The sequence below is a fragment of the Pelagibacterium lacus genome (assembly GCF_003345525.1).
Classification (GTDB): Bacteria; Pseudomonadota; Alphaproteobacteria; order Rhizobiales; family Devosiaceae; genus Pelagibacterium; species Pelagibacterium lacus.
Genome location: NZ_QQNH01000002.1, coordinates 171,112 through 280,729, shown reverse-complemented (window position 1 = coordinate 280,729; position 109,618 = coordinate 171,112). Strand labels below are relative to the sequence as shown.

At 64.3% G+C, this 109,618-nt stretch carries 117 protein-coding genes, 2 tRNA genes and 1 pseudogene (2 of these 120 running past the window's edge); 67 read left to right on the top strand and 53 right to left on the bottom strand.

Annotation, left to right across the window (positions count from 1 at the left end; all coding sequences use genetic code 11):
- Positions 1-240: the final stretch of a 23S rRNA (guanosine(2251)-2'-O)-methyltransferase RlmB gene (gene rlmB, locus DVH29_RS02955; protein WP_114644654.1), read on the top strand. The gene continues 519 nt to the left of window position 1, outside the view; only the last 240 of its 759 coding nucleotides appear in the window; the start codon falls outside the window, past its left edge; its stop codon occupies positions 238-240.
- A gap of 19 nt (positions 241-259) precedes the next feature.
- Here rlmB and DVH29_RS02950 read toward each other — a convergent pair whose 3' ends face one another.
- From DVH29_RS02950 to DVH29_RS16730, 5 genes are all read right to left on the bottom strand, one after another.
- Positions 260-655 carry a DUF6157 family protein gene (locus DVH29_RS02950; RefSeq protein WP_114644653.1) on the bottom strand — a complete coding sequence of 132 codons (396 nt, stop codon included), beginning with the start codon at positions 653-655 and terminating at the stop codon, positions 260-262.
- Between the two features lie 17 nt (positions 656-672).
- Positions 673-1,470: a polysaccharide deacetylase family protein gene (locus tag DVH29_RS02945; RefSeq protein WP_114644678.1), complete on the bottom strand. Its 798-nt coding sequence runs from the start codon at positions 1,468-1,470 to the stop codon at positions 673-675.
- Between the two features lie 181 nt (positions 1,471-1,651).
- Entirely contained in the window at positions 1,652-2,101 is a 450-nt protein-coding gene (locus DVH29_RS02940) for a YaiI/YqxD family protein (protein ID WP_439331603.1), read from the bottom strand.
- Complete coding sequence (locus DVH29_RS02935) at positions 2,098-3,225, bottom strand: S-(hydroxymethyl)glutathione dehydrogenase/class III alcohol dehydrogenase (protein ID WP_114644651.1); 1,128 nt, start codon at positions 3,223-3,225, stop codon at positions 2,098-2,100. Before DVH29_RS02935 ends, DVH29_RS02940 begins: the two co-directional genes overlap by 4 nt.
- Before the next feature lie 114 nt (positions 3,226-3,339).
- Positions 3,340-3,453 carry a helix-turn-helix domain-containing protein gene (locus DVH29_RS16730; protein ID WP_199562508.1) on the bottom strand — a complete coding sequence of 38 codons (114 nt, stop codon included), beginning with the start codon at positions 3,451-3,453 and terminating at the stop codon, positions 3,340-3,342.
- 114 nt (positions 3,454-3,567) lie between these two features.
- On the opposite strand from DVH29_RS16730, the gene DVH29_RS16160 reads away from it, so the two are divergent.
- The gene (locus tag DVH29_RS16160) at positions 3,568-4,194 is read left to right on the top strand and encodes a hypothetical protein (protein ID WP_147275989.1); all 627 of its coding nucleotides are present in this window, start codon (positions 3,568-3,570) and stop codon (positions 4,192-4,194) included.
- Between the two features lie 388 nt (positions 4,195-4,582).
- On the opposite strand, the gene DVH29_RS02925 is transcribed toward DVH29_RS16160, so the two are convergent.
- Complete coding sequence (locus DVH29_RS02925; RefSeq protein ID WP_114644649.1) at positions 4,583-5,758, bottom strand: tyrosine-type recombinase/integrase; 1,176 nt, start codon at positions 5,756-5,758, stop codon at positions 4,583-4,585.
- Between the two features lie 192 nt (positions 5,759-5,950).
- Between DVH29_RS02925 and DVH29_RS02920 the strand changes: the two genes are divergently transcribed.
- The 12 genes from DVH29_RS02920 (at position 5,951) to DVH29_RS02860 (ending at position 16,349) form a co-directional block, all read left to right on the top strand.
- Complete coding sequence (locus DVH29_RS02920) at positions 5,951-6,160, top strand: helix-turn-helix domain-containing protein (RefSeq protein ID WP_114644648.1); 210 nt, start codon at positions 5,951-5,953, stop codon at positions 6,158-6,160.
- The gene (locus DVH29_RS02915) at positions 6,157-6,351 is read left to right on the top strand and encodes a hypothetical protein (protein WP_114644647.1); all 195 of its coding nucleotides are present in this window, start codon (positions 6,157-6,159) and stop codon (positions 6,349-6,351) included. Before DVH29_RS02920 ends, DVH29_RS02915 begins: the two co-directional genes overlap by 4 nt.
- Before the next feature lie 52 nt (positions 6,352-6,403).
- On the top strand, positions 6,404-6,643 hold the full coding sequence (locus DVH29_RS02910; protein WP_114644646.1) for a hypothetical protein: 240 nt from the start codon (positions 6,404-6,406) through the stop codon (positions 6,641-6,643).
- Positions 6,621-7,829 carry a hypothetical protein gene (locus DVH29_RS02905; RefSeq protein ID WP_147275988.1) on the top strand — a complete coding sequence of 403 codons (1,209 nt, stop codon included), beginning with the start codon at positions 6,621-6,623 and terminating at the stop codon, positions 7,827-7,829. The genes DVH29_RS02910 and DVH29_RS02905 overlap by 23 nt, the downstream gene beginning before the upstream one ends.
- A complete protein-coding gene (locus tag DVH29_RS02900; protein ID WP_114644644.1) occupies positions 7,826-8,053 on the top strand; it encodes a hypothetical protein in 228 nt (75 codons plus the stop codon). The genes DVH29_RS02905 and DVH29_RS02900 overlap by 4 nt, the downstream gene beginning before the upstream one ends.
- A 179-nt stretch (positions 8,054-8,232) precedes the next feature.
- The gene (locus DVH29_RS16155) at positions 8,233-9,423 is read left to right on the top strand and encodes a hypothetical protein (protein WP_147275987.1); all 1,191 of its coding nucleotides are present in this window, start codon (positions 8,233-8,235) and stop codon (positions 9,421-9,423) included.
- A gap of 298 nt (positions 9,424-9,721) precedes the next feature.
- Positions 9,722-10,201, top strand: a complete 480-nt coding sequence (locus tag DVH29_RS02885) for a hypothetical protein (protein ID WP_114644641.1) — start codon at positions 9,722-9,724, stop codon at positions 10,199-10,201.
- Positions 10,202-10,209: 8 nt separating this feature from the next.
- Positions 10,210-11,343 (top strand): phage major capsid protein, encoded by a 1,134-nt coding sequence (locus DVH29_RS02880; protein ID WP_114644640.1) that lies wholly within the window; start codon positions 10,210-10,212, stop codon positions 11,341-11,343.
- 1,119 nt (positions 11,344-12,462) lie between these two features.
- Positions 12,463-13,020, top strand: a complete 558-nt coding sequence (locus tag DVH29_RS02875; protein ID WP_114644639.1) for a hypothetical protein — start codon at positions 12,463-12,465, stop codon at positions 13,018-13,020.
- Positions 13,007-13,435: an HK97-gp10 family putative phage morphogenesis protein gene (locus DVH29_RS02870; RefSeq protein ID WP_114644638.1), complete on the top strand. Its 429-nt coding sequence runs from the start codon at positions 13,007-13,009 to the stop codon at positions 13,433-13,435. The genes DVH29_RS02875 and DVH29_RS02870 overlap by 14 nt, the downstream gene beginning before the upstream one ends.
- Positions 13,428-15,854: a tape measure protein gene (locus DVH29_RS02865; protein ID WP_114644637.1), complete on the top strand. Its 2,427-nt coding sequence runs from the start codon at positions 13,428-13,430 to the stop codon at positions 15,852-15,854. Before DVH29_RS02870 ends, DVH29_RS02865 begins: the two co-directional genes overlap by 8 nt.
- A gap of 6 nt (positions 15,855-15,860) precedes the next feature.
- Positions 15,861-16,349 (top strand): hypothetical protein, encoded by a 489-nt coding sequence (locus tag DVH29_RS02860; RefSeq protein ID WP_114644636.1) that lies wholly within the window; start codon positions 15,861-15,863, stop codon positions 16,347-16,349.
- 1,020 nt (positions 16,350-17,369) lie between these two features.
- On the opposite strand, the gene DVH29_RS02850 is transcribed toward DVH29_RS02860, so the two are convergent.
- On the bottom strand, positions 17,370-17,747 hold the full coding sequence (locus tag DVH29_RS02850) for a hypothetical protein (protein WP_114644634.1): 378 nt from the start codon (positions 17,745-17,747) through the stop codon (positions 17,370-17,372).
- 370 nt (positions 17,748-18,117) lie between these two features.
- On the opposite strand from DVH29_RS02850, the gene DVH29_RS02840 reads away from it, so the two are divergent.
- Positions 18,118-18,477: a hypothetical protein gene (locus DVH29_RS02840; RefSeq protein WP_114644632.1), complete on the top strand. Its 360-nt coding sequence runs from the start codon at positions 18,118-18,120 to the stop codon at positions 18,475-18,477.
- 320 nt (positions 18,478-18,797) lie between these two features.
- Here DVH29_RS02840 and DVH29_RS02835 read toward each other — a convergent pair.
- A tRNA-Thr gene (locus tag DVH29_RS02835) sits at positions 18,798-18,873 on the bottom strand.
- A 104-nt stretch (positions 18,874-18,977) separates the two neighbouring features.
- On the opposite strand from DVH29_RS02835, the gene DVH29_RS02830 reads away from it, so the two are divergent.
- Entirely contained in the window at positions 18,978-19,784 is an 807-nt protein-coding gene (locus tag DVH29_RS02830) for an NAD kinase (RefSeq protein WP_199562507.1), read from the top strand.
- Here DVH29_RS02830 and DVH29_RS02825 read toward each other — a convergent pair whose 3' ends face one another.
- From DVH29_RS02825 to DVH29_RS02815, 3 genes are all read right to left on the bottom strand, one after another.
- The gene (locus DVH29_RS02825) at positions 19,785-20,987 is read right to left on the bottom strand and encodes a DUF2336 domain-containing protein (protein ID WP_114644630.1); all 1,203 of its coding nucleotides are present in this window, start codon (positions 20,985-20,987) and stop codon (positions 19,785-19,787) included.
- A gap of 185 nt (positions 20,988-21,172) precedes the next feature.
- The gene (locus DVH29_RS02820) at positions 21,173-21,997 is read right to left on the bottom strand and encodes a transglycosylase SLT domain-containing protein (RefSeq protein ID WP_114644629.1); all 825 of its coding nucleotides are present in this window, start codon (positions 21,995-21,997) and stop codon (positions 21,173-21,175) included.
- Between the two features lie 63 nt (positions 21,998-22,060).
- On the bottom strand, positions 22,061-22,642 hold the full coding sequence (locus DVH29_RS02815) for a nitroreductase family protein (RefSeq protein WP_114644628.1): 582 nt from the start codon (positions 22,640-22,642) through the stop codon (positions 22,061-22,063).
- 161 nt (positions 22,643-22,803) lie between these two features.
- On the opposite strand from DVH29_RS02815, the gene DVH29_RS02810 reads away from it, so the two are divergent.
- Positions 22,804-23,772, top strand: coding sequence for an RgsD C-terminal domain-containing protein (locus DVH29_RS02810; protein WP_114644627.1), 969 nt, complete (start codon positions 22,804-22,806; stop codon positions 23,770-23,772).
- Between the two features lie 40 nt (positions 23,773-23,812).
- On the opposite strand, the gene thrS is transcribed toward DVH29_RS02810, so the two are convergent.
- The 3 genes from thrS to DVH29_RS02795 all read right to left on the bottom strand — a co-directional run bounded on the left by thrS (position 23,813) and on the right by DVH29_RS02795 (position 26,724).
- Positions 23,813-25,786, bottom strand: coding sequence for a threonine--tRNA ligase (gene thrS / locus DVH29_RS02805; RefSeq protein ID WP_114644626.1), 1,974 nt, complete (start codon positions 25,784-25,786; stop codon positions 23,813-23,815).
- Positions 25,787-25,996: 210 nt separating this feature from the next.
- Positions 25,997-26,296: a membrane protein insertion efficiency factor YidD gene (gene yidD, locus DVH29_RS02800; protein ID WP_114644625.1), complete on the bottom strand. Its 300-nt coding sequence runs from the start codon at positions 26,294-26,296 to the stop codon at positions 25,997-25,999.
- Complete coding sequence (locus DVH29_RS02795; protein WP_114644624.1) at positions 26,296-26,724, bottom strand: iron-sulfur cluster assembly scaffold protein; 429 nt, start codon at positions 26,722-26,724, stop codon at positions 26,296-26,298. Before DVH29_RS02795 ends, yidD begins: the two co-directional genes overlap by 1 nt.
- A gap of 186 nt (positions 26,725-26,910) precedes the next feature.
- Between DVH29_RS02795 and folE the strand changes: the two genes are divergently transcribed.
- Positions 26,911-27,540, top strand: coding sequence for a GTP cyclohydrolase I FolE (folE, locus tag DVH29_RS02790; RefSeq protein WP_114644623.1), 630 nt, complete (start codon positions 26,911-26,913; stop codon positions 27,538-27,540).
- 10 nt (positions 27,541-27,550) lie between these two features.
- Positions 27,551-28,000 carry a phosphoribosyl-AMP cyclohydrolase gene (gene hisI, locus DVH29_RS02785; protein WP_114644622.1) on the top strand — a complete coding sequence of 150 codons (450 nt, stop codon included), beginning with the start codon at positions 27,551-27,553 and terminating at the stop codon, positions 27,998-28,000.
- A gap of 4 nt (positions 28,001-28,004) precedes the next feature.
- Here the strand turns inward: hisI and DVH29_RS02780 are convergent, their stop codons facing one another.
- Positions 28,005-28,745, bottom strand: a complete 741-nt coding sequence (locus DVH29_RS02780) for a rhomboid family intramembrane serine protease (RefSeq protein WP_114644621.1) — start codon at positions 28,743-28,745, stop codon at positions 28,005-28,007.
- A 177-nt stretch (positions 28,746-28,922) separates the two neighbouring features.
- Between DVH29_RS02780 and DVH29_RS02775 the strand changes: the two genes are divergently transcribed.
- Entirely contained in the window at positions 28,923-29,573 is a 651-nt protein-coding gene (locus DVH29_RS02775; RefSeq protein ID WP_158541534.1) for a PAS domain-containing protein, read from the top strand.
- A 103-nt stretch (positions 29,574-29,676) separates the two neighbouring features.
- Positions 29,677-30,306 carry a PilZ domain-containing protein gene (locus DVH29_RS02770; RefSeq protein ID WP_114644619.1) on the top strand — a complete coding sequence of 210 codons (630 nt, stop codon included), beginning with the start codon at positions 29,677-29,679 and terminating at the stop codon, positions 30,304-30,306.
- Here the strand turns inward: DVH29_RS02770 and DVH29_RS02765 are convergent.
- Positions 30,299-31,102 carry a CPBP family intramembrane glutamic endopeptidase gene (locus DVH29_RS02765; protein ID WP_114644618.1) on the bottom strand — a complete coding sequence of 268 codons (804 nt, stop codon included), beginning with the start codon at positions 31,100-31,102 and terminating at the stop codon, positions 30,299-30,301. The two genes, DVH29_RS02770 and DVH29_RS02765, sit on opposite strands and share 8 nt — an antisense overlap.
- 276 nt (positions 31,103-31,378) lie before the next feature.
- Here DVH29_RS02765 and DVH29_RS02760 point away from each other — a divergent pair.
- Positions 31,379-31,726, top strand: a pseudogene (locus DVH29_RS02760) (cell wall hydrolase); the annotation flags it as partial.
- A gap of 131 nt (positions 31,727-31,857) precedes the next feature.
- Positions 31,858-32,487, top strand: coding sequence for a transglutaminase-like cysteine peptidase (locus tag DVH29_RS02755; RefSeq protein ID WP_114644676.1), 630 nt, complete (start codon positions 31,858-31,860; stop codon positions 32,485-32,487).
- Between the two features lie 86 nt (positions 32,488-32,573).
- Here DVH29_RS02755 and DVH29_RS02750 read toward each other — a convergent pair whose 3' ends face one another.
- Complete coding sequence (locus tag DVH29_RS02750; RefSeq protein WP_147275985.1) at positions 32,574-32,897, bottom strand: DUF6949 family protein; 324 nt, start codon at positions 32,895-32,897, stop codon at positions 32,574-32,576.
- Positions 32,898-32,975: 78 nt separating this feature from the next.
- On the opposite strand from DVH29_RS02750, the gene DVH29_RS02745 reads away from it, so the two are divergent.
- The gene (locus DVH29_RS02745) at positions 32,976-33,668 is read left to right on the top strand and encodes a hypothetical protein (protein ID WP_147275984.1); all 693 of its coding nucleotides are present in this window, start codon (positions 32,976-32,978) and stop codon (positions 33,666-33,668) included.
- A gap of 6 nt (positions 33,669-33,674) precedes the next feature.
- On the opposite strand, the gene DVH29_RS02740 is transcribed toward DVH29_RS02745, so the two are convergent.
- The 3 genes from DVH29_RS02740 to DVH29_RS02730 all read right to left on the bottom strand — a co-directional run bounded on the left by DVH29_RS02740 (position 33,675) and on the right by DVH29_RS02730 (position 35,737).
- Positions 33,675-33,890: a DUF3126 family protein gene (locus DVH29_RS02740; protein ID WP_114644615.1), complete on the bottom strand. Its 216-nt coding sequence runs from the start codon at positions 33,888-33,890 to the stop codon at positions 33,675-33,677.
- 161 nt (positions 33,891-34,051) lie between these two features.
- Entirely contained in the window at positions 34,052-34,873 is an 822-nt protein-coding gene (gene cysE, locus DVH29_RS02735) for a serine O-acetyltransferase (RefSeq protein WP_114644614.1), read from the bottom strand.
- 105 nt (positions 34,874-34,978) lie between these two features.
- Complete coding sequence (locus DVH29_RS02730) at positions 34,979-35,737, bottom strand: alpha/beta fold hydrolase (protein WP_114644613.1); 759 nt, start codon at positions 35,735-35,737, stop codon at positions 34,979-34,981.
- A 126-nt stretch (positions 35,738-35,863) separates the two neighbouring features.
- On the opposite strand from DVH29_RS02730, the gene DVH29_RS02725 reads away from it, so the two are divergent.
- The 3 genes from DVH29_RS02725 (at position 35,864) to DVH29_RS02715 (ending at position 38,774) form a co-directional block, all read left to right on the top strand.
- Positions 35,864-36,109 carry a zinc-finger domain-containing protein gene (locus DVH29_RS02725; protein WP_114644675.1) on the top strand — a complete coding sequence of 82 codons (246 nt, stop codon included), beginning with the start codon at positions 35,864-35,866 and terminating at the stop codon, positions 36,107-36,109.
- 14 nt (positions 36,110-36,123) lie between these two features.
- Entirely contained in the window at positions 36,124-37,308 is a 1,185-nt protein-coding gene (locus DVH29_RS02720) for an FAD-dependent monooxygenase (RefSeq protein ID WP_114644612.1), read from the top strand.
- A 107-nt stretch (positions 37,309-37,415) separates the two neighbouring features.
- Positions 37,416-38,774, top strand: coding sequence for a TCR/Tet family MFS transporter (locus DVH29_RS02715; RefSeq protein ID WP_158541533.1), 1,359 nt, complete (start codon positions 37,416-37,418; stop codon positions 38,772-38,774).
- Here the strand turns inward: DVH29_RS02715 and gnd are convergent.
- Positions 38,771-40,195: an NADP-dependent phosphogluconate dehydrogenase gene (gene gnd / locus DVH29_RS02710; RefSeq protein WP_114644610.1), complete on the bottom strand. Its 1,425-nt coding sequence runs from the start codon at positions 40,193-40,195 to the stop codon at positions 38,771-38,773. The two genes, DVH29_RS02715 and gnd, sit on opposite strands and share 4 nt — an antisense overlap.
- 162 nt (positions 40,196-40,357) lie before the next feature.
- Between gnd and DVH29_RS02705 the strand changes: the two genes are divergently transcribed.
- Positions 40,358-40,888 carry a gluconokinase gene (locus DVH29_RS02705; protein ID WP_114644609.1) on the top strand — a complete coding sequence of 177 codons (531 nt, stop codon included), beginning with the start codon at positions 40,358-40,360 and terminating at the stop codon, positions 40,886-40,888.
- A 59-nt stretch (positions 40,889-40,947) separates the two neighbouring features.
- On the opposite strand, the gene DVH29_RS02700 is transcribed toward DVH29_RS02705, so the two are convergent.
- Positions 40,948-41,826 (bottom strand): TraB/GumN family protein, encoded by an 879-nt coding sequence (locus tag DVH29_RS02700; protein WP_114644608.1) that lies wholly within the window; start codon positions 41,824-41,826, stop codon positions 40,948-40,950.
- A gap of 97 nt (positions 41,827-41,923) precedes the next feature.
- Here DVH29_RS02700 and DVH29_RS02695 point away from each other — a divergent pair, with 97 nt between their 5' ends.
- The 7 genes from DVH29_RS02695 (at position 41,924) to DVH29_RS02665 (ending at position 49,652) form a co-directional block, all read left to right on the top strand.
- Complete coding sequence (locus DVH29_RS02695; protein ID WP_114644607.1) at positions 41,924-43,795, top strand: sensor histidine kinase; 1,872 nt, start codon at positions 41,924-41,926, stop codon at positions 43,793-43,795.
- On the top strand, positions 43,792-45,165 hold the full coding sequence (locus DVH29_RS02690) for a sigma-54-dependent transcriptional regulator (RefSeq protein WP_114644606.1): 1,374 nt from the start codon (positions 43,792-43,794) through the stop codon (positions 45,163-45,165). The genes DVH29_RS02695 and DVH29_RS02690 overlap by 4 nt, the downstream gene beginning before the upstream one ends.
- Before the next feature lie 223 nt (positions 45,166-45,388).
- On the top strand, positions 45,389-46,369 hold the full coding sequence (locus DVH29_RS02685) for a tripartite tricarboxylate transporter substrate-binding protein (protein WP_114644605.1): 981 nt from the start codon (positions 45,389-45,391) through the stop codon (positions 46,367-46,369).
- A 149-nt stretch (positions 46,370-46,518) separates the two neighbouring features.
- Entirely contained in the window at positions 46,519-46,980 is a 462-nt protein-coding gene (locus DVH29_RS02680) for a tripartite tricarboxylate transporter TctB family protein (RefSeq protein WP_158541532.1), read from the top strand.
- 12 nt (positions 46,981-46,992) lie between these two features.
- Positions 46,993-48,498, top strand: coding sequence for a tripartite tricarboxylate transporter permease (locus DVH29_RS02675; RefSeq protein ID WP_114644603.1), 1,506 nt, complete (start codon positions 46,993-46,995; stop codon positions 48,496-48,498).
- A 358-nt stretch (positions 48,499-48,856) separates the two neighbouring features.
- Positions 48,857-49,150: an EF-hand domain-containing protein gene (locus tag DVH29_RS02670; protein WP_114644674.1), complete on the top strand. Its 294-nt coding sequence runs from the start codon at positions 48,857-48,859 to the stop codon at positions 49,148-49,150.
- Positions 49,151-49,274: 124 nt separating this feature from the next.
- Positions 49,275-49,652, top strand: a complete 378-nt coding sequence (locus DVH29_RS02665; RefSeq protein WP_114644602.1) for a hypothetical protein — start codon at positions 49,275-49,277, stop codon at positions 49,650-49,652.
- A gap of 13 nt (positions 49,653-49,665) precedes the next feature.
- On the opposite strand, the gene DVH29_RS02660 is transcribed toward DVH29_RS02665, so the two are convergent.
- The 5 genes from DVH29_RS02660 to DVH29_RS02640 all read right to left on the bottom strand — a co-directional run bounded on the left by DVH29_RS02660 (position 49,666) and on the right by DVH29_RS02640 (position 52,022).
- A tRNA-Leu gene (locus DVH29_RS02660) sits at positions 49,666-49,751 on the bottom strand.
- A 44-nt stretch (positions 49,752-49,795) separates the two neighbouring features.
- Entirely contained in the window at positions 49,796-50,104 is a 309-nt protein-coding gene (locus tag DVH29_RS02655; protein ID WP_114644601.1) for an ASCH domain-containing protein, read from the bottom strand.
- A complete protein-coding gene (gene gpt, locus DVH29_RS02650) occupies positions 50,104-50,598 on the bottom strand; it encodes a xanthine phosphoribosyltransferase (protein WP_114644600.1) in 495 nt (164 codons plus the stop codon). The genes DVH29_RS02655 and gpt overlap by 1 nt, the downstream gene beginning before the upstream one ends.
- Complete coding sequence (locus DVH29_RS02645; RefSeq protein ID WP_245944860.1) at positions 50,595-51,398, bottom strand: competence/damage-inducible protein A; 804 nt, start codon at positions 51,396-51,398, stop codon at positions 50,595-50,597. The genes gpt and DVH29_RS02645 overlap by 4 nt, the downstream gene beginning before the upstream one ends.
- Positions 51,399-51,479: 81 nt before the next feature.
- Positions 51,480-52,022, bottom strand: coding sequence for a hypothetical protein (locus DVH29_RS02640; RefSeq protein WP_114644599.1), 543 nt, complete (start codon positions 52,020-52,022; stop codon positions 51,480-51,482).
- Between the two features lie 150 nt (positions 52,023-52,172).
- Here DVH29_RS02640 and sfsA point away from each other — a divergent pair, with 150 nt between their 5' ends.
- The 3 genes from sfsA to radC are packed head-to-tail and all read left to right on the top strand — an operon-like array spanning position 52,173 to position 54,460.
- Positions 52,173-52,874: a DNA/RNA nuclease SfsA gene (gene sfsA, locus DVH29_RS02635; protein ID WP_114644598.1), complete on the top strand. Its 702-nt coding sequence runs from the start codon at positions 52,173-52,175 to the stop codon at positions 52,872-52,874.
- Between the two features lie 33 nt (positions 52,875-52,907).
- Complete coding sequence (gene map / locus DVH29_RS02630) at positions 52,908-53,744, top strand: type I methionyl aminopeptidase (protein WP_147275983.1); 837 nt, start codon at positions 52,908-52,910, stop codon at positions 53,742-53,744.
- Positions 53,744-54,460, top strand: coding sequence for a RadC family protein (radC, locus tag DVH29_RS02625; protein WP_114644597.1), 717 nt, complete (start codon positions 53,744-53,746; stop codon positions 54,458-54,460). The genes map and radC overlap by 1 nt, the downstream gene beginning before the upstream one ends.
- On the opposite strand, the gene DVH29_RS02620 is transcribed toward radC, so the two are convergent.
- The gene (locus DVH29_RS02620) at positions 54,457-55,194 is read right to left on the bottom strand and encodes a cytochrome c biogenesis CcdA family protein (protein WP_114644596.1); all 738 of its coding nucleotides are present in this window, start codon (positions 55,192-55,194) and stop codon (positions 54,457-54,459) included. The genes radC and DVH29_RS02620 overlap by 4 nt on opposite strands.
- A 176-nt stretch (positions 55,195-55,370) precedes the next feature.
- On the opposite strand from DVH29_RS02620, the gene rpe reads away from it, so the two are divergent.
- Together rpe and purB are read left to right on the top strand one after the other, a co-directional pair.
- Complete coding sequence (gene rpe, locus DVH29_RS02615) at positions 55,371-56,045, top strand: ribulose-phosphate 3-epimerase (RefSeq protein WP_114644595.1); 675 nt, start codon at positions 55,371-55,373, stop codon at positions 56,043-56,045.
- Between the two features lie 38 nt (positions 56,046-56,083).
- Positions 56,084-57,388 carry an adenylosuccinate lyase gene (gene purB, locus DVH29_RS02610; protein ID WP_114644594.1) on the top strand — a complete coding sequence of 435 codons (1,305 nt, stop codon included), beginning with the start codon at positions 56,084-56,086 and terminating at the stop codon, positions 57,386-57,388.
- A gap of 248 nt (positions 57,389-57,636) precedes the next feature.
- On the opposite strand, the gene DVH29_RS02605 is transcribed toward purB, so the two are convergent.
- From DVH29_RS02605 to DVH29_RS02595, 3 genes are all read right to left on the bottom strand, one after another.
- Positions 57,637-58,317 carry a DNA alkylation repair protein gene (locus DVH29_RS02605; RefSeq protein WP_114644593.1) on the bottom strand — a complete coding sequence of 227 codons (681 nt, stop codon included), beginning with the start codon at positions 58,315-58,317 and terminating at the stop codon, positions 57,637-57,639.
- A 577-nt stretch (positions 58,318-58,894) separates the two neighbouring features.
- On the bottom strand, positions 58,895-59,695 hold the full coding sequence (locus DVH29_RS02600; RefSeq protein WP_114644592.1) for an SRPBCC family protein: 801 nt from the start codon (positions 59,693-59,695) through the stop codon (positions 58,895-58,897).
- Positions 59,696-59,775: 80 nt separating this feature from the next.
- Positions 59,776-60,378, bottom strand: coding sequence for an ArsR/SmtB family transcription factor (locus DVH29_RS02595; RefSeq protein WP_114644591.1), 603 nt, complete (start codon positions 60,376-60,378; stop codon positions 59,776-59,778).
- A 125-nt stretch (positions 60,379-60,503) separates the two neighbouring features.
- Here DVH29_RS02595 and DVH29_RS02590 point away from each other — a divergent pair, with 125 nt between their 5' ends.
- The gene (locus DVH29_RS02590; RefSeq protein ID WP_114644590.1) at positions 60,504-61,055 is read left to right on the top strand and encodes an RBBP9/YdeN family alpha/beta hydrolase; all 552 of its coding nucleotides are present in this window, start codon (positions 60,504-60,506) and stop codon (positions 61,053-61,055) included.
- Here the strand turns inward: DVH29_RS02590 and DVH29_RS02585 are convergent.
- On the bottom strand, positions 61,052-61,378 hold the full coding sequence (locus DVH29_RS02585) for a DUF1476 domain-containing protein (protein WP_114644589.1): 327 nt from the start codon (positions 61,376-61,378) through the stop codon (positions 61,052-61,054). The two genes, DVH29_RS02590 and DVH29_RS02585, sit on opposite strands and share 4 nt — an antisense overlap.
- Positions 61,379-61,613: 235 nt before the next feature.
- Here DVH29_RS02585 and purC point away from each other — a divergent pair, with 235 nt between their 5' ends.
- The 9 genes from purC to DVH29_RS02540 all read left to right on the top strand — a co-directional run bounded on the left by purC (position 61,614) and on the right by DVH29_RS02540 (position 70,761).
- On the top strand, positions 61,614-62,378 hold the full coding sequence (gene purC / locus DVH29_RS02580) for a phosphoribosylaminoimidazolesuccinocarboxamide synthase (protein WP_114644588.1): 765 nt from the start codon (positions 61,614-61,616) through the stop codon (positions 62,376-62,378).
- A 32-nt stretch (positions 62,379-62,410) separates the two neighbouring features.
- Positions 62,411-62,653 (top strand): phosphoribosylformylglycinamidine synthase subunit PurS, encoded by a 243-nt coding sequence (gene purS / locus DVH29_RS02575; protein WP_114644587.1) that lies wholly within the window; start codon positions 62,411-62,413, stop codon positions 62,651-62,653.
- A 328-nt stretch (positions 62,654-62,981) separates the two neighbouring features.
- Entirely contained in the window at positions 62,982-64,061 is a 1,080-nt protein-coding gene (locus DVH29_RS02570; protein WP_114644586.1) for an acyltransferase family protein, read from the top strand.
- Positions 64,062-64,391: 330 nt separating this feature from the next.
- Positions 64,392-65,051, top strand: a complete 660-nt coding sequence (gene purQ / locus DVH29_RS02565; protein ID WP_114644585.1) for a phosphoribosylformylglycinamidine synthase subunit PurQ — start codon at positions 64,392-64,394, stop codon at positions 65,049-65,051.
- A 59-nt stretch (positions 65,052-65,110) separates the two neighbouring features.
- Positions 65,111-67,321: a phosphoribosylformylglycinamidine synthase subunit PurL gene (gene purL, locus DVH29_RS02560; RefSeq protein ID WP_114644584.1), complete on the top strand. Its 2,211-nt coding sequence runs from the start codon at positions 65,111-65,113 to the stop codon at positions 67,319-67,321.
- Between the two features lie 20 nt (positions 67,322-67,341).
- Positions 67,342-67,575: a BolA family protein gene (locus tag DVH29_RS02555; RefSeq protein WP_114644583.1), complete on the top strand. Its 234-nt coding sequence runs from the start codon at positions 67,342-67,344 to the stop codon at positions 67,573-67,575.
- Positions 67,576-67,670: 95 nt separating this feature from the next.
- On the top strand, positions 67,671-68,006 hold the full coding sequence (grxD, locus tag DVH29_RS02550) for a Grx4 family monothiol glutaredoxin (RefSeq protein ID WP_114644582.1): 336 nt from the start codon (positions 67,671-67,673) through the stop codon (positions 68,004-68,006).
- Positions 68,007-68,170: 164 nt separating this feature from the next.
- On the top strand, positions 68,171-69,421 hold the full coding sequence (locus DVH29_RS02545; RefSeq protein WP_114644581.1) for an MFS transporter: 1,251 nt from the start codon (positions 68,171-68,173) through the stop codon (positions 69,419-69,421).
- A gap of 86 nt (positions 69,422-69,507) precedes the next feature.
- Positions 69,508-70,761 carry a multidrug effflux MFS transporter gene (locus DVH29_RS02540; RefSeq protein WP_114644580.1) on the top strand — a complete coding sequence of 418 codons (1,254 nt, stop codon included), beginning with the start codon at positions 69,508-69,510 and terminating at the stop codon, positions 70,759-70,761.
- 8 nt (positions 70,762-70,769) lie between these two features.
- On the opposite strand, the gene DVH29_RS02535 is transcribed toward DVH29_RS02540, so the two are convergent.
- Entirely contained in the window at positions 70,770-71,582 is an 813-nt protein-coding gene (locus DVH29_RS02535; RefSeq protein ID WP_114644579.1) for an inositol monophosphatase family protein, read from the bottom strand.
- Positions 71,579-72,430, bottom strand: a complete 852-nt coding sequence (gene ttcA / locus DVH29_RS02530; RefSeq protein ID WP_114644578.1) for a tRNA 2-thiocytidine(32) synthetase TtcA — start codon at positions 72,428-72,430, stop codon at positions 71,579-71,581. Before ttcA ends, DVH29_RS02535 begins: the two co-directional genes overlap by 4 nt.
- A gap of 234 nt (positions 72,431-72,664) precedes the next feature.
- Between ttcA and sbmA the strand changes: the two genes are divergently transcribed.
- Entirely contained in the window at positions 72,665-73,930 is a 1,266-nt protein-coding gene (gene sbmA, locus DVH29_RS02525; protein WP_114644577.1) for a peptide antibiotic transporter SbmA, read from the top strand.
- A 51-nt stretch (positions 73,931-73,981) separates the two neighbouring features.
- On the opposite strand, the gene rpsD is transcribed toward sbmA, so the two are convergent.
- The 3 genes from rpsD to DVH29_RS02510 all read right to left on the bottom strand — a co-directional run bounded on the left by rpsD (position 73,982) and on the right by DVH29_RS02510 (position 76,175).
- Positions 73,982-74,599: a 30S ribosomal protein S4 gene (gene rpsD, locus DVH29_RS02520; protein WP_114644576.1), complete on the bottom strand. Its 618-nt coding sequence runs from the start codon at positions 74,597-74,599 to the stop codon at positions 73,982-73,984.
- Between the two features lie 203 nt (positions 74,600-74,802).
- A complete protein-coding gene (locus DVH29_RS02515) occupies positions 74,803-75,612 on the bottom strand; it encodes an RNA methyltransferase (RefSeq protein ID WP_114644575.1) in 810 nt (269 codons plus the stop codon).
- Entirely contained in the window at positions 75,612-76,175 is a 564-nt protein-coding gene (locus DVH29_RS02510; protein WP_114644574.1) for a GNAT family N-acetyltransferase, read from the bottom strand. The genes DVH29_RS02515 and DVH29_RS02510 overlap by 1 nt, the downstream gene beginning before the upstream one ends.
- 169 nt (positions 76,176-76,344) lie before the next feature.
- Between DVH29_RS02510 and DVH29_RS02505 the strand changes: the two genes are divergently transcribed.
- Complete coding sequence (locus tag DVH29_RS02505; protein WP_114644573.1) at positions 76,345-77,559, top strand: NADP-dependent isocitrate dehydrogenase; 1,215 nt, start codon at positions 76,345-76,347, stop codon at positions 77,557-77,559.
- A 200-nt stretch (positions 77,560-77,759) separates the two neighbouring features.
- Entirely contained in the window at positions 77,760-78,656 is an 897-nt protein-coding gene (locus DVH29_RS02500) for a DMT family transporter (RefSeq protein WP_114644671.1), read from the top strand.
- 124 nt (positions 78,657-78,780) lie between these two features.
- On the opposite strand, the gene alaS is transcribed toward DVH29_RS02500, so the two are convergent.
- From alaS to flgB, 9 genes are all read right to left on the bottom strand, one after another.
- Complete coding sequence (alaS, locus tag DVH29_RS02495) at positions 78,781-81,444, bottom strand: alanine--tRNA ligase (RefSeq protein ID WP_114644572.1); 2,664 nt, start codon at positions 81,442-81,444, stop codon at positions 78,781-78,783.
- Between the two features lie 228 nt (positions 81,445-81,672).
- Positions 81,673-82,746 carry a recombinase RecA gene (gene recA, locus DVH29_RS02490; protein WP_114644571.1) on the bottom strand — a complete coding sequence of 358 codons (1,074 nt, stop codon included), beginning with the start codon at positions 82,744-82,746 and terminating at the stop codon, positions 81,673-81,675.
- Between the two features lie 139 nt (positions 82,747-82,885).
- A complete protein-coding gene (gene cckA, locus DVH29_RS02485; RefSeq protein ID WP_439331602.1) occupies positions 82,886-85,423 on the bottom strand; it encodes a cell cycle histidine kinase CckA in 2,538 nt (845 codons plus the stop codon).
- Between the two features lie 114 nt (positions 85,424-85,537).
- Positions 85,538-86,620 carry a flagellar biosynthesis protein FlhB gene (flhB, locus tag DVH29_RS02480; RefSeq protein WP_114644569.1) on the bottom strand — a complete coding sequence of 361 codons (1,083 nt, stop codon included), beginning with the start codon at positions 86,618-86,620 and terminating at the stop codon, positions 85,538-85,540.
- A 3-nt stretch (positions 86,621-86,623) separates the two neighbouring features.
- On the bottom strand, positions 86,624-87,385 hold the full coding sequence (gene fliR / locus DVH29_RS02475; RefSeq protein ID WP_114644568.1) for a flagellar biosynthetic protein FliR: 762 nt from the start codon (positions 87,383-87,385) through the stop codon (positions 86,624-86,626).
- Positions 87,386-87,388: 3 nt separating this feature from the next.
- Positions 87,389-87,655 (bottom strand): flagellar biosynthesis protein FliQ, encoded by a 267-nt coding sequence (gene fliQ, locus DVH29_RS02470; RefSeq protein WP_114644567.1) that lies wholly within the window; start codon positions 87,653-87,655, stop codon positions 87,389-87,391.
- Positions 87,656-87,760: 105 nt separating this feature from the next.
- A complete protein-coding gene (gene fliE, locus DVH29_RS02465) occupies positions 87,761-88,084 on the bottom strand; it encodes a flagellar hook-basal body complex protein FliE (RefSeq protein ID WP_114644566.1) in 324 nt (107 codons plus the stop codon).
- Between the two features lie 12 nt (positions 88,085-88,096).
- A complete protein-coding gene (gene flgC, locus DVH29_RS02460) occupies positions 88,097-88,510 on the bottom strand; it encodes a flagellar basal body rod protein FlgC (RefSeq protein WP_114644565.1) in 414 nt (137 codons plus the stop codon).
- A 28-nt stretch (positions 88,511-88,538) separates the two neighbouring features.
- A complete protein-coding gene (flgB, locus tag DVH29_RS02455; RefSeq protein ID WP_114644564.1) occupies positions 88,539-88,943 on the bottom strand; it encodes a flagellar basal body rod protein FlgB in 405 nt (134 codons plus the stop codon).
- Positions 88,944-89,150: 207 nt separating this feature from the next.
- Here flgB and DVH29_RS02450 point away from each other — a divergent pair, with 207 nt between their 5' ends.
- Both DVH29_RS02450 and fliP read left to right on the top strand, forming a co-directional pair.
- Positions 89,151-89,732 (top strand): flagellar biosynthetic protein FliO, encoded by a 582-nt coding sequence (locus tag DVH29_RS02450; RefSeq protein ID WP_158541531.1) that lies wholly within the window; start codon positions 89,151-89,153, stop codon positions 89,730-89,732.
- A gap of 37 nt (positions 89,733-89,769) precedes the next feature.
- Positions 89,770-90,498: a flagellar type III secretion system pore protein FliP gene (gene fliP / locus DVH29_RS02445; protein WP_211198137.1), complete on the top strand. Its 729-nt coding sequence runs from the start codon at positions 89,770-89,772 to the stop codon at positions 90,496-90,498.
- A 9-nt stretch (positions 90,499-90,507) separates the two neighbouring features.
- Here fliP and DVH29_RS02440 read toward each other — a convergent pair whose 3' ends face one another.
- From DVH29_RS02440 to DVH29_RS02420, 5 genes are all read right to left on the bottom strand, one after another.
- Positions 90,508-93,861 (bottom strand): hypothetical protein, encoded by a 3,354-nt coding sequence (locus DVH29_RS02440; protein WP_114644562.1) that lies wholly within the window; start codon positions 93,859-93,861, stop codon positions 90,508-90,510.
- Positions 93,862-93,999: 138 nt separating this feature from the next.
- Entirely contained in the window at positions 94,000-94,707 is a 708-nt protein-coding gene (locus DVH29_RS02435; RefSeq protein WP_114644561.1) for a MotE family protein, read from the bottom strand.
- Positions 94,704-95,126: a DUF6468 domain-containing protein gene (locus tag DVH29_RS02430; protein WP_114644560.1), complete on the bottom strand. Its 423-nt coding sequence runs from the start codon at positions 95,124-95,126 to the stop codon at positions 94,704-94,706. Before DVH29_RS02430 ends, DVH29_RS02435 begins: the two co-directional genes overlap by 4 nt.
- Positions 95,123-96,211: a flagellar motor switch protein FliM gene (gene fliM, locus DVH29_RS02425; protein ID WP_114644559.1), complete on the bottom strand. Its 1,089-nt coding sequence runs from the start codon at positions 96,209-96,211 to the stop codon at positions 95,123-95,125. The genes DVH29_RS02430 and fliM overlap by 4 nt, the downstream gene beginning before the upstream one ends.
- Before the next feature lie 7 nt (positions 96,212-96,218).
- Complete coding sequence (locus DVH29_RS02420) at positions 96,219-96,707, bottom strand: flagellar basal body-associated FliL family protein (protein ID WP_114644558.1); 489 nt, start codon at positions 96,705-96,707, stop codon at positions 96,219-96,221.
- Between the two features lie 282 nt (positions 96,708-96,989).
- On the opposite strand from DVH29_RS02420, the gene flgF reads away from it, so the two are divergent.
- From flgF to DVH29_RS02385, 7 genes are all read left to right on the top strand, one after another.
- Entirely contained in the window at positions 96,990-97,733 is a 744-nt protein-coding gene (flgF, locus tag DVH29_RS02415) for a flagellar basal-body rod protein FlgF (protein WP_342769864.1), read from the top strand.
- A gap of 18 nt (positions 97,734-97,751) precedes the next feature.
- Entirely contained in the window at positions 97,752-98,537 is a 786-nt protein-coding gene (flgG, locus tag DVH29_RS02410) for a flagellar basal-body rod protein FlgG (RefSeq protein WP_114644557.1), read from the top strand.
- A gap of 34 nt (positions 98,538-98,571) precedes the next feature.
- A complete protein-coding gene (flgA, locus tag DVH29_RS02405) occupies positions 98,572-99,525 on the top strand; it encodes a flagellar basal body P-ring formation chaperone FlgA (protein ID WP_114644556.1) in 954 nt (317 codons plus the stop codon).
- Between the two features lie 56 nt (positions 99,526-99,581).
- Positions 99,582-100,322, top strand: coding sequence for a flagellar basal body L-ring protein FlgH (gene flgH, locus DVH29_RS02400; RefSeq protein WP_114644555.1), 741 nt, complete (start codon positions 99,582-99,584; stop codon positions 100,320-100,322).
- Between the two features lie 208 nt (positions 100,323-100,530).
- The gene (locus DVH29_RS02395) at positions 100,531-102,024 is read left to right on the top strand and encodes a carboxypeptidase M32 (protein WP_114644554.1); all 1,494 of its coding nucleotides are present in this window, start codon (positions 100,531-100,533) and stop codon (positions 102,022-102,024) included.
- Positions 102,025-102,183: 159 nt separating this feature from the next.
- Positions 102,184-103,764: an ABC-F family ATP-binding cassette domain-containing protein gene (locus DVH29_RS02390; RefSeq protein ID WP_114644553.1), complete on the top strand. Its 1,581-nt coding sequence runs from the start codon at positions 102,184-102,186 to the stop codon at positions 103,762-103,764.
- A 103-nt stretch (positions 103,765-103,867) separates the two neighbouring features.
- The gene (locus DVH29_RS02385; RefSeq protein ID WP_114644552.1) at positions 103,868-104,530 is read left to right on the top strand and encodes a YjbE family putative metal transport protein; all 663 of its coding nucleotides are present in this window, start codon (positions 103,868-103,870) and stop codon (positions 104,528-104,530) included.
- Positions 104,531-104,647: 117 nt separating this feature from the next.
- Here the strand turns inward: DVH29_RS02385 and dksA are convergent, their stop codons facing one another.
- On the bottom strand, positions 104,648-105,067 hold the full coding sequence (gene dksA / locus DVH29_RS02380) for an RNA polymerase-binding protein DksA (RefSeq protein WP_114644551.1): 420 nt from the start codon (positions 105,065-105,067) through the stop codon (positions 104,648-104,650).
- Positions 105,068-105,183: 116 nt separating this feature from the next.
- A complete protein-coding gene (locus DVH29_RS02375) occupies positions 105,184-105,606 on the bottom strand; it encodes a flagellar assembly protein FliX (protein ID WP_158541530.1) in 423 nt (140 codons plus the stop codon).
- Positions 105,607-105,869: 263 nt separating this feature from the next.
- Between DVH29_RS02375 and DVH29_RS02370 the strand changes: the two genes are divergently transcribed.
- The 5 genes from DVH29_RS02370 to DVH29_RS02350 all read left to right on the top strand — a co-directional run.
- The gene (locus tag DVH29_RS02370) at positions 105,870-106,991 is read left to right on the top strand and encodes a flagellar basal body P-ring protein FlgI (RefSeq protein ID WP_114644668.1); all 1,122 of its coding nucleotides are present in this window, start codon (positions 105,870-105,872) and stop codon (positions 106,989-106,991) included.
- Entirely contained in the window at positions 106,991-107,326 is a 336-nt protein-coding gene (locus DVH29_RS02365) for a rod-binding protein (RefSeq protein ID WP_114644549.1), read from the top strand. Before DVH29_RS02370 ends, DVH29_RS02365 begins: the two co-directional genes overlap by 1 nt.
- Positions 107,323-107,790 (top strand): hypothetical protein, encoded by a 468-nt coding sequence (locus DVH29_RS02360; RefSeq protein WP_114644548.1) that lies wholly within the window; start codon positions 107,323-107,325, stop codon positions 107,788-107,790. The genes DVH29_RS02365 and DVH29_RS02360 overlap by 4 nt, the downstream gene beginning before the upstream one ends.
- A gap of 112 nt (positions 107,791-107,902) precedes the next feature.
- Entirely contained in the window at positions 107,903-108,253 is a 351-nt protein-coding gene (locus DVH29_RS02355) for a hypothetical protein (RefSeq protein ID WP_114644547.1), read from the top strand.
- A 136-nt stretch (positions 108,254-108,389) separates the two neighbouring features.
- Positions 108,390-109,618, top strand: partial view of a flagellin N-terminal helical domain-containing protein gene (locus DVH29_RS02350; RefSeq protein ID WP_245944859.1) — the 5' portion only. Its footprint extends 274 nt past the window's final position; 1,229 of the gene's 1,503 nt are visible here — the first part of the coding sequence; it begins with the start codon at positions 108,390-108,392; its stop codon lies off the right edge, out of view.

Here is a 109,618-nt window from a genome sequence, read left to right as displayed (position 1 = left end):
AAGGCCCAGGGCCTCACCTGCCTCGGCTTCGATTCCGAGGCGGACGGCCTTTTGAAGCCCCGCCCCTCCGGCCAGAAGCTGGCCATCGTGCTCGGCGCCGAGGGCAAGGGATTGCGCCAGAAGACGCGCTCGCTCTGCGACGAAATGGTCCGCCTCGACATGCCCGGCCCGATCAAGTCGCTCAACGTCTCCAACGCCGCCGCCATCGCATTGTTCGCCGCGACGGCGGGCCAGGGCTGACTGCTGCCGCGGCGCGCCCTCACCGTTTGGAGCGCATGCCCCGCAGGCAGGTGATGTCGGAGTCGGCGCTCAACGCGCGGTAGCGTTCCGTCTCGACCCCATGGAGCGCCACGCGGCCCTCTGCGTCGTGGTGCAGTCCCCAGCCGAACTGCTTGACCAGCGGCGAGGCGCGCAGGCACGCCTGCGGCCTGGAAAAGAACGCGGCCCGCGCCTCCGGCCACTCGGATTCCGGGATAGCCCGGCGCCTGGCATGGACGGCGAACAGCAGGTCGTCGCTGGTCAGTTGATAGGGCTGCGCGGCCAGCAGCGCATATTGCAGCTGCGCGATGCTGCCCTCCCGGGGCGGCACCCGGCCTGCCTCGGCGGTGCTGTCGGGCGAAACGGTGATGAAGGTCCGATGGTAATTGGTGGTCATGGGAAAAGACCCTGGGATCAGAGCACGTCCGCGGTGATCACCGGCTCGTCGAACACCGATCCGCCTGAGGAGCGCAGCGTCACCACGCTATAGCCCCGCGCGCGCAATTCGCCCAGAAATTCCGGCAGCAGCGTCGCGGTACGCGCATGGATGTCGTGAAAGAGGATGATCCCCGAGCCCCTGGCGTCGAGCCGCGCCAGGGTGCGCTGCATCACGGTTTGCGGGCTCTCGGAATAATAATCCTTGGAATCGACATCCACGTCGAGCACGATGAAATTGTTGTCGATCGCCGTGGTGCGGATCAGCCCCGTCTGGGCCAGATAGGGAAAGCGGAAGAAGCGCGACGGCGACAGGTTCATCGGCGCCAGCGCCGCCGCCACCGCCTGCTGCCCGGCATAGATCTCGGCGATGGCCCCGGTAAGGCTAAGGGTCGACAGATCCACATGGTCATAGGTATGGGTGCCGATCGTATGGCCCTGCTCGGCCACGATCCGCGCCAGCGCCGGATGCCGTTCGGCCTGCGAGCCCAGCATCAGGAAGGTCGCCTTGACGTTGAAGGCCTCCAGCGTCTCGAGAATGCGCTCGGTCTTGCCCGGCCGGGGCCCGTCGTCGAAGGTGAGGATCACTTCGCCCGGACGCAGGATCAATTGGCTGTTGCTCGAGACCGTCAGCGTGCGGCCCGCCAGCCCGGCCGTCACCCGCTGCGGCAGCAGCGAGGGCGTCGGCGGCAGGGGCTGGTTCGCAACGGCGGACGCCACGATGGCCCGCGGTGCCGTGGCGCTGGTGATGACCGCATCGGTCGGGGCCAGCGCCATGAGGCTCTCGCGCGTTTCGGGCGGCTTGGCGCACCCGACGAGCCCCAGGCAAACCACCGCTAAAGCAACCACTCTCAACACGACGAACACCAGACCCTGCCCTGAAATATGCACGGGCCATGGTCAGGTGGTTATGGTTAACAAGCGGTTCCGCTTGGCCGAAATTATCCTTAACGAACCGTTACTTGGCGCGCTGGACCACCTGGTCGAGCGCCTGCAGGAAGCTCGAGCGGTCGCGGGCCGAAAAGCTGGCATTATAGCCCTTGCTCTCCCCGGTCTCGCGCAGATGCTGGCTGAGCTCGCGCATGGCCAACGCCATGCCGATCGAGGCTTCGGTGAACGGCTTGCCGGTCGGGCCGAGCACATGGGCGCCCTTGGCCAGCGCCCGGCTGGCCAGGGGAATATCGGCGGTGATGACGATATCCCCCGCCGTGCAGGCCTCGACGATCCAGTCGTCCGCCGCATCGGCGCCCTGCGGCACCATCACGTTGCGAATCATCGGATCGCGCGACGGGCGCAATCCGAAATTGGCGACGAAGGTCACCGCCAGCCCATGCCGCCCGGCCACGCGGACGACCTCGTCCTTGACCGGGCAGGCATCGGCATCGACATAGATCTGCGCCACCGTCAGTAGAGCACCACCGACCGGATCGATTCGCCCGCATGCATCAGGTCGAACCCCTTGTTGATGTCCTCGAGGCGCAGCGTGTGGGTGATCATCGGATCGATCTCGATCTTGCCCGCCATGTACCAGTCGACGATCTTGGGCACGTCGGTGCGGCCGCGCGCGCCGCCAAAGGCGGTGCCCAGCCATTGCCGCCCGGTCACCAGTTGGAACGGACGCGTGGAGATTTCCTGCCCGGCCCCGGCCACCCCGATGATCACCGACTTGCCCCAGCCCCTGTGGCTGGCTTCCAGCGCCTGGCGCATCACCGTGACATTGCCGGTGCAGTCGAAAGTGTAGTCGGCGCCCCCGATCTGGTCGGCGCCGCGCTTGGTCATGTTGACCAGATGCGCGACGATATCCCCCTCGATCTCGCGCGGATTGACGAAATGGGTCATGCCGAAGCGCTCGCCCCATTCCTTCTTGTCGTTGTTGAGATCGACGCCGATGATCATGTCGGCGCCGGCCATGCGCAGGCCCTGGATGACGTTGAGCCCGATACCGCCGAGCCCGAACACCACGGCGGTGGCGCCCTGCTCCACATTGGCGGTGTTGAGCACCGCGCCGACCCCTGTGGTCACCCCGCAGCCGACATAGCAGACCTTGTCGAACGGCGCCGCCGGATCGATCTTGGCCACCGCGATCTCGGGCATGACCGTGTAGTTGGAGAAGGTCGAGCAGCCCATATAGTGGAAGATCGGCTTGCCCTTGTAGGAAAACCGCGTCGTGCCGTCCGGCATCAGCCCCTGGCCCTGCGTCGAGCGGATCGCGGTGCAGAGGTTGGTCTTGCGCGACAGGCAGGACGGGCATTCGCGGCATTCGGGTGTATAGAGCGGAATCACATGATCGCCCGGCTTGACGCTGGTCACCCCGGCCCCCACCTCGACCACCACCCCGGCCCCTTCATGGCCCAGAACGGCGGGAAAGATGCCCTCCGGATCGGCGCCCGAAAGGGTGAATTCGTCCGTATGGCAGATGCCCGTCGCCTTGATCTCGACCAGCACTTCCCCGGCCTTTGGGCCTTCCAGATCCAGTTCGACGATCTCCAGCGGCTTGCCCGCTTCGAAGGCCACGGCGGCACGCGTTTTCATCTTCGCACTCTCCTTGCACCACGCTTGTTTAGGAAATATCCATTCTGAGCTGACTGTACAGGAGATCGGACAAACAAAACAATAAGTTAGTCAGCTAGTCAAACCGATGGCTGCTTATCGAAGGATGGCAGGATTTTGTACGCCCGGTTCGATCTCGCTAATGTAGGCCCGATCTATCTCAATCATATCAGCAAAAGCCTCTTGGCCAAGGCCGCGAGCCCTCCTCAAGCGCTGAAATTCACCGATAATGCATGGAGTGATTCCATGAATATGGCGTCGGCGGTTGCAGAATAACTAGCCACGGACTAACAGTCTCATTCGGCACTGAATGTCGGAGACGTCTTGCAAACCATTCACGACTTCCAATTGAGCGGACGCGAAGCACTAGTTGCCGTTATTAGGCAAACGAACTATCGGGGTTTAGAGCAAGCCGTCGCATCGCTGACGATGTTCAGCCATCCAGACACAGTCGCTCAAACGGGCCTCAGGGCGATATTTCCCGTCGTCCGCAATTTTGCCAAGCGAGGTGCCATCGAGCAAAGAGGCGGCAGTTTAGTGGGGCTCGACGACAACAAGGCTCCCACCGATGCCTTTTTGTGGGCCAACGCGATAACAAGACGCCCGCCGGATTTACAGTTCAATCATATCTATGCGCGAAGCGATGATCCGGATTGCTATACGTGCTTGGCTAATCTGTGCGCTTCACCTGGGTTTCTCGCAAAGTTGACAGACACTAACTCCGAGATCATTGCATTGCTTCGCTATCGTGCCTTTGAGCTCTATGGCTGGTTTCCAAAAGATGCTGATAAACCAATAGAGCCACCGGGTTATCAAGCATTGGAATGGTGCTCCCCGTTACTGCCCGTAACAAATGTTAGGGAGACTCTGATCGCTCAAGTCAGGCGCAGAGCAGATCGCACTACGAGAATGATTTCACAAACGGGCTGGCTATTCGCTGATGCTATGTAACTAATCCACATACCGCGAGTCTATGCTGGCCAAGCCGGCAATGAATCTACGTACGGTACAGTTTCATAAAAAAACAATGCAAATAGACGGCTAGCAAGCCCACTCAAACGTGTTAAACACGATCAAGCTGGTGCCTACTCCTTCCAGACCCTGTCACACCGCCCGCCGCGCGGCAATGTCTCAATTGGCACGGGCACGCGCCGCCTGGAAGCGGTGAGGGATACGACAATGTCGGGAAATGGTGCCGGCACCAGGACTTGAACCCGGGACCCTCTGATTACAAATCAGCGGCCTGCACCATATATATCAATGACTTACGGCTCTTGTGCGCCATACATGCGCCATTGGCGGTCGCGTAACCCCTAGTAAGCATAGGGGAGTAGGGGTATCAAGCGAAATTCTCGGAAGCGATTTTGTCCATCGCGGATTGGTGGTCGCTCGACGGAAAAAGGTGCCCGTATCGATCCATGGTCACGGCCAGTGTCGAGTGGCCGGCGAAGGTCTGGACGGTCTTCGGCGTGAGACCCGCCTCGATCCAAGTCGAGATCGCGAAGTGCCGCAGCGCGTGCCAGCCGAACGGCTCAAACTTCTTGCGATCCTCTTTGGCCTTTTCTGCGGCCAGAATGATCAGCGGATTGAATTGCCGCTTTATCATATTTCCATGATCGACGAATCCGCCCCGCGAGTTTGGAAAAACGAGGTCATCATCTGCGGCATGTGTTGACCGGCCGCGCCAATCTTTCAATAGAACGGCAACGCCCTGGCCTAGCGGCACGGTGCGGGTGCCAGCTTCGGATTTGGTCACGTCTAGATTTTTGTATGCATCAACACGAGAGTCCACTATGACCTCGCGGCCATCAAGGTCAACGCGGTTCCATCTAAGCGCGTGCATCTCGGAAGCCCGTAGGCCGGTTGCAGCGGCAAACACCAGTTTCACTTTGAAGTCCAGTTCGGCGTTGTCGATCAGAAGTGCAAGCGCCGCTTTTGACGGTGGGACAACCCTCTTGGATCCTTCATCGCGCCTGCCGATCACCCTCACCCCTTGAGCGGCATTGACGGCCACCAGGTCGTTCGCCACGGCGAAGGATAGCGCGCGCGACAAGCTGCCAAGGATGCGGCGCGTCGTGATGACCGATACGCCACTATCGCGCAGCCGGTCCCGAAACTCACCGATGGTGCGTGCCGTCAACTGCGCAAGCCTGACCTCCCCGATCCCGCCGTCGAACTCGATCGCGCGTCCGGGCTCGGGGGCGACGTAATTTCGGAGCTGCCCTTCCGTAACCTTCAGGTAGTGCGCGGTTACTTTCTCGCCGCGTGCGTGCCGACCCTCTAAATGCTCGACGTATAGGTCGACCACTTGGGCCACAGTCGTGTCCTTTGCGGCCGCGCGAAACGCGCCTGTGGATACCTGACCTTCGACCTCGATGCGGCGGGCATCCGCATCGCGCTTGCGCGGGAATTGTTCTTTGTGCCGCTTCCCGCCGGCGTCGGTATAGGCGAGCGTCCACGCCTCCCGCACCTCGCCCTTCGACGTGAGCCAGCGCCGCTTGGTAATCGTTGCCATAATGACCCTCTGATTTTATCCATACATGGCGCACAGAGGAAATTTCGTCAATGCAAGAAAAAAACTCGCTGTTTTGCGACGATCGCCCTATATTTAGGGTGCATCTGGAACGAATGAGCTTTCCGGCAAAGACAGATAAACCAGCCGCGGCTGAACCGACGGCGATTCAATCCTCATTTGTAGGAGGAAAAATTGCACCACGATAACGACAACACGCCGGGCGATTTATTGCTCGGTGCCGATGCCATCGCCAAGTTTTTGGGCATCACTCGCCGCCAGACTTACCGTTTGGTCCATGAAGCGATAATTCCATCGTTCAAGGCTGGAGGAACGGTAGCAGCGCGCCGGTCAAGTTTGCGCCGATGGATGGACGAGGCCGAAGGCAAGAGGGCAGCAGCATGAGCGAGCACATCGAGGAACTAAAGCAGATAGCCGCCCGCATCATGGAGATCGGAGGGAAGATTCCGATCACCGAAGACTCGCCAGATGAACTTTACGAGTTCACCGGCCACTTACTTCAAGCTCGAAGTAGCCTTGAGCACTTCATTGCCGAGGCTGAGCGTAAGCCTAAATATCAGATGTTTTTCGTCTGAGTAAACGGTGCGCCTTCGGGCGCTCCTAGTTCCCATTGGAGGAACCCCACAAATGCAAATTACAAACCTGCGCCCTGTCGAGGGCGCGGGCAGCGTCTTGGCGCGCTTCGACATTGAAGTGACGCCTGAGATTAAGCTGCTCGACTGGAGCTTAAAGAAGGGCGGGCGGGTATTCCCACCCAGCCCGAGGCACGGCTCACCGGCCGCGCATCTCGCACCCACGCTGATCGCAGAGATCACCCGGCTTGCCATGGAGGGCGTTCGCCAGCATGACCGAACCGCAGCAGCCTGAACCACGCATCGGCGAAACTCGCGCATACTGGACCCATAAGGTCGATAGCTTCCCTGGCCCCGTAGCTCAATTTCGCATGGCCCAGCTAATTGATCTGGATGACAGGCTTTATGAAACTGCTCGGGTCGTCTACCGGTTTATGCTCGGGTGGTATCACGATGGGCACGGTGACGCGCTTATATCACAGCGGCATGTTGCCAAGGTAATGAAGCAACGGGCTCCCGAGGGCGCAACCGTGCCCTCACGCAACGCTGTCCAACGCGCGATACTTGCCTTGATGGAGGCCGGCTGGGTTGTCCGCTCGTTCCAGGGCCGTGGTCGTGGCAGGGGTGCCAGTCGATACGTGCCGGTTGCCAATGTTCTTGACCTCGCCGCCCAAGGAAAATTCCCCGAACTGGCCCACGCCAATGGGCCGGTTGAACTGGCCCGCTCCATTGGGCCACATGTGGCCCACGCCAATGGGCCGGTTGAGGCCGAACTGGCCCACGCCAATGGGCCAAAGACTCACATACATGACCCGCGCACAGACGCGGGGACATGTATTGTAAAGCCAGTATCCGCCGCCACCGGCGACGGCGCCGAGGGCGCCGCACCGGGCGTCGGGTTTGACGATGCCTTCTTGGCCTATGGCAATCTTGGAACCTACACGACCGCGCTGGCGGCATGGGGAGAGATCGATTTCGGCCGTCACCCGGTCGAGCACATAATCGCGCGGGCCAAGTCGTGGAAGGACAGCGCTAGGCAAGGCGCCAAGCGTATGCCGTTCGAGAAGTGGCTTAGGCAGAAACGGTACGTCGAGGCCGACCGTCGAACACGTCCCGCCCCCGCCCCTACCGAGCCACCCATCCCGGCCAATGACAACCACCCTGCGGAGGAATTCGCATTGCCCCCTAAGCCCATAGTTACCCATCGTGGCCGGATCGATTCCGCCGAAATCATCAACGAAGAACGCGGAAGCGCGATCCGCATGACAATCGCTGGCCGGGCGGTTGAGGTTCACTACGAACACGCCGACTCCGAAGTCCAGAGGAAAGGCCAGGCCGAGTTGTCAACATTATCAGACATTGCCGGCGCCCAGATTGAGCGGCCGGAACAGCTGGTTGGGCTATCGGTGCGCTGGGAGGAAATGTCGAACGGCACACGCCGTTGGGCACCTGGGGATAGTGAGATGAGGACGCGCGCATGACCACCACCACCGCAACCAGCACTGCAATCGTTCAGCCGCTCGAATTCGTCGCCGACAGCGACCGTCCGTTCCTCGGCCGCCGCATGTCCTGGGAGGAGTTCTATAAAATGCGACCCGACCTTCGACCGGCCAATGACAACGACGACCAGTCCCATCCGAAAAAAGTCCAGAAGTTGGTGCCGCGCACACCGCGCCGGGGCCACAACGCACGCATCCACAATTGAAATGTTGGGGGCGCTGCAGGCGGATTCCTCGCTATTCCCACCTGATCCCACTATATTTAGGGCAGGCACAATCCAGATCACATCGTCAGAACGTCAACCGCGCCCAGCGAACCGGCGCTCAAAAGAGGTGTGCATTGAATCCAAGTGTTGATGATTGGGCCGACGAAAGGCCCAGCGCCATGAACATGGTGCAAGATATTTCCACGCGTGCCGTGAATGACAATGACGACCGCGACGACACCCCAACCGGCGCGGGCTGCCCGCGTTTGCCAGCCGATGCTCTCGAAGCCAAACGCGCCGCAGAAGCCGTCGTGATAGCTACAGCGAAGGCTGCGATTTCGGCCCGCCCTCGCGGTGGCAGGTATCGCGCGCCGGCTCCCAAGCCCAGCCGCCACCCCGATTTTGCAGAAATGCTCCCCGCTTTGGCTTGGTTCTACGGCGCACTGGATGCCAACCCGCTCCCGCTCGGCGAAGCCGCAAACGACAACGATCGGCCGATGTCGGTGCCCGACGTCAATCCGCGCCCGATGAAGGCCGAAACCCTCCTCCGCGCTCTGCCGACCCCGACGCGCGTTTCGGTGGTTTCGGTTCGGCGAGGCGGAAAGCAGGTATCGCCCGCGCGCCGTGTGCCGCACTGGGCGCGCCCTGCTGGTTCTGAATACTGGGGAGCTTTCCGCATCTCCACACGGTCGCGTCGCCTCCAGCAGGTTGTGCGCGTTAACGGCGTGGACGAGTTCCGGGAATACAGCGTACCGGCCGGTACCGTGACTCATGTCTGGGGCGAACGGGTCGGGCAAGACGCCGGCCGGGCGCGCGAGCCGGAAAACGAGAAATACATCACCGAAGCGGAGTCCAGTCGGCAATGGTTCTGTGATTGGCTGGATTGCCAGCCGGGCCGGAATATTCCCAAATCGCTTAAGCGCCGGAAATTCACTGGACCTATCGATTGGGATCGCTTTCGCTTCGCCCGAGGCAACGTCCCCTTCCATTTAGCGCGAGAGCTATGCGGGCTGCCTCCAGCCACAATGTGCCCGCCGGCGCTACCGTGGCGCCCTGAGCATCCGCGGGAATTGTTCGCCGGAATGCTCACTGGCCGGGGAAGTCGCGCCGATGGGGCGGGAACGGCCAGCCGGGTAAAGCGGCCGCGCGATGATACCCAAGAGGCGGGTGATCATGTGCTCGATCGCCTTGCCATCGACGTGTTCGCGGAGCGCGAGCCCGAGGAATACGGGGTTTTATTGGCGATGAAGGCTGCTGGATCTATGGGCGCGCTTGTGGCCAGCAACGATAACGCCACCGGGAAACGGGCTGCATTGAAGGCGGCCGCAGCGCTCAGCGCTTTCTGGCTTGAAAATATTTCCGCCGCATAGCCCGAAAACGCGCCCGAGCCGTCCGTTATCAAACGAGGGCGGCGCACACCTACCCTCACGCCGATGCCGGTTCGCACTGGGCGTCGGCATCTGTTTGCTGGCGCGTCCTCAAGCGGCGCCAGTCGCGGCGCGCGGGTCAGCCTGTGCGCCGCACCTATTCCCGGTGTTCGTCGCGGTCCACCGGGTTGGGCGGGGGCCAAGGCCCTCGCCTCACTTCTAGAGCACCCGCGCGATGCGGGCTCTCTTTTTCCTTTCAATCGCATTCACGCGCGCGAGCGCGTCCATAGGAGGTGCCGTGATGGCATTTCATCAAACTTTCGGCACGCTCGACGCTGCCGACGCTTCCGGCCTGCGCGAATCTGTGGTTCGCAGTTGGGTCGAACGCAGGCACATTGTTTTGTCCGATCAAGACCGGGACGCCGCGGGACGCGGGCAGACCCGGCTCTTCACGTTCGAAACAATTCTGCAGATCGCTATCGCCGCCGAACTCACCCGGCTGGGCTTCGCATCGGGCCATGCCTGTCGCATGGCACGAAAGTTTGCCCACAGCGGCAATCCCGACCGTCTGCCAGGTCGGCTTTTCCGTGATGGAAAGACGCTGCTGGTTGTGCGTCCCGGGACGGACAATGCGCATGTCGTGCGCGAAACCGACCTGGCAGACGCATTCGCAGTAAGCGGCCCAGATGAAGCCGCGGTGGCGATCGTCGACCTCAACAAAATCTATCGAAACACTGCCGCCCGGCTTCGACTTCCTGTCGAAGATGTCGCGCGGCTTTAGGAGACCATATGACCACTACAGCACAAGTTGTTGCCCTGATCGAAAAGCAGGGTGAAGCCTTTGAGGCCTTCAAGGGAAAGTACGACACGGCCCTCGACGAAACCAATACCAAAGTCGCCGCGCTCCTCGTCGGCGGTGGTGCTGCGGAAGCTGCCAATGACAATGGCAGTGTGATCGCTGCAAAGACCGCCCTTGGCGATTTCGTCAAGACAGGCAGCACTGCAAAGCTCGAGGCCCTCGCGCCGAAATCCGCAATGACCGTCGGAGTGGACGAGGACGGCGGTTTTGTTGCTCCCGCACAGCTCGATGCGCAGATCCTCCACGCGCAGCGGGATCTCTCGCCATTCAGGCGCCTTGCGCGCACGGTGACCACGCGCGCAAACACATATCAGATCCCCTTCAACCTTGGCGGCACCACGTCCGGTTGGGTCGGGGAGACGGCAGGTCGGCCGCAGACGGATACTAGCAAGCTCACTTTGCTGGAATTCCCCGCCGGCGAGATTTATGCCAATCCGGCAGTTTCGCAGCGCATCCTCGACGACGCGCTGGTTAATATTGCTGATTTCGTTATCAATGAGATCGCGGTGGAATTTGATGCCCAGGAATCGGCCGCGTTCTGGTCCGGAGACGGTGTCAACAAACCCAAGGGGCTGCTGACGTACGACACCAGCGATGCTGCCGATGCCACGCGCCCATTCGGTACCATCCAGACCGTCGTCTCGGGCAACGCTGCCGGTCTGGCAGTCGAAGGCATCATTGATCTCGTCTATTCGCTGAAGGCTGGCTATCGCCGCAACGGCAGGTTCCTCGCGAACTCCCGCACGCTTGCTGCCTTGGCGAAGCTCAAGGACGGCGAGGGGCGCCCCCTGCTTCAGCCTGCAATCGCCGAAGGAATCCCAGCTACGCTTCTGGGGCACGCAATCGAGGCCGACGAGGGTCTTCCAGACATTGGCGCAAACTCGACGCCACTTGCCTTTGCGGACTGGAATAGCGCGTATCTTATCAACGACCGCATGGGCGTTCGCCTGCTGCGCGACCCCTATTCGGCCAAGCCCTACGTGCTGTTCTACACCACCAAGCGCGTGGGCGGCGGGCTGCTCGATAGCAACGCTATCAAGCTGCTGAAGATCGCAAGCTCCTAAAAGGAATCCGGCGGGGTGCTGATGGGGCGCCGCTCGCGCCTGAAGCGGTCGATGGCCCGCCAATTACCTCAACCATCGAACCGCAGAGCCAGAGGCCGGGGGATCAACACCCCGGCCTCTTCTATTTTCACGGGGGTATGCGGGTTCGAATGTCTTCCGAGCGGGGGTTGGCTGCCGGCGGGGGGCCCACGCTTTCATAAACCGCAACAAAAAAAGCATTCAGACCGGGGACAAATTTTGAAAACCTGCGGCGTCGCGCGCGTGAGTCCGGCGCCGGTCGTCGGATCGAGGGGTCTGCGAGTTGCGGAAGTCCCTCCCCCTGAGATGGAACGATAAGTGGCCACTTGAGTTGGTTCACTACGGGCCAACCAAAAGTTGACAAAGACAGGTTGTCACCACATATTGTCATCCATTGATGGCTCCGCATGCGTTTGGATCCTTGCCCATCTGGTCTCTGGGGCATGCAAAGGTCGCAAAGCGGCATCAGCTAGCCAGAGCTGTAGGGAGTGTTCGCAACTTCCAGCCATCTAACGCTCCCAGACTTTGACGAGGTTTCGCGCATGCCGCTTTGGTATAGCCGTGGTGACACTCCATATAGTTAGGTCACCATCCCATTGGCATGCTAGATGATGAAAATTCGCACCATCTTCCCAGACGAGAACAAGCTTACCATCGGGCTCGCAAGCGACAAAAGTATAGTTATCGAGTATAGCCTGCACATAAGCATGGGCAGACCTATAGCCAAGTCCTTCAAGCTGCTTTAAGCGCTCCGGCTTAGCCTCGAGATGGGCCAGCCCCCACCCCGACTTTCGACCTTCAACGCCATTCAGCAATCTGACCTCGCCAGGGTGACATTTTCCTGCGAGAGCGATCTCGGTCGTAATCTGTCCCGTTACCGGCCTCCCAGACTTTGAGAACGCAGTGCGCTTTTCTATCGGGAGCGGCTTTTCAATTTGGACGGCTATTACTGCTTTTGCTTCGTTCATTGAACAATGATGAACGATCGCCTGATTGACGCCAAGCGATTTTGCTGAATTGCACACCCATTTTGTTCGCAGAACGTTCTATGAATACAGCCGCCGACGTTAGGGTCGGCTTTTTCCCCACTCGGAGACACCAATGACCACCACACCGATCGACCAGATGGTCGACGAGGCGGCAGCCCATGCCGTCGAGCAGCAGGCCGATAGGGTTGCTGCAAATGACATAGCGGCTCAACGGGCTGGCCGCGAGCACATTGCCTCAGCGGACAGGCTTCCCGGTAAGCCGCACGTCGACCGCAACGCCGCTCAATTCATCAATGCGCGCATCGACGGTGCGGATCTGAAACTTCAGATCGTGCCCGACGATCTTCGGGTCTACGCAGCAGCTATTGAACCGCCTTTTTCGGCCATGTCGAAACTCGTTGGGGACACTTGGACGCCGGACCTTATTGAAAAGACGCTGCACTTCGCCGCACTGCCGGTCGATGATCGCGAGCGGATGGCGAAGTTTTCGCGGTACGGGATCAACACCCAGTTCGGAAACATGCAGAAGAATCCTACGATCACCCGCGCCCTCGCGACCCGCCCTATGGCTCAATACGCGCGGCTGGCTGCCCTTTGTTTGATGGCGGCTTTGCTCGGCATTCCTGACGAAGAAGCGACTTTTTCGGACGAGTCTGATGGCACGCCGTAATCATACGGAGGGGTTCCAGCGGCTCGAAAAGCGTTTGGCGAACATTCCCAAAAAAATTCGCCAAGAAATGGAGAAGGCGCTCATCAAAAGCGGCGAGGAAACCGCCGCAGCGATGAAAGCGCTTGTGCCTGTGGATGATGGCGATCTGCGTGACAGCATTGTTGTCACCCCGCCTGGCGGCACCACTCCACTGCACGGAACAGGCGGATCGAGACACGTACCAGAGGGCGCCGTGGCGGTCACCGCCGGCAACAACGGGGTGCGATATGGGCACTTGGTCGAATTCGGCACGCGCAACGAAAACTACCCGGCACAGCCTTTTTTCTATCCCGGCTTGCGAATGACCCGCACCCGCAACCAGCGCCGGATACGCCGCGCTCTCGGAAAAGCAATAAAGGACTCAAAGAATGGCTGACGATCAGGAACGGCTCGTCGTTCTCTTCGAGGCGCGGCTGACCGACTTCGAGCGGAGAATGCGCGACTCGGTAAGGACCACCCAACGCACTCGTACACAGATTGAACGGGAAGCCGACCGCCTCAAGAAGAACGTCGAAACCAAGTTCTCCAAAATGGGCTCCGGCTTCTCGGGGGCCAGTGTTTTGGGCGCAGCACGCGGCGCGCTCGGCATGGCCGGGATCGGTCTGGGCGCCGGCGCTATCGCCAACCTCGCGTCCGAATGGTCCGATCTCAATTCTCGTGTTGCAAACGCGGTAGGATCGATGAGCCGAGGTGAAGAGGTAATGGGGCGCGTTGCCGAGATGGCCCGCCGCTCCTATTCCTCGCTGGGGGAAACGGCCGACGCGTTCATTCGCAATGCTGATGCGCTGACCGAACTTGGTTACAACACCGGTCAACAGCTCGATATGACCGAGGCACTGAATAATGCGATGATCATCAGTGCGACCCGCGGTCAGCAGGCCGAGTCCGTCATGCGCGCCTGGACCAATGCGCTGGCTCTGGGTGAACTCCGGGGCGAGAACCTCAATTCGGTTATCCAGAACTCGACCCGCCTCACGAAAGCCCTTGCGGACTCGATGGGCGTCTCGACGAACGAACTGCGCCGCCTTGGTGCTGCCGGTGAAATTACCGCGCGCGACATGGTTGGCGTGACGCGCGAACTGGAAAAACTCCGTGCCGAGGCAGACGCGATGCCCGCGACGATTACGGATAGCTTTGTGCTGCTCGGCAACTCGGTAATGCAACTCGTCGGTAATTTCGACCAGGCAACCGGCGCAACCAGCTGGCTCGCCGGCGAAATTATCCTGCTGGCAGATAGCATCGAGGAGGCGGCGAAGCGCTGGAAGGAAGGCGATGTTCCGGTCCTGAAATTCATGGAGGCAGCCGCCGGCCTGTCTCGCGAACTCGGAATCCTGGCTGAACAGGTGGACGACAATCGCGAGGAGTTTGAAATCCTCGACGAGGCGGTGGGCAATGCGCGGCAGCGGCTCATCGAGATGGCCGCCGAACTCACCGTGCTCGAAAACATGCGGGCATTCGCGCCCGAGCTCCCGGGCGAGATTCAGGCTGTTGTCGACAAACTCCTCCTCGGCGAATCCAGCGCCGAAGAAGCGCGCATCGCCTTGCTTGATCTTGCCAGTACGAATCCCGATTTCGGATTGGTCATAGGCCAGTTGGCCGGCGTTGCCGCTGAACTCCGCACCGTCACTGCTGCCGCAAACGAGATGCACGCGGCGTTGAACATGCCCGGCGGTCCGACTGGTGATGGTGCTGGCCGTGGTGGCGCCGGGGCATCGCGGCGGGCACGCATTGAGGCCGAGGAGGCCGCTGCGGCGTACCTTGCCGAGCAGGATCGCCTGTTGGGACTAACGCGAGAGCAATTGACGCTGGAGCAGGCCATTACGGCCGAGAAGGAGCGGGCTGCGGCTGCTGGCGTGACCTTGGGCGATGCTGAGGCGAAGCGCTTGGCGCAGTTGCGGATCTCGCAGTCGGCGCGGTCGAGCGGCGGTGGTGGTGGCAATCCCGTCGAGCGGTTTGATGGCGACATGGCGCGTTATCGCGAGCGCATTGCCCTGCTGAAGATGGAAACCGAGCTTCAGCGTGGCCTCAATCCTCTGGTCAACGACTATGGCTATGCGCTCGAAAGGGCCCGAGCCCAGCACGAGTTGGAGAACGCGGCAGCCAAGGCGGGGCTGGCCCTTACTCCTGAGAGGCGAGCCGAGATTGAGAAGCTGGCAGAATCCTACGGCACCGCTACCGCCAACGCGGCCCGGCTGGCCGAAGAGCAGAATGCAATCGTCAAACAGATGGAGGACATACGCGCCGCTGCTGAAGACGCGCTGAGCACGATCGTCCAAGGGTTTATCGACGGAAAAAGTGCCGGCGAGATCTTTGGTCAAGTGCTGTCGAACCTTGGATCGCAGCTCCTGAATCTCGGCATCAGTAACCTTGGCAATCTGCTGTTTCCCACCCCCGGCCTGGGCGCGGCCACCGGCGGCTATATCTCCGGCCCTGGGTCAGGAACCTCCGATAGCATTCCGGCCCGCCTGTCGAACGGCGAGTATGTGGTGAATGCCCGGCAGACGGCCAAGCACCGCGAGTTGCTTGACGCGATCAACTCCGGTGCATTGCCGGGGTTCAAGAATGGTGGATTGGTCGGACTGAAAGCTCCGCCTATGCCCCGTATCCCCCAAATAGCGCCACAGGCCGTTAAAGGAGGTGAGAGCGTGAGTGTCCCCATCAACATCACCATCGACGCAACCGGGGCGGATGCCGCCGGGTTGGCACGGCTGCACGGTAAGTTGGCGCAGTTCCAAGCGGAACTGCCACACCGTATTCGACGGGAAATTTTGGATCGCGGCAAGAAGTGGATTTGAGTGGATATGGCTATTCGTGCAGTGCTGGACGCCAGCGGGCTAAAGATCAGCAAGCCTGGCTTCGATGCCGACTCGACGGCTGAGGCGAACCTGAACTTCAATTCAGATTGGTCTGCGTTCGGCGTTTTTCTCCAGGATACTCACCAGGTCAACTGGCCTGTGCTCCCCCTTAGCCAAGACATTGGTTCCTACTCCCACGACGTCAACTACGGCACCACATTCACCACCCCGCCCGTGTTCCATGTCGAGGTGGAAATCGGCGGCGTCTGGCGCGTGATAGGCGGGTCTTCGAGCGACGCGCGGCTTCGCAGGGAGATCCGCATCTATGACGGCGGCAGATGGTCACGAACGGCTTTCTTCAACTTATCGGTCGGGTCGACAGAGACCGAGCTGCAGATCAGGGGCGATTTCGATGTCGGCGGGATCTATGCCCAAGATCGGTTCCAGCCACCCAATCTGTTGCTGAGATATACGGTTTTTTCCTACAATTTTTGAGCAGAGGGACGCCGTTCCTACCCCGGCCGGATGACGATCCGGCCGGGGTATATCGCGCGCCTAAGTACGAGGCGACGATGGCAAGGGCGAGATTGCTCCGCCCAGTCTTTTCTAGGAGGTGTGACACGGTTTGCTGCAATAATAGCAGCCATTGGATTGTGAGTAATACACCCTTGCTGCCCGCACAGCCGACTTGCAGTCAGCGTGCCATCCTAGATCTTGCCTGTTCCAGAAATCGGGTCCATGAGCGCAGGTTGTCTCATGAACCTCATGATCGCCGTTGGCCTGAGCATTTTTGTTGACGATGTAGTTTGGCATCTTCGCCCCCTCACTTATGCCGGGTGGGATCGACCAATTTGTAGGTCGAGCCGGGCTTGGGGGTGGGAGGGAGGGGTTCGCCGCGCACCACCGTACGCTCAGGGCCACTGCCCCCGCGAGGGCCGCGAATCTCGTATTGACCCGAACGGGGAGCCTTTTGACCCGGTTTCAAGTAGCGAGTAGTCATAATTGATAGTCTTTCATGCTCTGCCGGTGGTTGACGGAAGGCCGCCCAGCATGAAAGCTTTGACTGGCCCTCCGCCCACCAAAGGCGGTTGAGGTTGCTATCGGGGGCCAGGCGCTCCGTCCAAAGATTGTCTGGCCTTCGATCCTCAAAGCATTTTCGATTCTCATGCGAACCGTCAATCGGGCGAAATCGACTATCCCTAGTGCTCAAGAATTCATCACGGGCTAAATATAGTGGTTTTAGCTGTGGATAGCGAGAATATCGTGCAAACGGCAATATTTGTTCGTAAGCTGGCTGGCACCTTCCAACATCATCAGAATTAACGAAGTACTGCGTGCAAAACACTCGGCAAGTATTTGAATTTGCTATGAATTTCTATCAAGCAAGAGAATGAAAAAAGCGCCCGTCCGAAGTCAAGCGACATTTTACTCGCCCAAACCTCATTTCTTGTTTGGAACAAGCGATTCCTAGTGGAAAAGCAGTGCACAACCTGTTGCGTGCAGGAAATTTGCGAATCAGGAACTAGCCTTTTTGAACCGGCTGGACTTTTCAGACTGCCCCAGCTCTATAAGGCGCTTCCATTTTAGCTCGCGCTCGGCTTTTTCAGCAGCACGGTGCTCGGCCATCATCTCAGCATGTATAGCTTGGAGTTCAAGGTGGAACCGGTGGACGCTCATGCCTTCCGCATCTTGGCTCTGCCGCTCTACCATCAAATACCAGATGTCTTTTCCACCCGAGACAGGGGCAAAAAATCTCTTGGTTACAACTACTGGTCCGAGGTGCTCGATACCGATTGGATCGATGATGACATCTCCGACGTGGGGAACTGTTGCGAAGTGCTGGAAATCCCAATCCCCAAACGGGGCCAACTCGCCGTCTTCGTAGCCGATCAAGCGAATGGATGGCTTAAATCCATCCATCTCTATGAATTGAGTTACCGCAGCCGGACGCCGGGTCCGTCGCCGTTCGGCTCTATAAACACGATGCCGCCATCCTCCAGCGCCTGTACCACCGCACGGACGTTATTGGGCAGCCCGGAAGCAGGGCCCTCGCTTGCCTCCATCCTGCGGAGCGTCGGCAACGAGATGTGGGCGGCGGCAGCTAGTGTGGCCTGATCCAGCCCAAGCAATACCCTGGCTGCCGCGATCTGCCGTCCCCAAACATGATTGTTTTCGCTCAAATTGATTAAAACCTATTGACAAGCGCTCAATTTGATATATTCCTATCACGAAGAATGGAATATCTCAAGAGGAGCCCATCACCATGCCCCAATATATCGACGGCGCCGCCGCAAAGCTGCTGAGAATCGGTCGTGTGCTCGATCAACTCGCTGACGAGAGTAATGGCATCCCCGATGCCGCGATGGACATACTCACCAACGCCCAGTTCGACATCCACGAAATTTTGATGAACTACCCGGTTCGCGACCGGAGCGACCTGTCGGCAAAGTTCGACCTACTCGGCGATCTAACGCGGGATGGGGAAACATACTATATGGAGACCGATCTGATCGAACGCGCCAAGGCTGATTTGAGAGAAATACAGCTCCGCGACCGGGAAGAGATGGCCCTATTGGTCTGCCGGGCGACCGACCACCAGACCGCAGAAACCCAAGCCGCCTAACCCACCCCAACGCCGCCTCGCGCTACCACGTCCGTACCCACGCGGTCGGATGGAGCCTTCAGTGATGCGGGCTTACCGGGGCGGCGCAATGGAATAGGTCGGCCAGTGCTCTATCGCCCACGGGCCATCAGCTGGTTGCCGACCAGCCCCATCGCTTCGGCGGTGGGGTTTTTCATGCGCCATTCATGCGCCACGGAATCCCCGCCAACGCTAGAAAACCCTGAAAAACCGGGGAATTCTCGTTAATGAAATGGCGCATGAAAACTAGATAAACTAGCTTGCCTGTATCGCGTAGTGCGTTGATTTTATTGGAATTTTTGTGGTGCCGGCAGCAGGACTTGAACCCGCGACCCTCTGATTACAAATCAGATGCTCTACCAACTGAGCTATACCGGCCATGGCCAGCTAGCTAGCACCAGTCCCGCACCGATGCAAGCGATCCCCGCGCGCCCTGCCCGGCGCTGGCCTCCAGCCCGCTTCCTATGCTACACGCGCCCCATATGCACGGCGTGGGACATGGAGAGCGGGCCTTGGCACTTTATACCGATGGCAAGGTGGCGTTTGTGGCGTCCGATGCGGACGAGGCGCAATCGGCCCGGGCCGATCTGGTGGCGCGCCATGGCGATTGCGGCATCAAGAACGCCTCCATCGTCGTGGCGCTGGGCGGCGACGGGCTGATGCTGGAAACCCTCCACCGCGTCATGGATAGCGGCGTGCCGGTCTATGGCATGAATTTCGGCTCGGTCGGGTTCCTGATGAACGAATTCAGCCCCGACGCCCTCGACGTCCGGCTGCGGGCCGCCATGCCGACCACCATCCACCCCCTCAAGATGCGCGTGACCACCGCCGATGGCAACGTCGCCGAGGCGCTGGCCCTCAACGAGGTGTCGCTCTACCGCTCGTCCTATCAGGCGTCCAAGATCGAGATTCGCATCGACGGCGACGTGCGGCTCGACGAACTGATCTGCGACGGGGTCATCGTCGCCACCCCGGCCGGTTCCACCGCCTACAATCTGTCCGCCCACGGCCCGATCCTGCCGATCACCGCCCCCCTTCTCGCCCTGACGCCGATTTCCCCGTTCCGGCCGCGCCGCTGGCGGGGGGCGATCCTCTCGAACCGCGCCAGCATCACCTTCCGCACCCTCGAGGCCAAAAAGCGCCCCACCAGCGCCGTCGCCGACAATGTCGAGTTCGAGGACGTCCTCGAGGTCCAGGTACACGAAGACCGCCGCCATTCGGTGACGCTGCTGTTCGATCCCGGCCACAGCCTCGACGAACGCGTGCTGATCGAGCAGTTCAGGTACTGATCAGGCGGCCGGCAGCGCCAGCTTTTCCTTGCTCATATCGGGCACCATGGCCATCTCTGGCGCCTCCTCGGCGAAGGCGGGCATGACTCCGCGCGCCGCCAGCCGGGCCAGCGCGATATTCTGCTCGTTGAGATAGGCGAAGGCCTCGTCCAGCGAAGCGGGCATATCCCCGCCATGCTCGACGATCAGTTCCTCGATGAGGATCGACACCACATAGTGCCGCGCCGATATGTCGTCGGCGAGATCGGCGCGTCGCGCATGCTGCACCAGCCGCGCCAGGAGGCTGCGCACCGCCGGCGAAAACCCGCAGCGGGCGAACAGCGCCTGCAGCGCCGCCCGGCTGCCGCCATCAAGCAGGGTGAACACCTTGCGCCGCGGCGTCTCTGCCAGTTGCGCCAGGGCGTCGGCGAAAAACAGCACCCGCCCATGCACGAGCGCGTGCAGCATCAGCCGCGCGCTGATCTTGTCGCTCTCGGCCAGCGTCGCGATGAAGCGGTGCTGCTTGAGGCCGGCCTCGCGTTCGCCGATCGCCGTGGTCGCCCCGTCACAGGCATCGCGCAGGATGCGGTCGAGCCGGCGCGGCTGGATGGCCCCCTTGACGATGCGCAACCCGGCCAGCGCCTCGCGCACGCAGTCGAGCAGGTGCAGCCGGGCCAGCCCGGGGAGGTCGCGCCGCTTGAGCATGGCGCCCCGCACCGGGGCATCCTCGCCCCATCTTTCGGCGAGTATGAGAAAATCGTCCTCGGGGATCGCGATATCCTCGCGCTGGATGACGCGGATCGCAAGGTCCGGATTGCCGAGCCGCAGCAGCGCCAGCGCCACCCGCTGGCTCAGTCCCGGCCGGGCCGTGATCACCGGCAGCATGTCGGGATCGCCGGAGCGGATGATGCCCATGAGGTCTGCATCGAGCAGCACGGGAGAAAACTGCACCACCGCCCGCGAGATCACCGGCGCGTCCTGGGCCAGCGACAGCATGATCGGGCGCGGCGCATGCTCGGAATGCAGCAGCCCATAGGCCAGCGCCGCCCGCACCTTGACCGAAGCATCGTCGAGGAAATTCATCAGCGCCGCATAGAGCGCGGCGTGCTCGTCGTCCGGCCCCGTATGAGCCAGATAGGCCCGCGCCGCCAGATGCGCCGCCTGCCCGCGCTCCTCGCTGTCGCCCGACCGGGAGAGTTCGACATAACGCTGGTAGGCGACCATACATTCCCCCGGGTCAAGGCGAGCCGTTCATCGGCGCCGCCCTAGAGTGAGATCAGGAAAAGTTGCAGACTTTTCCGGTTCGATCTCACGATAAAACAAAGACTTAGAGTCTGATTCCGATTCAACGAAGCGGAATCAGACTCTAGCGGGCAAGATTTAAGGATTGGTTCACCATGCCGCCAGCGCTATTGGCCGCTGTAGAAGCCGCTGAACAGCACCCGCCCCGGCACCGGCTCGGCGGTGGAGACCGGCGAGGTGGTCTCTGGGGCGGCCTGGGTCGAGAACAGCGAGGTGAACGAGACCCCCGGGGGGATCACCGGCCCCAGGTCGCGCTCGACGCGGGACGGCAGGTCCGGCCCCTGGCTGGCCATCTGCTGCGCTGCGAAGGCGGCGTTGGACGGTCCCGTGCCCCCATGGCGCGCCACCAGCACCTGATAGACCTCGCGCACGCTGCGCGGCTGGCCATTGTGGTAGAAAATCGTCGGATTGGCCGCCGCCGGGCGCGGAAAGGCCGAGGCGGCATTGGCTTCGGGGCTCTGCAACCCGAGCTCGAAGAACCGCTCCGCCCCCCGCCGCCCGAGGAAATGGGCGATATAGAGTTCGCCCGGGCTGGGCATCCGGCCGAATTTCTGCGTCAGGTATTCGCCGTTGGAGCGGGTGAACGCCGCCGCCAGGTCCGCCGAGACCTGCGGATCGAAGCGCAGATCGAGGATCTGCTGCCGCGTCGCGGCATCGGCGACGAAGAACTCGCCATCGGCCTCCTGAATGCGGTCGGCGAAATCGCCATAGCCCAGTCGCGGCCCATGATCCTTCATCACCTCGAGCCACGTGCTCTCGATGAACTGGAACAGCCCGCTGGCGCTCGACGTCCGCGCCTTGGCGGCCGGGTTGAGGCTGCTTTCGCGCATCGCCGTCTGCAACAGATAGTCGAAATCTACGCCATTGCGCGCCCCGGCCCGGTCAAGGGCATAGGCGATGGCCTGCGGAATGTCGGCGATTGGAGAGACCATGGCGGGCTGCGACTCGAAGGGCGATCTTATGGTAAACAAAGCCCTAACGAGGTTAACCTCCGGTTAACCGGCGACCCAGCGCGTCGTCAACGCCTTGGCGTCGGGGCGCTCGCGGTCCTCCAGCGTGGTCTGGGGCGTGCCGATATGGACGAAGCCGACGAACTGCTCGCCCTCCTTCGCCCCCAGCATCGCTGCCGCCGTCTTGTCGAAGGCGAACCAGCGCGTCACCCAATGGGCGCCGAACCCCAGCGCATTGGCCGCGTGGCAGAGGTTGAAGCAGGCATTGCCCGCCGCCATCAATTGCTCGAACTCCGGAATCTTGACGTGTGGTGCGGCCGTCGAGATCACCCCCACCGTCAGCGGGGCGGGCAGGAACTGCCGGCGCTCGGCCTCGAGTTGCTCTTCGCTGCGCTCGGGCCATTTGGCCCTGGCGATCTCATGCAGCCTTTCGCCCACCGCCTCGCGCGCCGCGCCCTCATAGAGGACGAAGCGCCAGCGGGCCAGCTTGCCGTGATCGGGCACCCGGCTGGCGATGGTCAGCATCTCCTCGATCTGGGCGGCGTCCGGTCCCGGCTCGGCCAGGAACGGCGCCGTCACCGTGCGGCGGGTCAGAAGATAGTCTCGAACTGCGGTATTGATGCTCATGATATCGGCTTGGCTCCCAGCTTGCTCATCGGGCCGGCTTATGACACAGCTTTTCCCCAATCCAGGGTTATCTCTCGCGCAACCCTCGTGGGATGGATCAAGACCTAGGCACCTGTCTCGATTCCATCAAGACCGATGCTCCGGCGCAAATTGGTAGAATTATGCGGCTGCCCTTCCTTTTCGTTCTCGGCCTTCTCGTCCTTTCGGCGCTGCCCGCCTCCGCACAGGAGATCGACGAGAGCGTCACCTCCCCGGTTCCGCCCCTGCGTCCGGCCGAATTCGGCGGCCCTGAGAACGCGGCCGGCGATACTCCCGAAGCGGGAGACGACGATATCGGCCCGGACGTGCGGCCCGATTTCTCCGCCATCACCACGCCGCAGCCGGTCACCCTCTCGGCGCGGCTGAGCGACAATGGCCCGTTCATCTCCGATGGCCTGGTGTGGCGCGTATTCGACACCCGCGTCGACGACGCGGGCGAACTGGCCCTCGTCGCCAAATCCGAGGAGGCCACCGCCACGCTCAGCCTGCCCCCCGGCGAATACGTCACCCATGTGGCCTATGGCCGCGCCCAGGCCAGCGATACCCTGTTCGTCGAGCCGGGCCCCAACACCTATACCATCATCTTCGAGGTCGGCGGGCTCGAGCTCAACGCCATGGTCTCCGGCGACGTGCCCATTCCCCCCGCCCTGCTCGATTTCGATGTCTATGCCGAAGGACCGGACGGGCGCATGACCATCGCCGAGGATCTGGCGCCCGGCGAACTCATCCATCTCAATGCCGGCATCTATTCCGTGGTCTCCCATTTCGGCGCCATCAACGCCGAAGTGCGGTCGGAAATCCGGGTCGAGCCCGGCCAGGTGACCCAGGCCATCCTCTATCACCGCGCCGCCCAGGTTTCCCTGCGGCTGGTGTCCGAGGAAGGCGGCGAGGCCATCGCCGATGTGGAATGGACCATCAAGTCCGGCAGCGGCGACACGCTCTTCACCGATATCGGCGCCTTCCCCTCCACCGTCCTCGCCACGGGCGACTATCTCGTCCTCGCCAAGCTCGGCGACAAGGTCTACAACCGCCAATTCCAGGTCGCGCCCGGCGCGCCGCGCAACGTCGAAATTCTGACCAGCCTCAACTAAAACCGATAAAAAAAGCCCCGGCGGGAACCGGGGCTTTGTCTCAACGGGCGGTGTTGCGCCTGATGTCGGGCGGGGTCACCGCCGCTTCCATGTCCGCCACCGCCTCGGCGACGGGCTTCACCGTCTGGCCCTGGCTGCCAAGCTGGCGGATGGAAACGGTCTTTTCCTCCGCCTCGCGCCTTCCGGCGACATAGATGAACGGCACCCGGCCGACCGAGTGCTCGCGCACCTTGTAGTTGATCGACTCGTTGCGCGTATCGACCTCGGCCCGGATGCCGCGGGCCCGCAGGTCGGCGGCCACCTCATGCGCATAGGCGTCGGCATCAGAAACGATGGTGGCGACCACCACCTGCACGGGTGCCAGCCACAGCGGCATGCGCCCTGCATAGCTCTCGATCATCATGCCGAGAAACCGTTCGAGCGAGCCCAGGATCGCCCGGTGCAGCATGACCGGACGCTGGCGCGACCCGTCCTCGGCCACATAGGAGGCCTCCAGCCGCTCCGGCATCACGAAGTCGAGTTGCAGCGTGCCGCATTGCCACGACCGCCCGATGGCGTCCTTCAGATGGAATTCGAGCTTGGGGCCATAAAACGCCCCCTCGCCCTCGGCGATTTCGAAATTGCGGCCTGTCGCCTTGAGTGCGTCCCCGAGGCTCTTTTCGGCCAGGTCCCACACCGCATCCTCGCCGGCCCGCGTCTCCGGGCGCGTCGCGAGGAGAATTTTGACGTCCGTGAACCCCATATCCTCATAGACCGAATCCAGCAGCGCGCAGAATTTCTCCGTCTCGCTCTGGATCTGGTCGACGCGGCAGAAGATATGCGCATCGTCCTGGGTCATCTGCCGCACCCGCATCAGCCCATGCAGGGCCCCATGCGCTTCATTGCGATGGCAGCAGCCGAATTCCGCAAGCCGCAGAGGCAGATCGCGGTAGGACTTGATGCCCTGATTGAAGACCTGCACATGCGCCGGGCAGTTCATGGGCTTCAGCGCCAACAGGTTGGCGTCGGCGGAAATCACCGGCTGGTCGCCCTCGGTGGTGGGCGTCTCGTCGGGCACGACGAACATGTTCTCGCGGAACTTGCCCCAATGGCCCGACTTCTCCCACAGCTTGTTGTCGAGCAGCTGCGGGGTCTTGATTTCCTTGTAGCCCGAGGCGTCCAGCCGCCGGCGGATATAATCCTCCAGCGCGTGATACATCACGAACCCCTTGGGGTGCCAGAACACCGATCCCTGCGCCTCGGGCTGGAAGTGGTAGAGGTCCATCTCCTGCCCGATCTTGCGGTGATCGCGCTTTTCGGCCTCCTCGACCATATGCAGATAGGCGTCGAGCTGCTCCTTAGTCGCCCAGGCCGTGCCATAGATGCGGCTCAGCACCTCGCGATTGGAATCGCCGCGCCAATAGGCGCCGGCCACCTTGGTCAGCTTGAACGCCTTGCCCACATCCTTGGTCGAGCGCATATGCGGCCCGCGGCAGAGGTCGAACCACTGGCCCTGCTTGTAGATTTTGAGCTGCTGGTCCTCGGGAATGGCGTCGATCAGTTCGACCTTGAACTGTTCCCCCTTCGCCCCGAACACCTTCTTGGCCTCGTCGCGATCCCAGACTTCCTTGGTGAATTCGGCCCCGCGATCGACGATCTCTTCCATCTTCTTTTCGATCTGCCGCAGCTCGTCCTCGGAAAAGGGCTCGCTGCGGTAGAAATCGTAATAGAACCCGTTCTCGATCACCGGGCCGATGGTCACCTGCGTATCGGGCCACAGCTCCTGCACCGCCTCGGCGAGGACGTGGGCCGCATCGTGCCGGATCAGTTCCAGCGCCGCTTCGTCGTCGCGCAGCACGAATTCGATCCGCCCATCGGCGCCCAGACTGTCGGAAAGGTCGGCCATCTCGCCGTCCCAGCGCATGGCGACGGTCTTTTTCGCCAGCGACTTGGAGATGCCCTCGACGATGGTGGTCCCGGTGGTGCCTTTGGCGTATTCACGCACTGCACCATCGGGGAACGTCACCTTGATCATCTTGGATCTCCATCACTTGTGTGTCGCGCGCCCACTGCGCGCAAGGCGGCTTGATTAGCACGATTGCGCCCCAATTCCAGCCCTTACTTGCCCTCGCCCCAGCCCCAGCCTCCCTTCTCCCCTCGTGGGAGAAGGTGGATCGGACCGGCAGGTCCGAGACGGATGAGGGGGCCGCTGCCTCTCTCCACCCACCGCCGCCCGCAAAACCTCTCACCGCCACCGCCCATAGCGCCATGGCAGATACCAGCGCGCCTGCTGCGGCACGGCGTCGGGCACCGGATCATAGCCATGAGTGCCCCCCGGCCGGCAGCGCCACAGCCGCCCCGCCCCCATCCAGCCGCCGGGCCAGAACCCATGCGCCATGATGGCGTCGCGGGTGAATTCCGAGCAGGAGGGCGCGTGCCGGCAGGTCCGGCCGGCGAGCGACGAGAGCGTGTAGCGATAGGTCTGGATCAGCACCCAGGCCGTCCATTTGAACGGCCAGTCGATGACCGCCCAGAACCGGCCCATCACACCCCGGCCCGCTCGAGCGCTTCGGCCACCGCGTCGAAGACCAGCAGCGTCGAGGCATGGCGCGCCGGAAAGCCGCGCACCGGCTGGAGATATTTGAGATCGTCCCAGCGCCCTTGGGGGGGCGGGCCATCAGCCTTGAGCATGGCGGTCACCGCCTCGCGCAGGGCCCGCAATTCGGCGGGCGTCGACCCCACGATATGTTCGGCCACGATCGCCGCGCTGGTCTGGCCCAGCGCACAGGCCTGCACATCGGCGCCATAGGCGGCGACATGGCCGTCCTCCAGCGCCAGGTCCACCGTGATGGACGAGCCGCACACCCGCGAAACCTTGCGCGCCGTCCCATGCGGCGCATCCAGCCGCGGCATCTGCCGCGCCGCGCCCGCGATCTCGAGGATGCGATTGCTATAAAGGTCGGAAAATTCCATGCTACGCCGCTATCCAGGGCAAACGAACCCATTGTTCGGGATTTGTTGCCAACTGCTTTCTTGTCCAAAGACCCTTATCGCCTATATAAGGGGCCAAGCGTCGGGCTGCAAAATCATATTGGCCGATCGCAACCCTGTGGCGTATGGGACCCTGTGTCTCCGCCGCAGCCAGGGGAATCGCTATCTATGGACATCAACGTCAAGCCAAAAACCGCCACCCCGACCGCGCTCGATCGCGTCATCGATCGTCCGTCGCGCGCCGAGGCCGAGGCCGCCGTGCGCACGCTCATCGCATGGGCCGGCGACGATCCCGACCGCGAGGGCCTGCTCGACACGCCCCGCCGCGTGGCCGACGCCTATCGCGAATTCTACGCCGGCTATGATGAAGACGCGGGCAAGATCCTCGAGACCACCTTCTCGGAAGTCGGCGGCTATGACGATATCGTGCTGGTCCGCGACATCCCGTTCAATTCCCATTGCGAGCACCACATGGTGCCGTTCATAGGCAAGGCCCATATCGCCTATCTGCCCCATGACGGCGTGGTCGGCCTGTCCAAGCTCGCCCGGGTGACAGACGTGTTCGCCCGCCGCCTGCAGACCCAGGAAAACCTCACCGCCCAGATCATCGAATCGGTCAACGAGGCGATCAATCCGCGCGGCGCGGCGGTGATGCTCGAGGCCGAGCACATGTGCATGTCCATGCGCGGGGTGCGCAAGCACGGCTCGTCCACCATCACCCACCGCTTCACCGGGGTCTTCGCCGAGGACCGCCAGGAGCAGGACCGCTTTTTCGCCCTCGTCCGCGCCGGACGCTGAGTCCCGCCCCATGACCCGCTTCGCCGATCCGCAATCGCTGGACAAGGCCGAGCTCGAATCGGGCGCGGTCTTCGCGCCCCGTTTCGACGCCAATGGGCTGGTCACCGCCATCACCCTCGAGGCGGGCAGCAATGACGTGCTCATGGTCGCGCATATGAATGCCGAGGCCATCGCCGAGACGCTGCGCTCGGGCTATGCCACCTATTGGTCGCGCTCCCGCGGCACCCTGTGGAAGAAGGGCGAAAGCTCCGGGGAATTGCAGCAGGTGGTCGAGCTGCGCACCGATTGCGACCAGGACGCCATCGTCCTCGTCGTCAACCAGCAAGGCCATGGCGCCGCCTGCCACACCGGCCGCAAGAGCTGCTTTTACCGCCGCATCGTCCTCGTCGATGGCGAGGCCCGGCTGGAAGATTCCGGCACGCCCCGCCTCTTCGATCCCGCGACCGTCTACTCCAAATAAAATTCTAGCGGCGTCGCCGGGCGTCGAGCAGCGAGGGCAGCAACAGCCCCAGCACGAATCCCCCGATATGGGCTTCCCAGGCAATGGCGATATTGCTGCCCGTCACCATGGGCGCCAGCCCGATCACGACGTTGATTCCCATCCAGAACAGGATGAAGGTCCGCGTGCGCCCATTGGCGAACACCCCGCCGAGAGACGCCGTCCGGCGGCCCAGCGGCACGATCTCGCCGGTCTCGGGATGGCGCCCCACCACGACCGGCTCGAAGATGAATCGCATCGCCGCCCCGGTCAGCGCCGAGACCCCGCCCGAGGCCCCGATCAGCACCGCGAATTGCGGCACGATCAGCACCGTCACCGCCGCCTGCACCAAGGCCCCGGCCAGCGCGCCGAGGAGAAAGACGATCAGCAATCCCCCCGCTCCATAGCGCCGCGCCACCGGCGTGCCGAAAATCGCCAACCAGGCGGAATTGAAGATCAGATGCGTGTAGTCGACATGGAGAAACGCATGCGTGAACCCCGACCACAGCAGCGGCCAGGCCCCGCCCGGCCATTGGCTGGCGGCGACGAAACGATCGGGAATGAAGCCGAACCAGATCCGCAGATTGCCCAGCCCGTACTGGTCGAGGGCGAGGCTCGCGGCCACATGCACGGCCCACAGCACGCCGATCAACACCGTGATTGATCCAGGCAGGTTGAATATGGGTTGCCGCTGGTCTTCGCCTGGCTGCCCGGAAGGCTCTGTCATCGGTTTATCCTTTAGTTCTCAGCGACATAGCGCAGGCTGGCTCGCTTATCCACACCGGGGCCGTGGAAATTAACCTTAATGATTGTTTAAGCGCGATTTCGCGCAGCGATTTTGGCACTGTTGCGTTGTACCGCGAAGACCCATCGGCGCGGCCCAGTTGAGGATATGGCAGGCAAAATGCAACAGCGCAGCACCAGGACGCTCTATTCGTATTGGAACGAGATCCGCGGCGCCCGTTCAACCCCGGAGCGCAGGGATATCGACCCGACGCGGATAAGGGAAGCCCTGGCCCATACCTTCATCCTCGAATCGCGCGATGGGCTCGAATTCGATTTCCGCCTCGCCGGCTCCCATATCTGCGCCGCCTATTGCCGCGAGCTCAAGGCACGGCGCTTTTCCTCCCTGTGGTCGCCGCGCGACCATGACGCGCTCGAAACCCTGATGCGCGCCGTCACCGAGGACCACGCCGTCGCCCTCGTCACCTTCGAGGGCCGCACCGAGCGCGGCGAAAGGCTCAGCTTCGAGCTGGCCCTCTTTCCGCTGCGCCACAACGGCGTCACTACCTCGCGCATGATGGGCGGGCTATCCGCGCTCGATACCCCCTATTGGCTGGGCATCCACCCCATCATGGAGCAGCGCATCACCGGATTGCGGCTCATCTGGCCCGACGATCGCGACACGGTCTCCCCGCAGGGCTATGCCACCGCCATGATGGACGAGATCGCCGCCGCCATGAATGATTCGGGCATGGGGGTTCCCGCCACGGTCAGCGGCAATTCGGCCCGCCGCTACGCCCATCTTTCGGTCATCGACGGCGGCAAGGCCTGAAACACCGCCTTTTCGCCAAAGGTTTGCCCCTGCCCTTACCCTCCGTTAACGCTAGCGGACATAAGCTGGCTTGACGTCATGGGATGGAAAGCAGGCGGGGTTCATGCTCATCAATGATTCGGTCATCGGGAAAATCGCGTCGCCTGCCCTGGGCGATGACGAGGGCCGATTCCAGGGTGTGAGGGTTTCGATCCTCGGCCGCTACATGCTGGCCGACCGCCGCGAATTCCCCTGCCAGATCATCGAGATGTCCCCCGGCGATGCCTATGTCATCGCCCCGGTCAGCGGCCGGGTGGGCGAGAAGATCATCATCTATCTCGATCACCTGGGGCGCGTCGAGGGCACCATCCTCGAACAGAAGGATGGCGGGTTCCGCATGGACCTCGTCGCCTCCCCTCGCAAGCGCGACAAGCTGGCCGCCCAGCTCACCTGGCTGGCCAACAAGGACCTGCTCAACCTGCCCGAGGACCGGCGGCATGAGCGCGTCGTGCCCGATATCCGCCATTCCTCGATCCGGCTCGAGGATGGCCGGCGCTACAATTGCAAGATCACCGACATCTCGCTGTCCGGCGCTGCCGTCGAGATCGAGGTGCGCCCGGCTCTGGGCACGCCGATCACCCTGGGCCGCATGCGCGCCCGCGTCGTGCGCCATTTCTCCGACGGCATCGCCGTGGAATTCGCTTCGGTGCAGGAAATGCTGACCGTCGTGCAGCAGAACCTGCGGGTCAACTGACCGCCGCTCGTTTCGCCCCGCCCAGCCACTGCACCACCAGCGCCGCGAGCGAAAACGGCACCACGCCCAGCGCCACCAGTTGCATCGTCTCGACCCCCTCCACCGCGAAATGCCCGCGCTGGGTGTTGAGCAGCAATTGCGCGACGGTCTGGAAGCCCACATGCAGCCCGATCGTCGTCCACACCGATCCCGTCATGCCCCGGACGATCCCCAGCACCAGCGCCACGAAAAAGAACATCACCAGCCGGTCGGTGGCGAAGGCGGCCGAGAAGACCGACCACAGCACGGCGCCCCACAGCGCAAACAGCGCCGCCTGCGCGAAGATCGCCGGCCAATGCCCCATGCCCGCTTCGAGATTGGTCTGGATATAGCCGCGAAAGGCCAGTTCCTCCGGCAGGGCCTCGTAGAGAAAGACCAGCACGATCAACAGCGGAACGAACCCCAGGATGTCCATGATCGACGCCGTGGGGGTGATGGTGGCCCAGCCCATGCCGATGACCACCGCGAACCCCAGCGCCGCCGGGATGAGAAAGCCCGCTGCCCCGATCAGCACCTGCCTCACGGCGTCCGCGTCGAAGGCGAGGCCGAGGCTGGCAACGCTCTCCCGGTCGATCAGCCGCCGCGCCGCCACCACCATCGGCACCGCGATGGCCGTGGCCAGCACGGCGCGCCAGATATGGCTGCCCAGACTATAACCCTCCGGGGTGCTCAAGGCCGCTCCCAGCGCCAGCCAGATCGCGATCATGGCCAGCCACACAAGGCCGGCGCGCAGATAAGGCGAAGCGGTTGGGGTCATGTCGATCCTCCCTGTTGGCCGACCCTATCAGATTCGCCTTTCTCCGCGTGGTGAACCGATCCTTAACTCCAGGGGCGGTATGCTGCGCCCAGTCGCGCGAAGCACGGCCGCTAGGGGGCGGGGTCGGACAGCGCAGCCAGCCGCGTATCCTGGATGGTGAAAGTCATGCGTATCAGAAAAAAGGCTGCGGCCGTCGCCCTCAGCCTTGCCGCCCTCTCCACCCTTTCCGGGTGTACATCGCTGTTCGGCGGGTTGTTCGGAGCCCGCAATCCCCATGAATGCATGACCCGGGTCATGTATTTCGAATCCAACCGCTCCAGCCCGGACGGCATGCTGGCGGTCGGCACCGTAGTAATGAACCGCGTCGGCTCGCATCATTTCCCCAGCGATGTTTGCTCGGTGGTCGGGCAGAAGAACCAGTTCGCCTCGGGCGTGCTCACCCGCAAGATGACCGAGCCGCGCAGCCTGCAGCTCGCCTCGCAAATGGCCCAGCGGGTCCTGCGCGGCGAACGCCATCCCGGCGTGCAGGACGCCATGTATTTCCACACCGCCGGGCTGAGCTTTCCCTATCGCAACATGCACTACGTGCTGGTCGCCGGCGGCAATGCCTTCTATGCTAGACGTTAATCCACCAAGGCGCATGCCTAACAGGCTGTAAAACAAGCCGATAAAACACGTCTAAAAACTGCGTTGCAGTTTTCGGATCGGCGAAATCGGCCATCTCTATCGTGATCTCCGTCGGGGAGATCACGAAAATGAAAACCACATCGATCCTTGTTTCGGGCCTTGTCGCCCTCATCGCATCCACCGCCGCCATGGCGCCCGCCGCGGCCCAGCAGGTGGCCAGCCTGCATCCGGCCTTCGCGTCGACGGCGGACCTGACCTCTATTCCGGTCGGCCACGCCGAATTCTGCGCCCAGCGCCCTTATGAGTGCCTGCCCATGGCGCCCGCCGCCCCGGTCGCCCTGACCGACGCGCTGTGGACCGAGTTGCAGCAGGTCAACAACCACTACAACACCACCGTCACCGCCATGAGCGACGCCGATCTCTATGGCACGGAGGAATTCTGGACCTATCCCACCTCCGGCTATGGCGATTGCGAGGATTTCGCCCTCGGCAAGCGCGCCACCCTCATCGAGCGCGGCTGGAATCCCGCCAACCTGCTGATCGCCGTGGTCAGGCAGCCCAATGGCGAAGGGCACGCCGTGCTCATGGTCCGCACCGATCGCGGCGACCTGGTTCTCGACAATCAGGAAGGCCTGATCAAGCTGTGGACCGATACGCCCTACACCTTCCTCAAGCGCCAGTCCCAGGCCCATGCTGGCCAATGGGTCGATATCCTTGACGCCCGCGACGGCATCGTCACCGCCACGGCCGGATATTAAGCAGAACTCACTGGATCGCCCCGACAGGCGAAAACTCGAAGGGCCGGCGCTCCCCGACAGGAAGCCGGCCCTTTTTTTGCCGTCCCTCAGGCGAGTTGCGTCACCGAGATATAGGTGCCCACGAACATCAGCCCGGTGACGAAGCTCCAGCCGAAGGCGATGGTGGCCGCCAGCAGGATATTGAGCGTCGAAACGCGCCCGCTGCTGTCCGACTGCATGCCCAGCCGCAGCATCAGATAGGGTCCGCAAATAAAGACCACGAACAGGCTGACGATATTTTCCAGCCCGTTGCTGCCCTCGACCCGCAGCCCGGCCACCTTGCGGGCCAGTTGCTGGTAGAGATGCGTGCCGGTTCCGGCCACGCTCAGACCGATTCCGATCAGGAACAGCGCCAGCAGAAACTGGGTCACACGCAAATCTCCCATTCGCGTTTACGTTTTGTTAAACATAATCGAGGCCAAACTCGCTGTCATGGCCCGGATTTTTCTATGGTTAATTTGAACAGCCTTCCCCTGCGCCGCCCCGCCGATGCCCCCCTCTCCCCGGGCGCGGTTCTCTATGGGCTCGCGGCAAGCCTGCTCATCGCCGCCCTTCTCGGGCTTGGCGCCATCCATATGCTCAAGGGATATTTTTCCGGCCTTGCCACCAGCGCCGTCGCCCCGGGGCTGGCCGCGATTCATCAGGTGGTGATCGGCGCCCAGCGCTACGCCATGCCGGCCGGGATCATGGTCGATCCGGCCCAGCGCCGCGACGGCTTTGCCGAGCGCGTCGATCTTTCCCTCGCCCTGCCGCTCGGGCCCGATGGCCGGTTGAGCGATGTCGACATCACCCTGATGCCGCGCGGACGCGTGCGCACCAGCGCCGCCCTGCTCGACAGCGTCTATCTGCACCAGTTCTCGGAAGAGCAATTGTCGGGCGTGCCGGGGCTCGTGGGCAAGCCGCTCGATTTCGACGCCGGAACGCGCGGGGAAACCGTCTGGTACGACCCCCTGAGCGCCAATCCCTTCGTCGCCAAATGCATGACCCCGGTGGAGATGCGCCCCGACGAGCGCACCTGCCTGCGTGTCATGAGCCTCGCGGACCGCAATTCGGCGATCGTCAGCTTCGCGCCCTCGGCCCTGGCCGAATGGCGCGCGTTCGACAGGGTCATCGAGGACGCCCTCGCCACCCTGCGGCTTTAAAAAGGCTCAGACCTCGTCGAGGTCGATATCGAGGACCGAGATCTGCACCATATAGGAGCGCTCGCCCTCGTCGTCATCGACATAGATGAGGCCGATGAACTCGTCTCCGAGATAAAGCTCCACGGAATCGTCCTGCTTGGGGCGGGGACGCACGTCGATCGACGCGTTGCCGAACTTTTTCTGCAAGTACTTCTGAAGCTTGATGATCTCGTCGTGGGTCACAAAAGTCTCCGGGCGAAGGGTTGAGGGGCTGCACCACGCGGCCGCCGCCTGCCAACGCACTCACTGGTTTCGAACTGGGAACGGCGCGACTGTAATCATCATGAGCCATAACGCAATGGTGGCCGAAAACTTTCCCCGGCAACTCGCATGCGATCGGCAAATCAATCGCGCGGCACCATGACGATCTGGTCCATCACCGTGGCCGGCTGGCTGCATCCGGCCTCTCCCACCACCTTGGCGGGCACGCCGGCCACCGTGGTGCGCTCGGGCACTTCCTTGAGCACCACCGAGCCCGCCGCCACGCGCGAGCAGTCCCCGACCCTGATATTGCCCAGGATCTTGGCGCCGGCGCCCAGCAGCACGCCATTGCCGATCTTGGGGTGGCGATCCTCGTCGGCCTTGCCCGTGCCGCCCAGCGTCACATCGTGCAGGATCGACACATGGTCGCCGATCACCGCCGTCTCGCCCACCACGAACCCCGTGGCGTGATCGAGCATGATGCCCTTGCCGATCCGCGCCGCCGGATGGATATCCACCTGGAACACCTGGCTCGACCGGCTCTGGAGGTAATAGGCGAGGTCCCGCCGCCCGCTCCGCCACAAGGCATGCGCGAAGCGGTGCGTCTGGATGGCCTGATAGCCCTTGAAGAACAGGAACGGGTCGATGGCCCGATGGCAGGCCGGATCGCGCTCCAGCGTCGCGGCGAGGTCGGCCCGCGCCGCGGCCCCGATCTCGGGCGCATCGATGAGCACGTCCTCGAAGGCCTGGCGGATGAGGTCGGCCGGCACGTCGGAATGATCGAGCCGCGCCGCCAGCCGATGGGCCAGCGCCGATTCGAACCCGCCATGGTTGAGAACGCTCGACACCACCATCGCGGTCAGCGAGGGTTCCGCGTCGCAGATGCCGCGCGCCTCGACCAGCATCGCATCCCAGACGGGATCGACGGTCTTGAGGTTGGCGGACGTCTTGACGCTGCTCGACATGGTCGTCTCCTTGGCACCGATTGGCGCGAACCCACCATATAGGCGAATTCTCTATCTCAGACAAAGGCCCGCGAAGGAAATTGGTTCACTTTTGCCTCAGAGCCTCTAGGCGGGATAAACCCGGGCCAGAAAGGCGAGCGCGCCGCGCTTGAACTGCGGATCGCCGGTCGCCCGCATATGGTCGCGCCGCGCGATCACCAGCGCCTCTCCCCGCGGCAGCATGTCGGCCAGGGGCTGGGCCGGCCCGCCCACCACGTCCTCGCTCCCCACCGCCACCAGCACCGGCACCTCGATCCTCTTGAGGTCCTCGACCGCCACCCGCGTCCGCGAGCCGCCCATGCACGCCGCCAGCGCCTTGAGGTCGCTCTTGGTGTGCTCGGCAAAAATCCTGAACTGCCGCCCGGTCGGATGGGTCACCTGCGACAGCGAGTCGGCCTCGAGCGCCGCGATGATCTCCTCGCTGTCCAGCGTCGGGGTCGGCATATTGGCTCCCAGCCCCCCGAAAATGGCGCAGGCGACCTTTTCCGGGTTCTGGATACAGACGAAGGCGCTGATCCGCGCGCCCATGGAATAGCCCAGCAGCGCCACCTTTTCGAAACCCAGATGGTCGATGAGGTTGGCGACGTCGCGCGCCATGTCCTCGGCCCCGTAAAGCGCCGGGTCATAGACCTTTTCCGACTGCCCATGGCCGCGATTGTCCAGCGTGATCACCTGATAGCCGGCCTCGATCAGGGCCTCGACCCAGCCGGTCGCCACCCAGTTCACCACCCCGTTCGATCCGAACCCGTGCACGGCGACGACCGGCGGCCCTTCCCCATGGACTTCATAGGCGAGCGTCAAACCTTCGGATTGAAAAACCGGCATAAGGGATTCTTTCGATTCTGGTTTTCCCCTCATAGCAAGCCGGCCGCGGGGCGCCAACATGCCTCTGGTCATGGCGGGGTCAAATCGCTATGGTCCGCCGCAATTCGAACCGTCCGGATGGGTTCCATGGCGCAGCACAAGACACCCCACTTCCACAACACCGAAGGCCTCGCCCGCATCGCGATCGGGGCCAGGGAATTCCAGTGCGTCGGTGCCATGCCGCCCTTCGACCATCCGCACGTCTTCCTCGACATGGGCGCCGACAGCGAGATCGTCTGCCCCTATTGCTCGACGCTGTATGTCTTTGATCCGACCCTACCCGCCGGGTCGGCCAATCCCGAAAGCGCGGTCTTCCACCTCGAGCACGCCTGAGCCGTTCCCCGGCCATGGCCGCGCCCCGCACCATCTATATCGCCGGCGCCGGCATTGCCGGGCTGACCCTGGCCCTCGCCCTGGCCAAGTTCGGCCTCAAGGTCGTTGTGCTCGAACGCAACGACGCGGTCAGCCCGTTCGGGGCCGGCCTGCAGATCAGCCCCAATGCCCGCCGCGTCCTCGATCGCCTCGGCCTCGCCGACGCCATCGCGGAAAGGAGCTTCGCCCCCTCCGGCATCGACATCTTCCCCTCCGGCCGCATCCGCCCCATCCAGACCCTCGTCCTGGGCGCCGAGATCGAAGCCCGGTTCGGCGCGCCCTATGCCGTCATGCACCGGGCCGACCTCGCCGACCTGCTCCATGGCGCGGCGCGGCGCTTCGCCAATATCGATATCGTTCCGGGCGTTTCAGAATTCGGACTCGTAGCCGAGGGGCCGCGCCTCACCGTCACCGCCACCGAGCCCGACGGCAAGCTGCGCCGCGCCCATCCCTTCGCCTTTGTCGGCGCCGATGGGGTCAATTCCATCACCCGCACCAAATTCCTCGGCGGACCGGTGGCCGCATATACCGGCAAGCTCGCCTGGCGCACCCTCGTCGATCCGGACGCCCTGAAGGGCCTATTCGACCTCGACCGCACCAGCCTGCTGCTCGGCACCGACCATCACCTGGTCGTCTATCCCCTGCCCCATCGCGGCAAGGTCAACCTCGCCCTCTTCACCACCGCCCCCCAGCCCCTGCCGCTGGCCGATACCCCGCAACGCCCCGCCCTCAAGGCAAGGCCGGGCACCCCGATCGCCCATGTGCTCGCCGCCGCCGGCGAGAGCTGGACCGCCTGGGCCCTGTCTTCGGTGGAAACCGAAACCTGGTCCCAGGGCGCCATCGGCCTTGTGGGCGACGCCGCCCACGCCATGCTGCCCTTCCAGGCCCAGGGCGCCGCCATGGGCATCGAGGATGCCGCCGTGCTTGCCCCGCTCCTCGCCGCCTCCCCCAGCGCCGAGCACGCCTTTGCCCGCTACGCCGCCCTGCGGCAGGCGCGCGTGCGCCGCGTGCAGGCCGTGTCCCGCTCCAATGGCCGCATCTTCCACATGGGCGCGCCCCTGTCGCTTGCCCGCGACGCCGTCATCCGAGCCGGCGGGCCGCGCGACCACTTCCGCCGCCTCGCCTGGCTCTATGGCTACGATCCCCATCTCGGCGCGTGAACCATGGCCTGCCCCGAAGCGTTAGGAAACCGCCGCCCCGCGCTTGCCTTTCCCCCGGCCGGTGTGCCAACTGAACCCTCCCCGCCCCGATGATCGGCCGAATCTTTATGCGAGTCAGCCCCCAGTCCAGATTGACGCTCGTCTTCATTCTCATGACGGTGTTTCTCGACATCGTCGGGCTGGGGATCATCCTGCCGGTCCTGCCCAATCTCATCCTCGAACTGACCCATGAGACCATCACCAATGCGGCGGTAATCGGCGGCTATCTGGTCTTCGTCTACGCGACGATGCAGTTCATCTTCTCGCCCATTCTGGGCAATCTGTCCGACCGCTGGGGCCGCCGGCCCATCCTCCTGCTCTCGCTGGTCGGCCTCTCGATCGATTACCTCATCATGGCCTGGGCCCCGACCCTCGTGTGGCTGTTCGTGGGCCGCGTGCTGTCGGGGATCTGCGGCGCCGCCATGGGCACCGCCACCGCCTATGTCGCCGACATCACCCCCAAGGAAAAGCGCTCCCAGCGCTTCGGGCTGATCGGGGCCGCCTTTGGCCTCGGCTTCATCGTCGGCCCGGTCATCGGTGGCGAGTTGGGCGAGTTCGGCCCCCGCGCGCCCTTCTATCTTGCCGCCGCCGTCGCCGCGGCCAATGTGGTGTTCGGCTTTTTCGTCCTCCCTGAGAGCCTATCGAAATTCCGCCGCCGCCGCTTCAACTGGAAGCGCGCCAATCCCTTCGGCGCGCTCTGGGCCTTCCGCCACACCCCGGTGATCTTCGTCCTGCTCGGCGCGCTGTTCCTCTTCTCGCTGGCCGGGCAGACCTATCCCAACGTCTGGAACTTCTACACCATCGAGGAATTTGGCTGGTCCACCTCACAGGTCGGGCGCTCGCTCGGCGTGTTCGGCATCCTGTTCGCCCTGAGCCAGGCCCTGCTGGTCGGCTATTCCACCCGCTATCTCGGCGTCACCGCCACCGTCATCATCGGGCTGTCGCTGGCGGTGGTCGCCTTTGTCGGGGTGTCCTTCATCCACACCGAGCTGGGCCTGTGGACCTTCCTCGTCATCGGCGCCTTTTCGGGCATCGCCGCTCCCGCCCTCAGCGGGCTTCTGGCCAACAATGCCCGCAACAACCAGCAGGGCGAATTACAGGGCGCGGTGAATGCCTCGAACTCGCTGACCGCCATCATCGCCCCCGTGGCGGCCACCCAGATGTTTTCCTTCTTCACCACCAACCCGCTGCGGCCCACCACCTTTCCCGGCGCGCCCTTCTTTGCCGCCGGCCTTCTGGTCGTGGGGGCCATCGCGCTCTTTATCTTCGCCGCCTTCAAATTCGACCTGATCCACCGTCCCTATGACACCAGCCGCAAGAAGCCGCGCGTGCCCCAGCCGACCGGTCAGGCGGTCAACCCGCCCGATGAGGAGGAAGTGGATCGCGAACGCGCCGAAAACGGCGACGAGGCCAATGGCAAGGATTAAGGCTGCTGCGCCCCTTCGACGAGGCTCGGCCAGCTATGGTGGAAATCCCCCTCCTCGCCGATCCGCCTGAACCCGTGCGCGCCGAAGAAATCGCGCTGGCCCTGGGTGAGGTTGGTGGTGCCCCGCCCCTGCCGATAGGCGTCGAAATAGGCCAGCGCCGAGGAGAGGCACGGGGCCGGCAATTCGTTGACCGCGCAGGTCGCCACCACAGCCCGCAGCGCCCCGTTGCTTTCCGTCATCATCGAGACGAACGAGGGCTGGGTCAGAAGATTGTCCGAGCTTCCCGCCTCGAAGGCCTTCGAGATCTGGTCGAGGAAGCGCGAGCGGATGATGCACCCGGCCCGCCAGATCTTGGCGATGGTGTCGAGGGGCAGGTTCCAGCCATGCTCCTCCGAGGCCTTGGCCATCACCGCGAACCCCTGCGCATAGGCGGCGATCTTGCCCGCCAGCAGCGCCTTTTCCAGCGCTTCGAGCGAGATCGTGGCCTTGCCCTTCATGCCCGCGCCATAGAGGGCTTCGCCGCGCTCGCGCTCGGCCTTGATCGCCGAGATCGACCGCGCCGCCACCGCGCCCTCGATGGTCGTCGCCGAAACGCCCAGATTGAGCGCTTCGATCGCCGACCAGCGGCCGGTGCCCTTCTGCCCCGCCGCATCGACGATCACATCCACCAGCGGCTGGCCGGTTTTTTCGTCCATGGCCGCCAGCACGTGCCCGGTGATCTCGATGAGATAGCTGTCGAGCGGACCCTTGTTCCAGTCCGCGAACACCTTGGCGCAGGCGTCCGGGGTCATGCCGAGCCCGTCACGCATCACGCCGTAGATTTCGGCGATCATCTGCATGTCGGCATATTCGATGCCGTTATGGATGGTCTTGACGAAATGCCCCGCACCGCCGGTCCCCAGATAGGCGCAGCAGGATTCGCCGTTGAACTTGGCGGCGATCGCCGTCAGCACCGCCTCGGCGTTCTTCCACTGGGCTTCCGAGCCGCCCACCATGATTGACGGCCCGTGCCGCGCCCCTTCCTCGCCGCCGGAAACCCCGATGCCGAGAAAGCCGATTCCCGTGCCGTCCAGTTCGGAAAAGCGCCGCACCGTGTCGTGATAATTGGCGTTGCCGGCGTCGATGATGACGTCGCCCTCGGCGAGCAGCGGCCTCAGTTGCGCGATCACCGCGTCCACCGGGTCCCCGGCCTGCACCATGATGATCACCGAGCGCGGCCGCTTGAGCATGCCGACAAAGGCCGCAAGCTCCCCCGATCCCATGACATTGCCGCGCAACGGGCCGGCATTGTCGAGAAACGCGTCGACCTTGCCCGCCGTCCGGTTGTACACGGCCACCGTGTAGCCATTATCGGCAATGTTGAGCGCCAGATTCTCGCCCATGACCCCGAGCCCGATCAGGCCGATATCCGCCTCTTGCATCCGTCGCCTCACACTGTCTTGTATCGTTTGGTCTTGTATCGCTTGCCTTCTCCTCTAGCGCGCATGGCGTTTCCCCGCAACCGATCCGGCATCCGCGCCGTTGCCCCTCCGGGCCAGACGTGCCAGTGAATTTGCAGCGCAGCCAGCAACATTGAGAGGCCGATGCCGGAACAAGCTCCCACCCCCGACTTCAAGGACATCCGACTCATTGTCGTCATGGGGGTTTCGGGCGCCGGCAAGACCACCATCGCCGAAGCGCTGGCCGAGCGGCTCGGCCTACCCTTCATCGATGCCGACAACCTCCATCCACGCGCCAATGTCGAAAAGATGCGCGGCGGCACGCCGCTGGACGACGCCGACCGCTGGCCATGGCTGGAGATCGTCGCCGACGCCATGCGCAACACCGCCGACACGCGCGGCCGCGTGGTCTGCGCCTGCTCGGCCCTGCGCCGCCTCTATCGCGATTGCCTCCGCGACGGCGCCGGCGAACCGGTCCTGTTCGTACTGCTGCATGGCGACAGGTCGGTGATCGCCGCGCGCCAGGCCGATCGCCCCGGCCATTTCATGCCGGCCAGCCTGCTCGACAGCCAGTTCGCGACGCTGGAAACCTTCGCTCCCGACGAATTGGGCCTGGTCGTCGACGTGGCCCAGTCCATCGAGAGCATCGTCGACACGATAGCGGGACAGATTTAGAGCGTTTCCAGGAAAAGTGGACCCGGTTTTCCGGTTCGGAAACGCGAAAAAACAAGGACTTAGCGCCGCTCCACCGTATATCCGCGCGCTTCCAGCATCGCCGGAATCGAATCCGGGCCGACATAGTGCCCCAGCCCCACGGCGACCAGCGCCGTGCCGCTGCCGGCCAGGATCTCTTCGATCCCGTCCACGAACCCCACATTGCGCTCCACGAACAGCGCCTCGTAGAATTCCGGCAGCTCCGCGGCGATTTCCGCGGTCCCTTCCTCCAGCACGCCCAGATCGCCGCCGATCCAGCCTTCCAGTTGCTCGACGAGTTCGGCCTGGCTCTCCTCGTAATCGGCGATGGTCTGCCGCAGCACCTCCAATTGCACCTTGTCGGGCATGCCCGAGAGCAGGTCGAACTGCTCGTCGAACGTTTCGAACCCGTAGACGGGCATGCCCTGCGCTTCCGCCTGCGCCTTGATCTGCACGTCGATGCCGCTCTGCGGATCGAAGCCCGCATCGAGCATCACCAGCGAGGTGATCTGCAGATAGGCGAACCAGGGGCGCAGGCTGTCGAAACTCTCCAGCGGAATCTGGTGCTCGTCGAGAATGGCCTCCAGGCCGGCCAGTTCTTCCGCGCTCAGCCGCGAGGAGAGCGGCTGGTCGGGGGAAAAGCCCAGCCGCATGATCATCCCGCCCAGATTGTCCGGCGGCGTCAGGTCGGGGATTTCCAGCCACAATTCGTCGGCCTCGGCCAGAACGTCGGCCACCGCCGTGCTCTGCCAGGCGACTCCCTCGCGCATCATGTGCACCGTTCCCACCATATAGACCGTCGAATCATCGTCGCGGACCACCCAGATCGGCGGTTCGGGCGCTTGCGCGACGGCGGAGGGAACGACCCCGATGCTCGCGAGAAATGCCAGGAACATCAAGGGCCTGAAGCGCTGGGCCATAGGAATCTCCGTGTGGGTTTGGGTGCGGACCGCTCATTGGCAATGCGTTGGGCAGGAAATGGTTTCGCAATAGGCGGACTACAAATATGATGACACCATGACACTCGCCCTCTCCATCCCCTCCGCCCTGAGCGCGCGATTGCGCCGCCGCTGGCTCGTCGCCGCGGCCCTGGTGCTGGTCGGCATGGGTGTGGTGGGGTTCTGGGGCAGCGTCTATACCCATCGCTCCTTTTTCAACGAGGCCGAGGCGCGCGGCCACAACACCCTGCGCCTCGCCATCGCGGTGCTGCGCGGCCACATGGCGCGCTACGAGAACCTGCCCGAGGTCATCGCCGGCTTCGACGAGATCCAGGACCTGCTCGCCGCGCCCGACAACCCGGCGCTGATCGACGAGGTCAACCACTACCTCAAGGAGATCAACGAGCAGTTCCGCTCCTCCGACATCTACGTCATGGGCATGGACGGCACCACCATCGTCGCCTCCAATTTCGACGGCGAGCGGCCCTTCGTGGGCGACAATTTCCAGTACCGGCCCTATTTCTTCGACGCCATCGATGGCGGCGAGGGCCGGTTCTTCGCCCTGGGCACCACCTCGTTCAAGCGCGGCTATTATTTCGGCGCTCCTGTGGTGGTGGGCGGCGAGACGCTGGGCGTGGTGGCCGTCAAGATCGACGTCGAGACCATCGAGGACACCTGGCGCGGGGGCGGTGATTACCAGATCATCGTCAACGACCCCGAAGGCATCATCTTCATGACCAGCGAGCCGAACTGGCTCTACAATTCCGTCCTGCCGCTCACCCGCGAGCGCCTCGCCCGCACCGCCGAAACCCGCCGCTACGCCAATGCCGAGCTGCGCGAGCTGCCCCTGGCCGATGTCAGCGACGAAAACCACCGCCTCTATACCATCGCCGGCAATGCCGCGAGCACCGAATATCTCGTCGTCTCGGAATCCATGCCCGAGGCCGACTGGACGGTGAGCGTGCTGCTCGACACCTCCTCGGCCCGCGCCCAGGCCCTCACCGCCATCGTCATCGCCCTCCTCGCCATGGCCATGCTCATCCTGGCCGGCGCCGTGGTCATCCAGGGCCGCGCGCGCCTGCGCGAGCGCATGCAGATGCAGCGCGACGCCAAGGAGCTGCTCGAACGCCGCGTCATCGAGCGCACCGCCGAACTGGCCAGCGTCAATAACAAGCTCGAGGAGGAGGTCGCCGAGCGCCGCGCCACCGAGGCGCGCCTGCGCAAGACACAATCCGACCTCATTCAGGCCGGCAAGCTCGCGGCGCTGGGCCGCATGTCCGCCGACCTCTCGCACGAATTCAACCAGCCCCTCGCCGCGGCGCGCAATTATGCCGACAACGCCCTCGTGCTCTTCGACCGCGGCCGCATCGAGGATGCGCGCCGGACGGTGGCCAACATCTCCGGCATCATCGACCGCATGACCGCCCTGTCGCGGCATCTGCGCAATTTCGCCCGCAAGCCCAATGAAAAGCTCTCCACCGTGCCCCTGGGCCAGGTGGTCGCCGACACCGTCCAGCTCATCGACTGGCGCATCAAGGCCAGCGGCATCGACCTTACCATCGACATCCCGCCCGGCCTCGCCGTGATGGGCGGACCCAACCGGCTGGAACAGGTGCTGCTCAACGTCCTCGCCAACGCCATGGACGCCGTCGAGGCCGGCGAGGACCGGCGCATCCTGCTCTCGGCCTCCCGCAAGGCCGACCGGGTGACCATCCTCGTGCGCGACCACGGCCCCGGCATCACGGCGGGGGCCAATGAGCGCATTTTCGATCCCTTCTTCTCCACCAAGGGCACCGGCAAGGGGCTGGGCCTGGGGCTGTCCATTTCCTACAACATCATCAAGGATTTCGGCGGCGAGCTTCACGCGGGCAACCATCCCGAGGGCGGCGCGCTGTTCACCATCGAGCTCAATGCCGCCGATATCGAACCGATCGCGGATGCTGCGCAATGACGGGCGAAAAGATCATTCTGGTCGATGACGAGGACGCCTTGCGCCATTCCATCGCGCAGGCCCTCGACCTCGCCGGCTTCGAGGCTATCGAGCTCTCCTCCCCCGACCGCGCCTTCCATTTCGCCGGCTTCGGCTTCAAGGGCATCGTCATCACCGATATCCGCATGCCGGGCATGGACGGCATCACCTTCATGAACCGCCTGCACGAGACCGACCGCGACATCCCGGTGATCCTCATCACCGGCCATGGCGACGTGCAGCTCGCCGTGCGCGCCATGCGCGAGGGGGCCTATGACTTCATCGAAAAGCCCTTCGCCACCAGCCAGTTGACCGAGATCGCCGCACGCGCCCTCGATTATCGCCGCCTGGTGCTGGAAAACCGCGTGCTGCGCGCCGCCGCCGGCCAGAGCGACGACCTCGAACAGCGTCTGCTCGGCCGCTCCAACGGCATGGTCGAACTGCGCCGCAAGCTGCGCACCATCGGCCCCACCGACACCGACGTGCTCATCGTGGGCGAAACCGGCTCGGGCAAGGAGGTGACGGCCCGCGCCCTGCACGACCTCTCCACCCGCGCCAACCGCCCCTATGTGGCGATCAATTGCGCCGCCCTGCCCGCCAACCTCATCGAAAGCGAATTGTTCGGCCACGAGATCGGCGCCTTTCCCGGCGCCATGCGCGCCCGCTTCGGCAAGTTCGAGCTGGCCCAGGGCGGCACCATCCTGCTCGACGACATCGGCTCCATGCCGCTTGACGTGCAGGGCAAGCTGCTGCGCGTCATCCAGGACCGCACCATAACCCGGCTGGGCTCCAACGATCCCCTGCCGCTGGACGTGCGCTTCATCGCGACCTCGCGCACCCCGCTCGAACCCGCCGTGGCCGCCGGCACCTTCCGCGCCGACCTGCTTTACCGGCTCAACGTCATCACCCTCGACATCCCGCCCCTCGCCGATCGCCGCGAGGACATCCCGCTGCTGTTCATGCAACTGCTCGGCGAGGCCGCCTCGCGCTATCGCCGCGACATGGTCTCGGTGCCCCCGCCGGTCCTCTCGGCGCTCAGCGAACAGCGCTGGCCCGGCAATGTCCGCGAATTGCGCAACGCCGCCGACCGCTACATCCTCGATCTCGGCCTGCCCTTCCTCGAGCCCGCCGGCGGCGATGGCGACGAGGAATGGGAAGCCACTTCCCGCCTCGCCGACCGCGTCGCCGATTTCGAGCGCAGCCTCATCGAGAGCGCCCTGATCGCCCATGGCGGCAGCCTCAAGCCGGTCTACGAATCATTGGGCCTGTCGCGCAAGTCGCTCTATGAGAAAATGCAGAAATACGGCCTCGACCGCAGCCGCTACCTGACCGGCAGCGTCGAGGCGGACTAGGCATAGGGGCGCCAAAGCCGGCCACATATGGGCGGATTTCCACCCATCGAACGAGCGATTTGTTACCGAATCCACCCAAATTCCGCGTCACGGCCCAAAAAACCATGTCGCTTTGATGGCCGGCGGTTGTTTTTGCACCGCAACCCACATGTGATCGGCGGGCAGCCGGCAAGCAATGTCCGGCTCTCTTTAACGAATACGATTCCATCCTTGGGAGGAAAACATGACGTCATTGCTTCCGCGCGTTCTTCTGGGCGCCGTTGCCGCTTCGGCTCTTCTGGCCGGCACCGCCTTCGCGCAGGACTATCCGACCCAGCCCATCACCGTCATCGTGCCTTTCTCGGCCGGTGGTCCCACCGATACGGTGGCCCGCCTCGTGGCCCAGGCCATGAGCGCCGATCTCGGCCAGCAGGTCCTGATCCAGAACGTGGGCGGCGCCGGCGGCACGCTGGGGGCCGGTCAGGCGGCCGCGGCTGCCAATGACGGCTACACCCTTCTGCTGCACCATATCGGCATGTCGACCGCCCCTTCGCTCTATGCCGACCTGCCCTTCGATTCCATTGACGATTTCGAGCCGATCGGCCTCATCACCACCGTGCCGATGACCATCGTCGCCCGCGCCGATTTCGAGCCGGAAACCCTTGAGGAGCTGATCCCCTACATCCAAGAGAACGGCGAAGCGGTGATCTACGGCAATGCCGGTATCGGCGCGGCCAGCCAGTTGTGCGGCCTGCTGCTGCAGGAAGCGCTGGGCGCCAAGATGACCGAAGTGCCCTATCAGGGCACCGGCCCGGCCATGACCGACCTGCTCGGCGGCCAGATCGACATGATGTGCGACCAGACCACCAACACCACCAACCAGATCCTGGCCGGCGAGATCAAGGCCTATGCCGTGACGACGCCCGAGCGTGTGGAATCCCTGCCCGACATCCCCACCGCCATTGAAAGCGGGCTCGACCTCGATGTCGGTATCTGGCACGGCCTTTACGCCCCCGCCGGCACCGACCAGGCCATCATCGACCGCCTGAGCGAATCCCTCCAGCTCGCCCTGGCCGATGAGACCGTCGCCTCGCGCTTCGCCGAACTGGGCACCGCTCCCGCCCCGGCCGAGGACGCGACCCCCGCAGCGCTGGCCGAAACGCTCGCTAGCCAGATCGAGCTGTGGCGTGGGGTCTTCGAATCGGCTGGCGTCGCCGCGCAATAACCGGGGCCTTGGGGTCCACTCCTTCGTCCCCGGCCCATGGGCCGGGGATTTTCGTGTAACGGACGGAGCAAGGCCCTCGCCCTTCCCCGCCAATGGTACTACCGTCGGTTCCGGGGAAAATTCCGCGACGGCGGCAAGGAGGCATTCACATGGCAGTGCAAGCATCCCGAAACGATTTGGCCACGGCCGCGATCTTCGTCGCGATCGGCGGCTATTTCGTTCTCGAATCGCTCAACTACACCCTGGGCACGCCCTTGCGCATGGGCCCGGGCTTCATGCCCATCGCCCTGGGCAGCATCCTGATCCTTCTCGGGCTGGTCGTGGCCGTCGGCGCGTTCACCCATGCCGACCCGGAGGAAGACCGACCCTTCCCGTGGCGGGGCATCGCCCTGGTGCTGGGCACCATCATCTTTTTCGGAGCGACCATTCGCGGGCTCGGCTTCATCCCCGTGGTGTTCCTTTCCGCTCTGGGCACCGCTCTCGCCAGCCGGGAAAACAACCCGGTGAGCGCTGTGATCATCGCGGTCGCCCTGACCATATTGTGCTTTGTGATCTTCGTCCTCGCCCTGGGATTGCAGGTGCGCTGGTTCGGCCCCTGGCTGCCGTTCTAGGAGAAATTCGGAATGGACCTTTTTGCTTCGCTTGCCCTGGGGTTCTCGGTCGCGCTCGACCCCTGGAACATCTTCTTCTGCTTCATCGGCGTGCTGCTCGGCACACTGGTCGGCGTCCTCCCCGGCATCGGGCCCACGGCGACCATCGCCATGCTGCTGCCGATCACCTTCACCCTCTCGCCCGCCTCTGCGCTGATCATGCTGGCCGGCATCTATTACGGCGCCCAGTATGGCGGCTCGACCACGGCGATCCTCATCAACCTCCCCGGTGAATCCTCGGCGGCGGTGACGGCGATCGACGGCTATCAGATGGCCCGCCAGGGCCGCGCGGGACCGGCGCTCGCCACCGCCGCGCTGGGCTCGTTCTTCGCCGGATCGGTCTCGACCCTGCTGCTTGCCTATTTCGCGCCGCCCCTCGCCCGGGCCGCGCTCAATTTCGGCCCGGCCGAATATTTCTCGCTCATCGTCCTGGGGCTGCTGGTCTCGATCGCCCTCGCCCATGGCTCGATCATCAAGGCGCTGGGCATGATCGTCATCGGCCTGCTGCTGGGCATGGTCGGGCAGGACATCTATACCGGCCAGCCGCGCTTCACCTTCGGCTTCCGCGAACTGTTCGGCGGCATCAATTTCGTGTCGGTGGCGGTCGGGGTGTTCGGCATCGCCGAGATCCTGCGCAATCTCGAAAACGAGCAGACCCGCGAGGTCATGGTCAAGAAGGTCAAGAACCTGTGGCTGACCAAGGACGATTTCAAGCGCATCGCCGCCCCGGTGCTCCGCGGCACGGTGCTCGGCGCGTTGCTCGGCGTCCTGCCGGGCGGCGGTCACATCCTCTCCTCCTTCGCCTCCTATTCGGCGGAAAAGCGCCTGTCGAAGAATCCGCAGGAATTCGGCAAGGGCGCCATCGAGGGCGTGGCCGGGCCGGAATCGGCCAACAACGCCGCCGCCCAGACCTCGTTCATCCCGCTCATGACCCTGGGCATTCCCGCCCACCCGGTCATGGCGCTTATGGTTGGGGCGTTCATCCTGCAGGGCATCACCCCAGGCCCCAACGTCATCAATGACGAGCCCGAGCTGTTCTGGGGCATCATCGCCTCCATGTGGGTGGGCAATGTGCTGCTGGTGCTGCTCAACCTGCCGCTGATCGGGCTGTGGGTGAAGATGCTCTCGATCCCCTATCGCATCCTCTTCCCTTCCATCGTGCTGTTCGCCTGTATCGGCTGCTACTCGATCAACCTCAACCTGTTCGACATCTACGCCATCGCGGTGTTCGGCCTGTTGGGCTATCTGCTGATCCGCTTCGGCTGCGAGCCGGCGCCGCTGCTGCTCGGCTTCGTGCTCGGCCCCCTGCTCGAAGAGCACCTGCGCCGCGCCATGATCATCTCGCGCGGCGATCCCACGGTGTTCATCACCCGCCCGATCTCGGCCACCCTGCTGGCCCTGGCCCTCGCGGCGGTGATCCTCGCCCTCCTCCCCTCGATCCGCAAGAAGCGCGACGAGGTGTTCGTCGAGGAAGACTGACGAAAGGACCCGCCCGGTTCGCCGGGCGGGTCGGCGCATGCCGGTAAAAATCATATTGGCCATATCGTGGCCCGCATGCCTCACTGCTGCCATCGGAGGCCCTGCGCCCCCCGCCATACGGGCCTTCCCGCCCGCCCCACGCCGCGGAAAATCGCCATATTGGCGGTTTGCGGCCTTGAAATTTCCCCAACTATTCCCCGAGCCTGCCCTCTGGCGTCCCCCTGCTCGCCATGGCCCGTCAGCACAGTGTGCTCACGGTTTCGCGATGAAGCGGGACCGACGGCGCCGGACCGATCGGGCGCCGGATCGAAGAGGCGGCGGCCTGGCCGCGCCAAATCATCACATGGAGCAAATCCCCATGAAAAAAACTGCTTTTACGCTCGCTACCCTTATCGGCCTGTCCTTTGCCGGTGGAGCTCTCGCTCAGGATCTCGATTTCGCGACGCTCGATGCCGATGGCAGCGGAGCGCTGACCCTTGAGGAACTCCAGGTGGCGATCCCCGACCTGACCGCCGAGAGCTTCGCCATGCTCGACACCGATGCCAATGGCGAGATCTCCGAGGAAGAGTTTGCTGCTCTTTCGGCGGGCGGCGAGGCTGCCCCGGCCCCGGATGCTCCCGCTGCCGATGAAGGCGCGGTCGAAGGCATGTAAGACCGCGATGCGGGCGCCCGCATCGCGCGGCGCCCGAATCATGATTGACTTCCTCCCCTGCCGGCCGTCCTGTGCGCTCTCCGCACAGGACGGCCTCATCACACCAGTTTCGGGGAGAAACCCTATGCCACGCCTGCTATCCGCCCTTCTCGCCCTGCCGCTCCTCGCCGCATGCGGCGACACCGCCCCACAATCGGACGCCAGCCAGCCGGCGGACGCCTTCTATGTCGGCGTCTGGGCCGCCGATCCGGCCTGGTGCACGGATCAATCCGAGGGGTTCCCGATCACCATCGAGGCCGACCGCTTTCTCGGGCGCGAGAACACCTGCGACATGAGCGCCATCACCACGACCCCGGAAGACGGCTGGACGGCCGCGCTGTCCTGCATCGCCGAAGGTACGACCATCGAGGAGCCGGTGGTCTTTTCCCCCGCCGGCGACCAGCTCGCCATCATCTGGCCCGACCGCGGCCCCGACGCCACGCTCTTTTCCCGCTGCGAATAATAGTTATTCTAAATGGTGCGGGCGGCGGGACTCGAACCCGCACGGCTATACAGCCTCAAGATTTTAAGTCTTGTGTGTCTACCATTCCACCACGCCCGCGCCCTGCCCTCTTCGCAAGCATGGGGGCAAAGCGCAAGAGGCAATCAGGCCGGCCGGGACCCGGTATCGTCCGGCAGTTCGCCCTTGTAGCTCACCTCGATCCGGTCGAGTTCGCCCGGCTTCATGGTGTCGAGCCATCTGAGGAAATCGGCAATGTCGGCGAACCCGGCCCGGCGCGCATCGGCCTCGGTCACTGCATCGGCCGAAATCGGCGTGATGGCGCCGATCTGCAATATCCCCACCTTGGTCTTGAGCGTGCCCCCGGCCCGGACGGTGCGCCGCGTCCAGCGCCGGAACTGCAAGGTGATCTCCCCCGCTTTGATCTTGTCCAGCACCTCGCGCTTGATCAGCATCAGTCGGTCCCGCCGGCGATCGGGGCGGCATAGGTGAAGTCGAGGTCCCAGGGAAAGAAGATCCACGTGTCCTGGCTGACTTCGGTGATGAAGCTGTCCACCATGTCGCGCCCCTGCGGCTTGGCGTAGACGGTCGCGAAATGGGCATTGGGCAGCATGTCGCGCACCACCCGCGCCGTGGCGCCCGTATCGACCAGGTCGTCGATGATCAGCACCTTCTGCCCCGCCGCGTCGGCGGCCAGGATGTCGGAATTGATCGACTTGAGCACGATGATCTTGCCCTGGCTCTGATGGTCGTAGGACTTGACCGAAACGCTCTCGATCACCCGCACATTGAGCTCGCGCGCGATGATCGCCGCCGGCACCAGCCCGCCGCGCGTAATGGCCACGATGGCCGCGAACGGCCCCTCGCTGTGCAGCCGCCAGGCAAGCGCGCGCGAATCGCGGTGGAACTGGTCCCAGGAGACGGGAAAGGGCTTGTTCGGTTGGGTCATGCGTAGGGTTCCTTGGGAAGTACGATGTTCTTTTCGGCATGCAGGCGATCGACCAGCCCCTGCACCTCCGCCGTCGCCCGGTCGAGCGGGTCCGCCTCATGGCTGCGCAGCACCAGATAGGTCATGATGCGCGTATTGCCCATCCGCGGATAGGAGCCGATCTTGACGTCCGGATAGCGGCTCTGGATTTCGGCCAGCGGATCGCCGATCGCGCCCTCGCCGATGCCCGCGCTCACCGTCCGGCTGTCCACCTTGCGCCCGCCTTCGAGCGTCGGCGCGATGGTTTCCAGCATCGCCGCCATGATCTTGGGCACCCCGGCCATCACATGCACATTGCCGATCCGGAATCCCGGCGCCGCCGAAACGGCATTGACGATCAGTTCGCCCCCTTGCGGAATGCGCGCCATGCGCAGGCGGGCCGGCGTCGCCTCGGCCCCGGTCTCCGCCCAGCGGGCTTCGAGCATGGCCCGCGCCTCGGGATGGATGGGCAGGTCAACCCCGAACGCCTTGGCGATGGCGTCGGCGGTGATGTCGTCATGGGTCGGCCCGATGCCGCCGGTGGTGAACACATAGGTGTAGCGGGTCCGCAGCGCATCGACCGCCGCGATGATGGCGTCGGTATCGTCGGCGACCACCCGCACTTCCTTGAGCTCGATCCCCAGATCGGTGCAGAACTGCGCCGTGGTCTGGATATTGACGTCGCGCGTGCGCCCCGAAAGGATTTCATCTCCGATGACGAGAAGACCGGCGGTAATTTCGGGCTGGACCATGACACGCTGCTTGATGAAGGAAAGCGCCATGGATGCCCGCATGGGCGGCAAAAATCAAGGGAAAGCGCGTCGCTTTGCACGGCGCGCGCGGAAGATCGCCCTTCGGTGCGCTCATCGGGCGGCGAGCGAGGCCAGCACCGTTTTCCAATAGGCCCGCCAGCGCGTCACCGCCGCGTCGTCGGCCAGTTTCGCATGGGTGAGCGCGAGGCTCGCCTTGCCGCCCGGCTTTTCCCCGATGGTCGCCGAAATCCGCGTGCCATCGGCCAGCGCCCGCCGCCAATAGCGCCATTTCTCGCTGGCGCTGGTTTCCGCCGCCCCGGCAAAGGCGACCCCGTCCGCCGTGTCGAGCCCGTCGGCCACCGCGCCCCACAGGGCCATCACCGCCTCCGGCGTCCCGGCAACCGTCTTGCTAACCGAGACCTCATAGCCGCCACCCGGCCTCTGGCCCGGCTGGCGGCGCCCAATATGCTGCTCATAGGCGACGGTTATGCCCTGCGCCCACCAGCCCGAGGCCTCGCCCGTCTCGACGATCCGGCTGGCGATCTCCTTGTGCGACAGCCCGCGCGCCCCTATCTCTTCGAGGAAGTCGAGCCAGCCCTCCCAGCTCTTTCCGGTCTTTTCGGCAAAGGCGGCGGTGGCGGTCGGTTTGGTCATCGGCCTCGGGCTCGCAAAGGGTTAGGGTCGCCAAAAAATACCGGTCGCCTGCGGCCCTGTCAAAACCGGCGCTGCGCCGCCCCCGGTCTGGCCGCCCCGTCCCGGACGGGCTATGAGTGAAGAGTTTTCCCGTTTCCGATCATCCATCCCATGCTGTTTCCCTCTCCCCTCCTGCGCGGCACGCTCATCAAGCGTTACAAGCGCTTCCTCGCCGATGTGACTCTGGACACTGGCGAAATCGTCACCGCCCATTGCGCCAATCCCGGCGCCATGACCGGGCTCAACATGCCCGGCCTCCCCGTCTGGCTGTCGAAGTCGGACGATCCCAAGCGCAAGCTCGCCCATTCTCTCGAACTGGTCGAACTCGCCACCGGCATTGTCGGCATCAACACCGCCCACCCCAACCGGATCGTCGGCGAAGCCTTGCGGGCCCGCGCCATTCCCGAGCTCGCCGCCTATGATTGCGTGCGCCCCGAGGTCAGATACGCCGAAAAGAGCCGCGTCGATTTCCTCCTCACCGCCGAAGGCCTGCCGGACTGCTATGTCGAGGTCAAGAACGTGCATCTGGTGCGCACCGCCGGGCTGGCCGAATTCCCCGATTCGGTCACCGTGCGCGGCGCGCGTCATCTGGCCGATCTGGCGCTTATGGTCGAGGAGGGCCACCGGGCGGTGATGCTCTATCTCGTCCAGCGCGGCGATTGCAGCGGCTTCAGCCTCGCCGCCGATATCGACACCGCCTATGCCACCGCCTTCGCCCGGGCCCGCGAGCGGGGCGTCGAAGCGCTGTGCTATGCTACGGCCATCACCCGGGAGGAAATTACGCTCGCCGGCCCCCTTCCCATAAGGATTTGAGCCGACTACCCTTGCAGGCAGCAGGAGACGAAAATGACCACCTATGTTGAAGCCGACGCCAAGAAAAAGCGCATGCCGGGCGTCATCCCGCTGCATGGCGAAGAGGGCTTTGCCGGCATGCGCAAGGCCGGCGCCCTCACCGCCCAGTGCCTCGACCTGCTCGTGCCCCTGGCCGAGCCCGGCGTCCCGACCGCCCGCATCGACCGCCTGGTCTATGAATTCGCCCGCGACAACGGAGCGATTCCCGCCACGCTCAACTATCGCGGCTACCGCTATTCCACCTGCACCTCGATCAATCACGTGGTCTGCCACGGCATGCCGTCCGACAAGCCCCTGCGCGAGGGCGACATCGTCAATATCGACGTCACCCTCATCGTCGATGGCTGGCACGGGGATTCGAGCCGCATGTATCCGGTGGGCGAGATTTCCCGCAAGGCCGAACGCCTGATCGAGATCACCTATGAAAGCCTGCGCCTCGGGCTCGAAGTGGCGCAGCCGGGCAACACCACCGGCGATATCGGCGCCGCCATCCAGCGCTATGCCGAAGGCGAGCGCGCCTCCGTGGTGCGCGATTTCGTCGGCCACGGGCTGGGGCGGCTGTTCCACGACGAGCCCAACATCCTTCATTTCGGCAATCCGGGCACCGGGGTCGAGCTCAAGCCCGGCATGATCTTCACCATCGAGCCCATGATCAATCTGGGCCGCCCGCAGGTGAAGATCCTCAATGACGGCTGGACGGCGGTGACCCGCGACCGGACCCTTTCGGCCCAGTGCGAGCACTCCATCGGCATCACCGAGACGGGCCACGAGATCTTCACCCTCTCGCCCGGCGGCCTGTTCAACCCGCTGGAGGCCCGCAAGGCGGCCTGATGTCGGAACGGGGGGACGGCGGCGGCAAGGGTCTGCGAGAGGTCCCGCCCGATTATCTCGGGCATCGCGACCGGCTGCGCGAGCGCTTCGCCAAGTCCGGCGCCGGAGCGCTGGAAGATTACGAACTGCTCGAACTGCTGCTGTTCACCATCATCCCCCGCCGCGACACCAAGCCCATCGCCCGCGCCATGCTCAAGCGCTTCGGCAGTTTTTCCGAGGCCATCGGCGCCCCGCCACACCTGCTCGAGGAAATCGGCGGCCTCGGCCCCACGACCATCACCTCGCTCAAGGTGGTGCTCGCCGCCGCCCAGCGCATCGGCAAGGACGCGGTGCACAACCGGCCCATCCTCGGCTCATGGGTCGAGGTGATCGACTATTGCAAGGCGGCCATGTCCTATGAAACCGTCGAGCAGTTCCGCATCCTGTTCCTCGACAAGAAGAACCGCCTCATCGCCGACGAGGTGCAGCAGACCGGCACCGTCGACCACACCCCGGTCTATCCGCGCGAGGTGATCCGGCGCACCCTCGAACTCTCGGCCACCGCGCTGATTTTGGTCCACAACCATCCCTCCGGCGACCCGGCCCCCTCGCCCACCGACATCCAGATGACCCGCCAGATCGCCGACATCGCCAAGCCGCTCGGCATCACCGTGCACGACCACATCATCATCGGCAAATCCACCCACAGCTTGCTGCGGGGGATGAAACTCTTCTAACCGAATTGATTCAGCACTTCGAAATTGGCCTGCATCCAGAAGGCCAGCCGGGTGAAATTGCCGGTGAGGAACAACAGTCCCACCACCACCAGCAGCGCCCCCATGACCTTCTCGACCATGCCCAGATATTTCTTGAACCCGTCGAAGAAGGTGAGGAACGGCCCCAGCGCCAGCGCCGCGAGGAGGAAGGGCACGCCCAGTCCCGCCGAATAGACCCCCAGCAGCGCCGCGCCTTCCCAGGCGGTGGTCTGGTTGGCCGAGACGACGAGGATCGCCGCCAGCACCGGCCCGATACACGGCGTCCAGCCGATGGCGAAGGCGAGGCCGAGCAGGAACCCGCCCAGCGGCCCGCTGGCCATTTTCGGCCCTTCGAGCTTGAACTGGCGATAGAGCCAGCCGATCCGGAACACCCCGAGGAAATGCAGCCCCATGACGATGATGACGATCCCCGCCAGCGGCATCAGCACCGGCAAAGCCCGCCGCAGCGCCTGCCCGAACACCGTCGCCGTCGCCCCGAAGGCGATGAAGATCAGCGAGAACCCCAATACGAAGGCCAGCGCCGTGATCGCCGTGCGGCCATAGAGCCGCCCCCCGGCCACCCCTTCCTCGCGCAGCCGCTCGAAGGTCGCCCCCGACATATAGGTGAGATAGGCCGGCACCAGCGGCAAAACGCAGGGGCTGAGAAAGCTCAGCACCCCGGCCCCGAACACAACCGGCAATTCGAATCCGAACATATGCACTCCACGATCACGACCGCGCCGGTTGTATCGCCTTGCCCGAAATAGGCAATGCGTGCACCGGTCGCATCGCGCCTAAGTGATGAAATGGGCATCTGCGACCTTTGGGGGCTGGGATTTCCGTTTTACCCATACTAAGAAACCGCCACCCGCAGGCTAGCCGGAGGCCCGCAATGGCCCAATCCATCAAGATCGCCCCGTCCATCCTCTCAGCCGATTTCGCCCGCCTCGGCGAGGAAGTCCGCGCCGTCGACGCGGGCGGCGCCGACTGGATTCATGTCGACGTCATGGACGGCCATTTCGTCCCCAACATCACCATCGGCCCCCTGATCGTCGAGGCCATCCGGCCGGTGACGCAAAAACCCCTCGACGTGCACCTGATGATCGCCCCGGCCGACCCCTATCTCGAGGCCTTCGCCAAGGCCGGCGCCGACATCATCTCGATCCATGCCGAGGCCGGCCCCCATCTCGACCGCTCCCTGCAGGCCATCCGCGCGCTGGGCAAGAAGGCCGGCGTCGTGCTCAATCCCGCCACCCCCGTCTCGGCCATCCGGCACGTCATCGACCGGCTCGACCTCATCCTGATCATGAGCGTCAATCCCGGCTTCGGCGGCCAGGCCTTCATCCCCGAGGCCGTCGCCAAGGTCGCCGAGGCTCGCGCGCTGGTCGGAGACCGCGACATCGACATCGAGGTCGATGGCGGCGTCGATCCCCAAACCGTCAAGGCCCTCGCCAAGGCCGGCGCCAATGCCTTTGTCGCCGGCTCGGCCATCTACAAGGGCAACGACCCGGCCACCTACGCCCCACGCATCGCCGCCATCCGCGACGCGGCAGAAGCCGCCCGCTGAACCCTGATTCTGTTTCTGAACCAACGGACGCTAACCCCATGATCCCGCGCTATTCCCGCAAAGAAATGGTCGACATCTGGTCGCCCGAGAGCAAATTCCGGATCTGGTTCGAGATCGAGGCCCACGCCACCACCGCGCAGGCGAGGCTTGGCGTCGTGCCGCAGGCGTCGGCCGACGAGATCTGGGCCCGCGGCAAGGACGCGCAATTCGACGTGGCGCGCATCGACGAGATCGAGCGCGAGGTCAAGCACGACGTCATCGCCTTTTTGACCCATCTGGCCGAAATCGTCGGCCCGGAGGCCCGGTTCGTGCATCAGGGCATGACCTCCTCGGACGTGCTCGATACGACGCTTTCCGTCCAGCTCGCCCGCGCCTCCGACCTGCTGCTGGCCGATATCGACGCCCTGCTCGCCGCCCTCAAGAAGCGCGCCTATGAGCACAAGCACACCATCACCATCGGCCGCAGCCACGGCATCCATGCCGAGCCCACCACCTTCGGCGTGAAGCTCGCCCAGGCCTATGCCGAATTCTCCCGCTGCCGCGAGCGGCTGGTGCATGCCCGAGAGGAAATCGCCACCTGCGCCATTTCCGGCGCCGTGGGCTCTTTCGCCAATATCGACCCCTCCGTCGAGGAATATGTCGCCGCGCAGATGGGCCTTGCCATCGAGCCGGTCTCGACCCAGGTCATCCCCCGCGACCGCCACGCCATGTATTTCGCGACGCTCGGGGTCATCGCGTCGTCCATCGAGCGTCTGGCCACCGAAATCCGTCACCTGCAGCGCACCGAAGTGCTCGAAGCCGAGGAATATTTCTCCCCCGGCCAGAAAGGCTCCTCGGCCATGCCGCACAAGCGCAATCCGGTGCTGACCGAAAACCTCACCGGCCTCGCGCGTCTCGTGCGCGGCATGGTCATCCCGGCGCTCGAAAACGTCGCCCTCTGGCACGAGCGCGACATCTCCCATTCCTCGGTCGAGCGTATGATCGGCCCCGACGCCACCGTGACGCTGGATTTCGCGCTGGCCCGGATGACCAATGTCATCGACAATCTCGTGGTTTATCCCGAGAACATGAAGGCCAACATGGACAAGCTCGGTGGCCTGCACAATTCCCAGCGCTTCCTGCTCGCGCTCACCCAGGCCGGCATGAGCCGCGAGGAGAGCTATTCCGCCGTGCAGCGCAACGCCATGAAGGTCTGGCGCGGCGAGGGCAAGTTCCCCGATTTCCTCAAATCCGATCCCGACGTATCGGCCCGGCTCTCCCCCGCCCAGATCGACGCCTCCTTCGACGACGCCTACCACCTCAAACACGTCGACACGATTTTCCGGCGCGTATTCGGCGAGTAAAACCCACTGCCCCCGGGGCGCTTTTAGAAGCTCAGCGCCCCCCTCATCCGACCGCTTCGCGGCCACCTTCTCCCACCAGGGGAGAAGGGAAGAATGAGTCAGCGGCAAGCCTCCCTTCTCCCCTCGTGGGAGAAGGTGGATCGGGCCGCAAGGCCCGAGACGGATGAGGGGGCCGCTGACTCTCCACCCACACCCCCGCCCGCGTTCCTCCCTGCCGCCACCTCAGCCTCGCCCCTCCCCCACGCGCGCTACCCCGCCTCCCCCCGCCGCACCATCTCGGCGATCCACAGCGGAGCAAACGGCGACGTGCAGCCCTTGGGCACGGGATAGTCGCGATAAGCGCCCAACGCCTCCCCAATGGCCAGGGCGCGGGCGCGATGTTCGGGAAAATTGATCCCGATCCCCGCCAGGCAGAAATTCATCGTCCACTTTGCTTCCGGCGCCGCATCGCCCATCTCGGCTTCGATCCGGTCGAGCAGTCCCGCAAGGTCCAGCCCCTCGGGGGCCTTGTCGATCCGCTCGGCGGTGAGGCTCCATCCGGCCCGCGCCGCCCAGCAGTCGGCATCTTCCATCCAGCCCCGCCGCAGCGTCTCCTTGTCGGGATGCTTCTTGACCACATAGGCGGTCAGCCAATCGGCCTCCTGCACGAAACTCACCGACCGCACCAGCCGGTCGAGCTCGGCCATCGACAGCGCCTTGGGCTTGAACGACAGGGCGGCGAGCAGCCGGCCCTCGACATTGCCGCTCTGCCACAGCGCCATGGCCGTGTCATGATCACATTTGACCCGGGCCGCGACCTTGCGGATTTCACCCAGCCGCACACCGAACTGGTTGTCCCCGGCGCCGTTCTTGCGATTCTGCGCCCGCATGCGCTCGTCGCCCAGCGCTTCCAGTTGCGCCAGAATGTCCTCTACAGCCCTGTCCGCCATTTTCGTCCTCGCCTGCTATCGGGCCGGAAATCGCCCCCCGCCCCTTCGCCCAATAATCACCTCAGCGCCCCCCTCATCCGACCGCTTCGCGGCCACCTTCTCCCACCAGGGGAGAAGGAAAAGATCGGCGCCCGCCCCAGGGACACCCTTCTCCCCTCGTGGGAGAAGGTGGATCGGACCGCAAGGTCCGAGACGGATGAGGGGGCCGCTGACTCTCCACCAACACCCCCGTCCGCAAACCGGCCTCAGCTCCGCTCCGCCCCCAACGCCATCACCCTTCCCTTGACGGGGAGGGAGGGGTGGGGTGGAGCCAAGAGCACCATCACCCGCCCTTCGTCCAATAGCCACCTCAGCGCCCCCCTCATCCGACCGCTCCGCGGCCACCTTCTCCCACCAGGGGAGAAGGAAGAACCGCCGCCGCCCCAGGAACCCCCTTCTCCCCTCGTGGGAGAAGGTGGATCGGACCGCAAAGGTCCGAGACGGATGAGGGGGCGCTGACTCTCCACCGGCACCCTCGCCCGCGAACCTGCCTCAGCCTCTCCCCACGCATCACCGCCTGCCTATTCCATCTCGCCCCCTATCGGGCCGGAAACCGCTCGGCCAGCCAGCCGCTCCAGAAGCTTTCGATCTCCCCGGCCCGCGCCATGGCCTCGGCACCATAGAGATAGAACCGCACCGAAATATGGATCGGCCCGCCCATCGGGAACCCGATCATATGCGCGATGGCCCGCGCCGGCCGGTCGACCAGCATGATAACGCTGAATCCCTCCGGCCCGTTCGGCGCTTCCAGCACCCGGCCCGCCAGTTCCGGCCCATCCGGTCCGGCAGTGGTGCGCTGCCCCTCGCTGCCGGGCCCGATGCCGAGCGGCCCCATCAGCCGCTCGAACGCCTCGGCCACCGATCCCTCGAACTTGGCCGCCGTCTGCACCAGCGCGCTGCGTTCGCCGGGGAAATGCTCGAGATAGAGCTTGAGAATCTTGAAGAACGACGCCCAGCCCGCCGCATGGCCCTCATACTGGTCGTCCCAGTCGTCGCCTTCGGCGAACCAGCTATGGACGATGCGCACCGTGCAGGTGCCGCCGGCCCTCGCTTCCACCGTCCATTCGCTGGCCACCGTGCCCATCTCCTCCTCGGTGGTGGCGACGAACCGGTGCGGCGGCTGCCATTCGGTGATCGCGCCCACCGAATCCATGCTCGAATCCGGGGCGAAATGCTGGATGGTCTTGCCCCCGACCCGGCCATCGACCGTAGAGGGCACGAACCAGGCCGAAATCCCCGGCCCCGTCGCAATGGCCTCCCACACCGCTTCCGGCGTGCCCGGCACCTCGATCTCGGCCTCCACCGAGCGGCGTCCCGACGACTCCTTTTTGACAGGCATCCTGTGTCCTTTCCGGCTTCGAGCGTTTCCAGGAAAAGTGGAACCGGTTTTCCGGTTCGGAAACGCGAAAAAATAAACCGCTAGAGCGCCTGATCCGTCGGGCGCTCCAGCGGCGTGGGATGGGAAACGATGGTCAGCCGATGCGGCCGCCCGCCCGGCGCCGTTGCGTCGTGATAGCGGCCGGCCAGTTCGCTCACCGCCCGCGTCAGCTCGCGCGTGAACGCGGCCCGGTCCGCCGCCGAGGCGAAGCGGATTTCGGTGTCGATGGCCAGGGTCGCCAGGTCCTTGTCGGCCGCCCGGGCCCGCCGCCACAGCGCGCCGACCTCGCGCACCACGCGTGCACCCAGCGCGATCACATAGCTCGCCGCCAGCCGGTCGCGGCTGCGCGCGGGGTCGGCGGCGACCGCTCCCAGCACTTCGGGCGAGACGACGAAGGACCGCGCCGAGGCCACCAGCCGGCGCTCGGTGAGCCCGCCCCATTGCCGCTCCTCGGCCACGCCCACCAGCCCCGCCGCTTCCAGCGCCCGCAGGTGGTAATTTATCTTCTGGCGCGGCAGGCCGATGCGTCCGGCCAGCGTCGCCGCCGAGGCCGGGGCATCCAGCTCGGCCAGCAGCCGGTTACGGATCGGGTCGAGCGCGGCCATGGCCGCCTGCGGATCGGTGATGACGGAAAGGTCCTGCATGCCGCCATCTTGCCATTGACAAATTAAGTTGTCAATGCGGGCGCGCCTTGAAAACCCCGGGCCTCGTGCCGATCTCTCGGGTTGCGCCCTTCCCCTCGTCCCCCCGACCTCCTAATCTGAGAATCATGAAAACCGCCGACGCCGATATCCTCATCGTTCCCGGGCTGGGCCATGCCGCTCCCGGTCACTGGCAGCACCGCTGGGCGGACAAGATCCGCAATGCCCGTTTCGTCGAGCAGCAGGAATGGGATCGCCCCACCCTGGCCGGCTGGCTGGAAACGCTGGAGCGCGACATCATGATGGCCACGCGGCCGGTGGTTCTGGTCGGCCATTCGCTGGGGGTGCAGGCCATCGTCGCCGCCAGCCAGACCCTGGCCGACACCAAGGTGCGCGCGGCCTTCCTCGTCGCGCCCCCCGATGTGGACGAGCATCCCGACGTGCCGGCCGTGATGGCGCCTTTTCGCGGGCTGTCCGGCGATCCGCTGAAATTCCCCTCCATGCTGGTCGCCTCGGCCAACGACCCCTGGTGCACCGTCGAGCGCGCCGCCGAATTTGCCGCCCGCTGGGGCTCCGATTTCCACATCGCGGGCGATGTCGGCCATATCGACGTCGAATCCGGCCACGGCCCCTGGCCCGAGGGGCTGCTGATGTTCACCCGCCTGATGAGCCGGATCTAGGCCTCGGACAGCACTTCCTTGCGCGCCTGGATGTCGAATTCGGCGATTCTAGCCTCGATCGCCTGTTCGGCGATGTCGAGGCCCTTGGCGTCGAAATCGGCCTTGATCTTTCGCACCACGTCCCCATGCCCGCTCTGGGCCATGTCGGCGGCGATCACCTCGGCCACGTAATTGGCCATGTCCTCGGCGCTGTCGCTGCCCATTTCCCGGGCCGCCCAATGGGCGAGGTGCTTGTTGCGCCGCGCCTCGGCCTTGAACCGCAGCGATGCGTCATGGGCGAACTTGGCTTCCTCGCCCTTCTGGCGTTCGTCGAATGAAGACATGGTTTCCGGTCCCTTGGCTAGTGCCGCCCCTGCGGCTTTCCCTTTGCCAGATATGCGCTCCGGCCGGCGAAATCAACTCGCCGGGCCCTGCCATCGACCGCTTGCCGAAGGTTTTTGGCCAAACGGGGCGGGAATCGGTATAACCGGTGAAATCGCTTGCAATCCTGCCCCAAAAAGGCGCATGAGTGCCCGCAATTCCGATCAGGCGTAATTCTGCAATCCACGGACAGGTGAAATGAACCGTCGTCGCAAGATCTATGAAGGCAAGGCCAAGGTGCTCTACGAGGGGCCCGAGCCCGGCACGCTGATCCAGCACTTCAAGGACGATGCCACCGCCGGCAATGGCGCCAAGCACGAGATCATCGACGGCAAGGGCGTGCTGAACAACCGGATTTCCGAGTTCATCTTCTCCCGGCTCAACCAGCTCGGCATCCCGACCCATTTCGTGCGCCGCATCAACATGCGCGAGCAGCTGATCCGCGAAGTCGAGATCATCCCCATCGAGGTGGTGGTCCGCAACGTCGCCGCCGGCTCGCTGTGCAAGCGCCTCGGCCTCGAATCGGGCACCCAGCTGCCCCGCTCAATCATCGAATTCTACTATAAGGACGACGCCTTGGGCGATCCCATGGTCTCCGAGGAGCACATCACCGCCTTCGGCTGGGCCAATCCCCAGGAGCTCGACGACATCATGGCGCTGGCCGTGCGGGTCAACGATTTCCTCACCGGCCTGTTCATGGGCGTCGGCATCCAGCTGGTCGATTTCAAGATCGAATGCGGGCGCCTGTTCGAGGGCGACCTGATGCGCATCGTGCTCGCCGACGAGCTTTCCCCCGACAATTGCCGCCTCTGGGACATCAAGACCCGCAACAAGCTCGACAAGGACCGCTTCCGCGAAGATCTGGGCGGCCTGGTCGATGCCTATCGCGAGGTCGCCCAGCGTCTCGGCATCCTCGTCGAGGCCGACAACGCGCTGACCACCGGCCCGCGCCTCGTACAGTAATTTCCTCCCGGCACGACAAAACGGACGGTTCAATGAAAGCTCGCGTCATCGTCACCCTCAAGAACGGCGTCCTCGACCCCCAGGGCCAGGCCATCGAAGGCTCGCTCGAAGGCCTGGGCTTTTCCGGCGTGCAATCGGTGCGGCAGGGCAAGGTGTTCGACGTGGAACTTTCCGCCCCCGATTCCGTTTCCGCCAAAGCCGAACTTGAGAGGATGTGCGAAAAGCTTCTCGCCAACACCGTCATCGAAAACTTCGCCGTCGAAATTATCGATTAACCTCTTGCATTTAATTTGAATTTTTGCGCCCGGCACGCGCGCCGGCGCATCATGGAGTTTTGCCTAGATGCTGAAAACCGTTTCTCTTTCAGCCCTGTTTTTCCTGGCCATCGGGGTCATGGTCGCCGCCTACGGCACCGTCCCGGTCGTCTGAACCCGCGTTTCCGGCCGCCCTGCGGCCCCCGCTTCTGCCCGAAAAGGCCGGACCTCAGCGTCCGGCCTTTTCGCGTTCTTAACCACGCCCGCAAAATCTCGCCCCCGTGAACGGGTCCTTCGCGCCTTCTGCGCTACTCTTGCCCCGATCATCCGCACCGGGGACGCGAAAACCATGTCAGAGACCGCCAAGCGCTATCACTGGGTCGACCTGGCCACGGGCCTGTCGATCATTCTCGTCGTGATGATGCACGCCACCTTCGGGGTGGGCGAGGCCACCGGCGAGATCGGCTTCATGCATTACGTGCTCGGCTTCGCCACCCCGTTCCGCATGCCCGAATTCTTCCTCATCTCCGGCCTGTTCCTCTCCCTGGTCATCGCCCGTCCCTGGACCCACTACGCCGACCGCCGCGTCGTGCACTACCTCTATTTCTATGCGCTCTGGGCGGTGATCCTCATCGGCTTCAAGCATCTCCTTATCGATCGCGACCCGGCCGGCGCCCTCGCCCTCCTCGCCGGCGCCGTCTACGAGCCCTATTCCATCCTGTGGTTCATCTACGCCCTGGCGGTTTTCAGCCTCCTCGCCAAGATTTTCCACGCGCTGCGCCTGCCCCATCTCGTGGTCTTCCCCGTCGCGGCGCTTTTCTCCATCCTGCCCATCGCGACCCCGGTCTCGATCCTCAACTACACCGCGCATTATTTCGTGTTCTTTTATGCCGGCTACGCCTTCGCGCCACAGGTCTTCCGCTTCGCCGGCGCCGTCGCCGAGCATCCGCTGCGGGCCATGCTCGGGCTTGCCCTCTGGGCGGTTCTCAACACGGCCCTGATCTTCGGCCTGCCGCACCAGATCACGCCGGGCATTATCGTCACCGGGGTGTCCGTCATTCCCGGCGGCACTTTCGTGCTGGCGCTGGCCGGTGCCCTCGCCGTCTGCACCGCCGCCGTGCTCCTCGCCCGTCTGCCGGCCTTTGCCTGGCTGCGCTGGATCGGCGAGCATTCCATCGTCATCTATCTCAGCTTCGTCATCCCCATGGGCATCTTCCGCACGCTGCTGCTGGCCGTGATGCCCGCCATCGACACCGGCCTCGCCAGCCTCCTGACCCTCATCGTGGCCATTGTGAGCCCCATGATCCTCTACTGGATCATCGGCCGGATCGGTTTCGGCAAATTCCTGTTCGAGCGCCCCTCCTGGGCCCGCCTCCCCACCGCCCCCGGCAGCCGCTGGCCCTCCCCACCCCCCGCCCCCGCGGAATAGGGCCCTGTCGCTCCTCTCTTCCCTTCTCCCCTCGTGGGAGAAGGTGGATCGGACCGAAAGGTCCGAGACGGATGAGGGGGCGCTGACTCCCAACAAGCACCGTCGCTCCTCAAGCCACCTCAGCACCCCCCTCATCCGACCGCTTCGCGGCCACCTTCTCCCACCAGGGGAGAAGGAAAGCTTCGCCGCAGCCTCTCGGATACCCACAACCGCCCCCCATTGGCCCAAATTGCCGCCCCTCCCAGATTCCCCTTGCTTTTTGCCGCCGAAGTTCCGACAAGGCGCGCATCCGGCACAGCCCCTGAATTTCTCAAGCGAGACGTAAGCGCGATGAAGTCCGCAGTCGTTGTCTTTCCCGGCCTCAACCGCGAACGCGACATGATCGCGGCGCTGACCAAAATCGGCGGCACCCCGCCCGCTCTGGTCTGGCACAAGGATGCCGAACTCCCCGAGGTCGACCTGATCGTCATCCCCGGCGGCTTCTCCTATGGCGACTATCTGCGCTGCGGCGCCATCGCCGCCCGCTCCCCCATGATGGACGTCATCCGCGAGCGCGCCGAAAAGGGCGTCCGCGTCCTCGGGGTCTGCAACGGCTTCCAGATTCTCACCGAGGCCGGCCTCCTGCCCGGGGCGCTGATGCGCAACGCCTCGCTCAAATTCGTCTGCCGCGAAGTAAAGCTCGAAGTCGCCAACGCCAACACGCCCTTTTCGCACCGCTATGCCCAGGGCCAGGTGATCCGCTGCCCCGTCGCCCATCACGACGGCAATTATTTCGCCGATGCGGAAACCCTTGCCGAGATCGAGGGCAATGGCCAGGTGGTGTTCCGCTACACCCCCGAGACCAACCCCAATGGCTCGCTCAACCACATCGCCGGCATCACCAACCGGCAGGGCAATGTCCTGGGCCTGATGCCGCATCCGGAAAACCTCATCGAGCCCGCCCATGGCGGCGAGGACGGCAAGGGCATTTTCGCCGGCCTCCTCAACTGACCGATGAGCCGGCTCGGCCCCATTCCTTCGTCCCCGCAATTTGCATCGATCGCTCGGCCATGACCTACGACAACCACATCGACATCACCCCCGATCTCGTCGCCGGCCACGGGCTGAAGCCCGACGAATACCAGAAGATTCTCGACCTGATCGGCCGGGTGCCGACCTATACCGAACTGGGCATCTTCTCGGCCATGTGGAACGAGCATTGTTCCTACAAGAGCTCCAAGAAATGGCTGCGTACCCTTCCCACCAAGGGCAAGCGCGTCATCCAGGGGCCGGGGGAGAACGCCGGCGTCGTCGATATTGGCGACGGGCAGGCGGTGATCTTCAAGATGGAATCCCACAACCACCCCTCCTTCATCGAGCCCTATCAGGGCGCGGCGACCGGCGTGGGCGGCATTCTGCGCGACGTGTTCACCATGGGCGCGCGTCCCATCGCCGCCATGAATGCCCTGCGCTTCGGCGAGCCCGGCCATGAAAAGACCCGGCATCTGGTTTCCGGCGTCGTCGCCGGCGTGGGCGGTTATGGCAATTCCTTCGGCGTCCCCACCGTGGGCGGCGAGGTGCAGTTCGACGCCCGCTATAACGGCAACATCCTCGTCAACGCCTTTGCCGCCGGCCTCGCCGATACCGACAAGATCTTCTATTCCAAGGCCGAGGGCGTCGGCCTGCCCGTCGTCTATCTCGGCGCCAAGACCGGGCGCGATGGCGTCGGCGGCGCCACCATGGCCTCGGCCGAATTCGGCGACGACATCGAGGAGAAGCGCCCCACCGTGCAGGTCGGCGATCCCTTCACCGAAAAGCGCCTGCTCGAAGCCTGTCTCGAACTGATGGGCACCGGCGCCGTCATCGCCATCCAGGACATGGGCGCCGCCGGCCTCACCTGCTCGGCGGTGGAAATGGGCGCCAAGGGCGATCTGGGCATCGAACTCGATCTCGACGCCGTGCCGGTGCGCGAGGAGCGCATGACCCCCTATGAGATGATGCTCTCGGAATCCCAGGAGCGCATGCTCATGGTTCTGCATCCCGAAAAGGAAGCCGAGGCGCGCAAGATCTTTGAGAAATGGGAGCTCGATTTCGCGACGGTCGGCAAGACCACCGACGACCTGCGCTTCCGCGTCTTCTGGCAGGGCGAGGAAGTTGCCAACCTCCCCATCAAGGAACTGGGCGACGAGGCCCCCGAATATGACCGGCCCTGGATTGCCCCAACCCCGCCGGCCCCGCTCGATCCCGCCTCGGTGCCCGAGACCGATATCGCCGAGGCGCTGCTAAAGCTTCTGGGCTCGGCCAATCACTCCTCGCGCCGCTGGGTCTATGAGCAATACGATACGCTGATCCAGGGCAATTCGCTCCAGACCCCCGGCGGGGATGGCGGCGTCGTGCGCGTCGAAGGCCATCCCACCAAGGCCCTGTCCTTCTCCTCGGACGTCAACCCGCGCTATTGCGAGGCCGATCCCTATGAGGGCGGCAAGCAGGCCGTGGCCGAATGCTGGCGCAACCTCATCGCCACCGGCGCCGAACCGCTGGCCGCCACCGACAATCTCAATTTCGGCAATCCCGAGCGCCCCGAGATCATGGGCCAGATCGTCCATGCCATCAAAGGCATCGGCGAGGCCTGTTCAGCGCTCGACTTCCCCATCGTCTCGGGCAATGTCTCGCTCTACAACGAGACCAATGGCCGGGGCATCCTTCCCACCCCGACCATCGCCGGGGTCGGATTGATCGAGGACCATGCCCGCATGGCCCGGTCCCGCTTCACCCGCGCCGGCGACGTCATCCTCCTCATCGGCGCGCCCGAGGAACTGGGCACCCATCTGGGCCAGTCCGCCTATCTGCGCGACGTGCTCGGACGCCGCGAGGGCACCGCCCCCCATGTCGATCTCGAGCACGAGAAAAAGACCGGCCTCTACGTATTGTCCCTGATCCGCGAGGGGCGCGTCGGCGCGGTTCACGATCTTTCCGATGGCGGGCTTGCACTATCGCTCGCGGAAACCGCCATTGTCAGTGCGCAAGGCGCGCACATTCATGCAATCTCGACCCAAAATGCGCGCGCATGGTTCGGCGAGGATCAGGGCCGCTACATCGTCACCGCCACCCCCGAGGAGGCCGAACGCATCGTCGCCACCGCCCCGGTCCCGGCCGTGGCGATCGGCACCACGGGCGGGGACACCTTGACGCTCGGCTCGGCAAAGCCCATATCGATCAAAGACTTGCGCGATGCTTACGAAGGCTGGTTTCCGGCCTTCATGGGCGATACACTGAACTAGATAAAAGACGGGAGCCTCACATGCCGATGGACGCCGCCGAAATCGAGAGCCTGATCAAGCAGGCCCTCCCCGATGCCCGGATCGAAATCCGCGATCTGGCCGGAGACGGCGATCATTATGCCGCGACCATCGTCTCGGAAGCCTTCCGGGGCAAGTCGCGCGTGCAGCAGCATCAGATGGTTTATCAAGCACTTAAGGGCAATATGGGCGGCGAGCTGCACGCCCTTGCCCTCACCACCAGCGTCCCGGAGTGATCTGAGCCACGGCCTCGACATGGCCCCGATCATCTCTTATCTATCGGGCAACATCGATCGATCGCCCGCATCGGACGGGCCGAAAGGACTGCACAATGAGCGACATCAATAGCGTTATTGATCAACAGGTTAAGTCCAGCGACATCTTCCTGTTCATGAAGGGCACGCCGGACTTCCCCCAGTGCGGCTTTTCCGGCCAGGTCGTCCAGATCCTCAATTATCTCGGCGTCGACTACAACTCCGCCAACGTCCTCGAAGACGAGAACCTGCGCCAGGGCATAAAGGATTATTCCAACTGGCCGACCATTCCCCAGCTCTACGTCAAGGGCGAATTCCTGGGCGGCTGCGACATCGTCCGCGAAATGTTCCAGTCCGGCGAATTGCAGACCCATCTCCAGAACGCCGGCATTGCCGTCAAGCAAACCGCCTGATTTCAAAGACTTTTTCTGACGCCAAAGGCTCCGGCACCCAGTCCGGAGCCTTTATCGTTTGCGGCAGCGATCACCCGAATTGATGCGGGTCATCGCGCTTTTTCGTTTTGGAAAGCGCCCGTCATCCTCTATCGTCGCGGAACGATAAAGCAGGTTCTCCGCTCATGTCTTCCCTATCGCCCTCCCGGCCGCTCGGCATCGTCAGCGCCGTCCCCTTGCCGCTGATCATCGTCGCCGGCTGCATCATCGCCATGGTCACCTTCGGCGCGCGCTCCTCGGCGGGTCTGTTCCTGCTGCCGATCACCGAGGATCTGGGCTGGTCGCGCGAGGGATTCGCCATGGCGCTGGCCATCCAGAACCTCGTCTGGGGCATCGCCCAGCCGATCGCCGGGGGCTTTGCCGACCGGTTCGGCACCGCGCGCACCCTGGCCGTGGGCGCGCTGATCTATGCGGCGGGCCTGTTCCTGTGGTCGATTACCCCGTCCGTCGACCTCTTCATGCTGTCGGGCGGCGTCATGATGGGCATCGGCATCGGCACCGCCTCCTTCGGCATCGTCATGGCTGCCTTCGGTCGCGCCGTTCCGGCGGAAAAGCGCAGCTTTGTCTTCGGTATCGCGACGGCCGCCTCCTCCATGGGCCAGTTTCTCTTCGCGCCGCTCGGCCAGGCTTTCATCTCCAATTTCGGCTGGCAGACCGCGCTGGTCCTGCTGGCGCTGATCATCCTCATGGTCGTGCCGCTCTCCACCATGCTGCGCGGCCGCACTCACACGCCGCCGGGCGATGCCGACATGCCCTTCATGCAGGCGCTCGCCAAGGCGCTCGGCCATGGCTCATACCGCCTGCTGGTCATCGGCTTTTTCGTCTGCGGCTTCCATCTCGCCTTCATCACGGTCCATTTCCCCGCTTTCCTCGTCCAGTGCGGGCTGACGCCCGAAGCCAGTTCCTGGGCGCTGGGATTGATCGGATTGTTCAACGTCGCCGGCTCCCTCCTCGCCGGCTGGCTGGGCGATCGCCTGCCCAAGCAGATCCTCCTGTCCGTCATCTATTTTCTGCGCGCCATCGGCACTGCGGCCTTCCTGATGCTGCCCATCACCGAGATGAGCGCCTATATCTATGCAGCGACCCTGGGCATGCTCTGGCTCGCCACCGTGCCCCTGACGGCGGGGCTGGTCAGCCTGTTCTTCGGCCCCCGCTATATGGGCATGCTCTATGGCGTGGCGTTTCTCTCGCACCAGATCGGGTCGTTCTTCGGCGTCTGGCTCGGAGGGCTCTCCTTCGACCTCACCGGCTCCTACGACCTCGTCTGGTATCTGGGCATTCTCATCGGGCTGTTTTCCGCCGCGGTTCATATCCCGATCAAGGAGGGCAAGGCCCCAGCCTTCAATGCCCCTCCCGCGGCCGTCAAGGCGATTTAGGGGTTGCCAAACCCGGCCGGGGAGGTCAAGCTTGACTACAAAGGCCGGGCCCAGTGTCCCGGCCTTGTGATTTTCAAGGTTTTTCCATGTCCATCAAGACTGCCAACCGGGAAGTTTCCCGGCCGGAATTCATCGCCCTGATTGCGGGCCTCATGGCGCTCAATGCCCTCGCCATCGACGTCATGCTGCCCGCCCTGCCCCATATGGGCGAGGCGCTGAACGTGGCCAACGAGAACGACCGGCATTACGTGCTGACCGCCTATATGCTGGGATTCGGCATTGCCCAGCTCGCTTTCGGACCGCTATCCGACCGCTTCGGACGCCGCGCGCCGCTGATGGTGGGCATCGCCGTCTATGTGGTCGCGGCTTTTGCGGCGGTGTTCTCCCCCAATTTCGCAACGCTCCTCGTCCTGCGGTTCGTCCAGGGCATGGGCGCGGCCGGCACCCGTGTCATCGCGACCTCCATCGTCCGCGACCGCTTCGGCGGACGCGCCATGGCCGAGGTGATGTCGCTGGTCTTCATGGTCTTCATGATCATTCCGGTTATCGCCCCGGCCATCGGCCAGGTCATCCTGCTGACTGGCCCATGGGAATACATCTTCCTGTTCATGGCCGGTCTCGGCGTGGTGATTGCCGTCTGGACCTTTTGGCGCCTACCCGAAACTCTGGTACCCGAACGCCGGCGCCCCCTGAAGCCCGCCGTGATTCTCGACGGGTTCCGCATCGTTCTGTCCAACCGCATGGCCATCATGTACGGGCTGGCCGGCACCTTCATATTCGGAGCCCTGTTTGGCTTCATCAACACGTCCCAGCAGATCTATGTGGACGTCTACGAGCTTGGCCCACTGTTCCCGCTCGCCTTCGCCTTCCAGGCCTCGCTGATGTCGGTGTCGTCCTATACCAATTCGCGCATCGTGCGCCGGCTCGGCATGCGCCGGCTGAGCCATGGGGCCATCCTGGCCTTCACCGCGCTCAGCGGGCTGTGGCTGCTGCTGGCCCTCACCGTGCCCATGCCGCTCTGGCTGTTCATGACGCTTCTGTGCGGCATCATGTTCATGTTTGGCTGGACCAGCTCGAACATGAACTCCCTCTCCATGGAGCCCCTGGGCGCCGTTGCCGGCACAGCCTCGTCGGTGTTCGGCTTCATCCAGACCGTGGGCGGCGCCATTCTGGGCACGATCACCGGCAGCTTCTTCAACGGCACGGTCACCCCCATCGCCGCGGGATATTTCATCCTCGGCATCCTGGCCATTGTGTGCGTGCTCATCGCCGAAAACGGCAAGCTGTTCGGCGTCGGTGAGGAATACAAGGACGGCGCACCCGCCGCCGAACCGCACTAAACACGACTCTAGACGGTGAACACCTCGCGCCGCAGAGCCTGCCAGCTCTCGGCATCCGGCGCGACCAACAGGCCGCCGGTGAGGTGGGCTGGCTTATAGGCGCTGCCGTCGAAGCGGGCCACATGCGCGCCCGCTTCGGCCATCATCAGCGATCCCGCGAGATGGTCCCAGGGCGTGAGCTTGTTGTACATCATGAAATGGACATGGCCGCCGGCCCCCAGCCGGTATTCGTGCCCTGCGCAGCGATAGGCGGCCAGCACCCGCACCTTGGCCAGATTGGCCATCACCTCGGGGCGCTTTTCGGGGTCCATATAGGAGACCGAAGCCGTTCCCGCCATGTCGGCAAGCGGCACGGCGGCGGCGAAATGCTGACGCTGCATGCGCCCGTCCGGAAACACCTGGAAACAGCCGCAACCGCGCTCGCTCATGATCCAGTCGTCCCCGACCGGATCGTAGATCACCCCGGCGACCACCTCGCCCTTGTGCACCACCGCCGCCATCACCGCGAACAGCGGCAGCCCCGAGGCGAAGTTCCAGGTCCCGTCGACCGGGTCGACATAGATCACCGTCTCGTTCTCGAAATGCCGGTCGAGCAGGGTCGGATCGGCCGAAACCGCCTCCTCCCCGATCACCACCATATGCGGCGCGGCGGCGCCGATCGCGCGGGTGATGAAGGCTTCGGAGGCCTTGTCGGCTTCGGTCACCAGGTCATAGGCATGCGCCTTGGTCTCGATGGTGCCCTCATCCAGCCGCCGGAAACGCGGCATGATCTCGGCCTGTGCCGCCTCGCGCAGGATTGCCGTCAGCCGGTCGATATTCATTGCGTCTCCCTTGCCGCCAGCGCGGCGAAATCAAAGAGTTTCGGATCGAGCATATGGCTCGGATTGATCGTGCCCAGCGCCCGGATCATCACGTCCTTGCGGCCAGGCATCTTCCGCTCGAACTCGTCGAGCATCACCTTCATGGCATTGCGCTGCAACCCGTCCTGCGATCCGCACAGGTCGCAGGGGATGATGGGGAACTCCAGCGCTTCGGCGAACCGGGCCAGATCGCCTTCCGCGCACAGCGCCAGTGGCCGCAGCACCTCCACGTCGCCCTCGTCATTGAGCAGCTTGGGCGGCATCGCCGCCAGCTTGCCGCCGTGGAAGAGGTTCATGAAGAACGTCTCGAGGATATCTTCCCGGTGATGGCCGAGCACCAGCGCCGAACAGCCCTCCTCGCGGGCGATCCGGTACAGATGCCCGCGCCGCAGCCGCGAGCACAGCGAACAGTAGGTGGAGCCCTGCGGCAGCTTGTCGGTAACGATCGAATAGGTGTCCTGATATTCGATCCGGTGCGCGATGCCGTTGCGGGTAAGGAAATCGGGCAGGATGTGCTTGGGAAAGTTGGGCTGCCCCTGGTCGAGATTGCAGGCCAGCAATTCCACCGGCAGCAGCCCGCGCCATTTGAGGTCCATCAGCACGGCCAGCAGCCCATAGCTGTCCTTGCCGCCTGAAAGCGCCACCAGCCATCGGGCGCCGGGCCGTACCATGCCATAGGTGTCGAGGGTTTCACGCACCTGTCGGATCAGGCGCTTCCGCAGCTTGTTGAATTCGACGCCGCCCGGCGCGTTCCTGAGCAGCGCGGGACAGGAATCGTCGATTTCGGTTATGGGCTCGGCAGTGCTCATCTCTCACCCCTCATGCAGCGGGTGATGGTGTGATACATCCCGGCAGGCCGGGGGGAAAGGCCCGGACCGTCCGAATTCGCCCCATCACGGGCGGTTCTTCCCGAAATCTGTTCAATTGCCGGTTCCGTGCCGCAGTCCGGCCTTTTCCTGTTCTTGTCAGCGCCTAAAACTGCGCCTTAAATCGCTCGATCCGGCGCGACGGCAATGTCGAGTCGCCATAGACCAGGAGAGCCCATGTTCCGATCGTTCTTTCCCGAGCCGAGGATATTCTTTCCATCGGCGGTGCTCTGGGTGATGGCGGCCATGGCCATCTGGTTTGTTTTCGGCGAGGCGCTGGAATCGGTGCTGAGCCTAGGCCCCTGGCTCGGCGTGGCGCCGACCGAAGGCCAGCCCGCGCCGTTCTTTTCCGCCCAGAAGGTATGGCTCTACGAATATGTCCTGCTCACGGGCTATTCGTTCTGCCTGTTCTGGTACGTCTACAAACGGCATTACTGGTATTGGTGGTCGGTCTTCGGTTCGGTGACCATCCTGCTGGCCACCTTCTTTTCGGTGCAGATCGACGCCTGGATCAACGATTGGAACGGCGTGTTCTTCAACCTCATCCAGACCGCGCTGACCGAGCCCGGCGTCGTCACGGTCGAGCAGATCATGGAACAGGCGCTGATCTATGCCTTCGTCATGGCGCCGTCGATCATCCTGCTGGTCCTTCTCTCCTTCGCCACGTCCCACTATGTCTTCCGCTGGCGCCGGGCCATGACCTTCTATTTCATGAGCCAATGGGAACACCTGCGCCATATCGAGGGCGCGTCCCAGCGCATCCAGGAAGACACCATGCGGCTGGCCACCATTCTCGAGCGCCTGCTGGTCGCCTTCTTCGACGCCATGCTCACCCTCGTGGTCTTCCTGCCCCTGCTCTACACCCTGTCCGCCTCCATCACCGAAGTGCCCATCTTCGGCAATGTGGATGGCGCTCTGGTCTGGGTGGCGCTGGTTTCCGCCGCTTTCGGAACCGCGCTTCTGGCCGTTGTCGGCGCCCGCCTGCCGGGGCTCGAATTCCACAACCAGCGCGTGGAGGCGGCGCTGCGCAAGGAACTCGTCTATGGCGAGGATCATGCCGAACGGGCCCAGCCGCCCACCATTGCCGAGCTCTTCGCCGGCGTGCAGAAGAACTATTTCCGGCTCTATTGGCACTACACCTATTTCAATCTGGCCCGCTATTCCTACGGCAATGCGGCAAGCCTCGTGCCCATGCTGGTGATGGCCCCCTCCATCGTGGGCGGCGCGCTGACGCTGGGCGTCTATCAGCGGGTGGTGCTGGCCTTCAACCGCGTCTCGGCCTCGTTCCAGTTCTTCGCCTCGGCCTGGCCGACCGTCGTTGAACTGCTTTCGGTCCATAAGCGCCTCAGGGCCTTCGAGAGCCATCTGCCGCCCGACACGCCGCTGGTGGTGGATGCCGATATCCCCCACCATCCCCGCCCGCACACCGAAATCGTGACATGAAAAAAGGGCCGCCCGATGGGGCGGCCCTTTCTTTAAAACTCTTGCTCTGGCTTAGCGCGAATAGAATTCGACGACCAGGTTCGGTTCCATCTGCACCGGATAGGGCACGTCCGACAGCGCCGGGATGCGGACATAGGATGCGGTCATCTTGGAGTGATCGACATCGATATAGTCCGGCACGTCGCGCTCGGCGAGCTGGGCAGCTTCGAGAACGATGGTGAGCTGCTTGGAGCGCTCACGGATCGAGATCACGTCGCCCGGCTTCACGGTGTAGGACGGAATGTTCACGCGCTGGCCATTGACCTGCACATGGCCGTGGTTGACGAACTGGCGGGCAGCGAACACGGTCGGCACGAACTTGGCGCGGTAGACGATGGCGTCCAGCCGGCTTTCGAGAATGCCGATGAGGTTTTCGCCGGTGTCACCCTTGCGGCGGGCGGCTTCGGCGTAAACGCGGCGGAAGGCCTTCTCGGTGATCGAGCCGTAATAGCCCTTCAGCTTCTGCTTGGCGCGGAGCTGGATACCGAAGTCCGACAGCTTGCCCTTGCGGCGCTGGCCGTGCTGGCCGGGGCCATAGGCCCGCGCATTGAGCGGGGACTTCGGACGGCCCCAGATGTTTTCGCCAAGGCGGCGATCGATTTTGTGCTTCTGTGAATGACGTTTCGACATCGCATGTCCTTCTAATAACGACGATAAAAGACAGCGCCCTCCTCTGTCCCCTCTGGCGAGGCGACCGACAGACCGTGCGAAAAACGTTGGGTACGGGTCGCGGCGAATGCCTGACCCTGATACGCAAACCGACGGTCCCGGGTGCTTCCCGATGGGCAAACCCATTCAGGATGGGCGGTTTCTATGGGCGCGGGCCGACAAAGTCAAGCGCTTCCGGCATCGTCGTCGGGTTGAACCCGCGTCGGATTAGCCCGCTCGTGCCGGCGGTCGAGCGCCGCGACCATGCCGCGAAGCGTGCGCACTTCCTGGGCATTGAAGCCGGCCCGGGCGAACATCGAGCGGATATTGTTCATCATTCCCGGCCGCTTGTCGGGGGATTTGAAGAACCCCACCCGGTCGAGCGCCTCGCCCAACTGCTCGGTCAGCCCCGCCAATTGCCCGCGCGGCGCCGGCTCTCCCTCATCGGCGGCAAACGGCAGGGGGGCGTCCTTGAGCGCCGCGCGCCGCCATTCATAGGCGAGCACCAATACGGCCTGGGCGATATTGAGCGAGGCGAAGGCCGGTTCAACCGGCAGCGTCACGATGGCATCGGCGAGCGCGACCTCGTCGTTGTTGAGGCCCCACCGTTCCCGCCCGAACAGGATTCCCGTCTTGCGGCCCGCGCCGATGGCCGAGACCATGGCGTCTGCCGCCACATCGGGCCCGATCACCGGCTTGAACATTTCACGATTGCGGGCCGTGGTCGCATGCACCAGATGCAGATCGCCCATGGCCTCGGCCAGCGTTTCGAACACCTGCACGCGGCCGATCACGTGATCGGCCTTGGCGGCAGCGGCCACCGCCTTTTCATTGGGCCACCCGTCGCGCGGATTGACCAGCCGCAGGTCCCACAATCCGAAATTGGCCATGGCCCGCGCCGCCGCGCCGATATTCTCGCCCAATTGCGGCTCGACGAGAATGATCGCCGGCGAATCCCGGAAGACGACCGCCTTGCTGCTGTCGGTGCCGGCCATCAGTTCTGTCCCTGCCCGGCCCGCCACTCATCCTCGAGCATGGCGTAGACCAGTTCCTCGTCCCATTCGCCCTTGAACAGCGCGTGTTCACGGAAATGCGCCTCCCGCCGCATGCCCAGCTTTTCCATCACCCGCCAAGAGGCGGTGTTGCGCGCGTCGCACCGGGCGGCGATCCGGTGCAGCCCGGCGGTCTCGAAGCCCATTTTCAGCATGGCGCGCGCCGCTTCCGTCCCATAGCCCATCCCGTGATGATGCGGGGAGAGCAGATAGCCGATCTCCCCCTGCCGGGCTTCGCGATCGCCATACATCAGCATGCAATCGCCGATAAGGCACCCGTCGGCCTTGAGGACAATGGCATATTGAACGCCCTCGCTCCCCTCGCCCTCCCCGTTCATCGCCATCCAGCGCGGGATGAGTTCCTCGACCCGCTGGCGCGAGCGCGGCGGCCAGGGCACATAGCGGGCGACGTCTTCCCGCCCCTGATAATCCGCGATCGCCGCGGCATCGGCTTGCGTGACGGCCCGCAGGACCAGCCGTTCTGTTTCGAGGGGGAAAAAGGCCATGATTGTCCGTCGAAAAAACTCGAAGTGACCGGACTAATCCCAACCCGCGCCGATGGCAAGATTTGCGCTGTGCTCCTTGCCCAAATAGCACGCCGCGATCCTTTGCGCCGGGCGCGGTCGATGCTATAGGGGCGCCATCCCTTTTCAATCAGGTATAGCGGAGCGCTGAATGAGCAAGATCAAAGTCGCCAATCCCGTCGTCGAACTCGACGGCGACGAGATGACCCGGATCATCTGGCAAGCCATCAAGGACAAGCTGATCCACCCCTATCTCGACATCGATCTTGAATATTACGACCTCAGCGTCGAGAACCGCGATGCCACCGACGACCAGGTGACCATCGACTCCGCCAATGCCATCAAGAAGCACGGCGTCGGCGTCAAATGCGCCACCATCACCCCCGACGAAGCCCGCGTCGAGGAGTTTGGGCTAAAGAAGATGTGGCGTTCGCCCAACGGCACCATCCGCAACATCCTCGGCGGCGTGATCTTCCGCGAGCCGATCATCTGCCAGAACGTACCGCGCCTCGTTCCCGGCTGGACCCAGCCGATCATCATCGGCCGCCACGCCTTCGGCGATCAGTACCGCGCCACCGATTTCCGCTTCCCCGGCAAGGGCAAGCTGACCATGAAATTCGTCGGCGAGGACGGCACCGAGATCGAGCACGAAGTGTTCGACGCCCCGTCCTCCGGTGTCGCCATGGGCATGTACAATCTCGACGAATCCATCCGCGACTTCGCCCGTGCCTCGATGAACTACGCGCTGGGCCGCGGTGTCCCCTGCTATCTGTCGACCAAGAACACCATCCTCAAGGTCTATGACGGCCGCTTCAAGGACATCTTCCAGGAGATCTACGAAGCCGAGTTCAAGGACCAGTTCGAAGCCAGGAATATCTGGTACGAGCATCGCCTCATCGACGACATGGTCGCCGCCTCCCTCAAATGGTCGGGCGGCTATGTCTGGGCCTGCAAGAACTATGACGGCGACGTCCAATCCGACACCGTCGCCCAGGGCTTCGGCTCGCTGGGTCTGATGACCTCGGTCCTGATGACTCCCGATGGGAAGACCGTCGAAGCGGAAGCGGCCCACGGCACGGTGACCCGGCACTATCGCCAGCATCAGCAGGGCAAGGAAACCTCGACCAATTCCACCGCCTCGATCTTCGCCTGGACCCGTGGCCTCGCCCACCGCGCCAAGCTCGACGGCAATGAGGACCTGGCCAATTTCGCCGCGACGCTGGAGAAGGTCACCGTCGACACCATCGAGGAAGGCAAGATGACCAAGGATCTCGCCCTGCTCGTCGGCCCCGACCAGCCCTGGCTCACCACCATGGGCTTCCTCGATGCCATCGACGAGAACCTGCAAAAGGCCATGGGCAAGTAAGCCCGCAAACTCCTCCCATTGCGAGGCGGCGCAACACATGCGCCGCCTTTTTTATGTTTGCCGCGCCGCGGCGCACGGCTTGCCGCCAAATGCCCCTCGACGGGCCCGCCGGACCGCTATAGCCTGAAGGGACGCCCTCGGGGGCTCGGGCCAATCTCGGGCCGGCTTGCCGCCGTCCCTTTTCGAACATGGGTATCGCGATGCCGGTCGGCGTCTTTCTCGCGCTTGCCGCCTATGCCTGCTTCGCCTTCTGCGACGCGGTGATCAAGGGCTTTGGCGACAGCCTGTCCGTCTTCCAGATCGGGTTTTTCCTCACCCTGTTTTCCTTCATCCCCGCCCTCGTGGTGCGCCCCCGCGGCGAACGCTGGCGCGACGCCTGGCGGCTCACCCATCCCTGGCTCATGCATCTGCGCGGGTTGTGCGGCATCGTCTCGATGGTCATGGCCACCGTCGCCTTCACAACCATTCCGCTGACCGAAGCCTATGCGCTGATCTTTCTCACGCCGATCCTCGTCACCATTCTCTCGGTGCTGGTGCTGCGCGAATCGATGACGCCGATGCGCTGGCTGCTGCTCGCCATCGGCTTCCTGGGGGTCATGCTGGTGGTCCGCCCCGGCTTCCGCGCCCTGGAGTTCGGCCATATCGCTGCCGCCTGCGCCGCCGTCTCGGCCACGGTGAGCGCCATCATCCTCAAGACGGTGACGGCGAGCGAACGCCGCATCTCCCTGCTCGGCGTGCTTCTCGCCCATACGCTGGTGTTCAACGGCATAGCCATGATCCCCGGCTTCGTCGTGCCCACCCTCGAGCAGATGGCCATGTTCGTGCTGATGGGGGTGTTCGCCGGAACCGCGCAACTGCTGATGATCGCCGCCACACGGCGTGCCGCCGCCAACCAGATCGCCCCGGCGCAATACAGCCAGATCGCCTGGGCCATCATCCTCGGGGGCCTGTTCTATGCCGAATATCCCGACGCCATCGCCATAGTCGGCCTGGTGATCGTCGTTGTCGCCGGCATGGCCACGCCGGGCGTCGCCGCAGCCCGGGTCCTTGTCGGCCTGCACCTCGCCCGCTTTGCCCGCCGGCGGCAGGATCTTTAAGATGGGCGCGGCATCCGCCTCTCGAGCAATTCCTGTTCTGATTGAATCAGAACAGGAGCTCTAAGTCTCTGATCTGTCGCGTTTCCGAACCGCAAAAATGGTGTCCACTTTTGCTGGAAACGCTCTAAGAGGCGAGATGCCCCCGGATGGCATCGACGGCGGCGTTGACCTGCGTGCCGTCTGGGCCGCCGGCCTGCGCCAGGTCCGCCCGCCCGCCGCCGCCCTGACCGCCCAGGGCCGCCGCGCCGATCCGCACCAGATCGACGGCGCTCACCCGGCCAGTGAGGTCGTCGCTCACCCCGACCGCGATCCCGGCCTTGCCGTCCTCGGTGGCGCCCACGATGACCACGACGCCCGAGCCGATCTGCTTCTTGCCCTGATCGACCAGCCCGCGCAGGTCCTTGGGCTGCAGCCCCTCGACGATGCGGCCGATGAACTTGACGCCGGCGATCTCCTCGGCTTCCGCCGCCGGCGCGCCGGCCGAGCCGCCCATGGCAAGCTTCTGGCGCGCCTCGGCCAATTGCCGTTCCAGCGCCTTGCGCTCCTCAACGAGGCTCTGCACCCGCGCAAGGGCATCGCGCGGCGACACCTTGAGCGCCGCCGCCACGGCCTTCAATTCATTCTCCTGCTCGGCGAGATAGGCACGCGCGCCCTCGGCCGTCAGCGCCTCGACGCGGCGCACGCCGGCCGCCACCGAGGTTTCCTGCACCAGCCGCACCAGCCCGATCTCCCCGGTGCGCCGCACATGCGTGCCGCCGCACAATTCCATGGAATAGGTCTGGCCGGCCTTGTCGCCCTCGAGCGCCGTGCCCATGGAGACAACGCGCACCTCGTCGCCGTATTTTTCCCCGAACAGCGCCATGGCGCCCGCCTTGACGGCGTCGTCGACCGCCATAAGCCGCGTTTCGACCGGAGCATTCTGCAAGATGATGGCATTGGCCATGCGCTCGACTTCGGCGAGTTCGGCATCGCTCATCGGCTTGGTGTGCGAGAAATCGAACCGTAGGCGGTCGGGCGAGACCAGCGAACCCTTCTGGGCCACATGGCTGCCCAGCACTTCGCGCAACGCCTCGTGCAGCAGATGGGTCGCGGAGTGATTGGCCCGGATGGACGCGCGGCGGGCATGGTTGACCTTGAGCGTCAGCGCGTCGCCCACGGCGACCCGCCCCGCCTCGACCCGCACCCGATGCGCGAACACCCCGCCAGCCTGTTTGATGGTGTCGAGTACAGCGACCCGTGCGCCGTCCTCGCCCTCCATCGTGCCGGTATCCCCGACCTGGCCGCCGCTTTCGCCATAAAAGGGGGTCTGGTTGACGATGACGAAACCCTCCTCCCCGGCCGCCAGTGCTTCGACGCTGGTCCCATCGCGCACCAGAGCCACCACGGCACCGTCGCTTTCCTCGGTCTCATAGCCCAGGAACTCGGTCGGCCCAGCCCTGTCGGCCACTTCGAACCACACGGCGCTGGTCGCCGCATCACCCGAGCCCGACCAGTTCTTGCGCGCTTCCGCCTTCTGCCGCGCCATCGCCGCGTCGAACCCACCCTGGTCGACGCCGATGCCGCGCAGGCGCAGCGCATCCTGGGTCAGGTCGAGCGGGAAGCCATAGGTATCGTAGAGCTTGAACGCGGTTTCACCCGCCAGCGTATCGCCCTGTGCGAGGCCCGTCGCCTCCTCCTCGAGGATCTGCAGGCCGCGGCTGAGCGTGCGCAGGAAGCGCTCTTCCTCGAGCCGGATGGTTTCGGAAATCATCACCTCGCCCTGGACGAGGTCCGGATAGGCCTGGCCCATCTCGCGCACCAGGGTGGGGACGAGCTTGAAGATCGCCGGCGCGTTCGAGCCGAGCAGGGTCGCGTGGCGCATGGCGCGGCGCATGATGCGGCGCAGCACATAGCCGCGCCCTTCATTGGCCGGCAGCACGCCATCGGCGACAAGGAACGCCATTGAGCGCAGGTGATCGGCGATCACCCGGTAAGAGGCCTTGTTCTCCTCGGTCGGAGCATGGCCGATCACCGATGCCGTCGCATCGATGATGGAGCGGAACATATCGGTCTCGAAGACGCTTTCGACCCCTTGCAGGATCGACGCCATGCGCTCAAGCCCCATGCCCGTGTCGATCGAGGGGCGCGGCAGCGGCTCCTGCGTCCCGTCGGCGGACTGCTCGAACTGCATGAAGACCAGGTTCCAGAATTCAAGGAAGCGGTCGCCATCCTCTTCCGGCGTGCCTGGAGGGCCGCCCCAGATATGTTCGCCCCGGTCGATGAAGATTTCCGAACATGGACCGCAGGGCCCCGTATCGCCCATCGACCAGAAATTGTCCGAGGTCGCGATGCGGATGATCCTGTCGTCACCGAGCCCGGCGATCTTCTTCCAGTAATCGGCCGCTTCGTCATCGGTGTGATAGACGGTGACGAGGAGCCTGCTCTTGTCGAGCCCGAACTCCTTGGTCACCAGCGACCAGGCCAGCTCGATCGCCTGCTCCTTGAAATAATCGCCGAACGAGAAATTGCCCAGCATCTCGAAGAAGGTGAGGTGGCGGGCGGTAAAGCCCACATTGTCGAGATCGTTGTGCTTGCCCCCGGCCCGCACGCATTTCTGCGAGGTCGTGGCGCGGCTATAGGGCCGCTTCTCGAGCCCGGTGAACACGTTCTTGAACTGCACCATGCCCGCATTGGTGAACATCAGCGTCGGATCGTTGCGGGGCACCAGGGGGCTCGATGCGACCTTTTCATGTCCGTTCCTGGCGAAGAAGTCGAGGAAGGTCGAACGGATGTCGTTTACACTTGTCATGGTCGCGCCGGTAACCCTGTGCGGCAGCCTGTGCCGGGATCTTATTGTGATAGAGCCGGACAGCCCCTCGGGGATGGTGGGGACCGCGGCGTTTGGAGCTTGCCTTCTAGCGTGTGCGCCAGTCGAGCGCAATGCGGCGCCCGCACGGCAAAACGAAGAAAGGCGCCGGTTGCCCGGCGCCAGAGGTCTTGGAGGTCAATCCGATTGCATGGGAGCGGCGGGACCGCTTCAGTCCTCGCTGTCGCCCTCTCCGCCCTCTTCGGCGGTAATCAGTTCGGCAGCGATCAGGCCCGCGCTCTCGCGCACCCCATTCTCGATCTGCTGGGCGATCTCGGGATTGTCCTTGAGGAACTGCCGGGAATTCTCGCGCCCCTGCCCCAGCCGCTGGCTGTCATAGGAGAACCAGGCGCCCGACTTCTCGACGATCCCCGTCTTGACCCCGAGGTCGAGCAATTCGCCGGTCTTGGAAATCCCCTCGCCATACATGATGTCGAACTCGACCTGGCGGAACGGGGGCGCCAGCTTGTTCTTGACCACCTTCACACGGGTCTGATTGCCCACCACTTCCTCGCGGTCCTTGATCGAACCGATGCGGCGGATGTCGAGGCGCACCGAGGAATAGAATTTGAGCGCATTGCCGCCGGTCGTGGTTTCGGGCGAACCGAACATCACGCCGATCTTCATGCGGATCTGGTTGATGAAAATCACCATGGCCTTCGATTTCGAGATCGAGGCGGTCAGCTTGCGCATGGCCTGGCTCATGAGGCGCGCCTGCAGGCCGGGCAGCGAATCGCCCATCTCGCCCTCGAGTTCGGCGCGCGGGGTCAATGCAGCCACCGAATCGATCACCAGCACGTCGATGGCCCCCGAACGCACCAGCGTATCGGCGATCTCGAGCGCCTGTTCGCCCGCATCGGGCTGGGAAATCAGCAGCTCGTCGACATTGACGCCCAGCTTGCGCGCATAGATCGGGTCGAGGGCATGCTCGGCATCGACAAAGGCGCAGATGCCGCCCGCCTTCTGGGCTTCGGCCACCACATGCAGCGCCAGCGTCGTTTTGCCCGAGCTTTCCGGCCCAAACACCTCGACGATGCGCCCGCGCGGCAATCCGCCGATGCCCAGCGCAATATCGAGCCCGAGCGAGCCGGTCGAAATCGATTCGACATTGACCGAGGTGTTCTCCCCCAGCCGCATGATCGAACCCTTGCCGAAATTGCGCTCGATCTGCCCCAGGGCCGCCTCGAGCGCCTTGTTCTTGTCCATCGAACCCCCGTCTACCACGCGAAGCTGTGAAACCGCCATTCGAGCTCTCCTTATTTCACCTCGGCCCCGCATGTGCAACGCGACGGACGATCATGGACACCATTGTTCCCGGGCACTTTGTTCTCATTTTGTTTCATTTCTGTCAAGGGACAAAATGAGAACATTCGCGCAAGGCGCGCTAGCTGCCCTGGGTGGCGCCTCCGGAGAGCACTTCCTTTACCTTGGAGTTGATCTGGTCGAGCGTATAGGGCTTGGGCAGGAATTCGACGCTGGTATCGTCGGCCAGCCCCTGGCGCACGCTTTCCTCGGCATAGCCGGAAACGAAGATAACCTTGAGGTCGGGATAGGTCTTGCGCACCTCGGTCAAGAGGGTCGGCCCGTCCATTTCCGGCATCACCACGTCCGAGATGATGAGGTCAAGCTCGCCATTGACTTCCTCAATCACCTCGAGCGCTTCCTCGCCCGATCCCGCCTCGAATACCTCATAGCCGGTGGCCGACAGCGCGCGGGCCGAGAACATGCGCACGCTTTCCTCGTCCTCGACGATGAGAATGCGTTCATTCCCGGTCAGATCCTTGACCGGCGCCGCCGCGGCCTTGGCGGCCTCGGGCTTTTCCACCGGGATGTGGCGCGGCAGGAACAGCCGGAAAATCGTCCCCTTGCCCAGTTCGGATTCGGGATAGATGTGCCCGCCGGTCTGCTTGATGATGCCATAGACCATGGAAAGGCCGAGCCCGGTGCCCTTGCCCAGCTCCTTGGTGGAAAAGAACGGCTCGAAGATCTTTTCCATGACCTCGGGCGGCATGCCGGTGCCGGTATCGGCCACTTCGATGAGCACGTAATCGGCCGCGGGCATGCCGCGATAATCGAGCGCGGCGGCCTCGGCCTCCTCCACATTGCGGGTGCGCAGGGTGATCTGCCCGCCCTCGGGCATGGCGTCGCGCGCATTGACCGCGAGGTTGATGATCACCTGCTCGAGTTGCACCAGATCGGCCCGCACGGGCCACACATCGCGCCCATGCTCCACGTCGAGGGTCACATGTTCGCCGATCAGCCGCTTGAGCAGCACGGTCAGGTCGTCGATATGCTGGGGCACGTCAAGCACCTGCGGCCGCAGGGTCTGCCGGCGCGAAAAGGCCAGCAGTTGCCGCACCAGACCCGCGGCCCGATTGGCGCTCTGCTTGATCGACATGATGTCGGAGAACGAGGGATCGGACGGCTTGTGCTTCAGCAGCAGCAGGTCGGAAAACCCGATGATCGCCGTCAGCACGTTGTTGAAATCATGGGCTACGCCGCCCGCCAATTGCCCCACGGCCTGCATCTTCATGCCCTGGGCGAACTGCTCCTCGAGCTGGCGCTGCTCGGTCATGTCGAGCGCATAAAGGATCGCCGCCTCGTCCGCGTCCCCGCCCTGTTCAACCCCCGAGATGAACAGGCGGACATTGCGCGGCTTGTCGCCGGGAATGGTGGTGTCCACCGGTTCGATCTCGGCCTTGTGCGCCTTGGCCTCGGCGAGGCTGGTGGCAAATTTTTCCCGTCCCTCGCCATCGATCAGGCCGGCGATATCGAGCCCCTCGATGCCGCGTTCGCCCGAGGCGACCCCGAATATTCGGGTAAAGGGCGCGTTGGTGCGCACGACTTTGCCCTCTCCGTCCAGCGCCGCGATGGCAAAGGGCGTATTGTTGAAAAACCGCGAGAACCGCACTTCGGCGGCCATCAGCGCCTCTTCCCCGTCCACGGCGCGCGAGCGGTCGAGCACCAGGGTGCGCGTCTCGCCCAACTCGCCCTCGGCCAGCCGCGCAGCGCGGTGCAGCAGGCGCACCGGCAGGTTGGTGCCGTCCGAGCGCACGAGGTCGAGATCGACCACTTCGGTGCGCACCGCGCCGTCCTGCCCGCCACCCATCAGGAGGCCCGCCCCGTCCCCATGCACGATGTCGCCCAGGTCGATCTGCCCGGCCTCGAAATTGGCCAGGTCATAGCCCAGCCAGTCGGCCAGGGTCGAATTGAGATACTGGATGCGGCCGCGGGCATTGGCCGAGAAAAACCCGGCCGGCGCGTGGTCGAGATAGTCGATGGCCTTTTGCAGTTCGACGTAGAAATTCTCCTGCGCCTCGCGGTCGCGGCTGATGTCCTCGACCGTCCAGATCACCGATTTCCCCGTCGCGCCCTCGAAATCGGGCAGCGCTCGCACCGCCACGCGATACCATAGGGCATGCGTGTGCCCGCGCGAGATGCGGATGTCCTCGATGATGGAACGGCCGTCGCGCGCCGCGCGGGAAAGGCGATAGACCGCCTCGCTGGCTTCCGGCTGGCTGGCGAACAATCGCGGTACGCCCACCGGAACGCCCTTGGAAACCGACCGCGAAAGCTCGGAATACTGGGCATTGGCATAGACGATCTTGCCGTCCCGGTCGGTCACCACCGCGCCATAGGGCAGGCTGTCGACCACCGCGCGCGCCAGCGTGCGCTTTTCGCTGCTGCCGGCAAAGCGGAACAGCCCTGCGGTAAGCGCGAACAGCGAAAAGACGCCGATCACCGCCAGGACGCCCAGGAAAAGAACGATCATTTCGGGCGAAATGGTCTCGCCCATCAGCGAGAACGCAACGGCGACCCCGACAAAGCACAGCGATAGGATGACCACCCGCCACAGCGCCCCGCTCGAAAACGAGCGTGCCACCATGGGCTCGGGATAGTGATCCTCTTCGCTCCGGAGCAACGCCATCGCTTTGTTCCTCGTTACACCAGTCGGCCGCCCGTCGAATCGGACGCTTCATTGTTAGCAAATAGGGCTTTGGCTTGGGTAGCCTGCATTAACGCGCTGTTAACAGAACTAGCTCCCGCTCTTCCAGCGCGACCGGCTCCTCAGCCGCATCACATAGCCGATGATCTGCGCCACAGCCTTGAAATGCTCGGCCGGAATCTGCTCGCCGATTTCGGCACCAGCATGGAGCGCCCGCGCCAGGGGCGGGTTTTCCACGATGGGAATGTCGTGGTCCCTGGCCAGGGCGCGTATCCTGAGGGCGATGGAATCCACCCCCTTGGCCACCACTTCGGGGGCCGCCATGTCGCGGTCGTATTTCAGCGCCACCGCATAATGGGTCGGGTTGACCACCACCACGGTCGCGTCGGGCACCGCCGCCATCATGCGCTTGCGGCTGCGTTCGAGCCGGATCTGCCGGATGCGACCCTTGATATGGGGGTCGCCCTCCATGTTCTTGTATTCGTCGCGCACCTCCTTGACCGTCATCATCTGCCGCTTCCACCATTTGTGCCGCACATAGAGATAATCCAGCAGCGCGATCACCGTGATGGCGATCAGGGTGGCGATGAAGATCTTGATCCCGATCTCCTGGAACAGGGTCAGGATCATGGTGGGCTCGGCGGTCATGATGGTGTCGAGCCGGTCGCGATCGGGCCACACCACCAGCACCATGATGGTCGAGAACACCACGAGCTTGAACAGGCCCTTGGCGAAATTGACCAGCGCCTCGGTCGAGAACAGGCGCTTGAAGCCCGCGATCGGCGAAACCTTGGAGAATTTGGGCTTGATCGGGTCGAGGGAGAACACCATGCGATGCTGCACCATGTTGCCCGCCACCCCGCACAAGGCGAGCAGGGCCATGGGAATCAGCAGCGCGCCGAGAAGGCTGATCGCGGCATTGGTGACGAAGGCCCCGAACCCCGGCCCGCCGACCTCGTAGAGATCCGCCTGCCCCAGATAGCCGCCCAACGTGGTCATGACCGAACCGGCAGTCATCGGCGCCACGAAGGCGAACACCATGGCCGAGCCCAGCACCATGAACCAGGTCGTTACTTCCTGGCTCTTGACCACGTCGCCCTTCTTGTGCGCGTCCTCGAGACGTTTCTGGGACGGGTCTTCTGTCTTTTCGCTCTGTTCGGGCTGGTCGCTCATCGCCTAGCCCAGAAACAGCGAGAAATGATCTTCGAGATAGCTCATATAGAGCCCCATCATCAGCGCCAGCAGCAGGGCAAAAAGGATCAGCCCGATGATGATATTGGCCGGCATGGCCATGAAGAACACTTGGATCTGCGGCATCAGCCGGCCGAGAATCCCCAGCCCCAGATAGAACACCAGCCCGAAGACCAGAAGCGGCGCGGCCATCTGTACGCCGATGACGAAAGACCGGGCGATGATCCGGGTCGCCATGTCGGCCGCGTCGCCCAGCATCAGCGGCGCGTCGGGCGGGAAATAGGTATAGCTTTCATAGATCCCCGCCAGCAGCATGTGGTGCATGTCGGTGGCAAGGATCAGCGTCACCCCGAGCATGGCGAGGAAATTGCCCACGATGGCGCCCTGCACGCCGGGCTGGGTGGGGTCTGAGGTCTGTGCCATGGACAGCCCCATCTGGAACGCGATGACCGCGCCGGCGACCTGCGCCGCCGTGAGGATCAGCCGCAGCAATCCCCCAAGGATGAAGCCCACCGCCAACTCGTGCCCGACCGCGGCCATCAGCCCGCCCACGCTCTGGGGCACGCTTCCCAGTTGCGGCAGCACCAGCGGATAGAGAAGGACGGCAAAAGCCAGCGCGAAGGTCAGCCGCAGCCGCGCCGGGATGGTCTGTTCCCCCAGGGCGGGCATGAGCATGAGCATGGTGCCGAGCCGGGCGAAGATGAGGAAGAAATAATAGGCGACGTCCGGGCCCCAGTTCACCGTCATGGGTTATCCGCCGACGATGATCATATCGACGATCTGGTCCATATAAGCGGCCATGGTCGCGCCCATGAAGGGCAGCGCCAGCAGCAGGGTGACGAAGATGGCGATGATCTTGGGCACGAAGACCAGGGTCATTTCCTGGATCTGGGTCAGCGCCTGGAAAAGGGCAATCACCACGCCGACCACGAGTCCCACGATCATCATCGGCGCGGCGAGGATGATCAGCGTCCAGATTCCCGATGTGGCGATGTCGAGCGTCGCGGCCCCACTCATGCGCCAGCCTCCTGCCCCGCGCGATTCGTTAACGACAGCTTACACCCAATCTTTCAGCCAAGGTGATTGTCGTGGGCCCGCCATTTGCAGCCCGCGCTCATGCCATCAGATCGGCATGCGCATGATTTCCTCATAGGCCGAGATCACCCTGTCGCGAAGGGTGACCATGGTCTCCATGGCGGTTTCAGTTTCGGCGAGGGCGGTCACCACGTCGATGACATTGGCCTTGCCATTCATCATGTCGATGCCGAGCTGATCGGAGGTCCGGCCCGCTTCGGCGACCGAATTGATCTGCTCGGCCAGCATCTGCCCGAAATTGGCGCCGCCGGCATTGGCGACGGGGGTCGAGGTCTTGCCCGCCGCCTGATCGGAAATCAGGCGCGAGATATTGCCGTAGGCGGCCGTCGCGGCATTGAAAGGCGTGCTCATCTAAAGGGCTCCCTAGCCGCGCAGGATGTCGAGGGTGCGCCCCAGCATCTGGCGCGACACGGTGACGACGTTGAGATTGGCCTCATAGGTGCGCTGGGCCTCGCGCATGTCCATGGTCTCGATCAGCGTGTTGATATTGGGATATTTGACATAGCCGTTCTCGTCCGCCGCCGGGTGCCCCGGCTCGTAGCGGCTATCGAAATCGCTCATGTCATAGGCGAGATGGCCCACCGAGACCTCATAGGCGCCCAGCTCGCGATTGAGCATGGCGTGGAAGGTCGGAATCTTGCGCCGATAAGGGTCCGCTCCCGGCGTATTGCCCGCCGAATCCGCATTGGCCATATTCTCGGCGATCACCCGCATGCGCGCCGTCTGGGCGTTGAGCCCCGAACCCGCGATCTTGATCGACGTCATGAAATCATTCATCTCGCGTCTCCCTGCGCCCGCCGCGCCATCATGCCTGCTTGCCCAGCGCGATGCGCATCAGGCGCATCGAGCGGGAATAGAGCGTGGTGGCGGCCTGGTAATCCATCTGGTTGGTGGTGACCTTCATCATCTCTTCCTCGAGCGTCACCCCATTGCCCTCGGGCATGATCTCGAAGCTGTTCATCGTCCGCGCGCCCATGGCCCGGCTGGCATTGCCGCCCACCGAGAAGTGCCGTGCATTGGTTGCCGCCGTGGTCACCGCGAGGCCCGACCGCCGCTCCGCATCCCCTACGGAAAAGGGCGAGAGGTCGCGCCCGCGATAGCCGGGCGTCTCCGCATTGGCGACGTTTTCGGCCAGCAGCGACTGGCGCGTCTGGTGCCATTGCATCTTGCCCTTCAGCGCCGCAAAGATCGGCAGGTCCCCGATAGCCATGTCGCGTGCGAATCTTTCGTTCCGGTCGCCAACTGGGCAAATTCTTCCCATCACATGGTTAACCACCCGTTAAGATTGCTGGCCGCCGGATGTCGAAACTTCCCAATTCTGGCCGCATAAAGGACTATGATAGGCAAGTCTTGCCCGCATGCTGGCGGAGCTTTATGTGTCTGGCCCTGCGGGAAACGATCATCAGGAGAACGATCTGTGGGATTTTTAACGAGCCTGTTCGGCGGCGAAACCAACGTCATCACCGTGGCCGTCGCTCTGGCCATCGTGCTGGTGCTCATCGTCCTGGCCATCTGGCTGGTCAAGTTCGTGGGCGATGCGACCAGCGGCGTCGGGCGCGGTCGCAACCGGCGCCTGCTGGTGATCGACTCCATCCCCATCGACAACAAGCGCCAGGCCGTGATCATCCGCCGGGACGAAACCGAGCACCTGATCGTCATCGGCGGGCCCAACGACCTCGTCGTCGAATCCGGCTTCGAGGCGCCCCAGGTCCAGCGCGTCCAGCGCCGCGTGCCGGCATCCGAGCCGGCGGTTCACCCGGCGCCGGCGCCCGAACCCCTCCACCGTCCCGCCCCCAAATCCCTGCGCCATACCGGCCTGCTACGCCCGGTGACCGACGACGAGCCCTCAATTGACGGGGGAAACTCGGACAAGACCGGCCGCCTCGCCCCCGACTCAGCTAAAAGCGTTGCCATGTCGGCATCCATCACCGTGGATCCCGAACCGGTGATCGAACCCAGGGAACGCGAATACGCTGAGCACGGCACCATCAAGCCCTGACCTGGAAAGGCGTCGCGGCCTTCGCCCCGGCGCCCGCTTGCTGTTGTGCCTCGGCCTTGCGGCCGCCGCCCTCGTCCTTCTCCCCTCGCTGGGCCATGCCCAGGACATCTCCATCGATTTCGGGGACGAGACCACGCTCACCGAGCGCGCCATCCAGATCATCGCGCTGATCACTATTCTGGCGCTGGCGCCCTCGATCCTGGTGATGGTCACCAGCTTCACCCGCATCGTGGTGGTGCTCTCGCTGCTGCGCACCGCCATCGGATTGCAGACCGCCCCGCCCAATTCGGTGATGATCTCGCTGGCGCTGTTCCTCACCGCCTTCATCATGGCCCCCACCCTGCAGCAAAGCTATGAGATGGGCATCGTGCCGCTCGTCGACGGCCAGGTCGAGCTCACCGAGGCGGTGGAGCTGGGGGCCGGCCCGCTGCACGAATTCATGCGCACCCATGTGCGCGACCGCGACCTGATGCTGTTTCTCGACCTCACCGACACGCCGGCTCCCGAAACGCCCGAAGCGCTCGAACTGCGCATCCTCATTCCGGCCTTCATGATCTCGGAACTCCGCCGCGCCTTCGAGATCGGCTTCCTGCTCTTCCTGCCCTTCGTCGTCATCGACATGGTGGTCGCGTCGGTGCTGATGAGCATGGGCATGATGATGCTGCCGCCGGTGATCATCTCCCTGCCCTTCAAGCTGATCTTCTTCGTGCTGGTCGATGGCTGGCACCTGGTCGCCGGCTCGCTCATCCGAAGTTTCGGGACCTGACCGGCGGGCTCAAAGGCTCGCCAGGGACTGCGTGCGCTCGGCGGCGCGCAGCGGGGTCAGCGCGTTTTCCCCCGCATAGGTCTCGCGATAGGCGTTGAGGAAGGCGTTGATCGACTCGGTATTGGCCACCTGCCGCGCGAGGTCGCGGATTCCGGCGGCGTTGATGTCCATCTCCTCGGTCACCAGGGCGAACATGGGCCATTCGGGCACCTGCGCCATGGCCTCCGAATACCGGGTCCGCAGCCGCGCCATGCCGATGGTGTCGTTGGCGAACAGATACCCCACGGCGGCCTTGATCACGTTCATGCGCGCCATGGGCGTCAGCGCGCCGTCATCGGCCTGCGGCGCATAGAGCAGTTCGATCTTCTCGCTGGCCTCGCGATAGCGCTTGGTCGACCACAGCGCCTCGATGCGCAGCAATTCGGCGTCGCGCCCGGTAAGCCCGGACAGGAGGTCGAGCGCCAGGGCCTGGCGGCCGGCGCTGATCAGCGCCCCGGCCTCCAGCACGCGCCGCTGGCGCTCCAGCCCCGGCGGCAGGCCCGCCAGCCGGGTGGCGCTGAGGACACTGAGCGCCGCATTGGGATCGTGGCCGGCCATATAGACCACCGCCAGGTCGGCGGCGACCTGGGCCCGCGCCGCCCCCTGCAGCCGGTTGTCGACCTGATATTGCAGCAGTTCCGCCGCCTGGCCGAGCAGGTCGACCTTGACCAGCCGCTCGGCCAGATTGCGGATCATCATGTCCCCATCCGACCCCGGCGGGGTGAGCTGGCGGAAATCGTAGTAGAGCGAAAGCGCCTCGATCGGCGGCAGCACATCGGCCTTGCCGTCGAGATAGAGCCCGGCGAACTCGATCCGCGCCCGCTCCAGCAGACGATCGAGCGCCGGCCCCGCCGCGATGGTGTTCGCCATGTCCTGGGTCATGACGAAGGCCTGCCGGTATTGGTCGTCGCGATAGAGAAGATCGGCGAGCTTTTCGCTCATGGCGACTTCGAGCGGCCCGCCGCGCCAGAGGGCCGCCTGCGCCGACAGGGCCGAGGCGGCCCGATGCACGTCCAGCCGCCCGGTTGCGTCGAGCAGTTCGATAGTGCGCAGCACCGCTTCGGCCGCACTGGGACGCCGGTCGGAGGCGATCACCCGTCCATAGCTCTCCAGCGCCTCGGTCTCGCGCCCGTTGAGATGGTCGAGCATGCCCGAGAACAACTCATATTGGGCCATCTGGTCGCGCGACAGGGTTGACAGCTCCACCCCGGCCAGCAGGTCGGCCGCCATGTCCGCGTCGCCCTGGGTCAGCGCCGCCCGGATCGCCGCCAGGGCGAACCGCGCCTGCACCCAATTGGGATAGTCCTTGACCACGCTGCGGGCACCCAGGGCGTCGAGGCGCGCCGAAGCCGGATCGATCCCCGCCTCCCCGCGCGCGATGGCGCGCCAGATCATGGCGTCGGCCTCGTCCCGCATCGGATCGGAATTGAGGATGGACAGCGCCTCCTGGGTGCGCCCCGCGAGCGTATTGGCCGCCGCCAGCGTCGCCAGCATCTCGGTTTCGAGCACCGTCTGCCGCAATTGGCTGGCCATCACGCCCAGCACCCCGATCGACTCATGGGCAAAGCCGTTGCCGAGGTAGAACTGCGCCAGATCGAGGCGCGCCATGTCGAGTTCACGCCCCTCGCTCGCCGCCGCCCGGGCCATCAGCTCGGCCCGCCGTTCCTCGAATTGCAGGGGATTGGGCACGTAATGCGCGACCAGATCCAGCGCGCTGTCTGTCCCGTTGATCGGCATGCGGAAGCGGACATCGGTTTCTTCCGAAACAGTCAGCCCGGTGGCCGCCGAGATGGCCACGGCCTCGCCCTCGATCGCCACCCGCACCCCATCATGCAGCGGCTTGATCACCAGCCCATGCGCCGAGCGTGGCGCGAGGAAATCCACATAGGCAAGATCCCGCACCACCCCTTGGGCCGGCGGCAGGGCCGTCACCACGTCGAGAATGTCGCCCACATCGGGATCGCGCAGCTGATGCACCTTGAACGGCCGGTGCAGCCCGGCGACGATCTCGTAGAAACCCGAAGCGCTGCGGCGGCGTTCGAAGGCGATCGGATCGGTGACGTCCAGAAGCGTATCGCCGAGCGAAATCACCCAGGATCGGCCCTCCGAGCCCAGCGTTGCCAGCCGATTCTGCGAAAGCTCCATGCGCACCACTTGCGACGCCCCCGCGGCCTGCACGGTAAACGCGCTCACCAGCCCATCGAGGATATCGCCGCCCGCCGCGCTCGGCTGGGCGATGGGGGTCGCGGTATCGAAGACCAGCCACACCACATTGCCGCGCCGGAACACCGCCGAAGGCGTCTCGGACGCGAACGGGAACACGACCCGTACCGTCGAGCCGATCGCGCTCACATGGGGAACGATGGCCTCGGGCGCCACGACCGGCGCCGCATCGGCAAGGCTCGGCATGCCCGCCTCCGCCTGCTCGGCCGCCGGCGTGGCCAGACCTTCCGCCGCGGCGATCAGGGCGGCCATGTCGAACCGGTCCGCTGCCGCAGCGGGATCGTCGATATCGAGCACGAACTGCGCCAGGCCGTTTTCGTAAAAGCGCAACGGCACGTCCTGGGCCAGCGTGAAGCGCAGTTCCGTCCCGCTGGGCGCGATATCGGCCGTTACCGAAGCGATCTGCGGCGGTAGGCCCGCGAGCAGCGGATAGAGATCGATGGGCACCGGCCAATCGAATTTCAGCCGCGCATCAAGCCCGTCCTGGCTGAATTCGGCCTTCGTGCCGACATTCCAGTCGAACATCACCCGCGTGAAGGTCGGATGCCGCCCAAGACTGATCAGGGCCCTGGGCCGGTATTCCTCGACCATTTCGGCCCGCCGCCGCTCTTCGGCGATCCGCGCCGCGCTCTCGGCGCGCTCGGCCAGCCGCGCGATCACCGGCTCGGGCAGGCCCGGCGGCGGCCCGCTCCAGCCGGTGGGCATCAGGTCGATATAGAGCTGTTCGCCGGCGGCGATGGTATTGATCCGCAAGGGCGCGCGCAGTCCCATGCGGATCGCTTCCCGGTCTGGATCGAACCGTACCACCGAAGCGTAGTCGCCGATGATCATGCCGACATCGGGCAGCGTGCCGTCCATCTCCACGCCGTCGAGCGCGATGATCAGTACCCCATTGTCCGCGCTCACCGTATAGGCCGGCAGGTTGAGGCGTTCGGGAAAGCTCAGGATCAGCCGGGCATATCCGTCCTGCGGCTCGGCCTCGAACGCGATGGGTTCCTGCGCAAATGCGGCGGCGACCAGCGGCAACGACAAAAACAGCGCCAGCGAGGCCTGCCTCGCAGCGCTGAACCAGCCTGCCCCGAACCCGGTCGTGCCGGACATTCTTCCGGTCGATCCCGATACTGGCGAGCGTCCACTTTTCTTCGTGGTCGAAAGCATTCTGCCTGCCGCCCTAACTCGTCGCAGAGCCTAGAAGGCAGCGCTTAAGATGCTCTTACCGCCAAGGAGGAAAGTCCCGGCTTATTGCCCGATGATCTGGGGAAGCTCGGCCATCTCGTCGACACCCGGCCGGAACAGGTCTGGGGCGTCGCTCTGCGCCAGCAGCACGGTCAGTTCCTGCGCCTTCACCGGCAGCATCTTGGCCATGATCGGCCCGAGCTTGCGGGGATTCATCTCCCGCCCCACCCGCACCAGGACGCCGGTTTCCAGATCGTTGAAGATGGTCGCGGCGTCGGCGGGCCGCATGTTCTCGTACATGGAGACCAGCGCGGCGAACTGCTCGGCCTCCTGGGTCTCCCGCGCATCGACCCCGGCATTGACGCTCGCTTCGAGCGCATCGAGTTCGGCCATGCGCTCCGCGATGCGCAATTCCGCCGCCTCGATCACCGCCAGCCGGGTTTCGAGCTCGGCGGCGAAGGCATCGAGCTCGGCCCGGCGCTCGGCCAGCCTTTGCAGGATGATATCGCCGGTCGCCTCATCATCCGCCGCAAAGGGCACCGCGTCCCCGGTCGCCGTCACCTCGAAAATATTGCCCGCCCCACCGGTTTCGGCGTCCGGCACCGCAGCGAAAACCGCTTCGGCAGCGGCTTCGAGGGGCGCGTCCACCGCAAAGGCCACATTGGCCCCGCCCAGCGTATAGCCCGCTCCGGTCACCAGCCCCACGGCCTTGAGCCCCAGCAGGGCGCTGGCCGCGACCACCACCACGGGCAACAGGCGGATCTGCTTCACGCCACATTCTCCCGCCGGCGCTGGTGGTCGTCGAGCGCCCGCAATGCGTCGCTGGCCCGCCTCGGCTCGCTCCGTCCCTCCTGGCTGCGCGCCGCTTGGGTGATGCGGGCGATGCGGTCCATCACCGTTTGCCCGGCATTGACGTGGTTGGCCAGCTCGATCGCGAAGCGCTCGGCCTCGTTGAGGCGCTGGTTGAGCCGCTCATCGGCCTCGATCGCGGTCTGCTTGAGCCCCTTGATCGCGCCATTGGCCATGGTCGTCGCCTGCACCAGATCGCCGATCATCTGCTGCAGGGCAGCGCGATCGGACTGCAAGTTCTTTATGCGCGTATTGAGCATCACGCAGTAACCGATTGTGATGGCCAGCAGAATGGCCACGCCAAGTTCGATCAGCAATCCCAGCGAAAGCCCCATGATCATTTGCCGTCCGCCTTTTCTTCCATGGCCTCGAAGGCCGCCATCGTCACCCTGGGCGGGTTGAGCGGCCGCGTGACGCGCACCGATACGTTCTTGCCGATATGCCCCATCACCGCCTTGGTGAGATCCACCTCGCCGCAACGCAGCGTCACCGGATCGCTCGGCGTCATGTCGAACATGATCGTGTCCCCGCTTTGAAGGCTCAAAACCTTCGACAGCGGCAGTTCCAATTCATGCAGCACGGCGGAAATCTCGGTATCGGCCGCGTAGATCTCGGTGGCCAGATGCCCCTCCCAGATCGGATCGCGGCCGAACTTTTCGCCCATATACATCTGGAGCAATTGCTCGCGGATCGGCTCGATCGTGGCATAGGGCAGCAGGATTTCGATCTTGCCGCCGCGATCGTCCATGTCGATGCGCAGCTCGACGAGGATCGCCGCATTGCCTGGGCGCGAGATGGTGGCGAAGCGCGGATTGGTCTCCATGCGGTCGAGCTTGAACGTCACGTGCCCCAGGGGCTCGAACGCCTTGTGCATGTCGTCGAGGATATGCTCGATCATCCGGCGCGCCAGCGCCATCTCGATGGTCGTATAGGGCCGCCCCTCGATGCGGATCACGCTCGACCCGCGCCGGCCGCCCAGCAGCACGTCGATCATGGAATAGATCAGCGAACTGTCGACGGTCAGAAGCCCGAAATTGTCCCATTCCTCCGCCTTGATCACCGACAGGATGGCCGGCAGCGGAATGGAATTGAGATAATCCCCGAACCGCACCGAGGTGATGGAATCGAGCGAGACCTCCACATTGTCCGAGGTGAAATTGCGCAGCGTGGTCGTCGCCAGCCGCACCAGGCGGTCGAAGGCGATCTCCAGCATGGGCAGGCGCTCATAGGACACCAGCGCCGAATTGATCAGCGCCCGCACCCCGCTCAGTTCCGCGCTGACCGCCGCGCTGGCATCGAAGCCGAAAAGCGAGTCGATCTCGTCCTGGTTGAGCACGCGGTCTTGGTCGTCGACGCCCGCCTCGGCCTCCAGCATGGCGGCCCAGTCTTCGCTCAACCCCGCATTCTTTGCGTCCGGTTCGGCCATGTTCGCCCTATTGCACCAGGATTTGCTTGAACAGGATATCGTCGACACTCGCCGGATAGACCGCGAGGTTCACCCGGCGCTGCAATTCTTCCTTGAGCCGGTAGATGCCGCTCGACCCCTCGAGGTCGGAGGGCCGCAATTCGCGCAGATAGACCTGGAACGCGTCGAGCACCCGCGACATGCGCGGCTCGATCGCCGCGACCATCGTCGGATCGCTCAATTCCAGCGCGATCTGCAATTTTAGATAGCCCGGCGCGCCGCTGCCCGTATTGAGGTTGACGGTGATTTCCGGCAGGTCGAGGAAATGCGGCTCGGCCACCGCCGCGAGCGCGCTGTCCCCGTTGCCCGAAAACAGCCCCGACCCCATCAGGGCCCAACCTCCGCCGCCGGCGGCAAGCAGCAGCCCGGCCGCGATGCCGCCCATGATAAGCAGCTTTCGGGAGCCCTTTTTCGCCGCGATCGGGGTGCCATTGCCGGCTTCAGTTACATCACTCATCGCAGCCCTTCCGAATCCCCCGTTTGCAAGGGATTTGCCCATTGCCACCAGCTAAGAGCGACAGGGTTAACGATTGGTTACCATTTGGCTGCGCATGGGCAATTTCTGCCGGGCAGGAACTTCCCCTTCATTAACCATAGCCGGCAATCCCTGCCACCTTGCTAACAACCAATCCATTGAATTTACAGGTCTTACACAACTGGCACGCCGCATGCATTGAACCCGGCGAGGCCCCGGGCTTGGGGAAGTCCGGCGCCTCGCACGATGAACGGGGAAACGCGCATGATCGAGAACGCGCAATTGATTGGTCTCTCGCGGCAGATGGCGCTCCGGCGCCAGCTCGACGTGGTGGCCAACAACGTCGCCAATATCAATTCGACCGGCTTCAAGGCCGAGGCGCTCCTGTTCGAGGAGTATATCATGCCCGTCGCCGCCGACCGTTCCTTCCCCGGCGGCAGCCAGCAGCTCTCCTATGTCCACGACTGGGCGACGCTGCACGACATGCAGCCCGGCAGTTTCACCCAGACCGGCAACCCGCTCGACGTGGCGCTGACCGGCCAGGGTTTTCTCACCGTCCAGGGCCCCGAGGGCATCCGCTACACCCGCAACGGCGCCCTCGAAATCGATGCCGATGGCGTGCTGGTCACCCAGAACGGCTATCCCGTCCTGTCCGAGGGCGGCAATACCATCGTCTTCAACCCCGACGAGATCGATATCGCCATCACCGCCGACGGCGTCATCTCCACCAATGCAGGCGCCAAGGGGCGGCTGGGCGTGGTCGAATTCGCCGATCCGCAGGAACTGACCCGTACCGGCGACACCATGTTCGCCGGCTCCACCCCCATGGCGGCCCAGTCGACCCGCGTGGTCCAGGGCTCGCTCGAGCGCTCCAACGTCTCCGGCGTCGCCGCCATGACCGAGATGATCAGGGTCACCCAGGCCTACACCTCGCTGGCCGACCTCATGAACAAGCAGGACGAGCTCCGCCGCTCGGCCATCCAGCGTCTCGGCGACGCGCAAGCATAGCCATAAAGGATCACACCGATGAAAGCCCTCTACATCGCATCGACCGGCATGGCCGCGCAGGAGCGCAATGTCGAAGTCATCTCCAACAACATCGCCAATATGCGCACCACCGGCTTCAAGCGCCAGCGCGCCGAATTCCAGGACCTGCTCTACCAGGCCTATCGCCGCGCCGGCTCCTCGACCTCGGAGGCCGGCACCCAGGTCCCGGTCGGCATCGAGATCGGCTCGGGCGTCAAGGTCTCGGCCACGTCGCGCGTCATGAGCCAAGGCAATGTCGCCCCCACCGAGAAGGAACTCGATCTCGCCATCCGCGGCGAGGGCTTTTTCACCATCACCCTGCCCGATGGCCGCACCGCCTATACCCGCGACGGCACCTTCGAGCGCGACGGCGCCGGCCGCATGGTGACCGTCGACGGCTATGAGGTCGAGCCCGGCATCATCATCCCCGAGGACGCCACCGCGGTATCGATCAGCCGCGACGGCATCGTCGAGGCCTTCATCAACCAGGGCAGCGAACCGGTCCAGCTCGGCCAGATCCAGATGGCCCGCTTCGTCAACAAGGCCGGCCTTGAATCCATGGGCGACAATTTGTTTCTCGAAACCGCCGCCTCGGGCCAGCCCCAGATCGGCGTGCCGGGCATGGATGGCATGGGCTCGCTCCTCCAGGGCTATCTCGAAAGCGCCAATGTCAATGCGGTGACAGAGATGGCCGACCTGATCTCCGCCCAGCGCGCCTATGAAATGAACGCCCGCGTCATTTCCGGCGCCGACCAGATGCTGCAGGCCACCGCCCAGCTCCGCTGATTGACTCGACATAAGAATGACAAGGGACTGATCGATGTTCGTTTCGCTCCTCAAACGCGCCAGCCTCTCGCTCGCCATCGCCGCCATCGCGAGCTCGGCCTTCGCCATGCCGGTCCTGCGCGGCGACATCACCGTTTCTGCCCCCATCGTCACCATTGGCGACCTGTTCGAGAACGCCGGGCTAAAGGCCGAAACGGCGATTTTCCGCGCCCCCGCTCCGGGCACCACCGGCACGGTCACCCTTGACGACATCGCCTCGGCCGCCGGCGCCGCAGGCATCACCGAGTTCGAGCCCGCCGGCCTCACCGCCATCAGGGTGTCGCGCGCCGGCACCGCTATCGACCTGCCGCTGATCGCCGATCTCATCGAGTCCGATCTGCGCCAGCGCGGCATCCTCACCGAGGGCATGCAGATGGAGCTTTCGCTCGACGCGCCCCTGCCCGCCCTTGCCGCCACCGACGCCGCCCGGCCCGCCACGCTCGAAATCCTGCGCTATATGCCCGGCTCGGCTTCCATCTCGGCCCGCTTCCTCGTCTCGGGCGCCAGCGCGCCCCTCGATATTTCCGGCCAGATCCAGCTCATGGTCGAGGCCCCGCACCTGGCCCGCACCCTACCCGAAGGCGCCGTGCTGGGCGCCGACGACGTCGTCATGCGCCTCGTCCCGCTCGCCTATGCCGAAACCGCCGGTCTCGTCGCCTATCAGGAGGCGATTGGCATGCAGCTCCAGCGCCAGACCCGCGCCGGGGTCATGCTGCGCCCCGCCGACATCGCCGCGCCGCAGGTGGTGGGCCGCAACGAAACCGTCACCATTATCTATCGCGAGGGCGCGCTGACCCTCACCGCCACCGGCAAGGCCCTCAACGCCGCCAGCCTCTCGCAACCGGTCTCGGTGCTCAACACCATGTCCAACAAGGTGCTTCTGGGCACGGCGACCGGCAATGGCACCGTCACCATTCTCTCCGGACCGCAGCAGGTGGCCGGGCTCTGATTCTTTCACCGCACCGGACGTGGGGACGTCTGGCCGACAACCAACGGGGAACCGACATGAAATCCGCATTCAAGATCGCAGCCGGCCTGCTCCTGGTCTCGCTGCTCGCCGCTTGCAGCACCACCGATCGCCTCGCCAATGTGAGCCGCGCTCCGGCCCTCACGCCAATCACCGATCCCACCGTCACCGCCGGATACCGCCCGGTGACCATGCCCATGCCCGCCGCCGAGCCGGCCGTCTATCAGGCCAATTCGCTGTTCCGCTCCGATGCGCGCGGCTTTTTCAAGGACCAGCGTGCCAGCAAGGTCGGCGACATCCTCACCGTCCTCGTCACCATCGACGACAATGCCCGGATCGGCAACACCACCACCGCCTCGCGCTCCTCGTCCAACACCACCGGGCTGGGCGGCGCGCTGGGCTCGATCTTCAATTCCATCACCCCGGCCGACGTCTCCCCCGACGCCGCCATCGGCACCAGCTCGGGCATCAACAATACCGGCAACGGCTCGGTGAACCGCTCCGAGCAGATCACCACCCAGGTGGCCGCCGTGGTGACCCAGGTGCTGCCCAATGGCAATCTGGTCATCGAGGGACGGCAGGAAGTCCGGGTCAATTTCGAGGTGCGCGACCTGATCGTCGTCGGCATCGTCCGCCCCGAGGATATCGGCTCGGACAACACCATTTCCTCCACCAAGATCGCCGAGGCCCGCATCGCCTATGGCGGCCGCGGCCAGATCACCGACGTACAGCAGCCCCGCTACGGCCAGCAGATCCTCGACGCCATCCTGCCCTTCTAGCGGCAAAAAGTCCCCAACCGCCTGCCGCTTCCCCCATTGTGCGGCAGCCGGTTCCCGGCCCGTCTTCCCCGTCGGGCCGGATCGAAAGAAGGGCGCAGCCTCCCCGCTGCGCCCTTTTTTCCTGGGCCCGGCCAGGCATCTGCCCGCCCTTTCCATCCTCCGCCTCCGGCGCTACAACCCGGCAAAGCCTCATCGCCGGAGTCCCCCAATGTCCTACGCCGAACTCGAAGCCCTCGGGCGCAAGCTCGAATCCATCGATCACGCCATTGCCATCCTCTCGGCCGACGAAGCGACCAACATGCCGGTGGGCGGCGGCGAAAAGCGCGCCGAATCGGTTTCCTACCTCCACGGCCTGCGCCACGAAACCGCCACCGCGCCGCAGATCGCCGACTGGATCGCCAGCGCCGAAGCCGAGGACCTGTCGGACGACGAAAAACTGGGCCTGCGCGAATTCACCCGCGTCTATACCAACGCCACCTGCCTGCCCGCCGACTTCGTCCGCCGCAAATCCCAGGCCGAGATGCGCTCGGAACAGCTCTGGCGCGACCTGCGGGCCAAGAACGACTGGGCGGGGTTCGCCCCTGCCCTGGAAGGCGTGGTCGCCCTGGCCCGCGAAGAGGCCCGCATGCGCGCCGATGTGCTCGGCCTCGCTCCCTATGACGCGCTGATGGAGCAATTCGACCCCGGCAACCGGATGGCGGACGTCGCCCCGGTTCTCGACAAGCTCAAGGCTTTCCTCGTCGATTTCGTCCCCGCCGCCATCGAGGCGCAGCAACGTCGCCACGCCGCCCGCCCCCTGAAAACCGTCCAGGGCCCCTTCCCCATGGAAAGGCAGCGCGAGCTGGGCTTGTCCATGATGCAGGCGCTCGGCTTCGATTTCACCCATGGCCGGCTCGACGTTTCCCACCACCCCTTCTGCGGCGGCGTGCCCACCGATGTGCGCATGACCACCCGCTATCGCACCGACGATTTCCTCACCGCGCTCATGGGCGTCCTGCACGAAACCGGCCACGCGCTCTACGAGCAGGGCTTGCCCAAGGGGCTCTCCCATCTTGCGGTCGGCCAGGCGCGCGGCATGGCGATGCATGAAAGCCAGTCGCTGTTCGTCGAGCAGCAGCTCGCCCACGCCCCGCAATTCTGGCAATGGGCCATGCCGATCGTCAGCCGGCATCTGGGCGAGGATGCCCTGGCCGGTTGGGACATTGAGGATGTGGTCGCGGCGGTCAACAAGGTCGAGCGCGGCTTCATCCGCGTCGACGCCGACGAAGTGACCTACCCCCTCCACATCATCCTGCGTTTCGAGCTCGAACAGGCGCTGATCGGCGGCGATCTCGAAGTCGCCGACCTTCCCGAGGCGTGGGACGCCAAGATGACCGAATATCTGGGCCTGTCCACCATCGACAACCCCAGGGACGGCCCCATGCAGGACGTGCACTGGCCGGCCGGCGCCTTCGGCTATTTCCCCAGCTATACCCTGGGCGCCATGATCGCCGCCCAGCAATGGGCGACCATCGAAGCCAGCCAGCCCGATGTCCTCGAACACATCACCCGCGGCAATTTCTCCACCGTCAACCAATGGCGCAGCGACAATATCTGGACCGAGGCCTCGCGCCATTCCACCCCCGACCTCTTGCAGCGCGCCACCGGCAAGACCCTCGATCCCGAGATTTTCATCGCCCATCTCAAGAAGCGCTACGGCTGAACGCGCCGGCACCGGCCACTCCCCGGGGGCGGGTGCGCCTTGACATCCCCCACGCCTTTCCTATCTTTTCTCCCATCGTCAACGCCAACAGGATGTGTGCCCCGATGGATTTCGCCCCGACCGCAACCCTTTCTTGCCTCGGACCGGATTCCATCACCCATGCCTGCACACATCACCCTTTCCGCCCTCAGCTACGCAACGCCTGACGGCCACCCGCTCTTCACCGATCTCGATCTCGCCTTCCCGGCCCAGCGCACCGGCCTTGTGGGCCGCAACGGCGTGGGCAAATCGACGCTGCTCAAGCTGATCACCGGCCAGTTGACGCCGCAATCGGGCGCGGCGACTGTCGAGGGCACCATTGGTATCTTGCGCCAGACCCTGCAACCGGAACCCGGCGAAACCCTCGCCGGCTTTTTCGGCGTGCGCGACGCCCTCGACATCCTGGCCCGTGCCGAAGCGGGCACCGCATCGGCTGACGAGCTGGCCAATGCCGACTGGCTGCTCGAAAGCCGCCTCGCCGAAGCCCTTGACCGCTTCGGCCTCGCCATCGCCCCGCAAACTCCGCTCGAAACCCTGTCCGGCGGCCAGCGCACGCGGGCCATGCTGGCCGCGCTGGTGTTCTCCGCCCCCGACTTCATCCTCTTGGACGAGCCCACCAACAATCTCGACCGCGACGGGCGCGAGGCGGTGATCGCCCTCCTCTCCTCCTGGCGCGGCGGCGCCATCGTGGTCAGCCACGACCGCGAACTGCTCGACACCCTCGATCAGATCGTCGAGCTCACCACGCTGGGCGCCACCACCTATGGCGGCAATTATTCTTTCTACCGGGAGCGCAAGGCCATCGAACTCCTCGCCGCCGAGCACGATCTCGCCCATGCCGAAAAGCGCATCGCCGAAGTGGGCCGCAAGGCCCAGCAGACCCGCGAGCGCCAGGCCCGCCGCGACCGCGCCGGACGCCAGCAGAAGGCACGCGACGACATTCCGCGCATCATCCTCGGCCGCGAAAAGGATTACGCGGAGAAAAATGCCGGCGACAACGCCCGCCTCGCCGCCCGCCAGCGCGAGGACGCCGAGGCCGGCGCCGCCGCCGCGCGCCGGAAGGTCGAAATCCTCCAGCCGGTCAGCGTCGACCTGCCCTCGACCCATTTGCCGCCCGGCAGGAAGGTCCTTTCCATCGACGCCCTCACGGCCGGCTACGACCCCGAGGCCCCCATCCTGCGCGATTTTTCCCTCGCCATCACCGGCCCCGAACGTCTTGCGCTGACCGGCCCCAACGGCTCGGGCAAGTCGACCCTGTTGCGGACCATCACCGGCGAACTGCCGCCCCTTTCGGGCACGCTCGCCGTCCACGTCCCCATGGCGCTGCTCGACCAGCAGGTGAGCCTTCTCGACCCGGCCCTCTCGATCCGGGACAACTTCCTCGCGCTCAACCCCGGCGCCGGGGAGAATGCCTGCCGCGCCGCCCTCGCCCGCTTCAGGTTCCGCGCCGATGCCGCGCTGCAGCGCGTCTCCAGCCTCTCAGGCGGCGAAACCCTGCGCGCCGGGCTCGCCTGCGTGCTGGGCACTGATACCCCGCCGCAATTGCTCATTCTGGACGAGCCGACCAATCACCTCGATCTCGATTCGATCGCGGCGGTGGAAGCGGGCCTTTGCGGCTATGACGGCGCCCTCCTCGTCGTCAGCCATGATCGCCCCTTCCTCGAAGCGATCGCGATAAGCGGGGAGATCGCTCTGGACTGATCCGGAAAGGCGCGGTATCCATTTGCAGGTCCGGACTAATGGGTATAGAGCAGACTCATTATACCCCCTATTTCCTGCCTCGTTACTTTCCCAAGAGTTGTCCATGTTCGGGATCGATCCCAGTTTCCTCTCCTCCCTCGCGCAGGTCATCATGATCGACCTGGTCCTGGCGGGGGACAACGCTGTCGTCATTGGCCTGGCCGCTGCCGGTCTGCCCTCTGACCTGCGCCGACGCGCCATTCTCATCGGCATTATCGCCGCCACGGTGATGCGCATCGGCTTCGCCCTCGTCACCACCCAGTTGCTTTCGCTCGGTGGCGGCCTCCTTATCGCCGGCGGCTTGCTGCTGCTCTGGGTCTGCTGGAAGATGTACCGCGAGCTGACGGTCACCGAGGCCGAGGAGATCGAGGCCACCGAGGCGCTGACCGACAGCGACCTCAATGCCGATGGCACGGTTTCGGGCAAGGCCCCGCGCAAGACCCTGCGTCAGGCGGTCATCCAGATCATCATCGCCGACGTCTCGATGTCGCTCGACAACGTGCTTGCGGTGGCCGGCGCCGCCCAGCACCACGTGGAAGCCCTGATCTTCGGGCTGGCGCTGTCGGTCGTGCTCATGGGCGTCGCGGCGACCTATATCGCCCGCCTGCTGCACCGTTTCCGCTGGATCGCCTGGGTGGGCCTCGTGCTTATCCTCTATGTCGCGATCCGCATGTTCTATGAAGGCGCCGCCGATTTCATAGACCTGCCACACCTGCCATTCCTGTAACGGCGAAGGCCCGCTCCCCGGAGCGGGCCTTTTTCCTTGACGGCTTAAGGCCAAATAAAAAAGCCCCGCCGACATCGCCGGCGGGGCCTTTCAATGTTCAGCCGGATGGCCTGGCGATCAATCGTCGCGATAGACCTTTTCGCGGCGCTCGTGCATTTCCTGCGCCTCGAGACTCAGCGTGGCGATGGGACGGGCATCGAGCCGGGCCAGCCCGATCGGCTCGCCGGTCTCTTCGCAGAACCCGTAGGACCCATCGTCGATCCGCTTCAGCGCCGCATCGATCTTGGAGATCAGCTTGCGCTGGCGGTCGCGGGTGCGCAGTTCCAGCGCCCGGTCGCTCTCCGACGAGGCCCGGTCGGCCATGTCGGGATGGTTGGTGCTCTCTTCCTGAAGATTTTCGAGCGTCCCCCGGCTCTCGCGCAGGATTTCCTCTTTCCATGCGTTGAGCTTCTTGCGGAAATACTCCCGCTGGCGGGCATTCATGAATTCCTCGTCCTCGGACGGACGATAGTCATCGGCAAGGGTGGCAACCGACATCGACAGACTCACTCCCCTGGAACCCAAATCGCCGCCTGTATAGTGGCCGAGCGCCGCCGGGGCAATTCAAAACTGCCCGGCCCGCTAACATCGCCGTGATGAGCATCCGGTTCCGGTCACAGCGCCGGATACTGCCCGAGCTTGGCCAGTTCCACCCGGACCCGCAATTCTATGTCGGCGAGGAGCGCATCAAGGCCCGGCTCGGTGGCCGTCTTGGCCTGCCGCAGCAGCGCCACGGCGCGGTTGAGCCGCCCCTCGCCCACCCGGCCCAGCAACAGGTCGGTCTGCATGTCCTCGAGCGCGTCGAGCAATTGATTGCCGCGCCGCACCGCCTTGCGCCGGCCCGTGGTCGCATCGTCCACCGCCTGCAGCGCCAGCAGCGCGTCGATCCCCGCGGCGGCGACGCTCGCCCCCGCCGCATGCGATCGCACCGCCATCCGCTCGGCCTCGGGCCGGAAGGCCTCGCCCCCCGCCCCCGCCCGCGCCGGCCCGGCCTGGCGATTGGTTGAATGAATGCGCCCCGTTCCATCGATCCGCATGCGGTTCGACTCCATCTTGGCAAAACCCGACGCGGCAGATTTTGCCCATAGCCGTTAATATTGCCTTAACCATGCGGCAAATCCTGCCCAGCACCCCTGTGCCACCCACGCCTGCCCGCATATTGGGCGGATAAATTTCTTTATATTTCAATGGATTGATGTCACTGCCCCGCACTTGGCACGGCATTCGCTTTATGGGGACCGACAATCGGGCCCGTGCCGTGGGGACGGCCAGCCAGAAGAAAAACCGGGGAATCGCCGCAATGACCAACCGCCTGTTCCGAACCGCCCTCGCGCTCGTCACGGCCCTCGCCGTGGCCGCGGCGCCCATGGCGGCCACGGCAGCGCCCGCCCGCATCAAGGATATCGTCGATATCGAGGGCATTCGCGACAACCAGCTGGTCGGCTACGGCCTCGTGGTCGGCCTCAACGGCACCGGGGACGGGCTCAACAATACCCCCTTCACCCGCCAGTCGCTCACCGCCATGCTCGAACGCATGGGGGTCAATACGCGCGGGGAAAACCTGCGCACGGCCAATGTCGCCGCCGTGATGGTCACCGCCAACCTGCCGCCCTTCTCCACCCAGGGCACCCGTATCGACGTGACGGTGTCTGCCCTCGGCGACGCCACCAGCCTGCAGGGCGGCACGCTGCTGGTCACCCCGCTGCTGGGCGCCGATGGCGAGGCCTATGCCATCGCCCAGGGCGCCGTTTCGGCCAATGGCTTTTCCGTCCAGGGCGATGCCGCCAGCTTCGTGTCCGGCGTCCCGACCACCGGCAAGGTCTCCTCGGGCGGCCTCGTCGAGCGGGAGATCGGCTTCTCGCTCGCCGCCGAGCACTCGGTCCGGCTCTCGCTGCGCAACCCCGATCTCACCACCTCGCGCCGCATCGCTCTCGCCATCAACGACCTGATCGGGCTCCCCGTGGCCGTCCCGACCGATCCGGCCAATGTCAGGCTCACCCTGCCCAACCATTTCAACGGCAATATCGTCGACCTCCTGACCGACATCGAACAGCTCGTCGTGCAGACCGACCAGGTGGCCCGCATCGTCATCAACGAGAATTCCGGCATCATCGTCATCGGCCGCGATGTCCGGGTTTCCAGCCTCGCCATCGCCCACGCCAATCTCACCATTTCAATCGCCGAGAATCCGCAGGTGGTGCAGCCCGCGCCCTTTTCGCAAGGCCAGACCGCCATCGAGCCGCGCACCCAGATCGACGTCGCCGAGGATGGAACCCATCTCGCCGTGGTGCCCGAATCCATTTCCCTGCAGGAACTGGTCGACGGCCTCAATGCCCTGGGCATCTCCCCGCGCGACCTGATCGCTATTCTCCAGACCATCAAGGCCTCGGGCGCGCTCCAGGCCGAAATCGAGGTGATCTGATGACCATCGCCATCGCCCCGGGCTTCGCCACCCTGCCCAACGCCGCCTCGGCTGCCGAGCGCCTGCGCGAGCAGGCCGTCGAGCTCGAAGGCATCTTCCTCAACACCCTGGTCTCGGAAATGTTCAAGAGCCTCGAAACGGACTCCGAGAACGGGTTTGGCGGCGGTTACGCCGAAGAGACCTGGCGCGGCATGATGGCCGAGCAATATTCCAGCGAGATGGCCCGCGCCGGCGGCATCGGCATCGCCGACCAGATGGTCGCCCATCTCATCGAAGCCCAGGCCGCGGCGACCAGCACGGCCGACCTCAACGCGATTGGAGCCTATTCCCGATGACCGCCGCTGACCGTCTGGCCGCACTCGAAAGCCTCGATTCCGAAACCCTGTGCGCCCGCGCCGAAACCGCCCTCGCCGCCCTGGTCGAGGTGATGAACCGCGAAACCACCTTCCTGCGCGCCGGCCATATGCGCGAGGCCACCGCCCTCACCGCCGAAAAGACCCAGCTCGCCCAGGACTATGTCGGGCTGGCCCGCGCCGTTCAGCGCGTTTCCGCGCGGTTGAAGGCCGAAGCGCCCGAGCGCGTCGAAGCCCTGCGCCGCCGCCATGAATCGCTCGCCACGCAAATGGCCGAGAACCTGCGCGTCCTCGCCACCGCCCGCTCGCTCACCGAAGCGGTGCTGACCGATGTGGCGCGATCGGTGGGCGCCACCACCGCGCCAAAGACCTATGGCGCGCCTGGCACCGCGCAGCGGGCCCAGAGCGAAACCATCCAGGGCCTGTCCATCAACCGTGCCCTCTGACCGGAGCGGACGATTTAAATCAAAATGAGACGCCGCGCCTAACGCGCTCGCCACCCCTCCGGCACATTATGCCCGGCAGATTTTGCCGCGAGCCTGAGGGAATGGTTAACGCGTGACCGGCCTCGTCACCTTGCAGCAGGGCCCCCTGGGGGTGGCTGCTTCCACCACCCGCTCCGTGCGCCGGCCGGGCGCGTCACGGCGCGCGCGCATTAGCGATACAGCCAGTGCCAGGCTCGATGCCGACACCCCCTTCACGCCGCATCAAAACCCGCCCGAACCAGAAAATGACGTTACCCTCAAAGGGCTTGCGCCGCCCGTCGCGCCGTCGACCCTCCTCGAGGCCAGCCTGATTTCCGCCAACCTGCCCCCTGAGCAGAACGCCGCTTCCTTAGCCTCGCGGGAGCATCTTTCGGGCTGGACGCCGCCGCAATCCACCCTCGTCCTCCGCGACCGCTCCGTCTGAGTCGCAATCGTTAATTTCCCGCCCCGCGATGAGGATTCGTTAACCATTCGGTAGCACCTGCTCTCCCATTCTATGGTTAACGCGCTCCTAATGGGGTGATTCTTCAAACGCGATTTCGGAACGGGGGTTCTGAGCTATGTCTGACGTGACGCTTTCCAAGGCAGTGCGTTCCAACCTTCTGCACCTGCAGAACACCGCCAAACTGATGGACATCACTCAGGAACGTCTGGCGACCGGCAAGAAGGTCAATTCCGCGCTCGACAACCCGACCAATTTCTTCACCTCCGAGGCGCTCAATGCCCGGGCGGCGGATCTCAACTACCTGCTCGATTCCATCAGCAACGCCGTCCAGACCCTGACCATGGCCGACAACGGCATCAAGGCCATCACCGACCTCATCGAATCGGCGCAATCGAGCGCGCGGCAGGCCCTGCAATCGGCGCCCCCGGTCACCAAGGTGACTGGCACGCTCTCGATCGCCGACGACATTCCGGCCCGCGTCACCGGCGGCTATCCCCTAGGCTCCCAGGCCCTGCCGTTCGGCGGCACCGAGAGCACCATCGTCATCAACAACGAGACCTTCACCTATCGCGCCGGCCAGCCCGCCAGCGCCGCCGCCAACCAGTTCAATACGCTCGATCAGCTCAACGACCTCCTGCGCGACCGCAACATCAGCGTGCGCGCGAGCGTCTCGTCCTCATATTACAGCGACTATCTGCAACTCGACGGCCTCATCAATGACAAGCCGTTCACCGTCTCCGGTCCGATCGCATCGAACTACCTCAACTCAAGCGCCCCAACCGCGACCCGCACCTATGAGCCGACCAATCCCGACCTGCGGGATAGCCAGGTCTGGAACAAGACGCTCGATATCCACGCCGGCGGCATCACGAGAAGCATCCGGTTCGGCAACGGCCCCAACGAGGTATCGACCAAGGCCGAACTGGCAAAGGCGCTGACCGAACAGCTCGACAATGTCAGCGCCAAGCTGGTCGGCGACAAGATCGAGATCAGCACCAAGAACGGCGATGCCTTCGAAATCCTCAACACCACCTCCGATCCCATCGACGTGGACAGCGACAACGTCGATTTCTTCGGCCTCCGGCATGGGGAAAAGGTCGTCCCGGGCGGGGACAGCCAGCGCAAGGGCTATGTGACGCAGTTCAACGGCGTGCTCGACCAGCTCGACCAACTGGCCAAGGATGCGAGCTATAACGGCATCAACCTTTTGTTCGGGCAGCACCTCGAGGTCCTGTTCAACGAGGAAGGCACCAGCAAGCTCAATATCGAAGGCACCACCCTCGACCATGTTGGGCTCGGCCTCAGCCGGCTGGACGACAATGCCTTCGATTCAAATTCCAGCAT

Bases quoted from the DNA above. Each gene is read 5' to 3' on its own strand.
- DVH29_RS02950 (WP_114644653.1), bottom strand. From the start codon at position 655: ATGACCACCAATTACCATCGGACCTTCATCACCGTTTCGCCCGACAGC.
- DVH29_RS02945 (WP_114644678.1), bottom strand. From the start codon at position 1,470: ATGGCGCTGGCCCCGACCGATGCGGTCATCACCAGCGCCACGGCACCG.
- DVH29_RS02935 (WP_114644651.1), bottom strand. From the start codon at position 3,225: ATGAAAACGCGTGCCGCCGTGGCCTTCGAAGCGGGCAAGCCGCTGGAG.
- DVH29_RS02925 (WP_114644649.1), bottom strand. From the start codon at position 5,758: ATGGCAACGATTACCAAGCGGCGCTGGCTCACGTCGAAGGGCGAGGTG.
- DVH29_RS02915 (WP_114644647.1), top strand. From the start codon at position 6,157: ATGAGCGAGCACATCGAGGAACTAAAGCAGATAGCCGCCCGCATCATG.
- DVH29_RS02910 (WP_114644646.1), top strand. From the start codon at position 6,404: ATGCAAATTACAAACCTGCGCCCTGTCGAGGGCGCGGGCAGCGTCTTG.
- DVH29_RS02905 (WP_147275988.1), top strand. From the start codon at position 6,621: ATGACCGAACCGCAGCAGCCTGAACCACGCATCGGCGAAACTCGCGCA.
- DVH29_RS02900 (WP_114644644.1), top strand. From the start codon at position 7,826: ATGACCACCACCACCGCAACCAGCACTGCAATCGTTCAGCCGCTCGAA.
- DVH29_RS16155 (WP_147275987.1), top strand. From the start codon at position 8,233: ATGAACATGGTGCAAGATATTTCCACGCGTGCCGTGAATGACAATGAC.
- DVH29_RS02885 (WP_114644641.1), top strand. From the start codon at position 9,722: ATGGCATTTCATCAAACTTTCGGCACGCTCGACGCTGCCGACGCTTCC.
- DVH29_RS02880 (WP_114644640.1), top strand. From the start codon at position 10,210: ATGACCACTACAGCACAAGTTGTTGCCCTGATCGAAAAGCAGGGTGAA.
- DVH29_RS02875 (WP_114644639.1), top strand. From the start codon at position 12,463: ATGACCACCACACCGATCGACCAGATGGTCGACGAGGCGGCAGCCCAT.
- DVH29_RS02870 (WP_114644638.1), top strand. From the start codon at position 13,007: ATGGCACGCCGTAATCATACGGAGGGGTTCCAGCGGCTCGAAAAGCGT.
- DVH29_RS02865 (WP_114644637.1), top strand. From the start codon at position 13,428: ATGGCTGACGATCAGGAACGGCTCGTCGTTCTCTTCGAGGCGCGGCTG.
- DVH29_RS02860 (WP_114644636.1), top strand. From the start codon at position 15,861: ATGGCTATTCGTGCAGTGCTGGACGCCAGCGGGCTAAAGATCAGCAAG.
- DVH29_RS02840 (WP_114644632.1), top strand. From the start codon at position 18,118: ATGCCCCAATATATCGACGGCGCCGCCGCAAAGCTGCTGAGAATCGGT.
- DVH29_RS02830 (WP_199562507.1), top strand. From the start codon at position 18,978: ATGCACGGCGTGGGACATGGAGAGCGGGCCTTGGCACTTTATACCGAT.
- DVH29_RS02825 (WP_114644630.1), bottom strand. From the start codon at position 20,987: ATGGTCGCCTACCAGCGTTATGTCGAACTCTCCCGGTCGGGCGACAGC.
- DVH29_RS02820 (WP_114644629.1), bottom strand. From the start codon at position 21,997: ATGGTCTCTCCAATCGCCGACATTCCGCAGGCCATCGCCTATGCCCTT.
- DVH29_RS02815 (WP_114644628.1), bottom strand. From the start codon at position 22,642: ATGAGCATCAATACCGCAGTTCGAGACTATCTTCTGACCCGCCGCACG.
- DVH29_RS02810 (WP_114644627.1), top strand. From the start codon at position 22,804: ATGCGGCTGCCCTTCCTTTTCGTTCTCGGCCTTCTCGTCCTTTCGGCG.
- thrS (WP_114644626.1), bottom strand. From the start codon at position 25,786: ATGATCAAGGTGACGTTCCCCGATGGTGCAGTGCGTGAATACGCCAAA.
- yidD (WP_114644625.1), bottom strand. From the start codon at position 26,296: ATGGGCCGGTTCTGGGCGGTCATCGACTGGCCGTTCAAATGGACGGCC.
- DVH29_RS02795 (WP_114644624.1), bottom strand. From the start codon at position 26,724: ATGGAATTTTCCGACCTTTATAGCAATCGCATCCTCGAGATCGCGGGC.
- folE (WP_114644623.1), top strand. From the start codon at position 26,911: ATGGACATCAACGTCAAGCCAAAAACCGCCACCCCGACCGCGCTCGAT.
- hisI (WP_114644622.1), top strand. From the start codon at position 27,551: ATGACCCGCTTCGCCGATCCGCAATCGCTGGACAAGGCCGAGCTCGAA.
- DVH29_RS02780 (WP_114644621.1), bottom strand. From the start codon at position 28,745: ATGACAGAGCCTTCCGGGCAGCCAGGCGAAGACCAGCGGCAACCCATA.
- DVH29_RS02775 (WP_158541534.1), top strand. From the start codon at position 28,923: ATGCAACAGCGCAGCACCAGGACGCTCTATTCGTATTGGAACGAGATC.
- DVH29_RS02770 (WP_114644619.1), top strand. From the start codon at position 29,677: ATGCTCATCAATGATTCGGTCATCGGGAAAATCGCGTCGCCTGCCCTG.
- DVH29_RS02765 (WP_114644618.1), bottom strand. From the start codon at position 31,102: ATGACCCCAACCGCTTCGCCTTATCTGCGCGCCGGCCTTGTGTGGCTG.
- DVH29_RS02755 (WP_114644676.1), top strand. From the start codon at position 31,858: ATGAAAACCACATCGATCCTTGTTTCGGGCCTTGTCGCCCTCATCGCA.
- DVH29_RS02745 (WP_147275984.1), top strand. From the start codon at position 32,976: ATGGTTAATTTGAACAGCCTTCCCCTGCGCCGCCCCGCCGATGCCCCC.
- cysE (WP_114644614.1), bottom strand. From the start codon at position 34,873: ATGTCGAGCAGCGTCAAGACGTCCGCCAACCTCAAGACCGTCGATCCC.
- DVH29_RS02730 (WP_114644613.1), bottom strand. From the start codon at position 35,737: ATGCCGGTTTTTCAATCCGAAGGTTTGACGCTCGCCTATGAAGTCCAT.
- DVH29_RS02725 (WP_114644675.1), top strand. From the start codon at position 35,864: ATGGCGCAGCACAAGACACCCCACTTCCACAACACCGAAGGCCTCGCC.
- DVH29_RS02720 (WP_114644612.1), top strand. From the start codon at position 36,124: ATGGCCGCGCCCCGCACCATCTATATCGCCGGCGCCGGCATTGCCGGG.
- DVH29_RS02715 (WP_158541533.1), top strand. From the start codon at position 37,416: ATGCGAGTCAGCCCCCAGTCCAGATTGACGCTCGTCTTCATTCTCATG.
- gnd (WP_114644610.1), bottom strand. From the start codon at position 40,195: ATGCAAGAGGCGGATATCGGCCTGATCGGGCTCGGGGTCATGGGCGAG.
- DVH29_RS02705 (WP_114644609.1), top strand. From the start codon at position 40,358: ATGCCGGAACAAGCTCCCACCCCCGACTTCAAGGACATCCGACTCATT.
- DVH29_RS02700 (WP_114644608.1), bottom strand. From the start codon at position 41,826: ATGGCCCAGCGCTTCAGGCCCTTGATGTTCCTGGCATTTCTCGCGAGC.
- DVH29_RS02695 (WP_114644607.1), top strand. From the start codon at position 41,924: ATGACACTCGCCCTCTCCATCCCCTCCGCCCTGAGCGCGCGATTGCGC.
- DVH29_RS02690 (WP_114644606.1), top strand. From the start codon at position 43,792: ATGACGGGCGAAAAGATCATTCTGGTCGATGACGAGGACGCCTTGCGC.
- DVH29_RS02685 (WP_114644605.1), top strand. From the start codon at position 45,389: ATGACGTCATTGCTTCCGCGCGTTCTTCTGGGCGCCGTTGCCGCTTCG.
- DVH29_RS02680 (WP_158541532.1), top strand. From the start codon at position 46,519: ATGGCAGTGCAAGCATCCCGAAACGATTTGGCCACGGCCGCGATCTTC.
- DVH29_RS02675 (WP_114644603.1), top strand. From the start codon at position 46,993: ATGGACCTTTTTGCTTCGCTTGCCCTGGGGTTCTCGGTCGCGCTCGAC.
- DVH29_RS02670 (WP_114644674.1), top strand. From the start codon at position 48,857: ATGAAAAAAACTGCTTTTACGCTCGCTACCCTTATCGGCCTGTCCTTT.
- DVH29_RS02665 (WP_114644602.1), top strand. From the start codon at position 49,275: ATGCCACGCCTGCTATCCGCCCTTCTCGCCCTGCCGCTCCTCGCCGCA.
- DVH29_RS02655 (WP_114644601.1), bottom strand. From the start codon at position 50,104: ATGCTGATCAAGCGCGAGGTGCTGGACAAGATCAAAGCGGGGGAGATC.
- gpt (WP_114644600.1), bottom strand. From the start codon at position 50,598: ATGACCCAACCGAACAAGCCCTTTCCCGTCTCCTGGGACCAGTTCCAC.
- DVH29_RS02645 (WP_245944860.1), bottom strand. From the start codon at position 51,398: ATGGCGCTTTCCTTCATCAAGCAGCGTGTCATGGTCCAGCCCGAAATT.
- DVH29_RS02640 (WP_114644599.1), bottom strand. From the start codon at position 52,022: ATGACCAAACCGACCGCCACCGCCGCCTTTGCCGAAAAGACCGGAAAG.
- sfsA (WP_114644598.1), top strand. From the start codon at position 52,173: ATGCTGTTTCCCTCTCCCCTCCTGCGCGGCACGCTCATCAAGCGTTAC.
- map (WP_147275983.1), top strand. From the start codon at position 52,908: ATGACCACCTATGTTGAAGCCGACGCCAAGAAAAAGCGCATGCCGGGC.
- radC (WP_114644597.1), top strand. From the start codon at position 53,744: ATGTCGGAACGGGGGGACGGCGGCGGCAAGGGTCTGCGAGAGGTCCCG.
- DVH29_RS02620 (WP_114644596.1), bottom strand. From the start codon at position 55,194: ATGTTCGGATTCGAATTGCCGGTTGTGTTCGGGGCCGGGGTGCTGAGC.
- rpe (WP_114644595.1), top strand. From the start codon at position 55,371: ATGGCCCAATCCATCAAGATCGCCCCGTCCATCCTCTCAGCCGATTTC.
- purB (WP_114644594.1), top strand. From the start codon at position 56,084: ATGATCCCGCGCTATTCCCGCAAAGAAATGGTCGACATCTGGTCGCCC.
- DVH29_RS02605 (WP_114644593.1), bottom strand. From the start codon at position 58,317: ATGGCGGACAGGGCTGTAGAGGACATTCTGGCGCAACTGGAAGCGCTG.
- DVH29_RS02600 (WP_114644592.1), bottom strand. From the start codon at position 59,695: ATGCCTGTCAAAAAGGAGTCGTCGGGACGCCGCTCGGTGGAGGCCGAG.
- DVH29_RS02595 (WP_114644591.1), bottom strand. From the start codon at position 60,378: ATGCAGGACCTTTCCGTCATCACCGATCCGCAGGCGGCCATGGCCGCG.
- DVH29_RS02590 (WP_114644590.1), top strand. From the start codon at position 60,504: ATGAAAACCGCCGACGCCGATATCCTCATCGTTCCCGGGCTGGGCCAT.
- DVH29_RS02585 (WP_114644589.1), bottom strand. From the start codon at position 61,378: ATGTCTTCATTCGACGAACGCCAGAAGGGCGAGGAAGCCAAGTTCGCC.
- purC (WP_114644588.1), top strand. From the start codon at position 61,614: ATGAACCGTCGTCGCAAGATCTATGAAGGCAAGGCCAAGGTGCTCTAC.
- purS (WP_114644587.1), top strand. From the start codon at position 62,411: ATGAAAGCTCGCGTCATCGTCACCCTCAAGAACGGCGTCCTCGACCCC.
- DVH29_RS02570 (WP_114644586.1), top strand. From the start codon at position 62,982: ATGTCAGAGACCGCCAAGCGCTATCACTGGGTCGACCTGGCCACGGGC.
- purQ (WP_114644585.1), top strand. From the start codon at position 64,392: ATGAAGTCCGCAGTCGTTGTCTTTCCCGGCCTCAACCGCGAACGCGAC.
- purL (WP_114644584.1), top strand. From the start codon at position 65,111: ATGACCTACGACAACCACATCGACATCACCCCCGATCTCGTCGCCGGC.
- DVH29_RS02555 (WP_114644583.1), top strand. From the start codon at position 67,342: ATGCCGATGGACGCCGCCGAAATCGAGAGCCTGATCAAGCAGGCCCTC.
- grxD (WP_114644582.1), top strand. From the start codon at position 67,671: ATGAGCGACATCAATAGCGTTATTGATCAACAGGTTAAGTCCAGCGAC.
- DVH29_RS02545 (WP_114644581.1), top strand. From the start codon at position 68,171: ATGTCTTCCCTATCGCCCTCCCGGCCGCTCGGCATCGTCAGCGCCGTC.
- DVH29_RS02540 (WP_114644580.1), top strand. From the start codon at position 69,508: ATGTCCATCAAGACTGCCAACCGGGAAGTTTCCCGGCCGGAATTCATC.
- DVH29_RS02535 (WP_114644579.1), bottom strand. From the start codon at position 71,582: ATGAATATCGACCGGCTGACGGCAATCCTGCGCGAGGCGGCACAGGCC.
- ttcA (WP_114644578.1), bottom strand. From the start codon at position 72,430: ATGAGCACTGCCGAGCCCATAACCGAAATCGACGATTCCTGTCCCGCG.
- sbmA (WP_114644577.1), top strand. From the start codon at position 72,665: ATGTTCCGATCGTTCTTTCCCGAGCCGAGGATATTCTTTCCATCGGCG.
- rpsD (WP_114644576.1), bottom strand. From the start codon at position 74,599: ATGTCGAAACGTCATTCACAGAAGCACAAAATCGATCGCCGCCTTGGC.
- DVH29_RS02515 (WP_114644575.1), bottom strand. From the start codon at position 75,612: ATGGCCGGCACCGACAGCAGCAAGGCGGTCGTCTTCCGGGATTCGCCG.
- DVH29_RS02510 (WP_114644574.1), bottom strand. From the start codon at position 76,175: ATGGCCTTTTTCCCCCTCGAAACAGAACGGCTGGTCCTGCGGGCCGTC.
- DVH29_RS02505 (WP_114644573.1), top strand. From the start codon at position 76,345: ATGAGCAAGATCAAAGTCGCCAATCCCGTCGTCGAACTCGACGGCGAC.
- DVH29_RS02500 (WP_114644671.1), top strand. From the start codon at position 77,760: ATGCCGGTCGGCGTCTTTCTCGCGCTTGCCGCCTATGCCTGCTTCGCC.
- alaS (WP_114644572.1), bottom strand. From the start codon at position 81,444: ATGACAAGTGTAAACGACATCCGTTCGACCTTCCTCGACTTCTTCGCC.
- recA (WP_114644571.1), bottom strand. From the start codon at position 82,746: ATGGCGGTTTCACAGCTTCGCGTGGTAGACGGGGGTTCGATGGACAAG.
- flhB (WP_114644569.1), bottom strand. From the start codon at position 86,620: ATGAGCGACCAGCCCGAACAGAGCGAAAAGACAGAAGACCCGTCCCAG.
- fliR (WP_114644568.1), bottom strand. From the start codon at position 87,385: ATGACGGTGAACTGGGGCCCGGACGTCGCCTATTATTTCTTCCTCATC.
- fliQ (WP_114644567.1), bottom strand. From the start codon at position 87,655: ATGAGTGGGGCCGCGACGCTCGACATCGCCACATCGGGAATCTGGACG.
- fliE (WP_114644566.1), bottom strand. From the start codon at position 88,084: ATGAGCACGCCTTTCAATGCCGCGACGGCCGCCTACGGCAATATCTCG.
- flgC (WP_114644565.1), bottom strand. From the start codon at position 88,510: ATGAATGATTTCATGACGTCGATCAAGATCGCGGGTTCGGGGCTCAAC.
- flgB (WP_114644564.1), bottom strand. From the start codon at position 88,943: ATGGCTATCGGGGACCTGCCGATCTTTGCGGCGCTGAAGGGCAAGATG.
- DVH29_RS02440 (WP_114644562.1), bottom strand. From the start codon at position 93,861: ATGTCCGGCACGACCGGGTTCGGGGCAGGCTGGTTCAGCGCTGCGAGG.
- DVH29_RS02430 (WP_114644560.1), bottom strand. From the start codon at position 95,126: ATGATCATGGGGCTTTCGCTGGGATTGCTGATCGAACTTGGCGTGGCC.
- fliM (WP_114644559.1), bottom strand. From the start codon at position 96,211: ATGGCCGAACCGGACGCAAAGAATGCGGGGTTGAGCGAAGACTGGGCC.
- DVH29_RS02420 (WP_114644558.1), bottom strand. From the start codon at position 96,707: ATGAGTGATGTAACTGAAGCCGGCAATGGCACCCCGATCGCGGCGAAA.
- flgF (WP_342769864.1), top strand. From the start codon at position 96,990: ATGATCGAGAACGCGCAATTGATTGGTCTCTCGCGGCAGATGGCGCTC.
- flgG (WP_114644557.1), top strand. From the start codon at position 97,752: ATGAAAGCCCTCTACATCGCATCGACCGGCATGGCCGCGCAGGAGCGC.
- flgA (WP_114644556.1), top strand. From the start codon at position 98,572: ATGTTCGTTTCGCTCCTCAAACGCGCCAGCCTCTCGCTCGCCATCGCC.
- flgH (WP_114644555.1), top strand. From the start codon at position 99,582: ATGAAATCCGCATTCAAGATCGCAGCCGGCCTGCTCCTGGTCTCGCTG.
- DVH29_RS02395 (WP_114644554.1), top strand. From the start codon at position 100,531: ATGTCCTACGCCGAACTCGAAGCCCTCGGGCGCAAGCTCGAATCCATC.
- DVH29_RS02390 (WP_114644553.1), top strand. From the start codon at position 102,184: ATGCCTGCACACATCACCCTTTCCGCCCTCAGCTACGCAACGCCTGAC.
- DVH29_RS02385 (WP_114644552.1), top strand. From the start codon at position 103,868: ATGTTCGGGATCGATCCCAGTTTCCTCTCCTCCCTCGCGCAGGTCATC.
- dksA (WP_114644551.1), bottom strand. From the start codon at position 105,067: ATGTCGGTTGCCACCCTTGCCGATGACTATCGTCCGTCCGAGGACGAG.
- DVH29_RS02375 (WP_158541530.1), bottom strand. From the start codon at position 105,606: ATGCGGATCGATGGAACGGGGCGCATTCATTCAACCAATCGCCAGGCC.
- DVH29_RS02370 (WP_114644668.1), top strand. From the start codon at position 105,870: ATGACCAACCGCCTGTTCCGAACCGCCCTCGCGCTCGTCACGGCCCTC.
- DVH29_RS02365 (WP_114644549.1), top strand. From the start codon at position 106,991: ATGACCATCGCCATCGCCCCGGGCTTCGCCACCCTGCCCAACGCCGCC.
- DVH29_RS02360 (WP_114644548.1), top strand. From the start codon at position 107,323: ATGACCGCCGCTGACCGTCTGGCCGCACTCGAAAGCCTCGATTCCGAA.